Below are 112,565 nucleotides of genomic sequence, written 5' to 3' on the forward strand. Positions count from 1 at the left end.
GCGGGCGCTCAGCCCTTGCTCACCGCCGACAGGATCTCCGGCAGCTTCCGCGCCACCGTCGGCGCCGCGAGCCGCAGCCCCGCCCAGGCGGCCAGCCAGCCCCAGGCCACACCGACCGGGAGCACGATCCACGAGACGTGCCGGTGCTCGGCCATGTTCAGCCAGATCGTCAGGGCGATCACCGGCGCGCTCACCAGCGCCGACATCAGCATGCCGGCGGCGATACCGCCCCAGGCGAGCCCACCCTGCCCCGGGGCGACGTTCTTGAAGGCGCCGTCCGTCGGAATGGAGTACGGGAAGCGGGCCGAGGCCAGGGCCCCTGTGCACAGCATCGAGCCCACCAGGGCCAGAGCCACCCCCCCCCCGGCGGGGAAGGCCTGCCAGTCGTCCACCAGAGCGGCGGTGACCGCCGTGACGAGGACCGTGTACGGGAGGACGACCAGGGCCAGCGCGGCCGCACGGGCGCGCAGCTCCACATACGCGTCACGGGTGCTGGAGATGGTCTGCGCGACCATCCAGAACGCCGAGGTGTCCTGCCCGAACTGGTTGTACATCTGGACGCCGAGCATGCCCGCGCCGAAGCTGCCCAGATACACCGACCCGGTGCCCTGCAGCGCGTTGAAGACGGGCACGATCACACCGATCGCCAGCGCGGTCACCCACGCCGACTTCGTCTTCGGGTCGCGCACGGCATAGCGCAGGGTGCGCTGCATGGACGCGCCCGTCCGGCCGCCGGGCATCAGCGACCAGAAGCCGCCGTCGGCAACGCCGCGGTTCTTCACCGGCCCGGACGCCGCGATCGTCGAACCGTCCGGTGTGACCATCAGCTTGGTCAGGCTGCCCTCCCAGGACCACAGCAGACCGGCCACGGCCGCCACGCTCAGCACCAGCTGGGCCGCCGCCCTGCCGTACGCGCCCTCGCCCACCGAGTCCACCATGCCGACGGCGGTCGCCGGCGGCAGCCACCGCACCACCGCCTCGACGGGCTCCAGCGCCGTGACGCCGCCCGCCTGGAAGAGGCTCTGGCTGGCGAAGTTGGCCAGCTGCGCGCCCACCGCGATCACCAGACCGCTCAGCAGTGCCAGGTCGCGCCCCTTGCGGCTGGTCAGCAGCCGCACATTGGCCGTCGCCACGGCCCGTGCGAGGGTCACGCACCCGAGCAGCAGGAGCGGTACGGCGACCACCGCGGCCACCGCACCCGCGGCGCCGCGCGCGACGGCTGCCACCGAGCCGACCGCCAGGCACAGCGTGAACAGCGGCCCGATCCCGACCAGCGAGGTCGCGAGCAGGGCCCGTACCAGAGGACGCGGACGCAGCGGCAGCATCACCAGCCGGCTCGGGTCCATCGTCTCGTCTCCGGCCGGGAAGAACAGCGGCATGAACGCCCAGCCCAGCGCCAGGATCCCGGCCAGCAGGACCACGACGGTGCCCGCGTGCGCGTTGCCGTGCAGCAGAGCCAGGCCGAGCGTCATGAAGAAGCCGACCACCAGCGCGAAGGCCAGCGTCGAGAAGTAGGCGGCCTTGCGCTTCGAGGAGCCCTTGAGTCCGTTGCGCAGCAGCGACAGCTTGATGCGGAGGAAGACCGGGGTCAGCGCGGGCGGCGCGGCGGGCGCTGACCGTCCGGCGGACACCCCGGGGGCGATCCCGGCGGCGCCGGTGGCTCCGGCGGGAGCGGTGGGCGCGCTCATCGCGCGACCGTCCCGGAGGTGCCGCCGAGCCAGTCCAGGGAGTCGCCGGCCGCGTCCCGCCCGTGCGCGCCGACCAGTTCGAGGAAGGCGGCCTGCAGGGAGGGCGCGGAGCCCCGTACGTCGGCCAGCGGGCCCGCGGCGCGGATCCGGCCGGCGGCCATCACGGCCACCCAGTCGCACAGTGACTCGACGAGCTCCATCACGTGGGAGGAGAACACGACCGTGGCACCGGACGAGGTGTAGCGCTCCAGCACGCCGCGGATGGTCTGCGCCGACACCGGGTCGACACCCTCGAACGGCTCGTCCAGGAAGAGCACTTCGGGGTTGTGCAGCAGGGCCGCCGCCAGGCCGATCTTCTTCCGCATGCCGGTCGAGTAGTCGACGACCAGCTTGTGCTGCGAACCGGCGAGGTCGAGGATCTCCAGCAGCTGCGTGGCCCGCTTGTCGGTCTCGTCCCCCGCGAGCCCGCGCAACCGGCCCATGTAGCCGAGCAGTTCACGCCCCGACAGCCGTTCGAAGAGCCGCAGCCCCTCGGGCAGTACGCCGATCCGCGCCTTCACCTCGGTCGGGTCCGCCCACACGTCGTGGCCCGCGACAACGACCCGCCCCATGTCGGGGCGCAGCAGTCCGGTCACCATCGACAGCGTGGTCGTCTTGCCCGCGCCGTTCGGCCCCACCAGGCCGATGAACTTCCCCGCGGGCAGCTCCAGATCGATGCCGGCGACGGCGACCTGCTCGCCGAACCGCTTCCACAGACCTTCCACGCGCACGGCGGACGGAGCGGTTCGCGCGCCGTCCGTCCCGTGCGTTCCACCCGTCGCATCGCCCTGGTCCGGCATGCGCCCGCCTCTCGTCACACGTCCCCGTTGGTCGTTCTTTCCTCACGATAGGAGGAGGGGGAGAGGCCTCATCAGTTACTTATGTCATGAGTTCCCGGGGCGCTTCCTCACAGCGGCCGCCGCGGCCGCATCACCGGCGCGGTGTCACCCCTGGCGGCGCTTGCGTTCCGCCGCCGCCTCGCTGCCGCACGCGTACGCCAGCGCGTCGATCAGCTCCTCCGTGTCCGGCAGCCACCGGTTCGCGGGCGTGGGCCGGCGCGCCCACTGCACCGCGCCCCGGCCGCCGAAGCGGGTGGGCGGGGCCGCCACGTACTCGCCCTCGCCACGGGCCGCCAGGTCGATCGCGGACGGCACCCAGCCCAGCTTCCGTACGAGGTCCGCGACCTTGACCCCGGCGCCCGGCAGCACGAAGAACAGCATCCGGTGATCGGGCGTCAGCGTGACCGGCCCGAGGGTGCGCTGCATCCGCTCCAGCCGGGCCAGCGCCAGGAAGCCGGCCGATTCCGGCACGTCCAGCGCGTCGAAGGTCCGGCCCGTCGGCAGCAGGATCGACGCCTGCGGGTGCTTGCCCCAGACGCGGCGCACCTGGACCGCGCTGCCGGTGGCGTGCGACGCCCAGTCCTTCACCGCCGGGTGCGCGCCGGGCGCCGGGCAGTCCTCGGCCCCGCAGGAGCACAGCTCCCGGCCGTCCCCGGGCTCCAACCAGGTGCCGGCGAAGACATCCCAGTGCCGTTCTTCCACGTACCGCACGGCATGGTCCAACAGCTGCTCGCCGCGCTGCTTGGGGATGGGTGCGGTCTCCGTGACTCCCATGGTCTCTTCCACGCCCATCACAACTGCCCGGGTCACCCGGGGTTACGGGGGTGAACCCGCCCGCGAGCGGAGCATCGATCCTGCACGCGGGGCGCACTGATGCACGCGTGGGGGCGCGTAGGAGGCCGGGGCGCTGTTGCTGGGTAGCGACACGACGCAGAGCGGAAGATTCTCCGCACATCAGGCGGGAAGTGATCATTCCAACGGATCACCCGCGGTCAGCAGGGGGTTTTCATGGCAGCCAGGCCTCTCGTCGCCCGCCAGCCGAACGAACGGCTGCAGGCGCTCATCCAGGAAGCCGGGTGCTCCAACGCCGGGCTAGCCCGGCGCGTGAACATGTGCGGGGCCGAACACGGCCTCGATCTCCGCTACGACAAGACGTCCGTGGCCCGCTGGCTGCGCGGCCAGCAGCCGCGCGGCCGGGCACCCGGGATCATCGCCGAGGCCCTCGGGCGCAAACTCGGCCGGACCGTCACCATCGACGAGATCGGCATGGCCAACGGCAAGAACCTCGCCTCCGGCGTCGGCCTGCAGTTCTCCCCGACCGTCATCGGCGCGATCGAGCAGGTCTGCGAGCTGTGGCGCAGCGACGTCGGCCGCCGCGACTTCCTCTCCGGCTCCAGCGTGGCCGCCTCCGCCCTCGTCGAACCCAGCCGCGACTGGCTGATCACCGGCGCCGACCACCAGGTGGCCCGCAGCGGGGGATCACGCGTCGGCATGTCGGACGTGGAGGCGGTACGGGCGACCACCGAGGCCCTCAAGGACCTCGACCACCGCTTCGGCAGCGGCCACGTACGGCCGGTGGTCGTGCACTACCTCAACTCGGTGGTGTCGGGGCTGATCGGCGGCTCCTACCGGGAGCCGGTCGGCCGGGCCCTCTTCGCGGCGGTGGCCCGGCTGACGGAACTGGCGGGCTACATGGCGGTGGACACCGGCCAGCCCGGCCTGGCACAGCGCTACTACATCCAGGCGCTGCGCCTGGCCCAGGCGGCCGGGGACCGCGCGTACGGGGGCTATGTACTGGCGGCGTCCATGAGCCACCTCGCGGCGGAACTCGGGAACCCGCGGGAGATCGCGCAGCTGGCACGGGCCGCGCAGGAGGGGACCCGCGGGCAGGTCACCCCGAGGGTCGAGGCCATGTACTACGCCGCCGAGGCCCGCGGGCACGCGCTGCTGGGCGACGGCCGGGCGACGGGGGTGCTGTCCGCGCGGGCCCTGAGCGCGCTGGAGCGGGCGGAGCCGGAGTCCGGCGACGACCCGGTGTGGATCCGCCACTTCGACGAGGCGTACCTCGCGGACGAGCTGGCCCACTGCCACCGCGACCTGGGCCAGGCGGACGCGGCGGCCAGGCAGGCCGAGGAGGCCCTGCGGAGCCTGCCGCCGGGCAAGGCACGCCGCCGCGCCATCGGGATGCTGCTGCTGGCGGCGGCGCAGGTGCAGCAGCGGGAGGTGGAGCAGGCCTGCCAGACGGCCACGCAGGCGGCGGACCTGCTGGAGGGGCTCCGCTCGAACCGGGGGAAGGAGTACCTGGAGGACTTCAGGTCCCGGCTGGAGCCGTTCCGGGAGGAGGCGCCGGTCCGGGAATTCGCCGCCCGAGTCGCCTGACGGCGGGCCCGAAGCACGGGGCTCCGCCCCGGACCCCGCGCCTCAAACGCCGGCGAGGCCGAATGGTGCGGCGGTTTTCGTGGACAGGAGACGGCGGGGACGGACGGGGACGGTATGCGGGCGGGCGGGCGGGNGGGGTGGGTGTCGGCTGGGACGTAAAACGTGATGTGTGGCGCGGCGCATGCCAGTACGGCTGGACCGCCTCAGGGCGCCATGAATCATGCAGTCCCGGACGGCACCCCACCCCGCCGCGCCCCATGAGCAGGTAGCGTTGCCGGACGGTTCCGTACGGTCGGGCGAGTCGGAGAAGGAGTCCCGGTGACGCAGAGCGGACAAGGGGGCACCCCTCAGCCTGGTACCCCATGGGATCCGGACGCGGCGTCCGGCTATCCGGTGTACCCGGAGCAGCCGCAGCAGGCCCACCCCGGGGCCGCCTACGGCTACCCGCAGGCCTACCCCGCCTCGGAGGTCCCGGCCGGGCACGTGGTCGGGCCCGGCTACGAGGGACCCGGCGCACCGCACGGCTACGGCTATCCGCCGCTGCCCGAGGCCGCCACCCAGTACATCCCGCCCGTACCGGCAGCCCCCGCCGCCCCCGCACACGACGAGGCGGCGACCCAGTTCATCCCGCCCGTCCCGGCGCACCCCGGCCCCGGCCAGGACGAGGCCGCCACGCAGTACATAGCCCCCGTGCCGGCAGGCCACGGCCCCGCGGCCCCCGCGCACGCGGAGGCTGCGACCCAGTACATCCCGCCGGTCCCGGCGGGACCCACGGCCCCCGCCGCCTCCGCCGTCGAAGGCTTCGACGGCCTGTTCCGCGGCGACGACTCCGCCGGGCACACCCAGCACCTGCCGCCCGTACAGGAGCCCGTACTGCGGGGCCGCCCCCCGCAGCGCCCCTACCCGCCGCGCGGCCAGGGCCCCGTACTGCCCCAGCCCCACCAGCAGCACCCGCACCAGCAGCACCCGCAGCACCCGCACCAGCAGTACGCACCGCCCCCGCCGGCGGAGCCCTCCCGCAAGGTCTCGCCCGCGATCATCGGCGCCGTCGTTATCGGCCTCGCCATGGTCGGCCTCGGCGTCGGCACGCTGCTCCCCGACGGCAAGCCCCGGAACAACGACCCCGGCGCCGTGCCCGTCGCGCCGACCGCGAGCGGCGGCTCCGCCGCGCCCGCCGAGGCCCCGGTCGACCCGGCCCGCCCCCAGGCCGTCCAGCTGGACAAGCTCCTCGCGGACAGCAACGACAGCCGGGCCGCGGTGATCAAGGCCGTGGAGGACATCAAGAGCTGCGCCAACCTGGACCAGGCCGCCTCGGACCTGCGCGACGCGGCCCGCCAGCGCGAGGAACTCGTCACCCGGCTGCAGGAGTTGAAGCTCGACAAGCTCCCCGACCACGCCAGGCTGTCCGCCGCCCTGACCAAGGCCTGGCAGGCGTCGGCGGACGCCGACAACAGCTACGCGGCGTGGGCCGACGACGTGGACGACGACGACAAGTGCAAGGACGGCAAGGCCAAGGCCAACAAGAACGCCGCCGAGGGCAACAAGTCGAGCGGGGAGGCGACCAAGGCCAAGGAGTCGGCCGCGACCATGTGGAACACGATCGCGGCCAAGTACGGACTCACCAAGCGCGACAAGTCCCAGCTCTGACCGCTCCCGCTCCCGCCCCCGGCGTACGGACTGCGGACCACGGACCCGCCAGGCCCCCGTCAGACCCCTCTCAGGCCGTACGCGGGGCCTGCTCCAGCGTCGAGGTCATGTCCAGGCTCTGCTCGCCGGGCTGCGCCACCAGCCGCCCGGACTGCACGATCTGGAAGGTGACCTGCCCGTTGACGATGCGGGGGAAGCCGGCGACGGCCCGCATGTCCTGGTAGCGCCAGCTCAGGTCCGGGGTGAGGCCGCCGGTCCTGACCGGCTGGGCCTCGTTCAGCGACCGCTTGACCTTGCGGGCGTCGATGCCCTCGCCCTTCCCGAAGCGCTTCACGATCTCGCTCAGCACCGTGTACGCGATCCAGGTGGTCTGCGCCCCGGTGTCGTCGGGGTCGACGGTGTCGTCCCCGAAGGCGAACTCGCTGACGACCTTGCGCATCGGCTCCCAGACGGGGTCGGAGGACACCGGGTACCAGCTCGTGATGTACGCGCCCTCGAAGGGGCTCTCCCGGCCGCCCGTGCGGTCCACCAGGGACTGGCTGACACTGCCCAGCACGGACGAGATCTGCGGCTTCTTGCGCTGCGGCTCGGTGCGGCGGAAGGCGTCGAAGAACGTCTCGGTGCGCTCGCCGAGGACCGCGGTGACGCAGCCCTTCTCCTTCTCCTTGCCGGTGCCGGTGGTGTGCGCGAGGGCCTCGGTGGCCTGCGGCTTGAAGTCGGCGGAGTCCTCCGCGGCCCGGATGTCGGCCGCGTCGGCCATCTTGTTCGCCCGCAGTCCCGCGTTCAGCAGGACCGGCAGCGCGTCGCCCGGGATGGTGTCGGGGCGGACGAGGGCCACCTGGTCGCAGACGCGTCCCAGCTGGTGGCCGGCGCCGGCGATGAGGACGGACTGGCCGCCGTTGACCGGGTAGGACATCGGGGACTGGAACTCCTCGGAGGAGACTCCGTAGCCGCCGATGAAGGGAATGCCCTCCGCCTCCAGCGGGGCCATGAAGGCGCGTCCGTGCTGGCTGTAGGAGCCGACGACGGCGACCGCATTCTCCGCGACGGCCTTGCGGGCGCAGTCGGCGGCGCCGCTGGGGGTGTTCTTCTCGTTGCAGGTCAGTACGCGGAGTTTGTGGCCGTTGATGCCGCCCTTGGCGTTCACCCAGCGCTCGTACGCCTTGGCCATTCCGGTCATTCCCGGCATGTTCGTGGCCTTGGTCCCCTCGGGGGCGAAGGTCATGACGGTGATGGTCGCTCCAGGGCCCCCGGAGCCCGCGGAGCCCCCCGGGAGCGCCCCGCATCCGGCCACGAGGCTCGCACCCATCGCCGTGGCCACGAAGGTGCGGGAGAGCGATGCTGCGCGTCGCGAGATGGTCATGTCCATGCACCATTCCGCCCCACGAATAACTGTCGAGTGAGATGGACGCAACATCGGGTGACGTCGAGGTGAATTACGGGGGCGCAGTCCTTTGCGGGCGCTTCAAGATCGCACTCAACAGGAACGTACGATCGAAAGCGTGACATTCGCCCAAGGTTCGAAGAACTCTTCCAAACGCGGCGGCCGCTCCTCCACCATGGGCGGCATGCCCCTGAACGACATGCCGTGGTGGCGCTGGCGCAGCAACGTGCGCTCGGCGCTGCACATGCTTTCCGATCCGGCCTTCCACGAGGACACCTGGCTGGCCGGCGACGAAGGGTACGGCGACGTCACCGACGCCGTGTACCGGCTCGTCGAGGACACCTGGCTCGACAGCTGGTCGGCGGAGAAGTACGTCGGCACGATCTTCCGCGACTCGCAGGAGGCGGCCCTTGTCGACCTCGCCGTGCTGCGCGTGCTCCGGATCCTCCACCAGGTCGGCCCCGACGCCCCCGTCTCCGTCTACCTGGAGCACCACGCGTGGCCCGAGGCGGTCCGTGCCGCGCGCGAGGCGCACGTACGGCTCGCGCAGGCCGACGGGGACGACCCGGACGTGCGGCCCACCTCGCTGGAAGTTTTGAAGATCCTCACCCGCGCGGTGTGAAAGGCTGTGCGGTCATGAGCGACCCGCACAACGAGGCCCAGGCCCAGCAGCAGCCCCAGTACGTCCTGACCGTGTCCTGCCCCGACAAGCAGGGCATCGTGCACGCCGTGTCGAGCTACCTCTTCATGACCGGCTGCAACATCGTGGACAGCCAGCAGTTCGGAGACCGGGAGACCGGGCTCTTCTTCATGCGGGTGCACTTCGAGGCCGAGCCTGCCGTGACGGTGGAGAAGCTGCGGGCGAGCTTCGCCGCCATCGGCGAGTCCTTCAAGATGGACTGGGAGATCCACCGCTCCGAGGAGCGCATGCGGATCATCCTGATGGTGTCCAAGTTCGGGCACTGCCTCAACGACCTGCTGTTCCGGTCGCGGATCGGGGCCCTGCCGGTCGAGATCGCGGCCGTGGTGTCCAACCACACCGATTTCGCCGAGCTGGTCGCCTCGTACGACGTGCCGTTCGTGCACATCCCGGTGACGAAGGACACGAAGGCCCAGGCCGAGGCGCAGCTGCTGGAACTCGTACGGGCCGAGAACGTCGAGCTGGTGGTGCTGGCCCGGTACATGCAGGTGCTGTCGGACAACCTGTGCAAGGAGCTGAGCGGGCGGATCATCAACATCCACCACTCGTTCCTGCCGAGCTTCAAGGGCGCGAAGCCGTACCACCAGGCGCACGCGCGCGGTGTGAAGCTGATCGGCGCGACCGCGCACTACGTGACGGCGGACCTCGACGAGGGGCCGATCATCGAGCAGGAGGTCGAGCGGGTGGGCCACGAGGTCACCCCGGACCAGCTGGTGGCCGTCGGGCGCGATGTCGAGTGCCAGGCGCTCGCACGCGCGGTGAAGTGGCACAGCGAGCACCGCGTCCTGCTGAACGGCTCCCGCACGGTGGTCTTCGCCTGACGCCCGGGCTCCGATGTACGGACCCCGGCCGTCCGGGAGCGCGGCACGGGGGCCGGCGGCCGTAGGGTCGCGGCGGCGGTGGCGCCTGCGGTGCGGTCCCGGTCCGCTGTCCGCGGCGCGTGCTGCGGGCCGTTTCCGCGGCGGGGCTTCAGGCGGTCGCCCGGCCCGTCCGCCCGGCCCGTCCGCCCGGCCAGTCCGGCGGGACCGTCCGGCAGGACCGGGGGCGGCCGGGCGCCGCCCCCGGATCCCCGTGCCCCGCCCGTCACCGCTGTGCGGGGCTTCGGGCGACACCCAGCACGCGTGCGAGCCCGCCGCAGGCGTCACGCGTCCGGGGCCTCCACGCCGCAGTACGCCGCGAAAGCCGCCAGGATCTCGTCCTCCGAGATACGGCCGTCGCCGTCCGTGTCGAGACCGAGCGCCACCTGCTCGGCGAGCTCCGGCGCCGTGCCGAGGACCCGCAGCACCCGGGCCGCGGCCGGCGGCGTCGCGCCGAGGCCGTCCTCGTCCGCCACCGCGATCACGGCACGCAGGAACGGCCGTGCGATCTCCGCGAACCGCTGCGGGTTGTCCCGCAGCCGCTTGGCCGCCCCGGTGATGAACTCCTCGCGGGACACCCGCTGGTCCCCGTCGACGTCCGCGATTCCGGCCATGCCCTGCCAGAACGCCTCGGCGCCGCCGAAGACGGCCTGGCCCTTCTCCGACCGTGCGGCGGTACCGAATTCGACCAGGACGGCCTTCGCGGCCGCGCTGAAGTCCTCCCGGTCGATGAAGCCGGACCCGTCCTGGTCGAAGGTGGCGAATCGGGCGGCGATCTTGCGCTCGTATTCTGCGCTGTCCATATGCGGCGTTCCACCTTCACGTGTGCGTGGGGTTCAGATCAAGACAAGGCAGGAGCGTAAGGCCTATGTGGCCTGCACGTTAAGCGAAGCGGTCAAGCAGGCGGCCGCATCGAACCCGCGCACGGGGAGCGCGGCGGGGCGCGTACGCGTGTACCCATGTGCCCGGGGCCGCACCACCGTTCACGCCCTGCGACGCCCCTATCACGCAGGGCCCACGTCCGAAGGGAGCTTCAGCCAAAACAGGCGCGATCCGCCATGTGCCCACTACATTCGATGCGTCGACACACGGCTGGGGGCACTTATGCCGAAGGACGTACCACCGCGGTGGGACCGCCGCATGCAGCAGCGCCTCGCCCGCGGCGAGGCCGCCGCGCTCGGTGAGCTCTACGACCGCTTCGCCTCGCTCGTGCACAGCCTGGCGCACCGCGTGCTGGGCGACGAGAAGGCGGCGGACCGGATCACCCGCGAGGTCTTCGGCTACATCTGGGAGAACCCGGACGCCTACGACCCCAAGCAGGGCTCCATGCGTTCCTGGGTCGCCCGGATCACCCAGGGCCAGGCGGTGGCCCGGCTGCGCCAGGCCGAACTGGGCCGGGGCTCCCGCGAGGAGCTGGAGCAGAAGGTGCGCAGCGCCAACGCCGCCGCCCGCGCGGACTACATCGTCACCTCCATGCCCGCGCCGCTGCGGGCCGCGCTGGAACTCGCGTACTTCAAGCGGCGCGACTACCGGCAGGCCGCCGCCGACCTCCAGATCAGCGAGGACGAGGCGCGCCGCAGGCTGCGGCTCGGGCTCCAGCTGCTGTCGACCGCCAACGCCCTCCCGCAGGAGGACACCGCCCAGCCCGGTTACGGCCCGCGCGAATACGGAACACCCCGATGAACGGCCCCGCGCAGTCACCCGACGACGGATACGAGCGTCCCGGCGGCCGGGCGCGGATACCGGGCCCGCGCGGGGCCGCCGACGACCTCGACCCGGGGCATGCGCCGAGGCCCCTGCCGTTGCCCCCGGAACCGGCCCCGCCGCCGCCCTCGCACGCCGTGCTGAAGTCCCTGCTCGGCGCGTGGGCGTTGGCGGCGTGCTCCGCCGAGGAGACCCGGGCCGTGGAGGACCACCTCACCGAATGCGCGCCCTGCGCCGAGGAGGCGCTGCGGCTGCGCGACGCCGTCGGACTGCTGCATCCCGAGGAGAGCCTCGACCTCAAGCCGCTGCTGCGCTCGCGGGTCCGTCCTGGAGGACTGCCTCGGCAAGCGCCCGGCCCGCATCCCGGTTCCGGTGTGGGCGAGTCCGTACGACACCGAGACCGCGCGGCTCGACGCCCTGCTGCAGGACTTCGGCGACTCCGAGTGGCACACCCCCGTACGCCTGAAGTGGTTCGAGGAGGAACGGCGCCGCTCCCAGCGGACCACCGTGGCGGGCGTGATCGGGCACCTCATGACGGTCGACGGGATGATCGCCACCGCGCTCGGTCTGGACGATCCGCTGGGGGCGGACGCGCCGCCGGGCGGTCCGACCGTACGGACGGAGTACTTCTGGGGCGCGTCGGCGAAGCCGACGACGCGCCAGGTGCGCGAACCGTGGCGGGAACAGGGCCACACCCTGGTCCGTACGGTGTCCTTCGCGGGCCGGGGCGTCGCCGAACTCGCCGTGGACTACGGCGGTTTCGCGCTGCCGCTCGGCGACGCCTTCCTGGAGCGGGCCTTCGAGTGCTGGGTGCACGCGTGGGACATCGCGGACGCGGTGGACTACCCGTACGAGCCGCCGTCCGGACCGCACCTGCACCGGATGATCGACCTGGCGGCGCGGATGCTGCCGGGCGCGCTGGCAGAGCGCCGCCGCGCGGGCCTGGCGGCCCCGCCGCGGACCCTGGTCGCCGCCGGAGCACCCGGGCGGACCCTGCACCTGGAGATCGAGGGCGCGGGCGGCGGTGGCTGGGACATCGCGCTGGACTCGCCGGGGGCGAAACCGTCGCCGGAACGCACGGTCGCGGAGATAGCCCTGGACGGCATCGAGTTCTGCCAGCTGGCCGCCGGCCACATCTCGCCGGAGGACGTGGCGGCGGGCCAACACGGCGACCGCGAGGCGATCCGCGACGTCCTCTTCGCGGCGGCATCCCTGAGCCGCCTCTAGGCGGCGGGCGCCGGTACGAGCGCACGCGCACCCAGCGCCTCAACCCCCGCAGCCCCCACGTCCCGGGCCCGGCGCCCGCCCAGCCGCCCCGGGGGCGCGGCGGGGTCGGCGCACGGCGTAAGACGGCGGGCTGGGGGCGGTGAGGCGCGGGGTGGTTGTAGCGGGCGGTGTTCCGGCGGGCCGGGAGTCGGAGCTGTTCTGGGGTTTTCCCGTCCGTCCCATGGTTTTCCGGTTCGGGCCGGTCCCTCAAGGGCGCTCCCTGCCGTCGCGTCGCTGCGCGATGGCCTGCGGCCACCCTTGACCGCCCGTCCCGCCCCGGAACCACAAGGACAGCCGGAAAACCCCAAAAGAACGAGCCGGACCTCACGAGACCATCGGGGAGATCAGCGATGTGCGGCCGGAGCCCGGAGCGCCCCACATCGCTACGCGCTCCTGCCCAACGGCGTCCGCGAGCCCAGTGGGCTGGTCATAAGCCGCCATCAGTCGCTACGCGCTGCCCTGGTACGGCGTCCGCACGTCGCGCCCGAGCCCTCCTGTCGTAGCCGGGCTTGCGCAGCCTCGCTCGCAGCGGGCGCAGGCGGAAAGAACGGGTCCTTGGGTATGAAGTGGAGCAGCATGATGCTCACGCTGCCGACCAGCCGTCCAGCGAGACCTCCGAGCCGTCATTCAGGTACTGGCGGAGGGCGCTGGCTGTGGTGTCCACAAAGGCTTGCGGGATGGCGTCGGCGTCGACCCAGCAGACGCGGGAGTGCTTGCGGGGTTCGCGGTTCTCGGGTTCGCCGGTCCATTCGTGGGCGGCGAAGACGACCGTGAGGAAGCCGTTGGGGGCCTCGACGCCCCAGGCGCCGTGGATGATGTGGGCGACCTTGAGGGACTCGGGCTTCACCGTGATGCCCGTCTCCTCGTAGAGCTCGCGTACCGCGGTCTCCGTGATGGGTTCACCTGGCTCGCTCTTGCCGACGGGGAGGTCCCATAGGCCCTTGGCGAACTTGGCGTTCTGGCTGCGTTGGAGGAGGACGACGCGGTTGGTGGCTTTGTCGTGGACGATGACGGCCGCGACCAGCAGGGTCATCGATTCGAGCGCCGGCTTGAGGGCTGGGGAGCGGTCGTCGGTCTGCTGGGCCACGGTGTTCCCTTCGTCGGGCGGGTTGTTGGGCATGTTAGGCGAGGGCTTCGCGGGCGCGGCGGGCGAGATCGGCGGCGCCGGGGACGCGGCGGCGCTGGTAGACCGCGAGGGTGGAGCGGATCGAGGAGATCGCCTTGCGGGTGCGGTCCGATGTCATGCCCTCCATGAGGACGAGGGCCTGGGTCCAGGCGGCGACGGCTTCGTCGGCGCGTGCCTGGGCGGCGAGGCTGTCGCCGAGGTCGGCGTGGGTGAGTGCGTGGACGCGCTTGTACTTCTCGGGGTCCCAGCGGGTGAGGGCGTCGCGGTGCTGTTGTTCGGTGCCGATGTGGTCGGCGAGGTCGGTCAGGGTGCGGGCGGTGTGGCTGGCCACGGTGCCGGCGGCGGGGCCGCTGACGCGGGAGTAGGTGGGCTGGGGGCCGTCGTCCCGTAGGAGGGCGTCTTCGGCGGCGAGGAGGGCACGTGCGGCTGAGGGGCTCGCGTCCGTGGCGGCGTAGGCGCGGGCGTGGGTGATGTGGAGGAGGGCCTCGGTCTGGCCGTCGACGTGGCCGAGGCCGCGTCGCAGGGCGCCTTCAACGAGGTCGACGCAGTGGTGGGGCTGCTTAAGGGTCAGGGCCTGGTGGGCGAGGGCGCGCATCATCCAGGCGGCGTGGCCGTGGGGGTCGGCTTCGCAGGCGAGCTGGTAGCCGACCTGGTAATAGCGCTGGGCGGCGCCTTCGTGGCCCAGGTCGTGGTGTTTCCATCCGGCGAGGTAGGCGAGTTCGGCAACGGCGCCGAAGGCGGCCTGACGTAACGGCTCCGAGGGGAAGCGTCCGCGGAGCATCGGGGCAGCGGTGTCTGCGAGGTAGGCAGTGACCGTGGTCAGGCCGTGGCCGCCGCCCAGGCGTTCGTCGGCAGCGCTGAAGGCCGCGGTGATCTGGCGTACGACGTCGATGTCCTCGGCTCCGACAAGGGAGCGGCCGGTGCGGGCGCGGAGCATCCGGGAGGTGGCTTCGTGGTCGTGGAGCAGCGGCATGGCGACGCCGGCCGTGGTGAAGGCGGCGATGGCGAGGAAGCGGCGGCGTTCGACGTCGGCACGGCCAAGGTCGGTGACGGTCACGACCGGATCGCCGTTCGAGGTGGCTTCCGCGTCACCGGGCTGAAGGCCGATCTCGGTCGGGGTGACGACGCGGCCCAGGCGGCGGGAGAGGGCTTCGGCGAGGTACTGGCCGGCCTGGCCTGAGGGCGCCCGGGTGCCCTTGGCCCAGTGGGAAATCGCGGACTTGTTGGTCTGGAGCAGTTCGCCGTTCTCGGCGGCGATCCGGCGGACGTCCTTGGCGAGGGCTTCGTACGTACATCCGGCCGCGTGGATCGTCTCGCGCAGGCGGGAGTTGACGTCGGTCGGCACTGGCACGTTCCTCCGTCCCGGAGCTGTAAACCGCGTATACCGCTTGGGCTCGGTCACACCGTACCCACTCTGCGTAGCGGGCGGTTCACTTATCGACAGCCGCCCCACTCTCGGGCCGGGCGGCCCCCAAGTTCCGTACGCCCTAGCGGGCCCGGGCATTCCTATGCCCCGAACCCGGACGATCAGAGACGGAGACACGGTGACCACCATCGACACCGCGACCATCACGGTCGAGCTGCCCGACGCCTTCGACCCGCGCTGGAGCCGCCTGCCCGGCATCCAGGTCGAGGGCCGACGCCTCACCATCGACCCGGCCGAGTACTTCTTCCGCTTCGAGTCCAACACCTGGCTCGTCGCCGACTGGGAGCTGGTCAAGGCCCAGCTCTTGGACGTGGACGAGACGACCGAGAGCGCGGTCGAGCAGCTCGCGCTCGACTTCGTCAAGAACCACGGCGAGTCCACCTCCGACGCCGCCCGCGTCCTGGCCACCGCGTACGAGGTGTACGCGTACCTCTTCCGCGAGGAGCACCTGGCCGGCCTCGGCCTGCCGCAGATCACCGCCGAACACCTGCGGATGCTCCGCGAGGCCGCCACGCTGATGGCGCTCAACAAGGTCGAGCTGGACGGCCACATCTCCAACGTCGGCCCGTGCTGGTTCTTCCCCGCCGCCACCTCCGTCGTCTTCGACCTGGACGACGAGACGGGCGGGATGCTCGACGAGGTCTACCACGGCGGCTGGTTCAACGAGCACCGCCGGATCGAGGCCATCAAGGCCCACGCCGCCCTCGGCGGCCGGCTCGTGCACGGCTGCCAGTCCGTGCCGGACCAGTCGGGCGGTGTCGTCGCGCCCTACGGTGCCTCGATGGCCAACTTCCGTGACGACCTTGCCGCGTTCAAGGCGGGCTGGATCGAGCAGGTCTACGCCCACCGCGTGACCGCGGCCGAGTAACCCCAACCCCCCGTACGGCTCCGGGGCGGGCTGACCCGCTCGCCCGCCCCGGAGCCAACCAGCCCCTGGAGACACCCCATGGACCAGAGCCTGACCGCCACCCTGCTGGACGACCTGTGCGCCCTCATCCGCAAGCCCCTCCCCGAACGCACGGAGATCCGCGTCTGGGGCATGTCCGGAGTCGAGCGCGTCACCTTCCCCGACGGCACCACGGCCGTCTTCAAGTACGCCAAAGAGCCCTTCGACCGCGAGGCCCAGGCCCTGCGGATCGCCCACCAGCGCGGGCTGCCCGTCCCCGAGCTTCACGCCACCGCCATGCAGGACAAGTGGCTCGGCATGCTCATGGACGACCTCGGCACCCCCGTACGGGACGCCGACGACCTCGACGGCGTCGCCGCCGCCGTGATGCTCCACGCCGCCCGCCCGGCCAGCGGCCTGCCCTTCCTGGACGGCGCGTGCCTCGCGGCCCTGCCCGGGCGGGCCCTCGACCACCTCCAGCGGCTTCGAAAGGCCGACAGGTGGACGGACTGCGACGACATCGAGACCGCGCTGGGGAAGATCTCCGCAGCAGCCGAAGCCCGCGCCCAGGGGGCGACGCTCGACCCCTTCGGCTGGGTGCACTCCGAGTTCCACCCCACGAGCGTCCACATCGGGGAGGAGGGCTGGCACCTCCTCGACTTCGCCCGCGCCTTCACCGGCCCCGGCCTGATCGACCTCGCCTCCTACCACGGCACCACCGAGACGCCCAGCCCCGTCCGGCTGCGGGTGTTCCTGGAGCAGTACGTCACCGCAGGCGGGCACGAGGACACCCTCGCCGCCCGGGGCGGCCTGACCGCCGAGGCATGGGCCCTGGGCTGGCATCGCATGTGGGCCGTCGAGTGGTTCATGGAGCAGGCGATCCGCTGGATCAACGACCCGACCAGGGACTTCGCGTACGTCCCCGTCGTTCGCCGCCACCTGAATGACGTGGTCCAACTCCTGGAGGTCTAGGTGCTCGCCCAGGTCTCTCCCTGGTACGCCCACGCGGCCCAGCGCCTGACCACCGCCCCGGCCCACGCCGTCAGTCCTCCGACACGGATGGAGTGGAGCACCCACCCCGGCCTGGGCCCCGGCGCGGAGATCCTCGGCCGTGACCTTCGCGGCAAGCTCATCCTGGAGCTGGGCTGCGGCCCCGGCCACAACGTCGCCCACCTCGCCCAACACCACCAGGCCCGCGTCACCGGAGTCGACCTGGTCGGCCTCCAGGTACGGCGAGCACGCTCCCACTATGGCCACATCGACGGCGCCACCTTCGCCGCCGGCCACGCACTGCACCACCTCCAAGCCAACGGCCAGACCTTCGACGTGATCTACTCGGTCTTCGGCGCCGTCGGCCTGGTCGCCCCTGAGCTTCTGCTCGCTGCAGTCTCCCGTCGTCTGGTACCGGGTGGCGTACTGGCCTTCTCCGTCCCCCACCCGGCACGGGCAGGAAGACATCCTTCGACGGACGACCGTCCCCGCCAGGACTACGTCACCATGCCCGACCGCACCCGGCTGCCCATCGCCCGCTGGGAGTTCGACGCCCACCGCTGGGCCGCCCATCTCTCCCGTACCGGCCTGCGGATCACCTCGGCCATCGAGCTGCGGCACCCGCGCCTCGACCCGTGGCTCACCACTCTCATGATCGCCGCCCGGAAATCCTGACCGATGGAGGCAACGATGCCCCTGCCCTATCTCTTGCTCGACATCGACGGCGTCCTCATACCGTTCCCGGCAGCCGACGGCAGCACCCCGCCCACCCACGTCCGCCACACCGTCCTGCCCACGGGCCGCGACCCCGACAACCCTGTACCGATCTGGCTCAACCCCGGCCACGGCCCGTTGCTCGCCAGCTTCCTTGCTGGCACTCTCGTCGCCCCCGTGTGGTGCACGAGCTGGCGCAAGGACGCCACCACCATCGTCGGGCCGCTCCTCGGACTGCCGGAGTTCCCGTACCTCGATCTCCCCCGCCCCGAGATCACCACCAGCCACCCCAACGGCTACCTCTGGAAGCGCGACCACGTCGAACCGTGGCTCGGCGGGTCGGCGGTCGCCTGGGTCGACGACGACTTCACCGACCACGACCACGCCTGGGCGGCGGAGCGGACAGCCAAGGGAACGCCGACTCTCCTCGTTCAGCCCGACTCACACCACGGGCTGCGACCCAGGCACCTGACCGAGATCACGACGTGGGTCTCGCGGCTACCCGCAGCCCGCGCCGCCTGACGACTGGTGTCCTCGCTGCCACGAGCAGCGAGGACACCAGAGTGCTCCTCGAGCGTGAGCGGTCTGCGGTCTGCGGCAGGCATCGGCGCCGCTGATGTCGGAGTCGGCCCCCTACACTTCGGGATGACCTCCGCACCGGACGCCGCCGCTTCCGCACGCGAGCGCGCGACCCACTGGCGCAGTGACTCCGGGTTGACGCCCAGCTCCCGTGCCACCGACGGGATGCGCTGCCCGCTGGGCTCCACCAGCGCGACCGCGTCCCGCTTGAACTCCCCCGAGTACCTCGCAGCACCCATGAGGACATCCTCTCCACGGACCCGGAGATCCGCTTCTCAGAAGTGTCCACTGTCGGGGTAAAGCCCACGGACGGGAAAACCCCGGAACAGCTCCGATGCCGCCCCCGTGCATCCCGCTCGCCTCACCGCCCCGCGTCTCACCGCCCCCGGCCCGGCCGGCTTACGCCGTGCCCCGACCCCGGCGGGGGTTCGCGTACGCGGGTGCCCGTACCGGCCCGGCCCGGCCGCCCTACGCGTAGCGCTCGCGGAGTTTGTACTTGAGGACCTTGCGGAGGGCTTCGTTGCGGGGGAGGGCGTCCAGGAGTTCCAGTTGTTCGGGGAGTTTGTGGGTGGCGAGGCCTTCCGTGCGGAGGTATGCCGTGAGCTGGGGGAGGGTGAGGGGGGCGGCTCCCGGGGGCTGTTCGACGACGGCGCAGACGCGTTCGCCGCGGGTCTGGTCGGGGAGGCCGATGACGGCGACGTCCGCGACGCCCGGGAGGCGGTGGAGGAGGTCCTCGATCTCCTTGGCGGAGATGTTCTCGCCCTTGCGGATGATGACGTCCTTGCTGCGGCCGGTCAGGACCAGGTAGCCGTCGGGGGTGAGGTGGCCCAGGTCACCGGTGATCAGGTAGCCGTCGGCGTCGAAGACCTCGGCGGACGGGTCGCCGCCCAGGTAGCCCTGGCAGACCGCCTCGCCGCGCAGGCGGACCTCGCCGTCCGTGTGCGGGGGGAGGGGGGTGCCGCCGGGGGTGGTGATGCGGATGGACATGCCCTGCGGAGGCCGGCCCTCGGTGGTGGCGAGGTTCTCCGCAGTGTCGTCCGGGTCGCCCATGGTGATCATGGGTACTTCGGTCATGCCGTAGCCGTGGGTGAGCCGGCAGCCGAGTTCGCGGACCACCGCGTGGTAGATCTCCGGGGGTTTGGGGGCTCCGCCGCCCGCGAGGAGGCGGAGGGTGGGGATGAGGGGGACGTCCGGGGCCTTGCGCTGTTCCGTGAGGAACATGGAGTAGAAGGCCGTCGATCCGCCGGCGACGGTGACGCCGTGGCGGCGGTAGCCGTCGAGGGCGTCCGGCATCGCGAACTTCTCGAAGAGGACCGCGGGGAAGCCGTAGAGCAGCAGCATCACCGTGTAGTCCGGTCCGGCTATGTGTGCGTAGGGGAAGGCCATCGAGCCTACGTCGGACGGGGTCAGGCGCAGGGCGTGCGCGAGGCAGGAGCCGCCGGCGATGAGGGAGCGGTCGGTGTGCAGGACACCCTTGGGGTCGGAGGTGGTGCCGGAGGTCCAGTAGATCCAGCGGACGTCGGTTCCGGAGGCGGGCGGCGGGGGCAGTACGGCCGGGTCGCCGTCCGGGAGGGAGTCGTAGGCCTCGAAGACGCCGCGGGCGCCGAGCCTGCGGGCCATGGCGTGGTGGTCGTGGCCCCGCCACACGCCGGGGACGGCGAAGAACTCGGCCTTGGCCTCGCGGAGCGCGAAGCCGACCTCGCGGTCGCGGTAGAAGGGGATGACGGGGGTCTGGACGGCTCCGATCCGGGCGAGGGCGAAGGTGAGCAGCACGGTCTCGATGCGGGTGGGGAGCTGCCAGGCGACGACGGTGCCGGGGCGTACGCCCATGTCGTGGAGGCCTGCGGCGACGCGTTCGGCGCGGTCGCGCAGTTCTCCGAAGGTGAGGTGCCGGTCGGCGGCGGGGTCCTCGGCGGCTTCGATCAGGACGGTGGCGTCCGGGGTGAGTGCGGCCCGGCGGGTGATGAGTTCCCACAGGGTGCGGGAGCGGCTCAGCTCTGTCGCGGTCGCGGTGTCCGTCATCCCAGACCTCCCCTTGGCCGATGAGCTGACGGTTAGTCAGATCAAGCGCAGAGCGTAGAGCGCCGACGCTTGTCGGTCCAGGGGTGGCGGGGCTAGCTTGTTTCTGACGATCCATCAGATCGGCACGGGATCGGCATCGGATCGGCACCGGATCGGCACCGGATTGGGGAGCCCATGGAACTGCCTCGGATCATCAGCGTCGACGACCATGTGATCGAGCCCGCGCACCTGTTCGACGTCTGGCTGCCTGCCAAGTACCGCGACCGCGGCCCCAAGGCGCTCACGGCCGGCATCGGCGAGCTGCAGTACACGGGCGGTAAGTACGTGATCACCATGGACCCGGACGGCCCGCCGACCGACTGGTGGATCTACGAGGACCTGAAGTTCCCGTACAAGCGCAACATCGCCGCCGTCGGCTTCGACCGCGACGACATGACGCTGGAGGGGATCACCCGCGAGGAGATGCGCCAGGGGTGCTGGGACCCCAAGGCGCGCCTCGCCGACATGGACCTCAACCACGTCGAGGCCTCCCTGTGCTTCCCGACCTTCCCGCGCTTCTGCGGGCAGACCTTCGCCGAGGCGCACGACAAGGAGGTGGCCCTCGCCTGCGTACGCGCCTACAACGACTGGATGGTCGGGGAATGGTGCGGCGACAGCGGCGGCCGGCTGATCCCGCTGTGCATCATCCCGCTGTGGGACATCGACCTGGCGGTGGCCGAGATCCGGCGCAACGCGGCCCGCGGAGTCCGCGCCGTGACCTTCTCCGAGATCCCCACCCACCTCGGACTCCCCTCCATCCACTCCGGCTACTGGGACCCCTTCTTCGCCGTCTGCCAGGAGACCGGCACGGTGGTCAACATGCACATCGGGTCCAGCTCCCAGATGCCCGCGGCCTCCCCGGACGCGCCGCCCGCCGTGCAGGCGTCGCTCAGCTTCAACAACGCGATGGCCTCGATGATGGACTTCCTCTTCAGCGGCGTCCTGGTGAAGTTCCCGACGCTCAAGCTGGCCTACAGCGAGGGCCAGATGGGCTGGATCCCGTACGCCCTGGAGCGTGCGGACGACGTGTGGGAGGAGCACCGGGCGTGGGGCGGGGTGCGCGACCTGATCCCCGAGCCGCCGTCGACGTACTACTACCGGCAGATCTTCTGCTGCTTCTTCCGCGACAAGCACGGGATCGCCTCGCTCGACGTCGTCGGCCGCGACAACGCCACCTTCGAGACCGACTACCCGCACGTGGACTCGACCTTCCCGCACACCAAGGAGGTCGCCCTCGACCACGTGCGGGGACTGGACGAGGAGACCGTCTACAAGCTGATGCGCGGCAACGCCATCCGCATGCTCGGCCTGGACCTGGACAAGCACCGGGGCCGGGACCGGGACCGGGACCTGGACAAGCACCGGGACCGGGACCTGGACCGGGACCGGATCAAGGGCCGCTGATGGACCTGACGTACACCGCGGAGGAGCGGGACTTCCGGGCACGGCTGCGCGAGTGGCTCGCGAAGACCCTCCCCGAGCTGCCCGCCCGGCCGTCCCCCGACGACTGGCCGGGCCGGCGCGCCTACGACCTGGGCTGGCAGCGCCGGCTGTACGAGGCCGGGTACGCGGGCCTGCACTGGCCGGTGGACGCGGGCGGCCGCGGCGCCACCCCCACCCAGCACCTGATCTTCCTGGAGGAGACGGAGCGCGCCGGGGCCCCGTACGTCGGCGCGAACTTCGTCGGGCTGCTGCACGCGGGCCCGACGATCGCCGCCGAGGGCACGGCCGGGCAGCGGGCGCGCTGGCTGCCGCCCGTACTGCGCGGCGACGAGGTGTGGTGCCAGGGCTTCAGCGAGCCGGACGCGGGCTCCGACCTGGCCTCCCTGCGCACGCGCGCGGTCCGCGACGGCGACCACTACGTGATCACAGGGTCGAAGATCTGGACCTCGCACGCGGAAGTCGCCGACTGGTGCGAGCTCCTCGTGCGCACGCAGCCCGTCAGCGCCGAGGTCCCCAAGCACCGCGGGATCTCCTGGCTGGCCATGCCGATGGACGCGCCCGGGGTGACGGTGCGGCCGCTGCGCACGCTCGCGGGGTCGACGGAGTTCGCCGAGGTGTTCCTCGACGAGGTGCGGGTCCCGGTCGCCAACCGGGTGGGCGCGGAGAACGACGGCTGGCGGGTCACCATGGTCACGCTGTCCTTCGAGCGGGGCACCGCCTTCGTCGGCGAGGTCGTCGCGTGCCGCCGGACCCTGGGCGGGCTGGCCCGTACGGCGAAGGCGAACGGCCGCTGGGACGACCCGGTGCTGCGGCGCCGGCTGGGGCGGCTCTACGGGGAGTTCGGCGCGCTGTGGCGGCTGACCCAGTGGAACGTCAGCGAGTCGGAGCGCTCCGGCGGGGTGCCCGGCATCGGCGGCTCGGTCTTCAAGCTCGCCTACTCGCATGCCCGCCAGGAGCTGTACGACGTGGCGGCCGAGGTCCTGGGGGCGGCGTCGCTGTCGCTGGACGAGGAGTGGACCCTGGAGCGGCTCTCGTCCCTCTCGTACACGATCGCGGCGGGCACCTCGCAGATCCAGCGGAACATCGTCGCCGAGCGGATCCTCGGCCTCCCGAAGGGCCGGTGAGCGGGATGGACTTCCAGCCGACGGAGGAGCAGCGAGACCTGCGGGCGGGCGTACGGGACCTGCTGGAGGGCCGGTACGGGCGGGAGGCGCTGCGCGCTTCGGTGGATTCGGGCCCGGCCGTGGACCGCGGGCTGTGGCGGGAGCTGGGCGCGGCGGGCTTCTTCGCGCTGCGGATCCCGGAGTCCGAGGGCGGTGTGGGGCTGGGCCTGCCGGAGGCGGCGGTCGTCTTCGAGGAGGCCGGGCGGGCCCTGGTGCCGGGGCCGCTGGTGGCGACGCACCTCGCCGCCGGGGTGGTGCCGGGGGCCGCGGCGGGGACGGCGGTGGTGACCGCCTTCGACCTGGGCGGGGACCTGGTGGCCTACCTGGCGGAGGCCGACGCGGTGCTGGGCGCGGACGGGCTCCCGGACGGCGAGCCGGTGCGCGCGGCGGACCCGCTGACCCCGCTGCACCGGGTCCGGCGGCGGGGCGGCGCAGCCGCGCCCGGGGACGGGCCCGCGCAGGGGTCCGCGTACGTTTCGGAAGGGGCGCTGCTGACGGCCGCGCTCCAGGTCGGGAGCGCGCTGCGGACGGTGGAGCTGGCGGTGCGGTACGCGGGCGAGCGCGAGCAGTTCGGGCAGCCGATCGGGGCGTTCCAGGCGGTCAAGCACAGTTGCGCGCAGATGCTGGTGCGGGCGGAGGTGGCCCGTACGGCGGTGTACGCGGCGGCGGTGACGGGTGAGCCGGGGGAGGTGGCGGCGGCGAAGCTGCTGGCGGACGAGGCGGCCGTACGGGGCGCCCGGGACTGTCTGCAGGTGTACGGCGGGATGGGCTTCACCTGGGAGGCGGACGTGCACCTGCACCTGAAGCGGGCCTGGGTGCGGGCCGAGCAGTGGCGGACGGCGGCGGAGGCGGAGGAGCTGCTGGCGGCGGAGCTGCTGGACTCGGCGGAGCTGCCGGACCCGGCTGGGTAGCCGGGTCCGGCGTGGTGGCTCCGTGTGACGGCCGGGCCGGCTGGGTAACGAAAACGGGGTGCGGGAGCAACGACGCGGGACGCATGTCCGATTACGGAGAGTCGATATCGGTTCGTGTCCTTCGCCCGCCGCATTACGGCCCGGAGTCGGGGGACTGCTCCGGTACGCTCCGACGAATGCGAGTGGTTGAGCGGCGCGAGCGTCGCACAGTATGCACCACGCCTACTCCTTCGCGCGGGAATATGCCCGAAGCGCTTGTTGTGGTGACTGTATGTCAACCATGCTGCTACGCAAGGGGGTCACGGTTGGTGATCCCGCCCCGTCGCGAGGCGAAGTGTCCGCCGGTTCGGATGGTGTGAGCGGTGCAGGTGCTTCAGGTTCAGCTGGAGGTAGGCGCGGATCCCGCCGAGGTCGGGAGGGCGCGCCGGTGGGCGCGGTCCCGTCTGGCGGGGTCCGGCATAGGGGATGACGAGCCGCTCGCCGAGACGCTGATCCTGCTGATCTCCGAGCTGGTCACGAACGCGGTCGTGCACACGGGCTGTCCGGCCGTGCTGCGCATGCTGTTCGGGGGGCCGGGGGTGCGGGTCGAGGTGGCCGACGCGAGCGACCGGGCGCCGGCCCGCCGCCAGGCGTGCGGGGAGGACACCGGCGGGCGCGGCCTGGAGCTGGTGGACGGTCTGGCCGACCGGTGGGGCTGGCAGCGCGAGGGCGCGGGCAAGCGGATCTGGTGCGAGATCGACCGCGGGCGGAAGGTGGAGTCGGACGCCGCGACGAGCGACGCCTCGGCCGAGGCCGGCTCGTGCTGTCCGTCGGAAGTTCACACCCCGCTGCGGGAACCGCGCATGTACCTCTAACGAGGTGTTGACGGTTCGTCACCCGTTGATCACCCTGGTGTGGAGCGATTCGACGCGAGGGGACGCCAAGGACACGCCTTGACGAGTGCGGGTCGCGGGGTGGCGGCTGCCGTGCCGCGCTCGGGGCGTGCACGCGCGCCGCCGCCACCCGCAGCTCACTGCGGCGCCCGCCGCCGCCGCGGCGCCCGCCGCCGTGCGGCGGGCGCCGGGCGGAGGTCAGCCGTCGGTGCAGATCACGTCGTAGGGGCGGCCCACCGCGATGGTCAGACGGATCGGGTCCGTGGTGCCGGAGGGGCACTCTTCCTTCGTCTTGACGAGGCCGAGGACCTTCTGTGCGCCCGAGCCGCTGCAGGGGACCTCCTTGGCCTGGGAGGTCACGCAGTCGCCCTTGACGAGCTGGCCGCCGCCGGCGCCCGCGTCACCGGGGTGGTCGTTGGACAGGTTGCGGCCGCAGACGGTGTTGGTGGGGATGCCGCTCGACTTGCCGCCGTTGTAGGAGATGCTCACCTCGATCATCACGTCCGTGCCTGCCGGGCACTGGATGGAGCCCGGCAGGATGCTGGCCTCCTTGATGTCGATGGCCTTGAAGCTGGCCCCGGCGTCGGAGCAGCCCGTCCGCTTGTACGCGTCGGCGCCCTTGGAGGGGTCGGGGCCGCCGCAGTCGCCGACCTTCCAGGCGCTGGAGGTGTCGGAGGAGGACTCGGGGGACCCGGGGTCCTTGGCCGTGGGCTTGGCGGACGGCGTCGCGGAGGCGGACGTGGACGTGGACGTGGACGTGGAGGAATTGCCCTTGTCCGCAACCAGAACCTTGGAGGCGCCGTACGCGCCGCCGACGACCAGCGCCAGGACCAGGAAGACGACGAACTTGTTGCCGCCGCGCCGGGGCGGGGTTCCCGGGGTGAACGGCGGCGGTGGCGGGGGCGGGGACGCCTGGTAGGGGTTGGACACGGGCTTCTCCTGCGGGTGAGGGTGGTGAGGAGCGGGGGGTGACGCGAGAACGGTGACGCGTCATGGACACAACATGGTTCCCGCCCGGTGCGGGACGGGGACCGCCGGGGTCGCCCCGCCCCGCGCCACCTGCGCGGACGCGCCCCGGCGCGTCCCGGGGCGGGTCTCAGAGGACGGCCACCGGGGCCACGGGGGTGCCGGTGCCGCCCACGAAGGGTTCGGGCATGGCGGACAGGAGGAAGGCGTACCGGCCCTCTTCTGCACAGGCTGTGGACAGTTTTTCGAGGTTCCAGTTCTGGCCCTGGTGCATGCCCATCTCCACCAGGTCGAGGGCGTGGACCGGCAGCCACAGGTTCTCGATCTCCGGCGGGAAGATCTCGAAGGTCAGGGTGTCGTTCGCGACGGCGGCCACGTCCCGGGCGTGGAACCACTCCGGCGTACGGACGGACAACCCGGGGGAGGGGAAGCCGTAGCCGTGCCGGTCGCCCGCCAGGTAGACCTGGATCTGCCCGGTGCGGACCAGGACGATGTCGCCGGGGCGGACCGTGACCCGGCCGAACTCCTCGGCCTCCGCCAGGTCCGCCGGGGTCACCGCGTGGTCGCCCGGCAGGCGGTCCAGGCCCCTCGCGCGGGCCACGTCGAGGAGCACCCCGCGCGAGACGATGGGGGCGGCCTTGTCGATGCCGCTGAACTCGGCCCGGCCGTGCGCCGTGATGGTGCCGGCGGGGCGGCCGTTGTAGATCCGGCCCGAGTGCGAGACGTGGGTGAGGGCGTCCCAGTGGGTGCCCGCCTGGAGGCCCATGCTGACGGCGTCGTCGCTGCAGGCCACCGTGCCCGGGCCGAAGAGTTCCTGGTTGATCTGCACCATCGTGTGCAGCGGGTTGATCCGGCCGGGGATCATGCCGACCTGGACGCCGTCCTCCTTCAGGGGCAGGGCGAGGGGGACGCGGCGGCCGCTGCGGATCTCCGCGGCCGCACCCCGTACGACCTCGTCGGTGATCAGGTTCAGGGTGCCGATCTCGTCGTCGGCGCCCCAGCGTCCCCAGTTGTTGACGCGCTTGGCGATGTCGTGGAACTCGGCGGGCAGGGTCATGGGCGTCGACGGCTCCTTGCGTGAATGCGGCAACGAGGGCTTGTGCGCGTGCATCTGACTACCCATAGAATCTAACGGTCCGTCAGAAAACGCGGGAAGGGGCCGGGCGTGGGGAACTTCTTGGCAGGCAGGGTCGTCGCCGTCACCGGCGCCGGCCGGGGCATCGGGCGGGCCGTGGCACTGGCCGCGGCCGCCGAGGGCGCCAAGGTCGTCGTCAACGACTACGGCGTCGGCATCGAGGGCACGGAGCCCACGAGCGAGATCGCTGACGGCGTCGTGAAGGAGATCCAGGCCACCGGCGGGGAGGCCGTCGCCGTCGCCGACGACATCTCCACCATGGCGGGCGGCCAGCGCATCATCGACACCGCGCTCACGCAGTACGGACGCATCGACGGCGTCGTCTGCGTCGCCGGCATCCTGCGCGAACGCATGCTCTTCAACATGTCCGAGGAGGAGTGGGACCCGGTGGTCGCCACCCACCTCAAGGGCACCTTCACCGTCTTCCGCGCCGCCTCCGCCGTCATGCGCCGCCAGGGCTCGGGCACCCTGATCGGCTTCACCAGCGGCAACCACCAGGGCTCGGTCGCCCAGGCCAACTACAGCGCCGCCAAGGGCGGGATCATCTCCCTCGTCCGCTCCGCCGCCCTGGGCCTGGCCAAGTACGGGGTCACCGCCAACGCCGTCGCACCCGTCGCCCGTACCCGCATGTCCGCGAACGTCCCCATGGAGCTCAGGGAGATCGGCGAGCCCGAGGACGTCGCTGCACTGGTCACCTACCTGCTCTCCGACAAGGCCGTCGCCGTCGGCGGCGAGCCGATCACCGGGCAGGTCTACACGATCGCCGGCCCGAAGATCGCCGTCTGGGCACAGCCGCGCGAGCTGCGCGCCGGATACGCCGAAGGCTCCTGGACCCCGGAGAAGATCGCCGACTTCCTCCCCGGGACGGTCGGCACCGACCCGATGCCGATGCTGGCGCAGCTGGAGGCCATGGCCAGGGCGGCGGCCGCCAAGGACCGCCCCAACGTCTGACGGGGGGAGCGGCGTGGACTTCGGTTTCGGGGCCGAGGACGAGGAGCTGCGCGGCCATGCCCGGGCGTGGCTGGCCGAGCACCTCGTGGGCCCGTACGCGCAACTCCTCGGCCTCGGCGGGCCGGGCAGCGAGCACCAGGGGGTCGAGGCCCGGCGCGAGTGGGAGCGGGAGCTGGGCCGCGGCGGCTGGATCGGGCAGGGCTGGGACGCGCCGGACGGGGCGTACGGGCAGCGGCGGCTGTCGCTGACCGGGCAGGTGGTGTGGGCCGAGGAGTACACGGCGCTGCGCGCACCCGGCCGGGTCGGTCACATCGGGGAGAACCTCCTCGCGCCCACCCTGATCGCCTACGGCAGCCAGGAGCAGCAGCGCCGGTTCCTGCCCGCCGTCGCACGGGGCGAGGAACTGTGGTGCCAGGGCTACAGCGAGCCGGGCGCCGGCTCCGACCTCGCGGGCATCCGTACCGCCGCGGTGCGCGACCCGGCCGACGGGCTGTTCCGTGTCACCGGGCAGAAGATCTGGACCTCCCTCGCCCGGGAGGCCGACTGGTGCTTCGTCCTGGCCCGCACCGAGCCGGGGTCGAAACGCCACCGGGGGCTGTCCTTCCTGCTGGTGCGGATGGACCAGCCCGGCCTCGTGGAAGTCCGGCCGATCCGGCAGATGTCCGGGACCTCGGAGTTCAACGAGGTGTTCTTCGACGGGGCGGTCGCGGCGGAGGTCGTCGGCGCGGAGGGCGACGGCTGGACGGTGGCCATGGGGCTGCTCGCCCTGGAGCGGGGCGTCTCCACGCTGGTCCAGCAGATCGGTTTCGCGGCGGAGCTGGAGCGGGTCCTGAGCCTGTACGCGGCTTCGGGTGCGGCCGACCCGGTGGTCCGCGACCGCCTCGTACGGCAGTGGGCCGAACTGCGGACCATGCGGTGGAACGCGCTGCGGACCCTGGGCGCGCAGGGCGATCCGGGCGCGCCGAGCGTGGCCAAGCTGCTGTGGGGCGGCTGGCACCGGCGGCTCGGGGAGCTCGCGGTGGAGGTCCGGGGGGCGGCGGCCGCGGCCGGGCCGGGCGCCTGGGCGCCCGGGGTGCCGTACGAGCGCGGACTCGACGAGGAGCAGCGCCTGTTCCTGTTCACCCGCGCCGACACGATCTACGGCGGTTCGGACGAGATCCAGCGCAACATCATCGCCGAGCGGGTGCTCGGCCTGCCTAAGGAGTCCAGGTGAGAGGCGTCGTGTTCGACGGCAAGCAGGCCCGGGTGGTCGACGACCTGGAGATCCGGGATCCGGGGCCGGGGGAGGTGCTCGTCGCGATCGGTGCGGCCGGGCTGTGCCACAGCGACCTGTCGGTGATGGACGGGACGATCCCGTTCCCGCCGCCGGTGGTGCTGGGGCACGAGGGCGCGGGCGTGGTGGAGGCCGTCGGCGAGGGGGTCACGCACGTGGTGCCCGGCGATCACGTGTCGCTGTCGACGCTGGCGAACTGCGGGGCGTGCGCGGACTGCGACCGGGGCCGGCCGACGATGTGCCGCAAGGCGATCGGGATGCCGGGGCAGCCGTTCTCGTGGGGCGGGAAGCCGCTCTTCCAGTTCGCCTCGAACTCGGCCTTCGCGGAGCGGACGATCGTCAAGGCGGTGCAGGCGGTGAAGATCCCGGCCGACATCCCGCTGACGTCGGCGGCGCTCATCGGCTGCGGCGTGCTGACCGGGGTGGGGGCGGTGCTCAACCGGGCCCGCGTCGGCTACGGCGAGACGGTCGTCGTCATCGGCACCGGCGGTATCGGGCTGAACGTGCTCCAGGGCGCCCGGATCGCCGGGGCCACGACGATCGTGGCGGTGGACGCGAACCCGGCGAAGGAGGCGGTGGCCCGGCAGTTCGGGGCCACGCACTTCATCGACGCGTCCGCGGTGGCCGACGCGCCGGCGGCGGTGCGCGAGATCCTGCCGACCGGCGCCGACCACGCCTTCGAGTGCGTGGGGAACGTCGGGCTGATCCGTCAGGCCGTCGACCTGCTCGACCGGCACGGGCAGGCGGTCCTGCTGGGCGTGCCCGGCTTCAAGGAGGAGGCGTCCTTCCTCGTCTCGTCCATGTACCTCGACAAGACGATCATGGGTTGCCGGTACGGATCCTCGCGCCCGCAACGGGACATCGCGCTGTACGCGGAGCTCTACCGGCAGGGCCGGCTGCTGCTGGACGAGCTGGTCACGGAGGTGTACCCGGTCGAGGACTTCGCGAAGGCCGTCGACGACGCCCACCACGGGCGGGTGGCGCGTGGGGTGCTCACCTTCTGATCCGCCCTGCACGACGGCTGCCNNGCCCTCTCAGTCGGCGAGGCGGCCGAAGCGGCCCTTGTGGAAGAGAAGCGGATCGCCTTCCCCGGCCGCGCCCATGGCGACGACCCGGCCCACGACGATGAGGTGGTCCCCGCCGGTGTGGACGGCGTGGATCCGGCAGTCGATCCAGGCGGGCACGGCGTCGAGCTGCGGGGATCCGGTGACGGGGGCCGGGGTGTGGGTCACCCCCGCGAACTTGTCGGCGCCGCTGACGGCGAAGGACCGGCACAGTTCGCCCTGTCCGGCTCCCAGGATGTTGACGCAGAACACCCCGGCGCGGGCGATCCGCGGCCAGGTGGTCGACGTACGGGCCACCATGAAGGTGACCAGGGGAGGGTCCAGGGACAGCGAGGCGAAGGACTGGCAGGCGAAGCCGGCCGGCCCGTTCTCGTCCTCGCCGGGGGGCGCGGTGATGACCGTGACCCCGCTGGCGAAGTTCCCCAGCACCGCGCGGAACTCGGCGGGACTGACCGGCGCCCGCTCGTCGTCGCCGACGGCCCGCAGGTCGGGACGCGGCAGGGCGTCGACGGACTCGGCCTCCCGCTGCGCCGCGGCGGAGGTGGGGGAGCCGACTGACCTGAGGTATCGGACGACGGTGGCCGCCATCCCTGCATGTCCCATCACCCTTCCGATTGAAGCTGACGGTTCGTCAGATGGGAAGGGGTGGGGACGGCTTGGGGGCGGGCTTGGGGGCGGGCTCCGGCGGTGCTGCGCCCTGCGCCGGATCGGTGTGCGAGGTTCACCCGCACGGGTGAAACCGGGTGGGTGGGCGGGGCTGTGGGCGGGGGTGGGGGAGGAGGCTCGGCATCGTGGCTGCGACCCGTACCGCCGCCGTACCCCAGGAGGGCCCATGCTCGGCACCGACTTCCGCACCGGATCACCCAACTGGCTCGACCTCGGCAGCCCCGACACCGAGGCGGCCGCCAGGTTCTACGGGGCCGTGTTCGGCTGGGAGTTCGTCTCCGCCGGACCCGAGGCCGGCGGGTACGGCTTCTTCCGGCGGGACGGCAGGACCGTCGCCGCCCTCGGACCGCTCACCGAGGAAGGGGCCCGGTCGGCCTGGATGCACCACTTCATGACCCCCGACATCCAGGCCACCGCCGAGGCCGTCCGGGCCGGCGGCGGGCGGGTGCGGACGGAACCCATGGACGTCATGGGCGAGGGATGGCTGGCCCAGTTCACCGACCCGCAGGGCGCCGAGTTCGCCTGCTGGCAGCCCGGCAAGACCGAGGGATTCGAGGTGGCCTCCGCGGAGAACACGCTGGTGTGGGCCGAGCTCCACGTACCGGACCCGGTCGCGGACATCGCCTTCTACGCCGGGCTGTTCGGATGGCGGCACGCCGAGATGCAGACACCCGGGATGACGTACCGGGTCCTGAGCACCGCCGACGGCGACCAGGAGGACGCCTCCTTCGGCGGGGTCGCACCGCTCGGCGACGGCGCGGGGGCGGGAGCGGGCGAGGAGGCGCGCTGGGTGCCGTACTTCCACGTAAGCGACGTCGACGCCACCATCGCCCGGGCCAAGGAGAGCGGCGGGACCGTGCTGATGCCGGCCGCCGACGTACCGGACGTCGGGCGGATCGGCTGGCTCGCGGACCCCTTCGGCGCGGTGTTCGCGCTGCTGAAGCCCGACCCGCAGATGTAGCCCGCCGGCGCCGGCCGGCCCCGGTGCCGGTCAGCGGCCCAGGTACTTGGGTGTGCGGCGCTCCACGAAGCTCGCCACGCCCTCGTTCGCGTCGGCCGTGGTCATGTTGATCTCCTGAGCGGTGGCCTCGGCGGTCAGCGCGGCCGCCCGGTCGCCGTCCAGGGAGGCGTTGACCAGCTGCTTCGTCATGGCCAGGGCACGGGTCGGGCCCTGGGCGAGCCGCTCGGCCCACTCCCGGGCCGCGGCCTGGAGCTCCTCGGCCGCAACCACCCTGTTGACCAGGCCGAGCCGGGCCGCCTCGGCCGCCGGGACGGCGTCGCCGAAGAACATCAGCTCCTTCGCCTTCTGCGGGCCGACCAGCCGGGGCAGGAGGTACGCGCCGCCCCCGTCCGGGACCAGGCCGCGGCGCACGAACACCTCGATGAAGCGGGCCCCCTCGGCGGCGATCACGAGGTCGCAGGCGAGGGCGAGGTGCGCACCGATGCCGGCGGCCGTGCCGTTGACGGCGGCGATCACCGGCTTCTCGCAGTCCAGGACCGCCGTGATCAGGCGCTGCGCGCCGAGCCGGATCATGCGCGCCACGTCCCCGGCGACGCGGTCACCGCCGGTGGCGGGGCCGCCGCGCAGATCGGCGCCCGCGCAGAAGCCCTTGCCGGTGGCGGTGAGGACGACCGCGCGGACGGCGGGGTCGGCGGAGGCGTCGTCGAGCAGGGCGATGACGCGTTCGCGCTGCGCCCAGGTGACGGCGTTCATCGCCTCGGGGCGGTTGAGGGTGATCCACGAGACGCTGTTCTCCAGGCGGTGGAGGACGGTGTCCTCGGGGGCGGTGGCCATGCGTGGACTCCCGTTCGGGACGGTCGGGGTGGGTGGGGCGACGCCGTTGCGGGGGCGCTGCCCCCGAGCCCCCGTGCCTCGGACGCCGGCGGGGCTGGGTTCTCCGGCCCGGCTACGGAGGCGGCGGCCGGCGCGGCGTCAGCGGCAGATGGCCAGGGCGTCCAGGGCGACCGCGCCCTGGCCGCGGGGGAGGACCATCAGGGGGTTGATGTCCAGTTCGGCGAGTTCGCCGCCGAACTCCAGGGCCATGCGCTGGATCCGCAGGATGACCTCCACCAGTGCGTCCACGTCGGCCGGGGGAGCGCCGCGTACGCCCTCCAGGAGGGCGTGGCCGCGCAGCTCCGTGAGCATCGCGCGGGCCTGGTCCTCGCCGAACGGCGGGACGCGGACCGCCGCGTCGTGGAGGACCTCGACGAGGACGCCCCCGAGCCCGACGGTGACGGTCGGGCCGAAGAGGTCGTCCTGGGTGACGCCGACGACCATCTCCACGCCCCGTTCCACCATCTGGCAGACCAGGATCCCGTCGAGCGGCACGTTCTCGTAGCGTGCGATGTCGGTCAGCTCCCGGTAGGCGTCGCGGATCTGGCTCGCGGAGGTCAGGCCGATCTTCACCAGGCCGAGTTCGGTCTTGTGGCCGAGCTGCGGGCCGGAGGCCTTCATCACCACCGGGTAGCCGACCAGCCCGGCCGCACGCACGGCCGCCGCCGCGCTCGTCACCAGCTGCTCGCGCGGCACCCGGATGCCGTAGGCCCGCAGGAGCTGCTTCGCGGCGTGCTCGCTGAGCTGCTGGCCGGGCCGCATGAGGGCCTGCGCCTTGCGGTACGAGGGCGACGGCGTGCGCGGTGCGTCCTCGAAGGGCGAGCGGTAGCCGGTGGTGAAGCGGTGGTGGCCGAGGTAGGCGCGTACGGCGGTGATGCAGTTGCCGAAGGTACGGAAGGTGGCCACGCGGGAGGAACCGAGGAGGGTGGTGCGGTAGGCGTCCTCGGTGCCGACGGGGGAGCCCCAGATCACGCAGATCAGCTTGTCGGTCTGCTCGGCGGCGTCGGCCAGGTCCTGGGCGAGCCGGTCGCTCATCGGGGGGAAGGGGCCGGTGATGGGGCAGATGAGGACGCCCACTTCAGGGTCGGCGAGGATCGCGTCGATGATCTTCCGGCCGCGCCAGTCGCCGACGGGGTGGCCGCCGTTGTCGACGGGGTTGGCGACGTTCAGGTACGGCGGGATCCACTGGTGGAGTTCGTCCTGCTTGGCCTGCGAGAGGGTGGGCAGGGTCAGGCCGGCCTCGGCGGCCAGGTCGGAGAAGTGGGCGCCGGTGCCGCCGGAGATGGAGTACACGACGACGCCGTCGGCTCGGGGCCTGCGGGCCCGGGCGAGGAGGGCGGCCGTGTCCTGGAGCTCGTCCAGTCCGTCGACGCGGATCACGCCGAACTGGCGCATGGCTGCGTCCACGACGGTGTCGGCGCCGGTCAGCTTCCCGGTGTGGGAGGCGGCCATGCGGGCGCCGGTCTCGGTGCGGCCGACCTTGACGGCGACGACGGGGACGCCGTTGCGGGCGGCCCGGTCGGCGGCCAGCAGGAAGGACCGGCCGTCCTTGAGGCCCTCCACGTAGCAGGCGATGGCGCCGACCTCGGGCTGCTCGGCGAAGTAGGAGATGAAGTCGGAGGTCTCCAGGTCGGCCTCGTTGCCGGTGGGCGCCCAGTGGGACAGCCGGATGCCCAGTTCCTGGAGGGTGTAGACGGGGCGGCCCTGGTGTCCGGACTGGGTGATCAGGGCGATCGCCGGGCCGTCGAGGTCGTCCCGGAACTCCTCGAAGGCGTTGAGGTTGGTGTTCGGGCCCAGCAGGCGCAGTCCGGAGCGCTCGACCGCAGCGGCGAGGCGTTCCTGGGCGGCGGCCCCGGCGTCGCCGGTCTCCGCGAAGCCGGAGGCGAAGGCGACCGCGAACTTCACCTTGGTGTCGGCGAGTTCCTCGATGACGGGCAGCGGATCGGAGACCAGCAGGACGGCGAGGTCCACCTGTTCGGGCAGGTCGGCGACGGAGGTGTGGCAGGCCAGCCCGAAGACGGTGGCACGGGTGGGGTGCACGGGGTGGATCCGGGCGCCGACGCGTTCCGCCCAGGCGATGAGCCGGCGGGTGATGCCGGTGTTGGGCCTGCCGTCGGCGTCGGAGGCGCCGACGACGGCGACGGACTCGGGCCGGAAGAACCGGTCCAGGTCGGGTACGTCGGCGTGCAGCGGCCGTCCGCTGACGTCCACGGGGATCGCGTCGTCGGCGGAGGGTGCGGCCGAGGAATGGACGGCCGTCCTGGGGGTCTCCCCGCAGGCCTCGACCCGTGCGCGGAAGTCGGTGGTGAGGGTGCCGTGAGTAGATCCAAGCATCGTTCCGCCCGCTCCTGCTCGATGAACCTCGATGGAACTCGATAACTGACGTGCTGTCAGATTACTGAACTGACGTGCCGTCAGGAACAGGGCTGCGCAGGAAAGCTGGTGGAGGTGATGTGGTGAACGGTGACAGATGCCCGTGGAGCGGGTCCAGAGTGCACTTCAGGCCGAGATCGCCCCGGAGCCCGGCGGGGGTGGCCGCGTGCCGCCCGCGGCCGGCTCAGCTGCCCGCCGTCTGCCGGGCCACCGCCTTGGCGATCTTCTCCGCGTCCAGGGCCATCTCGCGGAACATGCCGCTGATGGGGTTGGTGAAGCCGGTGAAGTACAGGCCGCGGGCCTCCGCCGGGGTGCGGGCGCCGTGCGTACGGGGGTGGCCGCGCTCGTCCAGCACCCCGAGGTGCCCGACCAGCCCCTCCAGCCGGCGGTGGTAGCCGGTGGCCGCGATCACCGCGTCCGGGGTGATGCGCGAGCCGTCCGCGAGCACCACCTCCGCACCGTCGAAGGAGGCCACGGCCGCGACCGGCTCCACCTTCCCGGCGCGCACCGCGTCGACCAGGCCCACGTCCTGGACCGGGATCGCGCCCTCCTTGACCCGGCTGTACAGGCCGGTGGCGGGGCGCGGGAGCCCGTACGCCGACAGGTCCGGGACCGAGGCCCGGGCCACGAGCGCGCCCAGCCGGTCCACGAGCCGCACCGGCAGCCGTCGGACGAGGATCCCGCTGCGCTGGGCGGGCCAGCCGGCCGTGGAGCGGCGCATGATGTGCGGGGTGGTGCGCACGGCGAGACGTACCCGGGCCGCGCCGCCCTCGGCGAGGTCGGCCGCTATCTCGGCGCCGGTGTTGCCGACGCCGACGACGAGGACGTCCTGGCCCGCGTACGGCCCGGGGTTGCGGTAGTCGGCGGCGTGCAGCAGCCGGCCGGCGTACGACTCCAGGCCCGGCCAGTCGGGCAGCCTGGGCGTGTGGTTGAAGCCGGTGGCGACGACGACGGCCGCGGCGGACAGCACCCGGCCGCCGCTGGCGTGCAGGGTCCAGCCGCCCTCGTCCTCGGGGCCGGGGTCGATCCGGGTCACCTCGACGCCGGTGACGAGTTCCAGCTCGTGGAACTCGGCGTACTTCTCCAGGTAGCGCACGACGTTGTCGCGGGACACCCAGCGTCCGAACCGGCGGGGCATCGCCAGGCCCGGGAGGGCGGACAGCCGGCGCGTGGTGTGCAGGTGCAGCCGGTCGTAGTGGCGCCGCCAGGACGCGCCGACGGCGTCGGACTTCTCGACGACCACGGCACGGACCCCGCGGGCGCGCAGCGCGGCGGCCGCGGCGAGGCCGCCGGGGCCGGCCCCGATGACGTACACGGGGCGGGGCTGGGTGGTCATGTCGACTGCGGGTGCGGGGACTGCGGGCATGAGGTGTGATCGTATCGCCACGCTGGGTTGATGGGTCTCGGACAAGGAGGGAATCGATTGCGGATCGGTCACGGTGGTGGTCGCGCGGGCGGACCGGAGGCGGACCCGGGGGCGGGCCAGGGGTGGACCGGTGGGTGGACCGGAGGCGGACCCGGGGGCGGGCCAGGGGTGGACCGGTGGGTGGGTCGGGGGCGGACCCGTGGGTGGGCCCGGGGCGGCCGGGGGCCTGCGGGATCGCTCCGCGGCCTTGCGGGATCGCTCCGCGGCCTTGCGGGATCGCTCCGCATCCGCTGAACTGACGTACCGTCAGATAAGTGGTGAGGGGAGTGGGGACTGCCGATGCAGACCGTCTGGCTCAGTGGGGCCGAATGGCTCGCCGTGCTCCGGATAGGCCTCGGCCTGTGGTGGCTGGAGAGCTGGCGGCACAAGGACAAGAAGGGCTGGTTCGAACGCGGCACCGGTATCGCCTGGGCCGCCGACGTCGCGGACAAGCACCGCTGGACCTTCGTCAGGAGCGGCTTCCAGCGGGTCGTCGCACCGCGGCCGAAGGTGATGGCGTACGTCGTCGTCTACGCGGAACTCGCTCTCGGGCTGGGCCTGGTGTCCGGCTTCCTGACCCCGGTCGCCCTGATCGGCGGACTCCTCCTGAACCTCCTCTACCTGGTGCTGATGATCCACGACTGGGCCGAGCAGGGGCAGAACGCGATGATGGCGCTCATCTCCCTCGTCGCGCTCCTCGCCATGTCCTGGCAGACCTGGTCCCTCGACGCGGCGATCGGACTGTTCCTGTGAGCGGCACCGTGCGCCACGACCTCCCCGAGGCCGACGACTTCACCCGCCCCTACTGGGACGCCGCGGCGCAGGGCCGGCTCCTGCTGCGCCGGTGCGGCGCCTGCGGACGGGCGCACCACTACCCGCGCGAGTTCTGTCCCCACTGCTGGGCCGACGAGGACCGGGTGACCTGGGAGACCGCGAGCGGCCGGGCCACCCTGTACACGTGGTCGGTGATCCACCGCAACGACCTCCCGCCGTTCGGTACGCGCGTCCCCTACACGGCGGCCGTCGTCGACCTGGCCGAAGGCCCGCGGATGATGACCGAGGTGGTGGACTGCGAGGCGGCCGCCCTGCGCATCGGCATGCCGCTGAAGGTCACCTTCCGCGAGTCCGCGGAAGGCGTGTGGGTAGCGGTCTTCCGGCCTGAGCCGAGGGGCTGAGCCCGGGCCGGCCCCGGGGCCGGCCGGCGGCTCGTCGGCGCCTCGGCGACCGCGCCAGGGTCGGATCAGGGCCAGAGCAGCTCGCGGACCCAGGAGCCGCCGTCGGCGCGCCGGTAGCGCAGGCGGACGTGCCTGCGGGCGGCGTCCCCCTGGAAGAACTCCACCTCGGCGGGGGCCAGTACGTACCGCGTCCAGGTCGGAGCCGGCGCCTCCGGCTCCGACCCGGCCCGCTCCCAGGCGGCCGCCGAGGCCCGCGCCAGTTCCCCCACCGAACCCAGCACCTCGCTCTGCCGCCCCGTGAGCGCGGCCGCGAGCGCACCGCGCGAACGGACCGCCAGGTCCGCCCGGCTCTCCTCCGGCCCGCAGGCGGTGACCGTGCCCCGGACCCGGACCTGCCGGCCCACCGACGGCCAGTAGAAGCCGAGCGCCGCCTCCGGCCGCGCGGCCAGCTGCACGCCCTTGGCGCTCGTGGCGTGCGAGGCGAAGTGCCAGCCCCGCCCGTCGACGTCGTGCAGCATCAGCGTCCGTACGTCGGGCCGCCCCTCGCTGTCCGCCGTGGCCAGGCTCATCGTGTGCGGCTCCGGCTGCCCGGCCCGCGCGGCGTGCACGAACCACTCCCGGAACAGCGCCACCGGATCGCCGGGAGCCGCCTCCGTGTCGAACCCGGGGAGCGGGGAGTCCCACACGCGCAGGGCGTGCAGGACGCCGTGGAACTCCTCGTCGCCGATCCCGCTGCTCTCGCTGCCTTCAGTGCCTTCACGGCCCTCGCTGCTCATGACGCCCAGGCTAGGCGCGGCCTGAACGGGGCGGCCGGGCGGCCGGGCGGCCGAGGGGCCGGGCGCAGCGGGCCGGGTGGTGTGATGCGGGTCACGCGGGCGCCCCGCTCGGTTTCCTTTCCCCCGGCGGTCTTCCTTACGACGGCATCGCAACGAAGGAGACTCACCATGGCCGACACCGTGAAGGGCCCCGCCGGCTACTTCCCGTCGATCGAGAAGAAGTACGGCCGGCCGATCGCGGAGTGGAAGGACCTCATCAGGACCTCGCCGCTGACGAAGCACATGGAACTCGTCGCCTGGCTCAAGACGGAACACGGCCTGGGCCACGGCCACGCGAACGCCCTGGTGGCCGACACCCTGGCGGAACGGAAGTAGAGACAGGCGGGGTGGTGCGGTGGCGGGGCGGGGGCAGTCCTTGCCTCCGCGCCCCCGTCCCGCCACCCCCGCCGCCGCCCCCCTACCCCCGGCCCAGCAGCACCGTGGCCGAGGAGCAGAACCAGCCGCCCGTGCCCGATGCCAGGGCTACCTGGGGGAGATGGCCGCCGGGTTTGGTGACCTGGCCCGGGCCTGCCTCGCCGCGTAGCTGGCGGACCGCCTCCACCAGCAGGAACAGGCCCCGCATGCCCGGGTGGCAGGCCGAGAGGCCGCCTCCGTCGGTGTTGACCGGGAGTTCTCCGTCGCGCAGCAGGCGGCCCTTCTCCACGAAGGCCCCGCCGTCGCCCTTCGCGCAGAAGCCGAGGTCCTCCAGGGTCACCAGGGTCATGTACGTGAAGGCGTCGTAGATCTCGGCGAGGTCCACGTCCGCGGGGGTCAGGCCCGCCCGTTCGAAGGCGATACGGCCCGAGACGGCGGCGGGGGAGACGGTGAAGTCCTCCCACTCGGACATGGTGGTGTGGGATACGGCGGTGCCCGATCCCAGGATCCACACCGGCGCCTTCGCGGTGTCCGGTACGTAGTCCTCGGCCGCCAGGAGCACCGCGCAGCCGCCGTCCGAGCGGATGCAGCAGTGCAGCTTCGTGAAGGGGTCGGCGATCATCTCGCCGGACAGGACGTCCTCGACGGTGACCGGGTCGCGGAACATCGCGTCCGGGTTGGCCGCCGCGTTCGCCCGGGCCTGTACGGCGACCGAGGCGAGCTGCTCCAGGGTCGTCCCGTACTGGTGCATGTGGCGGCGGGCCGCCATGGCGTACTTGGAGATCAGCGTGTGGCCGTACGGGACCTCGAACTGCAGCGGTCCCCGCGCCCCGAAGGAGAGGTTCGACGTGCGGCGCCGGGCCTTGATGTCGGCGCGCGCCGTGGAGCCGTAGACCAGCAGGACGGCGTTGGCGTGCCCCGCGGCGATCGCGTCCGCCGCGTGCGCGGCCATGACCTCCCAGGTCGAGCCGCCCACGGAGGTGGAGTCGACCCAGGTGGGGCGCAGCCCGAGGTACTCGGCCACCTCGACCGGTGCGAGCGTGCCGAGACCGGCCGAGGCGAAGCCGTCGATGACGGAGCGGTCGAGGCCGGAGTCGGCCAGGGCGCGCCGGGCGGCCTGTGCGTGCAGGGCGTAGGGGGTGGGGCCGTCCACCCGGCCGCAGTCCGAGAGGGCGACGCCGACCACCGCGACCCGTCGGCGGGGGGTGGTTCCAGGTGTGAGTCCAGGCATGCGAGGACGGTACATCTGACGTATCGTCAGATGCTAGGCCTCCCGTCGGACCCGGCCCGGTCCGGTGTGCGACCGCCCCCGCAATCCGGTCTCCTCGCCCCCTGTGCTTCTGCCGCCCGCCGCCCTAACATGACGGCCCGTCAGAAACGGGGAGGAGCCCGACGATGGATGCCGCCTTCACCGCGGAGCAGGACGGGATACGGCGTACCCTGCGCGAGATCCTGGGCAAACGCTGCGGTCCCGACGAGGTCAAGGCCGCGGTCCGCACCGCTGCCGGACACGACCGCGAGCTGTGGCAGCAGCTCTCCCGGCAGCTCGGACTGCCGGGCATCGCCGTGGCCGAGGAGTACGGCGGGGTGGGCTGCACGCCCGCCGACCTGGCCCTGGCCTGCGAGGAGACCGGGCGTGCGCTGCTGCCCTCGCCGCTGCTGGCGACCGCCGTGCTGTGCGCGCCCCTGATCGCGGCCCTCGGCACCGAGGCCCAGCGCTCCGCGCTGCTCCCGCCGCTGGCGTCGGGCGGGCTGACCGCCGCCCTCGCCGTCCCCGGTCCGGTGCTGGCCACCGCCCTCGCGCTGACCGGCGAGGACGCCACGGGCCAGTGGTCCGGTGGCGGCCGGGCCGGCGGGATCCAGGCCCGGCCCGCCCCGGCCGGTGACGGCTGGCGCCTGTACGGGGAGGCCGCCCAGGTGCTCGACGGGCACAGCGCCCCCCTCTTACTGGTTCCCGCGCACACCGGCGGCTTCGCGTGCAGCCGTACGCTGCTGTTCCTCGTACGGGAGGACGCGCCCGGTCTCGTACGGTCGCGGCAGGCCGTGCTCGACGAGACCCGCCCGCAGGCCCTGATCCAACTGCGCGACGTGTCTGCCGAGTTGCTCGGAGATCCCGGTGCGGATCCGGGTGCGCAGGCCGGTGAGCGGGGGCGGGAGCCCGGCGTGCCGGCGGCCCTCGCCGCCACCGGGCGTACCGCCTCCGCCGTACTCGCCGCCGAGGCGGTCGGGGCGGCGGACCAGGCGCTCGCGCGCACCGTGGAGTACGTCCGTCAGCGGGAGCAGTTCGGCCGCGCGATCGGATCCTTCCAGGCGGTCAAGCACCGGCTCGCCGACCTGTACGTGCAGGTGCAGGCGGCCCGCTCGGCTGCCTACTACGCCGCCTGGGACCCGGACCAGGGCGGCCTCGCGCTCGCCCAGGCCCTGGAGGCGCTGCGGATGACGGCGGGGGAGGCGATCCAGCTGCACGGCGGCATCGGCTTCACCTGGGAGCACGACGCGCACCTCTACTTCAAGCGGGCGGCCTCGGACGAGCTGCTGTTCGGCCCGGTGCACCGGCTGCGGGCGCACGCCGCGGACCGTGCGGGCCTGTTCGCGCCCGCACCCTCGTCGGCCTCCGCCACGCCCACGCCCGGCACGCCTGCCGCACCCGGATCCGCACCCACCGCCGCGGCTGCTGCCGCATCCCCGCCCGCACACGAGAAGGTGGCCGTCTGATGGCTCGCGTGGCTCCCGGCGTCAAGCTGATGCAGAAGGTCTCCTCGACCATGCTGTTCGCCAAGATCGCACCGCACTTCATCCCCGCCATGGACAAGGCGGTGCACCGGCTCACCCGCGGCAAGGTCCTGCTGAGCGCGCGGATGCTGCCGGGCGTGATCCTCACCGCGAAGGGCGCCCGGACCGGCGAACCGCGCACCACGCCGCTCGCGTGCATGCCGGAGGACGGCGGGAGGAGCTGGATCCTGATCGGGTCCAACTTCGGCCGCCCCGGGCACCCGGCATGGACCGGGAACCTGCTCAAGCACCCTGAAGCAGACGTGAGTTGGCAAGGCAAGGACATAGCCGTACGGGCCCGGCTGCTGGCAGGTGAGGAGCGCGCGGAGGTGTGGCGCGCGGTGCTGGGTTTCTGGCCGCCGTACGCGACGTACCAGGCGCGCATCGAGCGTGAGATCCGGCTGTTCCGCCTGGAGCGTCGCTGATCCCGGGCGGGTCGAGGTGCCGGCGCGGAGCCGGCCGGGTGCGGCGGACCCGGAGCGGGTCCGCCGTTACCTGGTCGGCTTCTTGCCCGTGATGCCGAGGTGGACGAGCAGCGCCAGGTTCGGCTTGAGCTCGGCCTGCTTGACGCCCCAGGTCTGGAAGCCCTTCTGGTGCGAGGCGACCGCGGCCAGCATCGCGACCAGCGAACCGGCCATCGCGGCGGGGCTGACGTCCTTGTCGACCTTGCCCTTGGCCTGGAGCTCCTTCACCGACTCCGTGAGGGAGTTGGTGACCGAGTTCAGGATCTTCATGCGGATCTTGTAGAACCGCTTGTCGCCCTCGGCCGCGCCGAGGTCGACCACGCGCAGGATCGCGTCGTTGCGACGCCAGAACTCCAGGAAACCGTCCACGAGTTCCTCGGCGGCGGACCATCCGGACTTGCCGACCCAGGTCCGGCCCTCGACGAGCGACGTCAACTGCGCGCCCTCGGTGGCCATCTGCTCGGCGATCTCCAGGACGGCGCCCTCGACGTCCGGGAAGTACTGGTAGAAGGTCGCGGGGGAGGTGCCGGCCTTGCGGGCGACGTCGATCACCTTGACGTCGCGGTACGGCGAGGAGCTGAGCATCTCGCTGAGGCAGTCGAGCAGCTTCTGCCGCGTCGCCTGGCCGCGCCGGCCGGCGACACGCCCGTCGACGGTGCGTACTTGTCCTGTCATGCCGTCAGCTTACCGAGGGGTGATCGGCGCGCTATTCGGCCGCCTGCAAATGGGGTTACGGGGTCCCTGGCCTGGGCGGGAGGCCGTTCCGGGCGAGAGTGGAGGGGGATTTCCGGCCGGATGCGCCCCGTAGCCGCCGCGTAGCCGCACCGTGGTCGTGCTGTGGTCGCCGGGTGCTCACGGTCCGGGCGTGTCGCCCGGTTCCGCGAGGTTTTCCCCCGAATAGTCTTATCAACAGGCTGTGGACAAGTTTTCGGGCGGACCATGGCTGAGAGAGGTGGGAGGTCACACACCCCCGCAGAACGGAAGGAACCGGGCCCATGGCCGCATTCGTGGAAGGCGCACCCTGCTGGGTGGACGCCTCACTTCCGGACGTCGAGGCGGGCAAGCGGTTCTACGGCGAGCTCTTCGGCTGGACCTTCGCCGACAGCGCGGGCGCCGAGTACGGCCACTACACGCAGGCCTACAGCCGGGGCCGCAACGTCGCCGCCCTCGCCCCCAAGCCCGACGGCCGGATGCCCACGGTCTGGGGCGTCTACCTCTACACCACCGACGCCCACGCCTGCGCCCAGCGCATCCGCGCCGCAGGCGGCCAGATGGTGATGGACCCGATGCCGGTCGGCCCGTACGGCACCGCGGCGATGGCCGCCGACCCCGGCGGAGCCGTCTTCGGTCTGTGGCAGCCGGGCACCCACCACGGCTTCGAGGCCCAGCAGGAGCCGTACACGTACTGCTGGAGCGAGGTCTACACCCGGGCCCGCGACGCCGTGGACGTCTTCTACGCCAAGGTCTTCGGCTACGTCCCGCAGGACCAGGACGACGCCGGCGTCGAGTACCGCATCTGGTCGCCGCCCGGCAAGGCCCCCGGCACGGACACCGCCGTCCTGGGGCGCAGCCTGATCACGGACGCCTTCCCGGAGATCATGCCGGCGCACTTCCTCGTCTACTTCGCCGTCCCGGACTGCGACCGGGCCGCGGCGACGGCGCAGCGGCTCGGCGGCCGGGTCACCGCGGACCCCTTCGACACCCCCTACGGCCGGATCGCGGTCGTCGCGGACAATCAGGGGGCGGTCTTCGGACTGCTCTCGGAACCCCGCACCGAGGCGGCCGGGTAGCCGCCGGGAACCGATGGCCGGGCAGATCACACCGCGCTGCTCGCCGTGCCGGGGCCGGACCCGGCCCGGGCCTGACAGAATCAGGGTTGCGCGACCCGGGCTGCGCCCCGGGATGAGACGCTGCACGGGGCCGGCCCCCGTGCCGGTGGGAGCGGGCCCGGTGAGTGGCCCGTACGGGGAGGTGTGGAGGCGAGTGGTGGAGCAGCTGACGCAGCACGACCCGAGACGGATCGGCCCCTTCGAGGTGCTGGGACGGCTCGGCGCCGGCGGCATGGGGCTGGTCTATCTCGCGCGGTCCGCGTCCGGACGGCGGGTCGCGATCAAGACGGTGCGCACCGAGCTCGCCGAGGACCAGCTCTTCCGCGTCCGCTTCACCCGCGAGGTGGAGGCGGCGCGCGCGGTGTCCGGCTTCTACACGGCGGCCGTGGTCGACGCCGACCCGCGGGCCGCCGTGCCGTGGCTGGCCACCGCGTACGTGCCGGCGCCCTCCCTGGAGGAGATCGTCAACGAGTGCGGGCCGATGCCCGCCCAGGCCGTACGGTGGCTCGCCGCCGGCATCGCCGAGGCCCTGCAGTCCATCCACGGAGCCGGTCTCGTCCACCGCGACCTGAAGCCGTCGAACGTGCTCGTGGTCGAGGACGGCCCGCGCGTGATCGACTTCGGTATCGCGAGCGGTGTCTCGAACACCCGCCTGACCATGACGAACGTCGCCGTCGGCACCCCCGCCTACATGTCGCCCGAGCAGGCGAAGGACTCCCGGAGCGTCAAGGGCGCCAGCGACGTCTTCTCGCTCGGCTCCACCCTGGTCTTCGCGGCGACCGGGCACCCGCCGTACCACGGGGCGAACCCGGTCGAGACGGTCTTCATGCTGCTGCGCGAGGGACCGAACCTGGAGGGACTCCCCGAGGAGCTGCGGCCCCTGATCGAGTCCTGCATGCAGATGGACGCCTCGCTGCGCCCCACCCCAGCCGACCTGCAGGCGCAGCTGGCCCCGCACCTGTTCGACGGCGGCGACGACAGCGGCACCGCCTCGGCGTGGCTGCCGGGCCGGGCCGTCGCGATGATCGAGGCCCGGCGCGCGGGGAACCGTACGCCCGCCGCGGCCGTGCCCGTGCCCGTGCCCGGCCGTGACGGCCGCGGTGGCGGCGGCGCGGCCCGCGGGCCGCTGTCGGAGCAGGCGACGCACCGCCGGCCGCGCGGCGCCGAGGGCTGGGTCGACCCGCGTACCGGCCAGGCCGTGCCGCAGCGCCCGCACCACCCGCCGCGGTCCCCGGTGCCGTCGGGCGAGCCCGTGCGCCTGGGCGGCTCGCCCGTGCCGATCGGGCCGGGCCCGTTCGCGACGGCCGCGGCGTCGGCCGCGCACGCCTCCGCCGCGGACTCGGCGACCGGCTGGGTCCGTCCGCCCGACGGCTCCGCGCCCGCCCATGCCACCGGACCGGCCACCCCGTCCGTTCCGGGTCCCGGCGCGGCCCCGGACAGCGGCCGCTGGCGGCCGTGGCGGTTCCGCATGTCGAACGAGGTCTGGGGCACCCCGGCCGTCGCGGGCAACCTGCTGTACGTGACCTCCTTCGAGGTCCACGCGCTGGACGTGGCCAGTGGCCGCCGCCAGTTCAAGACCCGTGACGTCGCCTGGTCCATGGCGGTCGCCGACGGCCGGATCCACGCCTCGGACGGGCCGTCCCTGTACGCGCTCGACGGCTCCGACGGCTCCGAGCGGTGGCGGCTGTCCACCGATGCCTGGGTGTACGCGCTGCGCGCCGAGCGGGGCACGGTGGTCACCGCCACGCGCGGTGGCGGCGTACAGGCCTGGGAGGCGTCCAGCGGCCAGAAGCTGTGGGAGCTGACGGGCGCGCAGAGCGACTTCGAGACCCCGGAGGCGGCCCCCGTCCTCCACGAGGGCACGGTGTACGTGTGGCAGGACGCGCGGCTGCGCGCCCTGGACGCCCGCAGCGGCCGAGAGTCCTGGTCGTACCCGGTCGGTGACGCAGGCTCCTGCGGGAACGTGCCGGTGCGGGTCACGCCCGCCGCGGACGGCAACGTGTACGTCGCGGCCGGCACCCGGGTGATCTCGGTGGACCGGGCGTCGGGCCGGGTCCGCTGGCACTTCGAGGCCCCCGCGGTCTTCCTGGCCCCGCCGGCCTTCGCGCCGGGTGCGGCGGTCACGGGCGGCGGGGTCTACCTCGCCGACTACCTGGGCACCGTCTACGCCCTCGACGCGGCCACCGGCCAGGACCGCTGGCGCATCGCGACGGAGTCGCGGCAGTCCTCCGACCCGGTGCTGGTGGTGGGCGGCAACGTCCACCTGGGGGCGGGCAGCGCGCTCTACACGCTCGACGCGGTCACCGGCACCCCGAAGTGGCGGTTCGCGGCGGGCGGCGAGATCACGGGCCTGCCGGCGGTCGCGGACGGCCGGGTGCACTTCGGTTCGGCCGACCACTGCCTGTACACGCTGGACGCGGCGGGCGGTCAGCTCCGCTGGAAGCTGGCCACGGGCGGCGAGATCACGGGCGCCCCGGTCGCGGAGGCGGGGGTGGTGTACGCGTGCAGCAAGGACCGCTGCGTGTACGCCCTGGACGCGGCGAAGGGCACGGGCACCCGTACGAGCGGGTGACCCGGCCGGGGCCGGGTCCGGCCCCGCCGGGTAGCGCACCGCACCGGGAGTGACAGGATGGACCCCATGAGCAACGTCTACTTCGACATCAACATCAACGGCGCCTCCGCCGGCCGCATCGTCTTCAAGCTGTACGACGACGTCGTCCCGAAGACGGCGCGCAACTTCCGTGAGCTGGCCACCGGCCAGAACGGCTACGGTTACGCCGGCTCGGGCTTCCACCGCGTCATCCCGCAGTTCATGCTGCAGGGTGGTGACTTCACCAACCACAACGGCACCGGCGGCAAGTCCATCTACGGCGAGAAGTTCGAGGACGAGAACTTCCAGCTCAAGCACGACCGCCCGTACCTGCTGTCGATGGCGAACGCCGGCCGCAACACCAACGGCTCGCAGTTCTTCATCACCACCGTCGTCACCCCGTGGCTCGACGGCAAGCACGTCGTCTTCGGCGAGGTCGTCGAGGGCCAGGCCCTCGTCGACCAGATCGAGGCCCTGGGCTCCCAGTCCGGCGCCCCGAAGGGCAAGATCGAGATCGCGGCCTCCGGCGTCGTCGAGGCCTGATCCCCACCCGCCTGCCCGGCCGGTCGGCCCCGCCCCCTCAAGGGGGGCCGGGGCCGCCGCCGTTTCCGGGCCGCCCGCCTGGTAGCGTGACCCGCCGTTTGTCCGAGGGGGAGGGGTTCGGGCCATGGTGGCTGGACGTCGGATCAGGTTCACCGCGGTGCTGGTGGCCGTGATGTTCGCACTGACGGGTTTCGCGTCGTCGGGCGGTGGCGGCGGCGGTGGCGGCGGGGGCGGCGGAAAGAGCAAGAGCGGCAGCAGCAAGGGCAGCGGCGGCGGCTGCTCCAGCTCCAAGAGCAAGAAGAAGAGCCACAGCGGCGGGAACGGCAGCACGGCCTCCGCCTCGCCCACTGCCTCCGCGAGCCCCGACGGCGATCCGGCCACCGTCGTCGTGGTCACCTGCACCGGTCCCGGCAGACCCGTCACCACGCTCCGGTTCACCTCGCTGCTCGACCGCAGGGCCACCGTGGAGGTCGAGCTCCGCCGGGAGGGCGCCGCGGGCTCCGCCGTCGAGTCCAAGGTCGTCCAGGCGGATCTGGGGGCCCGCGAGACCCGCACGGTCGACGTGCCCCTCGGCGACCCCACGCGTGCCGCGGACGTCACGCGCTGCCGGCTCGGGGAGCCCGTCACCCGCGGCTCGGGCCCGGCCGCCACCCGTACCCCCGCCCCCGGCTCCACCTCCGGCGGTTCCACGAGCAGCGGAACGGGCCCGAGCACGGATGCGGACACGGGCACGCCGAAGCCCGGCGCGAGCAAGCCCCGCAAGTCCCGCTGACGGAAGGCGTCAGCGCAGCCGGAACTCCGTTCCCGGGCGGCGGTTCGTGAAGAGGTCCGCCTGGCGGTCCGGGGGCAGGTTGCCCAGCGCGATCAGGGCCGGGGCCTGCGCCAGGGCCTGCTGGAGCGCGGCCTGCTTCGCCGACCACAGGGCCCGTACGGTGCCCTGCACGGCCTCCGTCGGGAAGCCGGCCAGGGTCTGGGCCGCCCGCAGGGCCGCCGGGAGCAGTTCGTCCGGTGCGGTCAGCTCGGAGACCAGGCCGATGGTGTGGGCGCGGTGTGCGGAGAGCCGTTCCGCCGTGCCCATCAGGGACATCCGGGCGGCCTCGCCGAAAGGCATGCGCTGGGCCATGTAGACGGCCTCGTAGGCGCTGACCATCCCGTACGTGGTGTGCGGGTCGAAGAAGGTCGCCGTCTCGGAGGCGATGAGGAAGTCCGCCTCGCCCAGCAGGTAGAAGGCCCCGCCGCAGGCCATGCCGTTGACGGCGACGATCACCGGCTTCCACAGGTCGCGGGACTTGGGGCCGATCGCGATCAGCGGGTCGTCGGCGGAGTAGGGCGACGCGGGCTGCGGCACCTCGACGCCGCGGTCGATGCCGGTGCAGAAGGCGGCCGGGCCGGCACCGGTCAGCACGACCGCCCGGACCTCCTCGGCGAACCGGAGCTCGTGCCACGCCTCGGCCAGTCCGGCGGCGGTGGCCAGGTCGACGGCGTTGTGCCGGTGCTGCCGGTCCAGGGTCACCACCGCGACCCCGGTGGCCTTGTCCCGCTCCACCCGTACGGTCGCGGTCACGACCTCTCCAGGAGCCAGCGCGGCACGGTCATCCCGCCCGTCTCGGTGAAGGTCACGTGCACGCGTGCGCCGATGCGCAGCCGGGCCGGGTCCATGGAGTCGAGCGGGGCGTCTGCGGAGGTCACCAGGTTCCCGGCGAGCCGGATGTGCGGGGCGTCGGCGAGCTCGACGAGGATGACGTTGTACGGGGCCTGCGCGGCGTAGGCGGGCAGCAGCGGCGGGTGGGGCCGGACGTAGGACCAGATGCGGCCGCGACCGCTCATGCGGCGCCACTCGCTGTCGAAGGACCGGCAGTGGGGGCAGCAGGGGCGGGGCGGGAAGCGGAGCCGGCTGCAGGCGGTGCAGGCCTGGACGCGCAGTTCGCCCCGGGTGGCGTACTCCCAGAAGGGGGCGCCGTCCTCGTCGGGGACGGGCAGGAGCAGGGCGTCCACGGATGCGGCGGGTGCGGCGGACGCGGTGGATGCGGCGGGTGCGGCGGACGCTTCGGGTGCGGTGGTCATCGGTCGGTCAGCTCCTCAGCAGGATCGCGGACGTCGGGACGCCTTCGCCCGCCGTCACCAGGCAGGTCGCGGCGTCCGGCACCTGGGCGGTGGAGACGCCGCGCAGCTGCTTGACGCCCTCGTTGATCAGGTTGAAGCCGTGCACGTACGCCTCGGACAGGCCGCCGCCGCCGGTGTTGATGGGGAGCCGGCCGCCCAGCTCCAGGGCGCCGCCCTCGGTGAAGGCGGCGCCCTCGCCGCGTCCGCAGAAGCCGTAGCCCTCCAGGGAGAGCGGGATGAGCGGGGTGAAGGCGTCGTAGATCTGGGCGACGTCCACGTCCTGGGGGCCGAAGTCGGCCTGCTTCCACAGGTGGCGGGCGGCGGTCCAGGCGGGCCCGGACAGGGGGTCGTCGTTCCAGTAGTTGACCATGCCGTGGTGCTGGGAGGGCAGGCCCTGGGCGGCGGAGTGGACGTAGACGGGCTTGTGGCGGCAGTCGCGGGCGCGTTCGGCGGAGACGATCACGCAGGCCAGCGCCCCGTCGGTCTCCAGACAGTTGTCGAAGAGGCAGAGCGGGTCGCTGATCATGCGGGAGGTCATGTACATCTCGCGGGTCAGCGGGCGTTCGTACATCATCGCGGCGGGGTTCTCGTTGGCCCGGTTGCGGCAGGCCATCGCCACGTTGAAGAGGTGGTCGCGGGTGGCTCCGTACTCGTGCATGTAGCGGCGGGCCAGCATGCCGATCTCGTCGGCGGGGCGGAGCAGGCCGAAGGGGCGGGTCCACTGGCCGGGGGTGGGCAGCTGGACGGCGGTGTTCTTCCAGGGGCGCGGGCCGGATCCGCGTTTGCGGGAGCGCCAGGCGACGCCGACGGTGGCCTGGCCGGTGGCCACGGCGGCGGCGAGGTGGCCGACGGTGGCGCAGGAACCGCCGCCGCCGTAGCCGATCTTGGAGAAGAAGGTGACGTCGCCCGCGCCGATGGCCTTGGCGACCTCGACCTCGTCGGTCTCCTCCATGGTGTACGAGGAGAAGGCGTCGACCTCCGACGGATCGATGCCGGCGTCGGCGAGGGCGGCCAGGATCGCCCGGCAGGCCAGTTCCTTCTCGGACTGGGGCAGATGTCTGGCAAAGGCGGTCTGGCCGATGCCGACTATCGCCGTAGCGTCCTTGAGCGTTGCCGCCATCGCCACCTCCGGGGAGTGCGCCAGTACTGACAGCCGCGAAGGCTACAGCTAATCTGACGGATAGTCAGCTACTGGGTTCGCGGGAGGGTGGCACGCATGGGCGACGACGGGCTGCGCGAGGACGTACGCGGAGGTGTGGGCGAGGATGCGTTCGGGGGCGTGCGCGAGGGCGCTTCCGGGGGCGTGCCCGGGGATGCGGACACAAACGTGGACGTGGACGAAGACGCGCGCGGTGACCTGCGCTGGGGGACCATCGCGGGGCTCATCCGGTCGGCAGCCGCGCGGTACGCCGACCGCGAGGCCGTCGTCGACGGGCGTGTCCGGATCGACTACGCGCAGCTCGGGGAGCGCGTCGGGCGCGCCGCGGCCGCCTGCATCGCCGCCGGGGTGGAGGCCGGCGACCGGGTCGCCGTCTGGGCCCCCAACACCCTGGACTGGATCGTCTCCGCGCTCGGCGCCGTCTCGGCGGGCGCCGTCCTCGTCCCCCTGAACACCCGTTTCAAGGGCGCGGAAGCGGCGTACGTCCTCCGGCGCAGCCGGGCCCGGCTGCTGTTCGTCACCGGCACCTTCCTCGGTACCTCCTACGTCGCCTCCCTGCGCCGGGCCGCGGCCGAGGGGCCCGGCCGCGGACCCCTGCCCGGGCTGCCGCACCTGGACGAGGTCGTCGTCCTCGCCGAGGACGCCCCCGACTCCTTCCGCACCTGGAAGGACTTCCTCGCGGGCGGGGACCGGATCACCGCGGAGGCGGTCCGCGAGCGCGCCGAAGCCATCAGCCCCGACGCCCCCTCCGACATCATCTTCACCTCCGGCACCACCGGCAGCCCCAAGGGCGCGGTCATCACCCACGCCCAGTCGCTGCGCTGCTACGACGTGTGGAGCGAGCTCGCCGGCCTGCGCGAGGGCGACCGCTATCTGATCGTGAACCCCTTCTTCCACACCTTCGGCTACAAGGCCGGGATCATCGCCTGCCTGATGCGCGGGGCGACGATGGTCCCGCAGCCCGTCTTCAACGTGGACACCGTCCTCGCCAACGTCGCCGCCGAACGGATCTCCGTACTGCCCGGGCCGCCCACCCTGCACCAGTCCCTCCTGGACCACCCCCAGCGCGGCCTCCACGACCTCTCGGCCCTGCGGCTGGTCGTCACCGGCGCCGCCGTGGTCCCGCTGCGGCTCGTCGAGCGCCTGCGCGAGGAGCTGCACATCGCCACCGTCCTCACCGCCTACGGGCTCTCCGAGGCCGGCGGCATCGTCACCATGTGCCGCCGGGGCGACCCCGCCGAGGTCATCTCCGCCACCTCGGGCCGGGCCATCCCGGACACCGAGGTGGCGGTCCTGGACGGGAACGGCCGGCCGCTGCCGGCCGGGACCCCCGGCGAGATCGCGGTCCGCGGCTACAACGTCATGCAGGGGTACTTCGAGGCCCCCGACGAGACGGCCACGGCGATCACCCCGCAGGGCTGGCTGCACACCGGTGACGTGGGGGTGCTGGACGGACACGGGAACCTGCGCATCACCGACCGGATCAAGGACATGTTCATCGTCGGCGGTTTCAACGCCTACCCGGCCGAGATAGAGCAACTCCTCGGCCTGCACCCGGACATCGCCGACGTCGCGGTCGTCGGCGTCCCCGACCCGCGCCTGGGCGAGGTCGGCAGGGCCTACGCGGTCCGCCGCCCCGGCTCCACCCTCACCGCCGACGACCTGATCGCCTGGTCCCGGCGCGAGATGGCCAACTACAAGGTCCCGCGCACGGTGGAGTTCGTCAGCGAACTCCCCCGCAACGCCGGCGGCAAGGTCCTCAAGCGCGAACTCCGCACCCGTCCCTGAGGACTGCCGCCCGGGGCTTCGACGTTGCTCCGGGCTGCTGGAGGAGTGCATGACCATGAACCCGGTTATCCCGCGCCCCGCCCGCCCCCGGTACCGCAGACGCGATAAACCACCCCCGAGGGGTGGTGCCCTGCGGCCTCCGGGTCAGCGGGCGTAGGAGCCTATGCCCACCAGGCAGTAGACGTACTGGTTGAGGACGGTGGAGCCGCGCATGTAGCGGTAGGAGAAGGCGTACTGGGTCTTCGGGTTGTCGTTGCAGCTGTTCAGGTCCGAGGTGCCGGGGATGCTCTCGATCACCCGGTAGTGGGCGTCGGAGGCCGAGCAGGGGACCTCCTCGACGCCGCTGACGCTGCGGGGCGTCGTGGAGTCCGGGAGCTGTCCGTTCAGGCAGGTGCCCCGGTCGAAGGGGCTGGGCTCGGGGCTGGGCTCGGGGCTCGGACCGGCGCTCGGTTCGGAGCTGTACGGGGTGGTGGCGGAGGCCTCGGGGGTGGGGGAGGGGCTCCACGAGGAGGACCAGGTGGGAGTGGCCTCGGCGGCCGGTTCGGCGGCGTCGCCGTCGTCGCCGCCGCTCAGCAGGAAGAAGCCGATGACCAGGACCGCGGCGACGGCGAGACCCACCAGGCAGCCGCGCCCGCCGCCCGTCTGCGGGACCGGGGCGGGCTGCTGCACGACCGTGTCCGCCGTCGGCGGGGGAGTGATGCCGCCGGCCCCCGCGATCCAGGCCGCGCCCGCGCCGGACACGTGGATGCGTAAGCGCATCTGCTCTGCGCCGACACGGACCTGGACGAGGTCGCCGTGCCGGCAGGGCGGTATGCGCAGGCGGACCGTTCCGGTCGGCAGCTCCACGGGGAGGATCACACCGTGTGCGGCCTGCTGGGGAGTGATCGTGATGAGCATTTCCTGTGACGACACCGGCTGCTCCAGGGAGTGAGGTTGGCGCGCAGGCTGCCTGACGGTTCCTCACAAATTGTGCCCGGTGTCCCGAAGGTGACGCAGTTGTTCCGCCGAGTCTCAGGAACGGCGGGCCAGCACCAGCCGCCAGCGCGGAGCGCCGTCGGCGCGGTGGCCGAAGTGCTCCAGCGGGACGGTCTCCACGGTGAAGCCGGCCGTCCGCAGGTCGGCGCGCACCCCGCCCAGCGGGAAGGTCCGGTAGTACATGACGAAGGGCGGCCGCCACACCGCGTTGCGTACCCGCATCGCGGCGTCGAAGCCCGCCACCGCCCACCACAGCGGTGAGCTCGGTGGGATCGGGGCGCCGATGGGGAAGGCGAAGACCCCGCCCTCGCGCAGCGCCGCGTGCACGCCGGAGAAGAGCGCGGGCCGCTCGGCCGGCAGGAAGTGGCCGAACGCCCCGAAGCTGACCGCCAGGTCGTAGGAGTCCGCCAGCGCGGACGGCAGGGCCCGCGCGTCGGCCCGTACGAAGTCCACGCGGTCGTCGTCCGCGTGCACCCGCCCGGCCTCGGCCAGCATGCCCGCGCTGAGGTCCACCCCGGTGACGCGGTCCCGGCACAGCCGCCGCAGCATCCCGATGCCGGCGCCGGTGCCGCAGCACACGTCCAGACCGGAGCCGAAGGTGCCCTCCCACTGGGCCAGGGTCTCCTCGACCGCGTCGAGCATCCGGTCCGGGGTACGGAAGGGGGTGTGGTCGAACTTCGGCGCGAGGAGGTCGTAGCCCCGCTCGACGGAGGAGAGACCCTGCACGGCCAGTTCGCGGACGCTCGGCCCGTGGGAGGAGAACACACCCCCAGCCTACGACCGGGTCCAGGCGGGTGTCCGGCGGATCAGGGCCGCGTCCGGGCATACGTGTGCGGCGGTCGCGGTGGCTCCCCCTCCGGGCCACCGCGACCGCAGCTCCCCCGTTGCTCCCCCGATTTCNGCGGTCGCGGTGGCTCCCCCTCCGGGCCACCGCGACCGCCGCTCCCCCGTTGCTCCCCCGATTTCCCCCCGAGCCCCGTTTCCCCCGTGGGCTCCCCCGTGCTTCGTGCGGCTGTTACGGGCGCGGACCGGACGCGTGGTTGTCCAGCGTCTGGATCTCCTCGCCCGCGGCCTGGTCGTCCGTCGGCGGCTTGATCTCGATGCCCGACGCGTGGTTGTCCAGGGTCTCGATCTCGACGCCCGAGGCGTGGTTGTCGAGCGGCTTGATGGTGCCGTCGTTCGGCAGGATGTTCTCGTTCGTCGTCATCGGTTCTCCTGGTGGATGGGTGGGACCCGTTCGGCGATTCCCCCGATGACCGCCGAACGGGTGTTCCTTCCAAACGGCCCGGATGTCCCCCGACGCACCGGGTCGATGCACCTATCGTGCCGTTCGGCGATAAACGAACGATGAACGCCTCATTCAGCAGGCGTTCTTGCAGGTCAGGCGGCGATCTCCGTGGCCAGCAGGGTCTGCACCTCGGACAGTTCGGCCGAACCGAGCTGCTGGAAGACGGCCTCCGCGTCCCGCCAGCACGCCCGCGCCCGGTCCGTCTGCCCCAGCCGTCGCAACGCCTTGCCCAGCACGGTCAGCACGGTCGCGCGCCGCCACTCCCCGCCGATGCCGCGCAGCGCGATGGCCTGCTCGGCGTGCGCGGCGGCCAGCGTGGGCCGGCGCGCCGCGAGATGGGCGACGGCCAGCCGGAAGTGGGTCACGCCCTCCCACAGCGGCTGCCGGTTGTCGTGGAAGAGCGCCAGGGCCTCGGTGAGCTGCGCGAGGGCCTCGCCGAGCCGGCCCGCCTGGGTGAGCGCGATGCCGAGCGCGTAGCGGCCGTTGGCCAGGCGCAGGGACAGGCCCATCCGGTCGTAGATCGCGATGCCCTGCTGCGCGAGGTCTATGGCGCTGGTGAGGCGGCCCAGTTCCACGTGGATGCGGGACAGGTTGCACAGGGCGCTCGCCTCGCCGACGTTGTTGGCGTCGGCGCGGAAGTTCTGGATGGCCTCCAGCAGGTACCGCTCGCCGTCCGCGTGGCGTCCCTCGTAGAGCGCGATGATCCCGCGGTCGTTGGGCGCCCAGCAGCTGGGCAGCGGGTCGCCGGCCTCGCGGGCCAGGACCGTGGCCTGGCGGGCCTCGTCGTCGGCCTCGGCGAAGCGGCCGGCGACCAGGTGGACGTTGGTGAGGGTGGTGCGGGCGCGGCCCTCGGCGTACGGGTCCTTGGCGGCCTGGGCGGCGTCGCGCAGGGCGGTCGCGGCGGACTCGTACTGCTTGGAGTTGGCCCCGGACTCGGCCAGGTCCTTGGCCGCCCACAGCAGGTCCACGGCCCGGCGCAGCACCGGGGAGTCGCCGCCCCGTACGGAGGCCTGCCGTACACAGGCAAGCAGCGGGCCGGCCTCCGCGTACAGCCAGTCCAGGGCGGCGCGCGGCGCGGCGAAGACCAGCCCGGGGTAGTGGGTGTCGGACAGGTGCGCGGGCAGCCGGTCGCCGGGGCGTTCCAGGGCGTACACCCCGGAGGCGGTGGCCAGGTAGAAGTCCAGGAGGCGGTCCAGGGCCGCCTCGCGCCCGCTCGGCGGCTGCTCGTCGCGCTCGGCGCAGGCACGCGCGTAGAGGCGTACGAGGTCGTGGAAGCGGTAGCGGCCGGGGGCGGCGGACTCCAGGAGGGAGCAGTCGACCAAAGCCTCCAGGAGGTCCTCGGTGTCGTACTCGGGCAGGTCGAGGACGGCGGCGGCCGCGGACAGCGAGATGTCGGGGCCGTCGGCGAGGCCGAGGAGGCGGAAGGCGCGCTGCTGGGCCGGCTCCAGCTGGCCGTAGCCGAGCTCGAAGGTGGCCTTGACGGCGAGGTCGCCGGCCTGGAGCTCGTCGAGGCGGCGGCGTTCGTCGGCGAGCTTGGCGGCGAGGACGGAGACGGTCCAGGTGCGGCGGGCCGCGAGCCGGGAGGCGGCGATGCGGATGGCCAGCGGAAGGAACCCGCAGGCGCCGACGACGTCGAGGGCGGCCTGGCGTTCGGCGCCCACGCGCTCCTCGCCGACGATGCGGGTGAAGAGCTGGAGGGCCTCCTCGGGGCTCATCACGTCGAGGTCGACGAGATGGGCCCCGGCGAGGCCCGCCATGCGGACGCGGCTGGTGACGAGCGCGGCGCAGCCGGCGGTGCCGGGCAGCAGCGGACGGACCTGGGCGGCGTCGCGGGCGTTGTCGAGGAGGACCAGGACGCGGCGGCCGTCGAGGGTGGAGCGGTAGAGCGCGGCCCGTTCGGCCGGGGAGTCGGGGATGGCGGTGTCGGGGGTGCCGAGCGCGCGCAGGAAGGACCCGAGGACGGCCTCCGGTTCGGCGGGGCGGGCGTCGGTGCCCTGGAGGTCGACGTAGAGCTGGCCGTCGGGGAAGTGCGGGCGGGCGGCGTGGGCGACGTGGACGGCGAGGGTGGTCTTGCCGACGCCGCCGATGCCGGCGAGCGCGGAGACGGCCATGACCTGGTCCTGGGCGCCACCGGAGAGGATCGTGCCGAGTTCGGTGACGAAGCCGGCGCGGCCGGTGAAGTCGGGTACGGTCGCGGGCAACTGGGCGGGCCTCACGTGAGCGGCGGTGGCGGCCGGGGTGGAATCTTCGGCGCGGGCCAGATCGGCGTCGGCGTTCAGGATGCGCTGCTGGAGGGCGGCCAGCTCGGGGCGCGGGTCGACGCCGAGTTCGTCGGCGAGGAGGCGTCGGGTGTCGGCGTACACGGCGAGGGCCTCGGCCTGCCGCCCGCTGCGGTAGAGGGCGAGCATGAGCAGCTCGCGGAGCCGTTCGCGCAGCGGGTGGGCGGCGGTGAGGGCGGTGAGCTCGGAGACGGCCTCGGCGTGGTGGCCGATCTCCAGGTCGAGGTCGAGGCGGGTCTCCAGCAGCGTCAGGCGCCATTCGGTGAGCCGGGTGCGCTCGGTCTCGGCGTGCGGGCCGGGGACCCCGGCGAGCGGTTCGCCCTCCCACAGGTCGAGGGCGCGGGCCAGGAGCGTGCGGGCGAGGGAGCGGTCCCCGGCGGCTCGGGCGCTCTCGGCGTCGGCGGCGAGGCTGCGGGCGACGCCGAGGTCGAGGGTGGCGGCGGAGCGCAGCCGGATGGCGTAGCCGCCGGACTCGGTGACGAGGAGGCCGGGGTCGACGACCTTGCGCAGGCGGGAGGCGTAGGTGCGGATGGTGGCGAGGGCCTGCTGCGGGGGGTCCTCGCCCCAGATGGCGTCGATCAGCTCGGGTGCGGTGGCGGTACGGCCGTCGCGCAGCAGGAGTACGGCGAGCAGGGCGCGCTGCTGCGGGGTGCCGGGGGGCAGCGCCTCGGCCCCCCGCCAGGCCCGCACGGGCCCGAGCACGGCGAACCGGGACTCGCGGTCGGTGTCCGGCGCGGTGTCGCCTGCGGTGTCGCCTGCGGCGGGCTCGGCGGTGTCCCGGGCGGGGCCTGTGACGGTGGACCTCGCGGTGCCGGGCGCGGCTGCGGGCCGGGCTTGGCCTGCGGCGGTGGCGGCGGTGGCGGCGGTGTCCCGGGCGGGGCGGCCCGCGGCGCCGGGTGCCGAGGTGGTGGGGGCTGCCGTGCCGGCGGCGGGGCCATGGCCGACGGCGGGCATCCGGCCGGGGGTGGTACCGGCGGGGGCCGGAGGCGGTACGGGACCGGCGGGGCGGGTGGGGCCGGCTTCGGGCGCGCGGGCCTCGGGGTGTTTCCGCGGGTGCGGGATGGCCGGTACGCCGTCCATCTGTCGTCCCCCCTGCCTTCCGTCGGTGTAAGGGTCAGTCTGCCCTGTCTCGCGCGAACACGTCAGCCCGTCCATGACCGATCACCGACCAACTAGCTGACGGTTCGTCAGATCGGCGCTACCGTATGAGCCATGGAGACCTTCCCGGAGATCATCTCGGTGGACGACCACACGGTTGAGCCCCCCCACGTCTGGCAGGACCGGCTCCCGTCCAAGTACCGGGACATCGGTCCCCGCATCGTCCGCGCCCCGCTCAAGGAAATGACCTTCCTCGGCGGCAAGTTCGCCCCCGTCATGGGAGCCCGCGGCGACGACGGCCCGATCGGCGACTGGTGGGTGTACGAGGACCTGCACCGGCCGCTCACCCGGCTCGACACCGCCGTCGGGTACGACCGCGACGAGATCAAACTGGAAGTCATCACCTACGAGCAGATGCGCCCCGGCTCCTTCTCGGTTCCCGACCGGTTGGCCGACATGGACGTCAACCACGTCCAGTCTGCGCTCTGTTTCCCCACCTTCCCCCGATTCTGCGGCCAGACCTTCACCGAGGCCAAGGACCGTGAGCTGGGGCTCCTCGGCGTACGGGCCTACAACGACTGGATGGTGGAGGAGTGGTGCGGCCCCGACGCCCGGGGCCGTCTCATCCCGCTCACCCTCGTCCCGCTCTGGGACGCCCGGCTCGCCGCCGCCGAGGTCCGCCGCAACGCGGCGCGCGGCGTGCGCGCGGTCGCCTTCTCGGAGATACCTCCGCACCTGGGCCTGCCCTCGATCCACACCGACGAGTGGGACCCCTTCCTCCAGGCGTGCGACGAGACCGGCACGGTCGTCGCCATGCACATCGGATCCTCGTCCCGCATGCCGTCCACCTCCGCGGACGCCCCGCCCGCGGTCGGCTCCACCATCACCTTCGCCAACTGCTGCTTCTCCATGGTCGACTGGCTGATGAGTGGCAAATTCGAACGCTTCCCCAACCTGAAGATCATGTATGCGGAGGGCCAGATCGGCTGGATCCCGTACATCCTCGAGCGCGCCGACGTGGTCTGGGAGGAGAACCGCGGGTGGGGCGGGGTCGCGGACAAGGTGCTCCGGCCGCCGTCCGAGCTTTTCGCCGGGCATGTCTTCGGCTGTTTCTTCGACGACGCCTTCGGCCTGAAGAACCTCGACTCGATCGGCGTCGGCAACGTCCTCTACGAGACCGACTACCCCCACTCCGACTCGACCTGGCCGAAGTCCCGCGAGGTCGGCGAGGCGCAGATGGGCCACCTGGCCCCGGACGTGGTGGACCGCATCGTGCGCGGCAACGCGATCGACCTGCTCGGCCTCACCCCGGACGGCCTCTGGCCGGGACCGGGCTCGCCCGCCTGATCCCCTGGCGCCGGCCTGATCCCCTGGCGCCGGCCGAGGTGCCGGCTCGTCAGCCGGCCGGATCGACTGCGGGACCGGCCCAGCCGCCCGGCCGCCCGGCCTCCGCCGCCTCGTGGAGCGTGCCGCAGATCCCGTGGACGAGGAGGACGGCGAAGAGCAGCCACACCCGGCCGGCCGAGTCGAGCAGGCACAGGGCGGGCAGCAGCGCGGCCACCACGAGGCAGGAGGCCACGAGCAGGGGCCGGCGCGGCAGCCGGTCGGCGAGCACCCCCAGGGCGGGCCCGGCGAGCACCGGCGCCCACAGGGCGAAAACCGTCAGGGCCGCGAGGCTGTCCGAGCCGGTGAGCGACGTGACCCAGATCCCGGCCACCAGCCACATCGCCGTCGTGCCGAACCCGGACACCACGACCCCGGCCAGGTGGATCCCCGCATTGCGGTCCCGCAGGGCCCGTCCGCTTCCCCAGTCGCCCACGGGGCCAGCCTGCTGCCAAGGCCTGCCCGCGCGGATCGGTCACCTTCCCTGGGCGTGCCCGCTCCACGACGGGCCGCCCGGTGCGGGTGTGCCCGTCGTGGAGCGGGTGGACAGGTGACTCGTTCCTCATGGCTGCCGGAGCACTTCACATGCAGGAGCAGGGAGTTTGCGGCTGCGGTGCAGGAGGCCAGGAAACGACCGTGGTCGGCGCTGCCGATGGCGCCCTTCGAGGCTTGCGAGGTTACGCCGGTGTGGTGTGGGTGAAGCCGAGAGAGGTGAGTCCTTCGGATTGGCACAGCCGGTCGGAGGCGCCGCCGACCTGGGTCTGGAGGAGCTGGTAGGCGGCGCCGTGAGACTGACCCCAGTGCATCGCTGCCTGCCACAGGACGCGGCCCAGGCCCTGTCCTCGGGTCTCGGGCAGGACAGCGAAGTACTGGGGCATCAGCTGGGGGTAACCGATGGCGTCAGGACATACGTCCATGGGGCCGATCGCGCCCACGATGCGGTCCTCGATGGCGGCAGCGAGGACCGGGCCGCACCGGCCGGCCTGCATCTGGGTGTGGAGGAAGGGCAGGCCATCGCCCGTCATGGCCTCGGCGAACGGGGCGAAGGTCTCCTGCACGGCGGCCGACCAGGCGGTGACGGGTCGGACCGGGCCGTCTGGGGTGGGGCAGGGGCCGACGGTGAAGTCCTTCAGCTGGATGCGGGTGCCGTGCGGGTGTGCGGTCTCGGGGCCGAGGGGGCGTACGACCCGGGCGCCCGCCACGTCGCGCATGGAGGCGAGCTTCGCGGCCAGTTCGGCGGCCTCCTCCACGACGGTGTCGCGGAGCCCGTAGGCGAAGACCTTCACAGTGCCAGTGCACGCATCGCATCACGACACCATCCGGAAGGACCCGATGGCATTCCGGGCCTGCTGCGAGCAGCGGGGGCAGACACAGGGCGGGTAGCGACCCGGATTCTCCGGAACCACAGGGCCCTCGCCCACGCGTACCTCCGTGAGAGGCCCCCACGTCTGGCCGGAGTCGCGGGAGACCCGCAACGTCATCCGTACGTCGTCCTGTCTGTTCGCCATGGCCAGGAGCATCGCGATCCGCGAGCCCGGCCAGAAAGGCCAAGCGGATTACCCAACTTGGGTAACATCACCCTCGGTTGACCAAGTGCAGCGATCCGTAGTCCTCATGCCGGAGCGTGCCCGATGCTCGAGCCATCTCGCTCGAAGGAACTCCCGGTCAGCCTGCTTACGGACCCAATGATGATCGAGGCATGCCAGGTCAGAGACTTCGGCCGCATCTTTCAGCTGGTCAAGGCACGAGCAGGCATCTATCCGTCGATGGTCGCGCGTCGCTGCGACCTGACTCCGAGCCGCGTGGGCGAGGTGATCGCTGGACGGCGGCAGCTGCTGCACATGGACGTGATCGAACGGATCTCTGACGGACTGCGCATCCCTGGACGCATGCTCGGCCTTGCCCGACGCTCCTGGGAGACGCCGCCCAGCTTGGCGGTCACGTCCCGCGAACCGGCCGAGGTCCTGGCCCCCTCAGCCGTCGAACCACTGGCCGCCGGACTACCGGGGGCGGACGTCGACAGCATCCTCGCCCTGGCGGCCGAGCGGGGTCTCGGCGCCTCGACGCTGGACGCGCTGCATTCGTCGATCGCGGACTACTGGCGCCGGGACGACGAGCACGGTGGCGAGACCTTACGGCCGGCGGTCGTCGGCCAGCTCAGATACGTCGTGGATCTCCTCAAGGAGCAGCGTCCGGCTCCTCTGCGGGACGGCCTGCACGGCATCGCAGCCGAGCTGGCCCGGCTCACCGGATGGACTTACTTCGACGCCCGCCAGTACAACCAGGCACGGGCCTACTTCACCGAATCCCTTGGACTGGCCAAGGCCATCGACGACCGCCAGTTCATGGCCAACGTCCTCGCCTGCATGAGCCTCCAGGCCACCTACCAGGACAAGCCCGGAGACGCCCTCGCACTCGTCACAGCCGCCCAGGACCAGGCCCGAACGGCCGCGGGGACGACGCCGCGCGTGCTGGCCATGCTCGCGATGCGCGAAGCCTTCGCCCACGCCACCCTCGGCAACCACGGCGCGACCCACACCGCGATCTCGGAAGCCCATACCCACTTCGGACGGATCAGCTCCGGTGATCCGGACCCGGCCTGGGTCGGCTACTTCGACGAGCCGAAGCTGATCGTGGACACCGGCATCGCGCACGGCCGCCTGGGCGAATCCGCCCTTGCCGAACCCCTCATCGCGGACGCCCTCCGCCACGAACACGCATCGAACCACCGAGGCCGAGCCTTCCACGCCTTCTGGCTCGCCCGCACCCAGCTCCAACGCGGCAAACTCGACGAGGCGTGCCATACGGCCATGGACGCCCTCGCCCCGGCAGCGGCCGTCAGCTCGCAACGAGTCGCCGGCCACCTCCGGGAGTTCTACGAGCAGCTGGAGCCCTTCCGCCGGGAACCGGCCGCGGTGGCATTCGAGGCCCGGCTCCGGGAAGTGCTGCCCCGTCAGGTCAGCGGATCGCCTCGTCCATGAGGACGTAGAGCAGCCCGACGAGGGAGCCGCTGCTGACGATCTCCCGCCGGTCGATCATGCCCCGGACGTCTGCCAGCGGGATCCACTCGATCCGGTCCGACTCGTTCTTCTCGGTCGGCGGACCCTCGTACGTCGCTCCGTCGGCCCGGAAGACGTGGTGCTGGGAGTCGGTGATGCCGTTGGCCGGTTCGGCGTAGAGCAGCGGCTTGACGGGACCGGGACGCCAGCCGGTCTCCTCCAGCACCTCACGGGCTACTGCGTCTGCAGGTGTCTCGCCCTCCTCGACCAGGCCCATGGGCAGCTCCCACGCCCACGCGTCCGTGATGAAGCGGTGCCGCCACATCATCAGCACCTCGCGGCGCTCGTTGACGACGGCGGCCACGGCCAGGTGTCGAAGCTTGACGACGTGGTGTTCCCAGCGGTTCCCGTCCGGCGTCTCGACGTCGGTGAGCCACAGGTTCACCCAGCTGTTCTCGTAGATCGGACGTTCCCCGTGGATCTTCCACTGCATTGCTGCGGCCCCTCTCGATCGACCTCCAGCATCGCAGAGAGGGGGGCGGTCAGGGCGGGGTTCGGCCGGGAGTCATCGGCGGCGGGCCGTCCGCGATGCCGGCGCTCTCCGTGGCGCTCGCGGCGCTCGGGGTGTCCTCGGTGCCGAACGCGGTGGAGGGGAGCTGGAGGGTTCCCACGATCGCGGCCACTGCCGCCGCGGCGACGATGGATATCCGGTGCTTGCCTGTGAATCGCAAGTGTTCGTTGCCCTCTCGTCAAGATTCTCCTTCCGCGGGCCCGCGCGACGGCGGGGGCGGCGAGAATCGAAGTGATGATAGGTCAGGCGGTCAAAGAGCTTGCGATGGGCCCGAGTTGACGGGCGCGGGTGGACTGCTGGGGGTGACGGACCGGCTACGCAGGGGTCGTCACGTGCCTTGCACCCGGCCCTGCGGGCAAGGCATGCTTCGCCAGGGCAAAGCGGAAGGATCATCATGCCGGTGGACAAGCGGAGCGTCGTGACGGCGGTGCTGTGTGGGGTGGCGGCGCTGGGGGCTTCCGCGGCGGTCGCGAAGCTCGCGCCGCCGCCCGAGGCGACCGCGCCCGTACGGGCGAAGGCCGCGCAGCCCTCCCTCTCACCGACGGCTCCCTCGCGCTCGCACGCGCCGAAGCCCCAGCTGTCCGGGCAGCCCGGGATCACCCTGCCGCCGGGCGTCACGCCCCCGCCGGGCGGCCCCGCCGCCTTCACCGGCGCCCTGTTCACCAACGGCCTGGGCAGCGACCACTTCTGCACCGCCACCGTGGTGCAGAGCCCCGGCCGCAACCTCATCGTCACCGCCGGGCACTGCCTGCTCGCCGGGAAGCAGGGCGACGGGACCGCCGTCTTCGCGCCCGCCTACGCCAACGACACCGCCCCGTACGGCACATGGAAGATCGAGGAGGTCTTCGAGGACGAGCGCTGGGCCGAGGGTACGGACGACGACTACGACCTCGCCTTCGCCACGCTCGCCCCCGACGCCCAGGGCCGCTCGATCGAGGACGTGACCGGCGCGGCCGTACTCGACACCACGGGCCGGACCGGCGAGGAGGTCACCGTCACCGGCTACCCCGCCGACCGCAAGATCCCCCGCACCTGCACGGCGACCGCGGTCCGCGAGAGCGCGACCCAGCAGCGCTTCGACTGCGCGGACTTCCCGGGCGGCACCAGCGGCAGCGCGTGGATCGCCCGCGACGGCAAGATCGTCGGCATCCTCACGGGCGGCGACACCGACGACGTCTCGACCAGCACGGTCCTGGGCGACTACGCGGCCTCCCTCTACACCAGGGCCACCACCAAGACCCCCTAGAGCTCCGGCGCCCGCCGGTACGGGGCTCGTTCGGGGCTACTGCCAGAAGATCCGCTCGATGACGATCTGCGGTTCGGCGGTGCGATGGACGAAGGTGTAGCGCAGCCAGCCGTGGCCCCGGTCGAAGTAGAGGATGTGGGCGCCGCGGGGGTCGGTGGAGCGGACCGGCTCGATGCTCACCTTGGTGGTGTCGAGGTGGTCGTCACGGTAGGGATGCCGTGACGTCTTCAGCTCCGTGATCGCGTCGGTGATCAGATCCCGTACCTCGGCGGGCAGGGTGTCGCGGTATTCGGAGGCCAGCTTGGTCCAGTCCGCGGCCCACGGCGGGCCGGTGAACTCTGCGCTCACTCGCCGGGTCCCAGCGCGGCCACCCGGTGGTGGATGCGCGATGCCTCTTCCAGCAGGTCCCTGGCCTTGTCGGGGTCCGCGCACTCGGCCGCCCGCTGTTCCAGATCACGTACGTGGTGGTCGAGGTGGGGGTCCCGGGCGATCGCGTACTCGCCCCACCAGCGGGCCAGAAACGCCGGCGCCGCCCCGATGTCGTAGGTGTCGGCGACCTTCGCCCGCCAGTTGGCCTCGAAGTCGTCCAGGAGCTGCGGAGCGTGGGCGGCGATCGCCGCCCGCACTGCGGGAATGCTGCGCTCGGGCATCGGGGGGACACCGTGGGCGGGCCTCGGGGCGGTGGTCATCAGCGCTTCCTCTTCCGGTAGGCGCCCTCCACGATAGTGCGCCGGGCGCGGCCCCGTGAGGACTGGCCGGATCCGTCCGAGGGAAATCCACCCGCTGGGGCGGCCCCGGGGCGGGGTCAGGGGAGGAGGCCCAGGTGGATGGGTTCGGGCAGGGGGTTGTTGAGGAGGTCCGCGAGGCGGGGTGGCCATACCGGTTCGCCCAGGGCGGCCAGGCGTTCCGCCGAGAGCCACTGCCAGTGGATGCCGGGGGACTCCAGGACCGGTTCCCGGTGCGGGCCCGTGGTGACGTAGATGTGCTCGTGCTGGCGCACCGGTACGCCCTGGTGCGTGAAGTCGTGCTCCCACGTGCACAGCAGGCGCTCCGGCTCCAGGTCGGTCCACCCGGTCTCCTCGCGCAGCTCGCGCCGCACGCAGTCCTCGGGGCTCTCGCCGGGGTCGATCCCGCCGCCGGGCGGCAGCCAGTGGATGCCCACCTCCACGTTGTCCTCGCGGAAGAGGAACACCGACCCGGCGGGGGACAGGATGACAACGCGTGCCGCGTGACGTGGAGTTCGCCTCATCGATTCAGAGTACGTCGGTGATCGGTTTCGGGGGACGGGCTTGCGTCCACCGAAACCGGACCCCGAAGCCGGCGGTCTCCCTACGCCGCGGCCGGGGCCGGGGCCGGGGCCGGCGACAGGCGGGCCGCACGCACCGCCGGGCAGAGGCCGGCCGGCGTGCCGACCACCAGGGTCGCGGCGGAGCCGGCGGACCAGGCGGGGCTCGCGGCCGCCGAGCTGGCTGCCTGCCCGCAGGAGGGCCTGACGGTCGGACGGACCTTCGCGCCGCTGACGGTGACCGGCGACCGGGTGCTGCTGGGCCATCTGCTGCGCAACCTGCTGACGAACGTGGTGCGTCACAACCGTGCGGAGGGCCGGATCTCCGTCTCCACCTCCGCGGACGGGGAACTGACGGTGTCGAACACCGGTCCGGTGATCGATCCTGTGGATGTGCCGGCGCTCCTGGAGCCCTTCCGCAGGCGGGCCGAGCGGCAGCACACCGCAGGTGAGGGCGCCGGACCGGGCCTGTCGATCGCCGCGTCGACCGTCCGGGCGCACGAGGCGGAGCTGAGGGCCGCGGCCAATCCGGGACAGGGGGGTGGCCTGACGGTCCGTGTCCGGTTCCCCGTGCCCGGCGTGGCGCGCACAACGCGGACAAACCAGCTCTGATGGTGCGCTGATGTACGGTCGGTTGAATGAGCAAGCACGCCCGAGCACGCTCCCGCCCCGCCCGTACGAACCGCCGTACGAACCGCCGTGCGGCCCGCCGCGCCGTCCTCGCCGCCGCTCTCGGCCTGGTGACCTTCACCGCGGGATGGGCGTATGTCGCCCACGACCCGGACCGGGCCGCGGGCGCGGCGCAGGCCAGTACGGACTCCCGCCCGCAGCCCGTGGACCGGGTGGCGCGCGACGTCCCGCGGTCGCCCACGCAGGGCCTGACCGGGATCAGTGAACGGACCCGGGCGCGGATCCCGGCCGAGTCCCGCCAGCTGATCCTGGTGACCGGCCGGGCCGTGGACTCCTCGGAGTCGACCGCCACCCTGTACACCCGTCCCGAGGCCGGGGCCGACTGGGTCAAGGCGGAGAGCTGGCCGGCGCGCAACGGCGCGAGGGGCTGGTCCACGGAGCGCACGTACGGCGACCTGACCTCGCCGCAGGGCGTCTTCGCGCTCACCGACGCGGGCGGGCTGCTGTCCCCGCCGCCGGGTACACGGCTCCCCTACGACGAGGACCGGGGCTTCGTCGCCACCGGCCGCGGGGTGAACGGGGAGTCCCTGGTGGGGTCCTTCGACTATGTCGTCGCCATCGACTTCAACCGCCGTCCGGGCCACTCCCCGCTGGACCCGGTCAAGCCGGACGGCGAGGACAAGGGCGGCAACATCTGGCTCCACGTGGACCACGACGGCCCTTCCCAGGGCTGCGTCGGCATCCCCAAGGAGGCCATGCGCAAGGTCCTGGAAACCCTGGACCCGGCGGCGAAGCCGGTCATCGTGATGGGGCCGGAAGGGTTCTGAAGGGCCCGGTCAGTCGCCCAGGTCCAGGACGCGGACCGGCTCTCCCTCCCAGCGCTTGGGGAAGGTGGTGGCGACGATCGCTCCGTCGGGACGTTCGGGTGTGGGCTGGGCCGCGTGCTGGGTGTGCGCCGCGGCCCAGGTCTCCAGGCGCGCCAGTGCCAGTGCGGCAGGCAGGTCCAGGTCGAGGATGGTGATGCCCGGCAGGGCGGCCAGGTGCTCGGCCGTGCCGTGCCGGGCGCGGTCCGCCTCGACCAGTGCGCAGGAAGGCGCGTAAAGGAACCAGCCGGCCTCGGCATGCGCGCGGTGGATGAGCCGCGACGCGAGGACGTTGCCCTGCCCTGCTGCGAGCATCGCTGTCTCGTCCAGCACGATGTGCGTTTCCGTCACCGGCCCCTCGCCTCCGCCAGGCGCCGGTCCAACTCCGTGTCCAGGTCCCTCTGCTGCGACGAGGACGGGTCGTAGCCGTTCCAGGCGTGCAGCGCGGCGCGTGCCCGTTCAGCCCGTTCGGCTCGCTCCGCCGGAGTGAGCAGCGTCTCGGCGAGACGGGCCAGGTACGCGCGCAGCGACAGCCCCTCGGCCGCGGCTATGGCGGCGAGTCTGTCCTTGGCTTCCTCGGGGATGCGGATGTTGGCGTCGGCCATGAGCGTGCTCCTTCCCATGGCGAAAGGGTACGGGTACGCACCCGTACCCGCAAGGGACGCGCCTGCGCGGGCGGCCCCGTCGGATACCCCCCTCCCTCTTGTCTGACGGGCCGTCAGGTACCACGATGGCCCGGCACCGATAGGACGAATCGGCAGACGAAGGCGAGGCGGGCCCGCCATGGCGCGCGTGTTTCCGGAAGGTCGGCTGGTCTACGGGATGCAGCTCCCGGTCCAGTCGCAGAGCACCCTCTACGCCGAGCCCTGGGAGGCGGCGGCCGGGGCCCGCGATCTCGCCGAGATCGCGCGGGCCGCCGACCGGTCGGGCTTCGGATACCTGGCCACCTGCGACCACGTGGCGATCCCGCGGCGGCTCGCGGGGCCGATGAGCACCGTCTGGTACGACCCGGTGGCCACCCTGTCCTTCCTCGCCGGGATCACCGAGCACGTGCGGCTGATGAGCCACGTGGCGATCCTCGGCCTGCGCCACCCGCTGATCAGCGCCAAGCAGTACGCCACCCTCGACCACCTCTGCGGCGGCCGGCTGATCCTCGGGGTCGGCGCCGGTCACGTCCAGGAGGAGTTCGAGGTCCTCGGCGTGGACTTCGCGCGCCGCGGAGCCGCCCTCGACGAGACCCTGGACGCGCTGCGGGCGGCGCTGGGCCCCGAGGAGTACCCGGAGTTCGAGGGCGGGCTGTTCTCCTTCAGGGACCTCGGGCAGCTGCCGCGGCCCGCCCAGGAGCGGATCCCCGTCTGGGTGGGCGGCTCCTCGCCCGCGGCCGTCCGCCGGGCCGCCGTCCGCGGGGACGGCTGGCTCCCGCAGGGCGACCCGCGCGAGAAGCTCCCGGCGCAGATCGCCCGTATCGCGCGGCTGCGCGCCGAGGCCGGCGTCACCGGACCCTTCGAGGTCGGCGCGATCACCGAGGCGCTGTACGTCGGCGAGCCCGGCTGGGACACCGGCCGCCGCACCCTCACCGGCAAGGCGGAGGCGCTCGCCGAGTCCCTGCGCGAGTACCGGGCGCTCGGCGTGGACCAGATCCAGGTCCGCTTCCGCAGCCGTGACCGCGCCGAACTCGTCGACCAGATCACCGCCTTCGGGGCCGAAGTGGCCCCGTACCTCAATGACTAGGAGCACGGGCATGGGCAAGCTGGACGGCCGCGTCGTCATCATCACCGGTGCGGCGCGCGGCCAGGGCGAGCAGGAGGCCCGGCTCTTCACGGCCGAGGGCGCGAAGGTGCTCCTCGGGGACGTGCTGGACGAGCAGGGCGCGGCCGTGGCCAAGGAGATCGGCGAGGACCGGGCCCGGTACGTACGGATGGACGTGAGCCGGGAGGAGGACTGGGCGGCGGCCGTCGCCGCCGCGAAGGAGTCCTTCGGCCGGATCGACGGCCTGGTCAACAACGCGGGCATCCTGCGCTTCAACGAGCTGACGGCGACCCCGCTGGAGGAGTTCCAGCAGGTGGTCCAGGTCAACCAGGTCGGCGCCTTCCTCGGCATCAAGTCGGTGGCGCCCGAGATCGAGGCGGCCGGCGGCGGCACCATCGTCAACACCTCCTCCTACACCGGCCTGACGGGCATGGCGTACGTCGGAACCTACGCCGCGACGAAGGCGGCGATCCTCGGCCTGACCCGGGTCGCCGCGCTGGAGCTGGCGGCCAAGGGGATCCGGGTCAACGCGATGTGCCCGGGCGCGGTGGACACCCCGATGGCCAATCCGGGGCTGCTGGACCCCGAGAACATGACCGACGAGGCCCGCGAGGCGATGGCGGAGCTCTACCGGCGGGTGGTCCCGATGGGGCGGGTGGGCCGGCCGGAGGAGATCGCCCGGCTGGCGCTCTTCCTGACCGGCGAGGACTCCTCGTACATCACCGGCCAGCCGTTCGTCATCGACGGCGGCTGGATGGCGGGCGTCAGCATCCTGTAGCGGCCGGCGGCAGCGGCCGCTAGCTGATGGAGTGTCAGGTATTGACGCTCCCGGCCCCGCGGTGGAACAGTCGGGACATCGAATCTGACGACACGTCAGAAAACAGAGGACGGTGAACCCCTTGGAATTCGGGCTCTTCGTGCAGGGATACGTGCCAGAGGCGCGGTCCAAGGTCGACCCCGAGGCAGAGCACAAGGCGCTGGTCGAGGAGACCGAGTACGTCATCCAGGCCGACAAGTCCGGCTTCAAGTACGCCTGGGCCTCCGAGCACCACTTCCTGGAGGAGTACTCGCACCTGTCGGCGAACGAGGTGTTCCTCGGCTACCTCGCGCACGCCACCGAACGCATCCACCTCGGCTCCGGCATCTTCAACCCGCTCGCCCCGGTGAACCACCCGGTCAAGGTCGCCGAGAAGGTCACCATGCTCGACCACCTCTCCAAGGGCCGCTTCGAGTTCGGCACCGGCCGCGGCGCGGGCAGCCACGAGATCCTCGGCTTCCTGCCCGGCATCGAGGACATGAACGGCACCAAGGAGATCTGGGAGGAGACCATCGCGGAATTCCCCAAGATGTTCCTCCAGGAGGAGTACGAGGGGTTCCAGGGCAAGCACTGGTCGCTGCCGCCGCGGAAGGTCTTCCCCAAGCCGTACGGCAAGGCCCACCCGGCCATGTGGTACGCCGCCGGGTCGCCGTCCTCCTACGCGATGGCGGCGAAGAAGGGCCTCGGCGTGCTGGGCTTCAGCGTGCAGAAGGTCTCCGACATGGAGTGGGTCCTCGACCAGTACAAGACGGCCATCAGGGAGGCGAAGGCCATCGGCGCCTTCGTCAACGACAACGTGATGGTCACCTCCACCGCCATCTGCGCCGAGACCCACGACAAGGCCGTCGAGATCGCGGTCAACGCCAACATGAACCGCTTCCAGTCGCTGGTCTTCCGCTACCACGACACCTTCCCGCGGCCCGAGGCGATCCCGCAGTGGCCCGAGACCCTCCCCGAGTACAACGCGGAGATCATCGAGCTGCTGATCGCCGAGGAACTCCTCATCTGCGGCGACCCGTCGGAGGTCCGGGCCCAGTGCAAGCGCTGGGAGCAGGCGGGCGCGGACCAGCTCTCCTTCGGTCTGCCGACCGGTGTCTCGTACGAGGACACGATGACCACGATCAAGCTCATCGGCGAGCACGTGATCCCGGAGATAGACACGGACCCGGTGCACCGCACCACGCGGTTCCGCGAGGCCGCGTAGCCCTGCGGGGGCTCGGCCGCCCCAGTACGGGGACGGCGTCTTCCCGGACCGCCGTCCCGAACCTGCCCCGGCCGGGCGGCCACCGGCCGGGGCGGGCGTGGCTCCGGTGCTGGGACTCCGCCCCAGCAGCGGAGCCACGCCCGCGCAGGGGGCCAAAGCCAGGCAAAGGAGAAGGGACGTCATGCTCGACCACCTGATCAAGGGCGCGACCGTCGTGGACGGCACAGGCGCCCCCGCCCGCGTCGCGGACCTCGGCATACGCGACGGCCGCATCGCCGTCATCGCCGCACCCGGCACCGTCACCGAAGAGGCCCGCACCAGCGAGGACGCCACCGGCCTCGTCCTCACCCCCGGCTTCGTCGACCCGCACACGCACTACGACGCCCAGCTCTTCTGGGACCCCTACGCCACCCCCTCCATGAACCACGGCGTCACCACCGTCGCCGGCGGCAACTGCGGCTTCACCCTCGCCCCGCTCAACCCGGACCGCCCCGAGGACGCCGACTACACCCGCCGCATGATGAGCAAGGTCGAGGGCATGGCCCTGGCGGCCCTGGAGGAGGGCGTCGACTGGAGCTGGTCCACCTTCGGCGAGTACCTCGACGCCCTGGAGGGCCGGATCGCCGTCAACGCCGGATTCATGGTCGGGCACTGCGCCCTGCGCCGCCACGTCATGGGCGAGGACGCGGTCGGCGGACAGCCCACCCCCGAGCAGATGCAGCAGATGCTCGACCTCCTCCACGACGCCATGGACGCCGGCGCCTGGGGCCTGTCCACCACCCAGTCCGCCACCCACTCCGACGGCGCGGGCGCCCCCGTAGCCTCCCGGCACGCCCGGCCCGCCGAACTGCTCGCGCTCTCCCGCGCGGTCGGCGACCACGAGGGCACCCAGCTGGAGGCGATCGTCGCCGGCTGCCTCGACCGGTTCTCCGACGAGGAGATCGACCTCTTCGTCGACATGAGCGCCGCCGCCGGCAGGCCCCTGAACTGGAACGTCCTCACCATCGACGCCGCCGTCCCCGAACGCGTCCCGCGCCAGCTGGCGGCCGGCGAACGCGCCCGCAAGGCCGGCGGCCGCATCGTCGCGCTGACCATGCCGATCCTCACGCCCATGAACATGTCGCTCGGCACCTTCTGCGCGCTCAACCTCATCCCCGGCTGGGGCGAGATCCTCGGCCTGCCCGTCCCCGAGCGGATCGCCAGGCTCCGCGACCCCGACGTACGCGCCGAGATGCTGCGCCGCGCCGACAGCAAGGAGGCCGGAGTCTTCCGGCGCCTCGCCGACTTCGGCCGCTACGTCATCGGCGACACCTACAGCAAGGAGAACGAGGGGCTCTCCGGGCGGGTCGTGAACGACATCGCCGCCGAACGCGGCCAGGACCCCTTCCAGGCCCTGGTGGAGATCTGCGCCAACGACGAACTGCGCACCGTGCTCTGGCCGATGCCCACCGACAACGACCCGGCGAGCTGGGCCCTGCGCGCCGAGACCTGGCAGCACGAGGACGTCATGCTCGGCGGCTCCGACGCCGGCGCGCACCTGGACCGGATGTGCGGTGCCCCGTACACGACCCGCTTCCTCGGCGACTGCCTGCGCGGCCGCAAGCTGGTGCCGCTGGAACAGGCCGTACGGATGCTCACGGACGACCCGGCCCGGCTGTTCGGACTGCGCGAGCGCGGCCGCCTCGCCGAGGGCTACCACGCGGACCTGGTCCTCTTCGACCCCGAGCGGATCGAGGCGGGCCCGGCCACCCTCGTCCACGACCTGCCCGGCGACAGCCCCCGGCTGGACGCGCGGGCCATCGGCATCGTCTCCGTACGGGTCAACGGCGTCGAGACCGTCCGCGACGACGAGGTGACCGGGGCCGTCCCCGGCATCGTGCTCCGGTCGGGCCGGGACACCAGGACGGTGAGCACCCGATGACCGCTCAGCCCCTGTACATCGGCGGCGAGTGGGTGGAGCCGGCCGGCGGCCACTACGACGTGGTCAACCCGGCCGACGAGTCGGTGGTCGGGCTCGCCCCCGAAGCCTCCCGCGCCCAGGTCGCCGACGCCGCGCGCGCCGCGGCCGAGGCCTTCGAGAGCTGGTCGCGCACGACGCCGCAGGCCCGCGCGGAGATCCTCGACCGGGCCGCGGACATCATGCAGCGGGAGTTCGAGCCGTGGACGGCGCTCGCGCAGGCGGAGACGGGCGCGCCGACCGGTATCGCCCGCGGCATGCAGGTCGGTGTCGGCGTCGCGCGCTTCCGGCGGTACGCCAAGGGCGCCCTGGAACCCGTCGAGAAGGGACTGCCACCGCAGGTCACGGAGGCCGGCCCGATGGGCGGGGCGAGCATCCTGGGTGCGCTGGAGGTCCGCCAGCCGGTCGGCGTGGTCACCTGCATCACCTCCTACAACAACCCGTGGGCGAACCCGGCCGGCAAGGTCGCCCCCGCCCTCGCCATGGGCAACACGGTCGTCGTCAAACCGGCCCCGCAGGACCCGCTGTCGGTGTTCCGGATGGCGCAGGCGCTCCACGAGGCCGGGGTCCCGGCGGGCGTGGTCAACGTCGTGTCCGGGCAGTCGGTGGAGGTCGGCGAGGCCGCCGTGGACTCCCCGTACGTGGACATGGTGTCCTTCACCGGCTCCACCGGCGTCGGACAGCGCATCGCCGAGGTCTGCGGCCGCACGATGAAGCGGCAGCTGATGGAACTGGGCGGCAAGGGCGCCGCGATCCTCTTCGAGGACGCCGACCTGGACGCGGCGGTGAGGGGCATCGGGACCACCTTCTCCTTCTACTCCGGCCAGATCTGCACCGCCCCGACCCGGGTGATCGTCCACCGGTCGGTGTACGAGCGGCTGATCGAGAAGCTCACCGGCTACCTGGCCTTCATGAAGGTCGGCGACCCGGCGGCGCCCGGGACCGTGGTCGGCCCGGTGATCTCGGCGGCGCACCGCGACCGCGTGGAGTCGTATGTCGAGCTGGGCAGGAAGGAGGGCGCGCGGATCGCGTACGGCGGCGAGCGTCCGGTGGTCGGGGACGGGCGGGGCTTCTACGTCGCGCCGACCCTGCTCGTGGACTGCACCAACGACATGCGGGTCGTCCGCGAGGAGATCTTCGGCCCGGTCGTCGTGGTCGTCCCCTTCGACGGCGACGAGGACGAAGCGGTCCGGCTGGCCAACGACAGCGACTTCGGCCTGCTGAGCTATGTGTGGTCCGGCGACTCGGCACGCGCCTTGCGCGTGGCGCGGCGGCTGCGCGCGGGCGGCGTCGGCGTGAACACCATCGGCCGCAACATGGAGGCCCCCTTCGGCGGCTTCAAGCGCAGCGGGGTCGGCCGGGACGTCGGCTCGTACGCCCTGCACGCCTACAGCGAGATCCAGTCGATCGTCTGGACGACGTAGTCCGCGCGCCGGATCCGGCCGGGGGCGGGTGGCCCCCGGCCGGATCCGTGTCATGCCTGCGGGGTGCACGGGGGCTCGCGGTAGCCGAGGGCCACGGCCAGCTCGTTGTTGCCGCCGTCGAAGACGGCGAAGGCTTTGGGGTCCTCCGTCTCCAGCCGTTGCAGGGCGGCGGCCGCCCGGTCCCGGGGCGGGCCGTCGTCGTCGGGCAGCCGCCACGTGAAGTAGAGCGACCCGCCGGTGCCGGGAGGCGGGGCGGACGGCTTGTACCTGAGCAGTACCACCGTCGTGTCCGGGTCCTGCCAGTCGGTGGAGACCCAGCTCGGTGCGAGTTCCCACCGGGAGGTCAGGTCGGGCCGGTCGCGCAGGCCCGCAGCGATCAGCCGGGCGGTGCTGCGGGCCGGCCAGCACCAGGAGTGGTCCTGTCCGGCGCGCGCGAGCTCGGCATCGTAGGCGGCGGCGTCGAAGCGGTACGCCGGTGGCGTCGGGCCGACCGCCCCGCGCCAGCCGTCCCACACCACCTCGTCGCCGTCCCGGCGGATCGTCACGTACAGCGCTCCGCAGCAGCCCTCGGTGCAGTACGCCTCACAGAGCTGCACCTCGCGCGGCTCCCGTGCGGCGCGCAGCCGGCCGCTGTCGAGCAGGTACTCGGGCGAGTGGGCCCGGCCTTTGCCGAACAGCGCGGGGACGAGCGGAACCCCGTCGACGAGGATCCGGGTCTCGACGGCGGAGGAGTCCGCCGGACCGTGGACGACGGCCAGCTCCCACCGAGGTGGGTCCCCGGCGTCGGAGCGGGCGAAGGGGAGGTGCCGGTTGCGCCGGAACCAGTCCGCCCGCCGGTCGCCGGGTACGGGTTCCGGCGCGGCCGGGGGCAGTTGCCGGTCCAGGGCGTCGAGCAGGGCCCGGCGCCGTCCGGGCCGCCAGTTCAGCAGGGCGGCGGGGCCGCTGTGCAGGTCGAGGGCGGTCGAGAGGAGCAGCGCCTGGTGGTCCGGGGTCGGCGGCAGCCGGTCCGCCTGCCGGACCAGGGTCTCGTACACGGTCTGGGCGGGCAGGTAGTCGAGGATGTCGGCGCGGGCGTCCCGCTGGTCGGCCATCCGGTGCAGCAGCCGGCCGGTCAGCGCGAGCAGGTCGGCGTCCTGCGGCCCGTCCAGGAGCAGCCCGTGCAGGTCGGCGGCCTCGGCGATGCGCCGGCCGAGCCACAGGGCCCGGTCCTCGTCCGGCAGGGACAGCAGGGCGGACCGGATGGCCCCCACGTCGCCGGTGGTGATCGCGTCGGTCAGCGATGTCAGTTCCCCGGACCGGTCGCGGTGGCGGATGACCAGCAGGGCGGCCGCCTGCCGGTCGAGCGGGTCGAGGGCGGCGCCCGCGGCGTCCGCCAGGCCGCTCAGCATGCCGAGGGTGGTGAGGCAGGGCACGTCCTCGGGTTCGCCGAGGCGGATCATCAGGGCCATGCCGACACAGACGGCCGCCACGTCCGTGCCGGTGCGGATCAGGTGCCGGGCGGTCAGCCGGGCGGCGGCCTCGTCGGTCAGGGCGAGCCGTGCGGTGTGCGCGCGCAGGGTGCGGTGGGGCATGGCCAGTTCCGCGGCCCGCCGGTGGACGGCGTCGGCGGCCCGTACCGGGTCGGGGTCTGCGAGGAGGGGGGTGAGGGCGTCGGTGACTTCGTCCTGCGCCTGTTGCCAGGTCAGGTTCTCGCGGCTGGGCTCGGACGGCCCGTCGGGCAGGGGATAGCCCCTCCGCGGGATCCGGCCGTCCGGCTCGATGCCGTGGCGGAACAGGGCGTAGTCGTAGAGGGAGGTCGTCCGGGAGGGGAGCGCCTGGCGCTCTTCGCGGGCGCTCACCGGGCGGGGTGGGACTCGATTCCGTAGGTCATGCCCCGCAGCATGCCGCAGTGATCATCCGGCGTCCAGCGAGAAAACGGCCTCGCCGCGGACGCGGCCGTTGACCTGGAGCTGCACCAGGTGCTCGCCCGAGTGGTAGCGGCGGGTGGTGATCGGCTTGAAGGAGTGCCGCCTGGTGCCGGAGAGGGTCTCGCCGGGGGCCAGGGCGCGGGTGACCAGCTTGAACACCTTCGGGGTGCGGGTGCCGTTCGCCTTGGTGTGGTGCACGACGTAGTCGATCACCAGCTCGGCGGGGAGCTCGCCGGTGTTGGTCACCGCGTAGTCGAAGACGAGGTACTCCCCGACGGCGACGCGCGGCGTGGTGACCACCGGCCCGTGCACGCTGACCGGTACGTCCGGGGCGTGGCCCAGGAGGGTCAGCGCCTCGGGCCGGCCGGCCTTGATCAGGGTGCGCAGCCCGTGCCGTACGACGCGGTCCGTCGTGCCGGCGGGCTCGGCCAGCCAGCGGGCCGCCGTGCCGACGGCGAGGTCGGGGTGGTCGCGGCTGATGTCGTTGAGGTGGTTGGAGACGGAGCGGCGCACGTACTCGGACGGGTCACGGTGGAGGGCGTCCAGCACGGGCAGGGCGGGGCGCGGGTCGGCGACGAACGCGGGGAGCTGCGGGGCCCACGGCAGCCGGGGCCGCGTGCCCTCGCTGGCGAGACGCCGTACGTGCGGGTCGGGGTCCTCGGTCCACGTCCGTACGACGGCCAGGGCGCGGCCCGGGTCGGCGCGCAGGAAGGGCCGTACCGCGGATTCGGCGGTGAGCCGGGGGGTCAGGTCGTGCAGCAGTTCCAGCCCGGGCTCGAAGACCTCCAGCCCGCGGACGGCGACGGCCTCGTTGACGGGGAAGGTCATCCACCCCTCGAAGGCGGGCTCGGCGAGGGCGGTGCGGACGACGGCCTCGAAGCCGGGCCAGTCCTCGGGGAGGTCGGCGAGCACGGCGTCGCGGATCGCGGCGACCCGCCCGCTGTACGTCAGACCGTCGAGCGCGGCGGCGCGGGCGGTCAGGGCGGGCGCGGACCGGCGCCCGCCCGCCCGGGCCAGCAGCCGGGCGAGGGTGGTGACGGTGTCCGCGCTGAGGAGCTCATCGGCCGTGGGCATGGGGCCAGTCTCGCGGATCGCGTACCCGGGCGGGCCGTTCCGGGCGGCGTTCTCAGTGGTCCTTGTAGTAGTCCGTGAGGACGCAGCCCTTCACCAGGGCCGGTTCCTTGCGGAAGCCGCTCGGCGGCTTGAAGTCCGGGTGGCAGTTGAGCATGAGCAGTCCGGCCTGCGGCTGGAGCAGGGCGCTCATGCTGTCCGCGTCCTGGGACCCCATGGCGAAGTCCTGGCCGACGACGATGCCGCCGTCGGGGTTCCCGCCGTTGCCCTTCTTCGCCATCTCCGCCTTGAAGGCCGTCTGGAAGGCCTTCGCGTCCTTGTACAGGAGGATCGTGGTGCGGTTCTGCCTGCCGCAGTAGCCGGTCTCCGTCACGCCGGCGGCCTTGTCGAACTCTGCGTTCGGGCCCGTCGGTCCGTCCTCGCCGTTGTCGGCGCTGACCTGGCGGCAGTCGGTGAAGCCGCCGATGAACCGGGCGGCCGCGGCCATGGTGCCCGCCTTCGGCAGCTTCTGGAACGCGGTGCCGTCCTTGGGCGCGTTCCCGTTGACCCCGCCGTTCTTGGTGGGGTTCTCCAGGGTGCCCTCGTGGGCACCGCCGTCGGTGCCTGGGCCCGTGCCGGTGTCGGAGCCGATGCCGCCGAGGGTCTGGTCCTCACCGCCGCCGCAGGCGGTGAGGGTGAGCAGGGCCGTGACGGCCGCTGCCGATGCGAGCAGTTTCGTGGTGCGCGTGCGCATGGTGACTCCCCCGTGCATGATCTTGAACCGCGGCGACTCTAGGCCGGTGGTCATGCGCGCGGCAAACCGGTCCCATGCGCCGTTACCACTGGTCACCGCAAAGTCACGAGGGAAACTTTGAAAAAGTGCAAATCGGACATGCCTGCGGTTTCCGTATGGTGAAAGCCTGCTGGCTGGCCCTGTTGAACCATCGTTGGATGCCTGGATGAACCTTGCATTAAGCACTTGTGAACTGTCTCGACCTCAAGATTCCAAGGCTTCGGAGGCCTTTCCCTTCCGGACTTCGATCCTCCAGATGTGGAAAACGCAGCATCTAACGTCCTGACCCATGACTCAGCTGGACGTTCGGCCTCAGGCCGGAGACACGGTAAGCGGCGTGGCCGGGGGCGTACGCGGCAAGGGACTCGGCGGCAATTCCGTCGGGCTCGTGGGCAACGCCGTCATCGGCGTATCGACGGTCGCCCCCGTCTACTGCCTGACGGCCACACTCGGTCCCACGGTCAGCGAGGTCGGCGTCCAGATGCCGGCCATCTTCCTGGCCGGATTCATCCCCATGCTGCTGGTGGCCTTCGCCTACCGCGCCCTGAACAAGGCGGTCCCCGACTGCGGCACCTCCTTCACCTGGTCGGTCAAGGCCTTCGGCCCCCGCGTCGGCTGGATGTGCGGCTGGGGCCTGCTGGTCGCCACGGTCGTCGTGCTCTCCAACCTCGCCGGCGTGGCCACCAACTTCTTCTATCTCCTCGTGGGCGAACTGACCGGCAGCGCCGACCTCGCCGCGCTGGACGACAACAAGTTCGTCCACATCCTCACCACCCTGGTCTTCATCGCGATCGCCACCGCGATCAGCTACCGCGGCATCACCGCCACCAAGTGGGTCCAGTACGTCCTGGTCGGCCTTCAGCTCACGGTGCTGGCGATGTTCGCCTACCTGGCCATCACCAAGTCCGACGAGGTCGCGGGCTCGCTCGCCTTCTCGTGGTCCTGGATGAACCCCTTCGCCGTCGAGTCGCTCGCCGCCTTCACGGCCGGCCTCTCCCTCTCGATCTTCATCTACTGGGGCTGGGACGCCTGTCTGTCCGTCAACGAGGAGAGCGTCGGCAGCGCCAAGACGCCCGGCCGCGCCGCGATGCTCGCCATGGTCGTCATCGTCGCCTCGTACCTGGTCGTCGCCATCGCCGCCCAGATGTACGCCGGTGTCGGCACCGAGGGCAACGGCCTCGGCAACGAGCAGACCGCGGACAACGTTTTCGCCGCCCTCGCCGAGCCGATCATGGGCTCCGGTCTCGGGGTGCTGCTCTTCGTCGCGGTCCTGGCCTCCGCCGCCGCGAGCCTGCAGACCACCTTCATCCCGGTGGCGCGCACGGTCCTGTCGATGAGCACCTACGAAGCCCTGCCGTCCTCCTTCGCCAAGGTCCACCCCCGCTTCAAGACCCCGGGCCGCGCCACCGTCATGGCGGGCATCGCCACCGGCGTCTTCTACGCGGTGATGACACTGGTCAGCGAGAACGTCCTGATCGACACGATCTACGCCCTCGGCCTCATGATCTGCTTCTACTACTCGATCACGGCCTTCGCCTGCGTCTGGTTCTTCCGCGCGGACCTGCGCTCCTCGGCCCGCGACCTCCTGGTGAAGGGCATCCTGCCGGGCATCGGCGGCCTCATGCTCGCCGCGGTCTTCTGCCAGACGATGTACGACATGTGGGACCCGGCCTACGGCTCCGGCTCGTCGCTCTTCGGCGTGGGCAGCGTCTTCATCATCGGAGTGGGCCTGCTCCTCCTGGGCGTGGTCGTCATGCTGATCACCCAGCGCCGCAGCCCGGCCTTCTTCCGCGGCGAGGTCCTGACGAAGTCCACCCCGGCGCTGGTGGTCGAGGACTGACCCCCGTGCCGAACGCACCCGCCGAGTCATCCCCGCGGCCCCGGATCGATCCCCCCGATCCGGGGCCGCCGGCGTCCCCGGCGGCCGTTCCGCCTACCCGAGGAGGTACTGCTCGTCCCCGAATTCGGCCACGATCTTGAGCTTGCCGCCGAGGGCGCGTACGTAGGCGGCGAGGGTCTCGACCTCGCTGCGTGCGAGCTCCCCGTTCTCGATCCGGGAGACCCGGGCCTGGGTGACTCCCATGGCCTCGGCCACCTGGACCTGCGTGGTGTGCTGTCGCTTGCGTACTTCGGCCAGTCGGTGCGCGCGGACGACGGCGATCATCTCGGCCGCGCCGCGGTCGATCTCCGCCCGTTCGGCGGGGGAGAAGCCGAAGTCCTCGACGACGTCCTCCCAGCGGGCGGCCCGCGCAGAGCCGTCGGGTGTCTGTGTCATGGTGTGTCCTCCTCCGATTGCGTCAGGTAATCCTCGTACGCCTTCTCGGCCCGGGGAATCGCGGACCGGTACCAGCCCTGCCAGTCGCCGGCCTTGTCTCCGCCGACGAGGAACACCGCTCGTCGCAGCGGGTCGAATACGAACAGCAGCCGGACTTCGGTACCCCCGGACGATCCGGGGCGCAGCTCCTTGAGATTGGCCAACCGGGATCCTCTGATGGTGTCCACGAAGGGGCGACCCATGGCTGGACCCTCGTGCCTCAGCGCCGTGATGGCCTTGCTGATCTGAATCAGCGTGGGCCGGTCGTCCCGCCGCAGGCTGTGCAGCCAGGAAAGAGCAGGCTCCACGATGATCACGTCCCAGTCCACGAACCTTCCCTCCCGAGTATGACAGGTGCGGCATATTACGCAAGTGTTGTATGGGTGTGGGGGTGGATGGAAGGGAGTCACTCCAAAGGGGTGGGCGGGTGGTGACCCGGGGACGGGGGGGTCGTTGGGACGGGCATGACTGTCATGAAGCGCACCCTTGCCGCCCTGGTCCTGTCCGGGGGCGCCGCCCTCGCACTCGTTCCCGCCGCGCACGCCGCCGACGAGCCGTCCGCGGCGACCGGGGCGGCGCCGCTCGTCGGACGCGTCGTCGAGATCGCCGACCACCCCGCGCAGACCGTCCAGGACACGAAGACGGCGGTCGCGGTGACCCAGGGCGCGGTCGGCTCCGCCGCGAAGGCGACCGACAGCTCACTCGGGGGTGCGGGGTCGGCCCTGGACGCCGGGCTGCCGAAGACCCCGAAGGTCGACTGATCCCGGCCGGTACGGGCAGCGGTACGGCGGCCGGAGGCGTTCGTCGCCGGGCACGGGATCGGTCCTCGGTCCTCTCTCAGGGCCGCCGGCGCGGGGCGTCGTAGTCCGGGCCGTCCGGGCCAGGGAAGTGGAACGGCATGCCGAGGTGGTCCGCCAGGGCGCGGCCCGCCTCGGTGGCGGCCTTGAGGGGATTTCGGCCGCCCGCACGCGGACGGAATGGCTCCGCAAGCAGCGGAAGTTGCAGGTCACATGACGACCGACAGACTTACCGATGCTGACCGTTCGTTCCTCTTCGTCCTCGGCAGCTCCCGCCCGGACGGCAATACCGAGATCCTCGCCCGGGCGGCGGCCGAGCAGCTGCCCGCCGACATTCCGCAGTGCTGGGTGGACCTGGCGAAGGACCCGCTGCCCGACTTCCAGGACGGCCGCCACGAGGACGGGACCTGGCCGGTGGGCGGGCGCGAGGAGGAGCTGCGCCGGCTCACCCTGGAGGCCACCGACATCGTGATCGCCTCGCCCCTGTACTGGTACACCGTCTCGGCGAACACCAAGCGCTACCTCGACTACTGGTCCGGCTGGCTCGGTGTTCCCGGCCTGGACTTCAAGAAGCGGATGGCCGGCCGCACCCTGTGGGGCGTCACGGCGATGGCCGAGGAGGACGAGGCCCGCGCCGACGGGCTGATCACCGCCCTCAACCACTCCGCGGCCTACCTGGGGATGCGCTTCGGCGGGGTCCTGCTCGGCAACGGCTCCCGCCCCGGCCAGGTGCGGAACGACGAGCGCGCGATCACCCGCGCCAAGACCTTCTTCGCACGCGAGGCCCCGCTCGCCCGGTTCCCCGGCGAGGAGGAGACCGGGGAGCGGTGACCGCGCCGCCGTTCAGCGGGTGGCGGTGACGCCGCCCAGGAACGCGGTCCAGACGTCCGGGGTGACGGCCAGCTCGGGGCCGGCCGTCACCTTGGAGTCCCGGACGTGCACGGCGCCGGGGCAGGCGGCGACCTCGACGCAGCTGTCGCCTTCGCTGCCGCTGTACGTGGACTTGTGCCAGGAGAGGGCGACCTCGACGCAGCTGTCGCCGTCGCCGCTGCTGTAACTGCTCTTGAACCACCGCAGCCGGGAGCTCTTCACAGGGATCCTCGCCTTCGCATCAACAGGCCGGCGGTGTCCGCCGGATTGAGGGCCTGGATGCGAAGTTTGGCATACCGGAGGTGGAGGAGGCTGAGGTCCTTCGGGTCGGTCAGCACACGGCCCGACTGCTGTCCCTCGCTGTATCCCATCCATTCGTGGTCCTGGGTTTCGAGGAGTTGGAAGGCGCCTCCGAGACCGGCGTGTTCGGGGCTGACCAGCGGCATGATCTGCAGGTCCACGTTGGGCAGTCGACCGCACTCCAGCAGGTGGTCGATCAGCTGGCGGCTCACCTCCGGGCCACCGGTCTGCCTCAGGATCACCGCCTCGTCGATGATGAAGCTGAAGACGGTGTAGGGGGTGCGGCAGAGCAGCCGCTGGCGCTCCAGCCTGGCTGTGATGCGCTCCTCGACCTCCTCGAAGGCGGGCGGCGGCAGGACGGCGTCCACCAGTGCCCGGGCGTACGATTCGGGCTGGAGCAGGCCAGGGACGGACCGGCACTCGTAGGTGTTGAGGATGACGGCGCCCTCCTCCAACTCCGCCCACCGGCGAAACCATGAGGCAAGGCCGCGCCGGCGCGTCAGCTGCTTCGCGGCGATGTCGATGACGCCGAAGGTGTCCAGGACCGCTTCCGTCTTGTTCACGAACTTCTGCGACGGGTGGCGGCGGCCCTGCTCGACCGAGCCGACGTACTGCACCGAGTACCCGATCAGCGGCGCCAGCTGCTCCTGGGTCAGGCCGGCGCGTTTGCGGGAGGCCTTGACCGTCTCGCCGAAGCTGCGCAGGTTGTCGTCCGGCTCGACCTCGCCGTCACCGCTGTCCTCGGCACTCACCATGGCGGTCACCTCCCCGACAGGAAGGTTCACGCACCGTGACTCCGCCTGTCCAGGGAACGGACTCGTACAGTTGGTTTGTACGAGTCCGGGTGGTGTTGAACGAGCCTGCTCGGGCGGGATGTTGGCGCCCATGACCGCACCTTCCGGCCGCGCCCGGACCCTCGTACGCGTGTTCACTCAGCGTTTCACCAGCACCCGCCGCGGGGCCCGGCTCGCACGGCAGCTGGCCCTCGTCGAGCTCGACGCGTGGGGCTTCCCCGAATCCACCGGCCTGTCCGCGGACACCGGGCTCCTCGTGGCCGAGCTCGCCGCCAACGCCGTCCGCCACGGCCGCGTTTCGGGACGGGACTTCGAGCTGAAGCTGACGCTCCTGGAGGACGTCCTGCGCATCGAGGTCTCCGACGCCCGCCGCGACCGCCGCCCGGCGGTGCAGCCGCACGCGTACGGGGCGGAGTCCGGCTACGGCCTGCGCATCGTGGACGCCGTCGCCACCGACTGGGGCGTCACGGACCGCATCGTCGGCAAGACGGTCTGGGCCGAGCTGGCCCGGAGGCGCCCCCCTGCGGAGCCCTTCTAGGGGGTGGATAAGCTCCGCCTGCCCGTCGTGTGAGGGACACAGGACGAGGACGGCTGAGCTGGGGGCTCCATGAGATTGCTGCCGATGGGCAGAAGAGTGCGCGAGAGACCGGGGAGGGGCAGGGCCGCGGTCGCCTCCGGGGCCCTGCTGCTCTCCGTACTGGCGTCGTTCACCGGTCAGGCGGGGGCCGCCGCCGCGGCGACGCAGCCGCCCGCCGCCACGGCCACCACCGCCTCACCGCAGTCCGGCGCGTCCGTCGCCACCGCCCCCGAGGCGGGCCCCACGGCCGCCGCGCCGAAGAAGGATCCGGCGGGAGACCGCGAGGCCGTCCTGAGCTCGCTCCAGCAGAGCGGCCAGGCCGCCGGCGCCTGCCCGACGGCCCTGCAGCCGAGCACGATCGTCACCTGTGCGGTCGAGGCCAACACGACGGCGTCCTTCTCCTTCGCGGTGCCCGCACCGGACGTGCTCGTCCTGCAGCTCGCCACCTCGCCCGGCATCCTCCGGCCCAAGCTGGTGTCGCCCACGGGCGCCACCGTGACCTGCGAGCACGTGCGCGGCTCGGGGGACTACACCTACGGGGCGTTCCGCTGCCCCGCCGCCCAGGCGGGCACCTACACGATGAAGGTCGAGAACGGCACGGGTTCGCAGACCTCGATCTGGACCTCGTACCTGCCGCTGGCCTCGTCCACGACCTGCACCACCGTCGCTCCAGCCGACCGCAGGCTCGGCGCGCCCAAGGTGTTCCAGGGCTCGCTGCCGGCCGGCTCGGCGGGTGACTGCTACGCGCTGGGCCTGGCCGCGAACGATGTACTGCGCAGCTACTCCTCCTCGAAGGAGGTCCACCACAGCGTCTACGACGCGACCGGCAAGCAGATCTGCGCCAGTGGCTACGACTGGCTGAACACCGAGAGCGCCGCGCTCGACTGCAAGCTCACCGGAACCGCGCCGTTCCGGATGATGGCGGTCCGCTCGGACGGTGCGAGCCAGCAGGCCTACGACCTCACCCTGGCCCGTCTTTCCCGGCCCGAGGGCTGCGCGCTGGTGGAGCCGCAGGCGTTCGGGGTCTCCCCGGACCTGACCGCCACCGCACGCTGCCGGATCCTGCGGGTCGCCCAGCCCGCCTGGCACTCCTTCGGCCCCGTCGCCTCCGGTACGGCCCCTGCCGGAACGCTGTTCGACGCGGCCGGTGCCGCAGTACCCGGACTCTGCCAGTACGGCGCGTGCGACCTGCCCGCCGGAGACCACACGTGGGCGGCCACTCCCAGGCCCGAGGCCCCCACCGCCTTCGGCATGGCCTTGCACTCCGCCAAGGAGACCCGCGGCTGCACCGCCACCCACGACAACGGTCTCGTCGCCGGGGCGGCGACCGGCACCTTCGGTGGCCCCGGGCAGAAGCTGTGCCTGAGCCTGCCGACCGCCTCGGGCAAGGGCGTGTACCTGCTGGACCGGACGCCCGCCGGCGGGAAGGCCGTCAGCGCGGTGGTGTACGACGCGGCCGGCCTCAAGCAGTGCGAGTACTCCGGCTACTACCCCGTCTGCAAGCTGACCGGTACCGCGCCCTTCCGGGCCGTCCTGACCGGCACTCCGGCACAGGCCTACGGCCTGGCGGTCCACCGGACCGGTGAGCCCGCGGGGTGCGCGTCCTGGCCGCGGACCGGCTTCGACGGATCGGCCGGAGCGGAGGTCTCGCTGACCGCCGACGGCCGGCAGTCCTGCCTGAGCCTGCCCGCCGACCAGCACTCGCCGGCCGAGGTGCTGGCCTACTCCCAGCCCGTCGGCCGGGAGGGAGCGACCTTCTATGTCGCCGACGCCGCGGGCAACGTCGCGTGCCTCGGCGGCGCCGTCCTGCCGTGCCCCCTGACCGTCGGTACCCCGTACACCGTGATGCTGGTCGGCGGGGCCGACACCTACAAGCTGGCACGGCGCGACGTCTCGGCGGCGGCGAACTGCACCGCCCCGGTGTCGACGAAGGTCGGCGGCCAGGCCGTGCCCTTCGACCTGACCTCGCCGCTCGACGCGCGCTGCGTGCGGATCACCGGCGCCACCACCGACAAGTTCTGGCTGAGCGCCCGGACGGCCGGCGTCAGGGACGACCCCTCAGCGACGCTGCAGGTGGTCGACTCCGGCGGCAGGTTCCTGTGCCGGCAGTACGCCGTCGCCTGCCGGGTCACCGGATCCACGTCGTACGTCGCGATCGTCCACACCGAGAACCACGCGGGCAAGCCGGTCCACGCCGACGTGGACACCTGGAAGGTCGGCACGTCCGCGGGCTGGGTGCCCGAGTGCACCGCGAACCGGATCTCGGCGGACGGCTTCCCCGAGCGCAGCGGAGTGCTGACGCAGGCCTCCACCGCCTACTGCGCGGTCGTCGACATGAAGCCCTCGCAGAGTTTCGGCGTGACCGGACACAGCACGTCCAACGACCTCGCCAGCCCCGCCACCCCCGAACTGAGCCTGCTCGGCGCCCAGGGATGGGAAGGCTCCGGTACCTCGTCCGGGTACCGGTGCGAGGGCGGGTTCAGCACCCGGTGCTCGGTCGAGAGCGGCGCGAAGGCGGGCCAGGCCGTGCTGATGCTGAGCGCGGCCAGGACCGTCCTGCCGGTCGAGTTCACCATGCGGGGATCCTGCATCACGGTGTGCAGCGGGCCGCAGCAGCCGGCCCCGTGGGTGACCTCCATCAGCCCGGCGACCGGGCCCGCCGGGACGTGGAACCAGGCGGTCGTCCACGGGGTGGACCTCACCCTCGGCTCCTACCTCCAGCTGATGCCGAGCGGCTCGCAGTTCGCCGGCGGCCCCTACCTGAAGCCGCTCTCGGTGAGCCCTGACGGGACCTCGATGAAGGTTCTCGTGGACGCGACCGGCCTGCAGCCCGGCCTGTACGACGTGGGCCTCTACATCGGGCACCGGATCACCAAGGCGTACACGGTGACGGCGCCGACGACCGCCACCGAGAGCCGGTTCGTGCCGCACGGCCCCGCGCGGTTCCTGGACACCCGTGACGGTACGGGTGCGAAGAAGGAGCGGGTCGGTCCGGGCGGGGTCGTCACCCTGCAGGTCGCGGGCGTCAAGGGCATCCCGGCGACGGGGGTCACGGCCGTCGTGATGAACGTGACCGCGGTGCAGCCGACCGAGGCGGGACACGTGATGGTCTACCCGAACGGGCAGCCCAGGCCCTCGGTGTCGAACCTCAACTTCTCGCCGGGGCAGATCGTGCCGAACCTGGTGACGGTGCCGGTGCTGAACGGCAAGGTCGACCTGCGCAACAACGCGGGGTCGGTGGACCTGATCGCCGACGTCACCGGCTACTACACGGACAAGGCCGGTGCCGGCTCCGCGCTGAACCCGGTCACGCCCGCGCGGTTCCTGGACACCCGTGACGGCACGGGTGCGACCAAGCAGCGGGTCGGTCCGGGCGGGGTCGTCACCCTCCAGGTCGCCGGTGTGAAGGGCGTCCCGGCGAGCGGGGTCACTGCGGTGGTCATGAACGTGACCGCCGTCCACCCGACCGAGTCCGGACACGTCACCGTCTACCCCAACGGGCAGGCGGCACCGGGGGTGTCGAACCTCAACTTCACGCCCGGACAGATCGTCCCCAACCTGGTGACGGTGCCGGTCGTGAACGGCAAGGTCGACCTGCGCAACAACTCCGGTTCGGTGGACCTGATCGCCGATGTCACCGGCTACTACGCGGCCGAGGGGTCGGGCTTCTCGGCCGGTGCGCCGATCCGGCTCCTCGACACCCGTGACGGGACCGGCGCCCGCGCCGGAGCCGTCCGCGGGGGCAGCATCGTCAGTCTGCAGGTGGCCGGGGTCGAGGGCGTGCCGCTGACGGGAGTGACCGCGGTGGTCCTGAACGTCACCGTCACCAACCCGACGGAGGCGGGCCACCTGATCGTCCACCCGCACGGGACCGGACGGCCGGGCGTCTCGAACCTCAACTTCACGGCCGGGCAGACCGTCTCCAACCTGGTGGTCGTCCCCGTCGTGGACGGCCGGGTGACGTTCTACAACAACTCCGGCTCGACCGACGTGATCGCCGACCTGAACGGCTGGTTCACGGCCTGAGGATCCCGCGGAAGTGAACCGGGGCCCGTCCGATCGCACGATCGGACGGGCCCCGCCGCTGTACGGGAGCGGGGAGGTCAGAGGTACCGGGCGAATTCGTCCAGGGCGCGGAGGATTTCCGGCTCGGGGGCCGAGGGGAGCTGGAGGACGACCTCCTCGATGCCGAGGTCGGCGTAGTGCGCGAGCTTGCCCGGGCTGGGGTGGACCGCGTACGGGACCACCTGGAGGGTCTTCGGGTCGCGTCCGGCGGTCTCCCAGACCTGCCGCAGCACCGGGAGGGACTCGGTGAGGCCGCCACCGCCGATCGGGAGCCAGCCGTCGGCATGGTCGGCGACGGCGGCGAACAGCTTCGGGCCGGCCGCGCCGCCGATCAGGGTGCGGGGGCCGTGCAGGAGGGAGCCGGGGCCGAGTTCGCGCGGGGCCTGGGCCGGCTTCGGATGGGCGCTGCTGGCCCGGACGGAGCAGAACTGGCCCACGTACGCCGTCGGCTCGGGGGCCCACAGGGCGCGCATCAGGGCCATCCGGTCGCGGACCAGGTCGCGGCGCGTGCGCCACTCGACTCCGTGGTCGGCGGCCTCCTCCACGTTCCAGCCGTAGCCGACGCCCAGGGTGAAACGGCCGCCGGAGAGGTGGTCGAGGGTCGCGACCTGCTTCGCGAGGGCGATCGGATCGTGCTGGGCGATCAGGCTGATGCCGGTGCCGAGCCGCAGGCGTTCGGTGACCGCGGCGGCCTGGCCGAGGGCGACGAAGGGGTCCAGGGTGCGCCCGTACATGTCGGGGAGTTCGCCGCCCATCGGGGCGGGGGTCTCGCGGGAGACCGGGATGTGGGTGTGCTCCGGCAGGTAGAGGCCCGAGAATCCGCGCTCCTCCAGGACGCGGGCGAGACGGACGGGGGAGACGGTGCGGTCGGTGAGGAAGACGGTCGTGGCGATCCGCATGGGCACTGGCACCTCCGAGACGTGGGAACGCCACGGTACGGGCTGAGCCCGTGATTGTTGAGGGGGCGTCAGGTGCCTGGGGCGGGGTGCCGGTCAGCCGCGCGGGTAGCGGGCCAGCCAGCCGGGAGAGGAGGCGGAGCCGGAGGCCGAGGGGCCGTGCAGGGCCGGGCCCTGGGTCATCTCCAGGGCGAAGTCGTCGCACAGCTCCAGGAGCGTGGCGCGGCCTTCGAGCTCCGCGAGCCAGGCGGGCGGGAGGGCGGTCTCGCCGTGGAGCGCGCCGAGCAGGGCCCCGCACAGGGCGCCGGCGGAGACGGAGTCGCCGCCGTGGTTGACGGCGAGGCGCAGGCCGTGGGCGATGTCCTCGGCGACCAGGGCGCAGTAGACGGCGACGGCGAGGGAGTGCGTGGCGTCGCGGGCCTCGGGTGCGGCGTCGCCGGGGGAGAGCGCTTCGACGGCGTCGGGGCCGGGCGGGCCCTGGGTGACGGCCGCCGTGGCCCGCTGGAGGGCGTCGGTGACGGGCTGGTGGCCGGGGCGGGCGCCCAGCAGTCCCAGGGCGCGCTGGACGGCGGCGTCGAGGGAGTCGCCGCGGATCAGGCCGTGGACGATGACGGCGAGGGCGCCGGCCGAGAGGTGGGCGGTGGGATGGCCGTGGCTCTGCGCGGCGCACTCGACGGTGAGCTGGAGGACGAGGGCGGGCTCCCAGCCGACCAGCAGGCCGAAGGGGGCCGAACGGGCGGCTGCGGCCGCGCCGCGGGCGGCCGGGTTCTTGGGCTGGTCGAGGGTGGCGAGGACGTCGTCGCCGAAGCCGGTCAGGCAGGCGCGGTCGGGGTCGCGGCGGGCGTAGAGCCATTCCTGCTGCGCGAGCCAGCCGTTGTCCTCGCGGCGCTCGTCGGGGCCCCAGTCGTGCTGGGTCGCCGCCCAGCGGCGGTACGCGCGGTGGACGTCGGTCGGCGGGTGCCAGGCGCCGGTGTCCCGGCGTACGTGGGCCCGGATCAGCCCGTCCACGGTGAAGAGGGTGAGCTGCGTGGCGGCGGTGACCCGGCCGCGGCGACCGTGGGCGACGGCGGGTCCGGTCAGGCCGTCGGGGCCGTGGGCGGCGGGTGCGGTCAGGCCGTCGGGGCCGTGTGCGGCGCGGATGGCGTCGAGGGAGAGGCCTGCGAGGGGCGCGCCGAGGGCGTCGCCGAGGGCCGCGCCGAGAAGCGTGCCGCGGATCCGGCTACGGAAGTCCTGCTGCTCGACCCGCCCCCAGAGCCCGGTGACGATCCCCCGCCCCAGGGTCCTGCCTCCGGCAGGGCCGGCAGGGCCGGCAGGGCCGGCAGGGTTGTCCGCCGGGCCCTGGCCTCCGGCCGGGGCGGGGCCGCCCGTGCCGCTTGCCGGGCTGGAGGCGTTCGGTGTGCCCGTGAGGCTGTGGCCTGCCGGGCCTGCCGGGCCGTCGGCCGTCGCGGGAACACCGCCGGCCGTGTTGTCGTTCGTACCGATCACGTCGTCCACCCCCGGCACCGCGCCCCCCGCTGACCAGTCCGTCCGATGCCCGGTGTCCCTGTCCGTACCCGCCGAGCATGCGAATCCGCACTGTAGTGGACAGGAACGATCGAAACCGGAAGCGGAACGGCATGCGGCCGGAATACGAACAGTTCCGGCCGCAGCCGCCCCCTCCGGCGCCCTCCGACGCGCTCAGTCCAGTACGGGCAACAGCTCCGGCAGGTGGCCGTCCGAGGCGCGGGCCGCCTGCTGCCGTTCCGGCGGGACCTCCCCGTACAGCGTCGTGCGGGGCTTCGCGGGACGGCCCGCCGCCTCGGCCACCGCCACCAGGTCCCGGACCGACTTGTACGAGCCGTAACTCGACCCCGCCATACGGGAGATGGTCTCCTCCATCAGCGTCCCGCCGAGATCGTTCGCACCCGAGCGCAGCATCTCGGCCGCGCCCTCGGCCCCCAGCTTCACCCAGCTCGTCTGGATGTTGGGGATGTGCGGGTGCAGCAGGATCCGCGCCATCGCCGTCACCGCCCGGTTGTCGCGGACCGTCGGGCCGGGCCGGGAGATGCCCGCCAGGTACACGGGCGCGTTGGTGTGGATGAAGGGCAGGGTGACGAACTCCGTGAAGCCGCCCGTCCGCTGCTGGATGCGGGCCAGCGTGCGGAAGTGGCCGAGCCAGTGCCGCGGCTGGTCCACGTGCCCGTACATCATCGTGGACGAGGAGCGGATCCCGAGCTCGTGCGCGGTGGTGACGACGTCGATCCAGTCAGCCGTCGGCAGCTTGCCCTTGGTCAGGACCCAGCGCACCTCGTCGTCCAGGATCTCGGCCGCCGTCCCCGGGATCGAGTCCAGGCCGGCCTCCTTGGCCGCCGTCAGCCAGTCCCGTACGGACATGCCCGTGCGGGTCGCGCCGTTGACGACCTCCATCGGCGAGAAGGCGTGCACGTGCATGCCCGGCACCCGCTGCTTCACGGCCCGCGCGATGTCGAAGTACGCCGTCCCGGGCAGGTCGGGGTGGATGCCGCCCTGCATGCACACCTCGACCGCGCCGACGTCCCAGGCCTGGGCGGCCCGGTCGGCGACCTGGTCGAGGGAGAGGGTGTAGGCGTCCGCGTCCGTGCGGCGCTGCGCGAAGGCACAGAAACGGCAGCCGGTGTAACAGACGTTGGTGAAGTTGATGTTCCGCGTGACGATGTAGGTGACGTCGTCGCCGACGACGGACCGGCGCAGGTCGTCGGCGATCCGGCACAGGGCGTCGAGGGCCGGTCCGTCCGCGTGCAGCAGGGCCAGGGCCTGGGCGTCGGTCAGCCTCTCCGGGTCGTGGGCGGCCTGCGCGAGGGCGGCCCGTACGTCCGTGTCGATACGTTCGGGGACCATGCCGGGGGCCGCGGCCTCGCGCAGGGCCTCCCAGTCGCCGTAGACGTGGTCGAAGTCCTCGCGCCGGTCGGTGGTGCGGCCCTCGGTGTCGATGCTGGCGTGCAGGTCCGTACGGCCGGTGCCGCTGCCACCGTACGCGGCGAAGCCCTCGTCGGGCTCCTGCCAGGGCCGGCCCTCGACGGTCGCGGACTCCTCCGCCAGACCCGTGTCCGCGTCGGCCAGCGCCCGTACGTGCGGCAGCAGCCGCGGGTCCAGCCAGGGCTCGCCGCGCTGGAGGAACTCCGGGTAGATCGTGAGGCGTTCGCGCAGCTCGAAGCCGGCGGCGGCGGTCCGCGCGGCCAGTTCCTCGATGTGCGGCCAGGGGCGTTCGGGGTTGACGTGGTCGGGGGTCAGCGGCGAGACGCCGCCCCAGTCGTCGATGCCCGCGCCGATGAGCAGGGCGTACTCGGCGTCCACCAGGTTCGGCGGGGCCTGGATGCGGGCGCTCGGGCCCAGGATGTGGCGGGCGACGGCGACGGCGGCGGCCAGCTCCTCCAGCTCCGCGTCCGGCATGCCGCGCATGGCGGTGTCCGGCTTGGCGCGGAAGTTCTGGACGATGACCTCCTGGATGCCGTGGTAGCTGCGCTGGATGCGGCGCAGCTCGAAGAAGGCGTCGGCCCGCTCCGCGTACGTCTCCCCGATGCCGATCAGGACGCCGGTGGTGAAGGGGACGTTGGAGCGGCCCGCGTCCTCCAGGACGCGCAGCCGCACGGCTGGTTCCTTGTCGGGGGAGCCGTGGTGGGGGCCGCCGGGCTCGGACCACAGGCGGGTGGCGGTGGTCTCCAGCATCATGCCCATGGAGGGGGCGACGGGCTTGAGGCGCTGAAGCTCGGACCAGGACAGGACGCCGGGGTTGAGGTGCGGGAGGAGCCCCGTCTCCTCCAGGACCCGGATGGCCATGGCGCGGACATAGGCGAGGGTGTCGTCGTAGCCGTGCGCGTCGAGCCACTCGCGGGCCTCGGGCCAGCGGTCCTCGGGACGGTCGCCCAGGGTGAAGAGGGCCTCCTTGCAACCCATCGCCGCGCCCTTGCGGGCGATGTCGAGGACCTCGTCGGGGGAGAGGTACATCCCGTGGCCGTCCCGGCGGAGTCTGCCGGGGACGGTGACGAAGGTGCAGTAGTGGCACTTGTCGCGGCACAGGCGGGTGAGGGGGATGAAGACCTTGCGCGAGTACGTGATGACGCCAGGCCGCCCGGCCGCGGCGAGCCCGGCGTCCCGGACGCGGGCGGCGGAGGCGGCGAGGTCCCGCAGGGCCTCGCCGCGCGCCTGGAGGAGCACGGCCGCCTCGGCCGCGTCGAGCGCGACGCCGTCTCGGGCCCGTCGCAGCGCCCGGCGCATCGCGTTTTCGGTCGGAGCCTCACTCGGAGTGGTCATGGGGCGAGCATACGATCCGACGTCCCGGGGCAGGAGAGGGTCATCTCATCAGCTCACCGGCGTTGACCAGCAGTGATTGGCCGGTAATCGCCCGGGCGCGGTCGGAGGCGAGGAAGACCGCGGCGTCGGCGACGTCCCCGTCGGTGGCGAGATCGGGCAGCGCCATGCGCTCGGCGAGACGGGCGTGCACCTCGGCCTCGGGGACGCCCTCGGTGTGCGCCGTGAAGGTGACGAAGGCCTGTACGGGCGGCCCCCACATCCAGCCGGGCAGCACGGTGTTGACGCGGATCCGGTGCGGGCCGAGCTCGCGGGCCATGGAGTACATGGCGGAGGTCAGCGCCCCCTTGGAGGCGGCGTAGGCGGCCTGCTGCACCTCGTTGGGCGCGGCGACGGCGGACTGCGTCCCGATGATGACCACGGATCCGCCGCGTTCCTTGAGGGCGGGCAGACAGGCCCGGGTCATGCGCAGGGTGCCCAGCAGGTTGACGTCGATGATCTGCTGCCAGGTCCCGAAGTCGGCGTCCTCCAGCCCGCCGAAGTACGAGTCCCACGCGGCGACGTGCACGACGGCGTCGACGCCTCCGAACCGTTCCACGGCCAGGGCGGCGAGGGCCTCGCACTGTGCCTCGTCGCCGATGTCGGTCGGCCGGTGGGCGGTGCGGGCGCCGGCGGGGTCGATCTCGGCGGCGGACTTGGCGAGGTTCGCCTCGGTCCGCGCCCCGAGCACGGCGTTCCCGCCGTCCCGCACGACGGCGGCGGCCACCTGATGCCCGAGCCCGGCCCCGACGCCGGAGACGATGACGGTCTTCCCTCGCAACAGCACGGCGTACCTCCAGGCGGACGCGGCCACATCTGACGGTCCGTCAGGCTACGGTGTGGCCGCGCGGGTGTGAAGGGGTCCGGATCCGCCGAGCGGCGGGTCGACGGTGGGGGGTGTTCGGGGGATGATCGGATGGAACGCGCCCCGGCGGGAGCGGTAGGCCGCGCCGGGGCCCCGGTCGGAGGACGTGAGGACCATGTCGCTCTCGCACCCTGTCGGCGGCGCGCCCGGGCGCGCCCGGCTGTTCGCCCTGCTGGCGCTGGTCTGTGCGCTGGGCGCACTGGTGGTGCTGGTGGTGGCCGGCGCCGGCGGCGGGCTGATCGTCGTCCTGGTCGGGGCGGCCGGTACGGTCCTCGCCGCCATGGGCGCCTGGTGGCTGGTGGCCCACCGCGGCCTGGTCCGGGCCGCCGGGACCGTGCTGGTCGTGGCCGCGCCGGTGGCCGTCCTCGTCCTCTACGCCCGGGCCGACCTGTGGCCCACGGCGCTGTCCGCCCTCGTGCTGTGGGCCGCCGCCGGGGTGTGCGCGCGGACCGCACTGCGCGCGGCGCGGCCACCCGCCGGCATGCGGGCGGTCGCCTCCGACCCGCCCCGCCACCCGGTGCTGATCATGAACCCGAAGTCCGGCGGCGGGAAGGTCGGCCGCTTCGGCCTCGTCGAGAAGGCCGAGGCGCTCGGCGCCCGGGTGCTGCTGCTCGACCCGGAGGTCGTCACCGACGTCGCCGCCCTCGCCCGCCGGGCGGTCGCCGAGGGGGCGGACCTGCTCGGCGTGGCGGGCGGCGACGGCACCCAGGCCCGGGTGGCCGAGGTGGCGGCAGAGCACGGCCTGCCGTTCCTGGTGATCTCCGCGGGGACCCGCAACCACTTCGCCATGGACCTCGGGCTGGACCGCGAGGATCCGTCCCAGTGCCTCGACGCCCTGACGGACGGCGAGGAGCTCAGGATCGACCTGGGCGTCGTGGGCGGCCGCGCCTTCGTGAACACCGCCTCCTTCGGTGTCTACGCGGAGGTCGTGCAGCGCCCGGAGTACCGGGACGCCAAGGCGGACTCGGCGCTGAGCGCCCTGCCCGACCTGCTGCTCGGGTACGCCGGCCGCGCGCTCGAAGCGACCACCGACGACACGCGCCTGGAAGCCCAGCAGGCGCTGCTGATCAGCAACAACCCCTACTCCTCACCGGAACCCATGGCCGTCGGCGCCCGCCGGGCACGCCTCGACCAGGGCGTGCTGGGCGTCATCGGGATCCGGGTGAACAACGCCGCCCAGGCGGCCGACGTCGCGCTGCGGGGCCCGCGGGCGGCGGGCCTGCACGTCCTGACCTCCCGGCGGGCCGTCGTCGCATCGGACGCGGAGAGCATCCCCGTCGCCGTGGACGGGGAGGCCCTGACCCTGCCCACGCCGGTCACCTGCGCCATCCGTCCGGGCGCCCTGCGCGTACGGGTGCCGCGGGGGCGGCCGGGCGCTCCGGCGGGCGCTCCGCCCCTGCGGTGGCGCGAGGTCCTCGCACTGCTCCTCGACCGGCCGTCGCCGCGGTGACGCGCTGACGGGTCGGTGCCGGGTCGTACCTGGGCCGCGCTCGCCCGGGATGCCCGGCCCGCCGCGCGGCCTCACAATGAGCCTTACCCGGTGTCGCCGTTGCGGTGCTTCCGCAGTTCCCGCAGTTCCCGCTGGTCGTGGTTGTGGTCGTGGCGGATAGGAGACAGCAGTGAAGGACCTCAAGTTCGAGCAGAAGAGTTCCCTTTCTCGCCTAGAGGCCGCCGATCAGCTGTCCGCGCTCGCGGAGGCGCTGCGGCACGGCGGCAACGTCGAACTGCGACTCGGCCCCGGCACGATGACCCTGCGGGTCCCCGACGAACTCCGTACCGAGATCGAGGTCGAGGTCGGCGACGGGGAGATCGAGATGGAGATCGAGCTGAAGTGGCCCACCGCGGGGTCCGGAGCCGGAGCCGCGTCGTAGTGGCCTCGGACCACGGTCCGGAGCCGGGGCCGCAGCCGGGCCCGTGGGGCCGGCCGGAGCCCGCCGGGGAGCCGGGTCCCGGCCCCGGCGCGGAGCCGCGTCCCGGCCCCGGTGCGGAGCCGCGTCCCGGGCCCCGCCCGGAGGCCCTGCGGGAGGCTTCGTACGAGGCCTCCGCGGAAGCCTCCGAGGAGGTCCGCGGCGACTACGCGGGGGCCGTCTACGGCTCGCTGCTCGCCGCCTCCGTCATCGTCGGCGCCGGCTCGCTCGGCTCGTTCCCGCGGCTGCACCTCGTCATCCTGCTGCTGGGCACCGCCGTCGTCTTCTGGGCCGCCCACGTCTTCGCCCGCCATTTCGGGGCCCGCCTGGCGGGCCGGCTCAGCTGGCGCGTGATCCGGCGCACCGCGCGGGAGGAGCGCCCGATCATCGAGGCGGCCGTCCCGCCGGCCCTCGCCGTGGCCGTCAGCCCGCTGTTCGACCTGGGGCCGCAGGGCATCATCTGGCTGGCCCTCCTGACCGCCCTGGCCGGTCAGGTCGGCTGGGCGACAGTGGCGGCCTACCGCGCCGGCGCGTCGCGCCGCTTGATGGCGGTCGCCGGTGTGGTCAACCTGTTCCTCGGGCTGCTCATCGTGCTGCTCAAAGCCGGGCTCCAGCACTGAGGGCCCACGGCCCGCCGTGGTCGCCGCCCGGCGTCGCGGCGTACTCCGCCAGGGCCGCGCCGAGGCGGCCCACGCCCTCGGCGATCTCGTGCGGGGTGTGCGTCGTGAAGGACAGGCGCAGCGTGCGGGAGTCCGGGGTGCCCGTGTGGAAGGGGGCACCCGGGACGAAGGCGACGCCGTGCGCCACGGCCGTCCGCAGCAGGGCCGTCGCGTCGTACTCCTTCGGGAGCCGGGCCCAGACGAACATGCCGCCCTCGGGCAGGTTCCAGTCGTGGTCCGCCGGGAGGGTCCGGCTCAGGGCGCTCTGCAGGGCGTCGCGCCGCTCGCGGTAGGCGGTGCGCACGGCGGCTATGTGCGCGTCCAGGTCCACCGTCGCGAGGTAGTGCGCCGCGGCCAGCTGGTCGACCGTCGAGGTGTGCAGGTCCGCCGCCTGCTTCGCGACCACCGCGGCCCGCAGGAGCGCCGCCGGCGCACGGAGCCAGCCCAGGCGCAGCCCCGGCGCCATGATCTTCGAGAAGCTGCCCAGCAGGGCCGTACGGTCCTCCGCGCCCGGGTGCGCGGCGAGCCACGGGACGTCGTCGCCCTCGTAGCGCAGGTCCCCGTACGGGTCGTCCTCCACCAGCCACAGGCCGAGCCGGGCCGCGATGTCCGCGACCGCCGCCCGGCGGGCGGCCGGCAGGGTGCGGCCCGTCGGGTTCTGGAAGGTGGGGATCGTGTAGAGCAGCTTCGGCCGTTCCCGCGCGACGAGCTCGGCGAGCGCGTCCGGCAGCAGGCCCTCCTCGTCGCAGGGCACGGCCACCACGCGGGCTCCCGCCAGCCGGAAGCACTGGAGGGCGGCGAGGTAGGTGGGGTTCTCGACCAGCACCACGTCGCCCGGTTCGATCAGGGCCGCGGTGATGAGGGTGAGGGCCTGCTGGGAGCCGGAGGTGACGAGTACGTCGTCCGCGCCGGTCGGCAGCCCGCGCGCCGTGGCCCGCGCCGCGACGGCGGCGCGGAGCTCGGGCGCACCCTCGGTGGTCGAGTACTGGAGCGCGCGGCGCGCCGACAGCGCGAAGGCGGCGTCGTACGCGGCGCGCAGGCCCTCGGTGTCGAAGAGTTCGGGCGCGGGGAGGCCGCCGGCGAAGGAGATGATCCCGGGCCGCTGGGTGAGCGCGAGGATCTCTCGTACGGGGGAGCCCTCGACCGAGGTGGCGCGGGCGGCGAACGCGGGCGGCGGTGCCGAGGCAGCGGCGGTGGCGGTGGTGGCGCCGGTGGTCGTGGTCGTTGCGGTGACGGCAGCGGCAGCGGCAGCGGGCACGGGAGCTCCTCCGGGAGACGGGTGCGCGCAGCGTAGCGAGAGAAACGTGTAGATGGCATGGATGTGTCGGAGTGTGGACGCGGCGCCGCCCGCCCTCTCCCGATCTGACGCCACATCAGCTAGACCGGTCCCATGACGACAGGAGAGCAGGACCCGCGCCAGGACGCCGGCACCCGCGTCGACGACTATGCCGCGCTGGCGGCCGTCGGCCCCTACGGAGTCCGCCCCGGCCATGCGCTGATCACCATGGTCGAGCCGCACCCGGGCCACGAGTACGCGTACAACCGCTGGTACGAGGACGACCACTACTACGCGGGCGCGATGGCCATGCCCTGGATGTACGCCGGCCGCCGCTGGGTGGCCACCCGTGAACTCCAGGAGCTGCGCTACCCGGAGAAGTCGGCCGTCGCCCAGCCGGTCACCGCCGGCTGCTACATATCGACGTACTGGGTCACCGAGGGCCGCTACGACGAGCACATGAAGTGGACCGTCGGCATCAACCAGCGGCTGAATCGCGACGGCCGCGTCTATCAGGACCGGACCCACGTCTTCACGGCCTTCCAGGACCACGCGGCGACCGTCTACCGCGACGGCGCCGCCGGCCCGCGGGACTACCACGCGCTCGACTACCCGTACGCCGGGCTGGTGGTGCAGGTGGTCGACGCCGACGGCCCCGAGCAGCGGGCCGAGTTGCTGGAGTGGCTGCGCTCACGGGCCCTGCCGAAGCGGCTGCACGGCTCCCCGGCGGCGATGGTGACCGTCTTCCGGCCGACGCCGCTGCCCGGTGACCGGATGACGTACGTCAAGCAGGTGGAGGGGGTCGACACGCGCCTCACGCTGCTGTGGTTCCTGGAGGAGGACCCCCGGACCTGCTGGGACCGGTTCCGGGGACTGGACGCGGAGGTCGCGGAGGCGGGACTGGGGCGGGTGGAGCTCGTGGCTCCGTTCATCCCGACGGTGCCGGGGACCGACCGGTACGTCGATCAGCTGCGCTGACGCGGGCATGGCCGAGCCCCCTCGGCCAGGACGGCGGACCGGTCGAGAGGGCTCCAGTCAGTGGTGCAGGTGGTGCGGGTAGTGCAGGTGGTGCGAGTGGTGCCTGTCGTGCTGGTGGTGCTTTGGGTGGTGCAGGTGGTGCTTGGGGTGGTGGTGCGGCAGGGGCGCGTCGAGGTCTTCAGACCATGCGTCCCAGCCGGCCTTCGGTCACATCGGCGACGAACGAGGTCCACGAGCCGGGCGCGAAAGTGAGGGACGGACCGTCCTGCACCTTCGAGTCACGTACGGCGATCGACTCCACCACAGGGGACTTGACCTCGACGCAGGCGCCGTTGGCGGAGTAGGAGGACTTGACCCAGTTGTCGGTGGCGCCCTGGCGAATAGCCATGTTTCTCTCCGGTGAGCGAGTAGTTCCGGTGTCTTGTCGGCCATTTCCGGCTGACCTGATCGACGCTACCCGCAGCTCCTGACGGGTGAAGGAAGCATTCACCCGACCGAGTGGCATATTCCATTCAAGCCTTCTGTGGCTGGGGATCGACGGTGTACGGTGCCGCCCCTTCGACCGTCCAGCCCCATGCGTCACAGGACTATTCACCCTTGTCGGCATATTGGGCGATGATCCGCAGGATGAACTCGCGTGTCTGGTCCACACCCAGGGCCTGGGCGCGCAGGTGCTCGTACATCACGCTGTACTTCTGGACGTCGTTGGCCTTCTCCAGGTACAGGTCGCTCGTCACGCCCTCGATGTAGACGACCGTCGAGTCGGACGCGTCCGGGAACTCCAGGATCGCGTACTGGCCGTTCACGCCGGGGTGCGCGCCCAGCTCGAACGGCATGACCTGCACCGTGACGTGCGGCTGCTCCGACTGCTCTATCAAGTACTCCAGCTGCCGGGTCATCAGCTGGGCGTCACCCACGTGCCGGCGCAGCGCGGCCTCGTCGATGACCGCCCACAGGCGCAGCGGGCCGAGGTCCGGATTGTTGTTCTCGGTCTCGGAGAGCCGCTTCTGGCGGTGCATCCTGACCTGGACGCGCTTGTCCACATCGGCCGGGGCGGTCTCCGGCCACGCGCCGCGGACGAGGGCCTGGGCGTACTCCGTGGTCTGGAGCAGGCCCGGGATCACCAGGGGTTCGTACGTGCGCAGGCTGGCGGCGTCGGTCTCCAGCCCGATGTAGACGCTGTAGGGGATGTCGCCGAAGGCGTGCCACCAGCCCTGCTGGCGGGAGTCCTTCGCCATCTGCATCAGGGAGTCGATCAGCCGGCGGTCCTCGACCTCGTACACGTCGCACAGATCGCGGACGTCGCGCTGGCTGATCGAACGGCGGCCGTTCTCGAGTCGGCTGATCTTCGACTGGGAGACGAGGAGGCGCTCGGCGACCTGTTCGGCCGTCATGCCCTTGTCCTCGCGGAGCTTGCGCAGCTCCATTCCGAGTCGGCGGCGTCGGACGGTGGGATTGACATTGGACGCCACGTGAACGGCACCTCCGCCTTCTTCTGTCGTGTTCTGTCGTGCAGCTGTCTCTCTGCGTGTCTGATGTTCAGCAGACTGCCACCGAAGCGGGCGGCGGCGCTGGGGAACGGCAGGGAAAACACAGACGCGCGGGGCGGCGGAGCCGGCGGACCGGCCCCGTCACCCCGCGCGCTGGCGGTTCTGTGCGGTGGCGCTGCTGTGCGGTGGTGGAGCTGTGCGGTGGTGGAGCTGTGGAACAGGGGTGGGGACCCCGGACCGTGTCCGGGCCCCACCGGCGGTGGATCAGTGCGCGGCCACGCGTGCCATCGCACCCGTGCGGCGCGGCTGCAGCGGGACGCCGCCCGCCGCGGGCCGGGCCGGCGGTGCCGGTGCGCGGTCCCGGCGTGGCTGTGCGGCCACACCGTTCTGGACGTCCATCACGGCGTGCGCCACGAGTCCGCCCATCGGGTCGTGCCTGATCAGGTCCCGCAGGCGGGATCTGGACGAGCGCCCCTCGTTGCCGGGGTACAGGTGCTTGCCGAGTCCGACCGCGTGGGCCAGTGCGGCGAGCGCCGCGGTCCGCGGGTCCGGCGGTACGCCGGTGCGGATCGCACTGTCGAGCCGGGCTCGGATCTCCCGGCTGATGTCCGTGTCGGTCGCCTGGTAGCGAGTCGTCGGCAACACCCCGCACATTTGTCCCGCGACGGCGTGGACCATGCCGCAGCGCTCCAGGTGCGCGAGGTAAATCTGACGAAGCCCCAGCCGGGGTCCGCCGATCCAGTGGACGGCCCGTACCGGGCTGCCGCGCCTGCGCAGCAGTTCCAGTGCGGAGTCCAGAGTCGGATCTCCTGTCGGCCGTGGCATCACCACGGCGATACGATCCCCATCAGGGGCTATCCGTCCTGCCAGAGCCAGCTCCACTAGCTGTGCCCCGGCCAGGCCGAGGTCGAGCGACTGCGGCTGCGCCGTGGTACCCGTGGCCGGGTCCAAGGCGAGCAGCAGAAGCTCCTCCGGAATTGTTCTGCGGCTCCTGCCCATCCATGCCTCCCCGCGTGGATGAGTGACAGGGTGACGCCTCTCACATTCATCTGTCGAGAGCGCGTGGCCGGTTTGTGGGGGAACCCGCAGCTATGTCGTTCTCGTCTGGCACGGGGGCGATGCTCTCTAGACGGGACACTGTTAGACATTCGGACAGCCGAACACGGCGGCGATGAGGAGGAGCGGTGGCGGGCGAGTCCCCCGACAAGTCGGTAGATGAAGGAACGCCGGGGGCGGCGGAGTCGTCCGCGCAGTGCGACCCGAGGGTGTCGGTGTTCCGGCCGAGGGAATCCGAGGACGGTGCCGTGGTCGCCCGTAAGGGCGAAAGTGGCGCGGAGCCTGTGGTTCCGGCCGAGGCCGATGCCGAGCCTGTGGTTCCGGCCGAGGCCGATGCCGAGCCTGTGGTTCCGGCCGAGGCCGATGCCGAGCCTGAGGTCGCGGCCGACGCGGAGGCCGAAGTCGAGGCCGATGCGGACGCTGACGCCGAGGCCGGCGGGCGGGATGCGTTGCGCGAGGCGGTGGCGGCCTGGGTCGCCACGACGGAGGCACCTGGGCCGGACGACGCCAAGCCTTCCGCTTCCGGCTCCGCCGCTCCCGAGCCGGAGCCTGCGGCCGAGGCCGGCGGGACTGCGTCCCGTACGGCGGGGTCCGGCCCGGCGTCGGCCAAGCCGTCGGCCGAGGCCGAGGGGACTGCGTCCCGTGCGGCCGCTTCCGGTTCCGCTTCCGCGGGTACGGCCGAGCCGTCGGCCGAAGCGGACGGGACTGCGTCCCGTACGGCGGGGTCCGGCTCGGCGAAGCCGTCTGAGCCGGCCGGGCCGAAGGCTGCGGCTCCGGCCGCGGACGGCGAGCGTACGGCCGTGTTCCGTGCGGTGAAGCCGGGCTCCGGCGGGGCGGAAAAGCCGTCGGCTGAGGCCGAGGGGACTGCGTCCCGTACGGCGGCGAAGCCGTCGGCCGAGACCGAGGCAGCCGGTTCCGCTTCTGCGGAGCCGAAGGCTGCGGCTCCGGCCGCGGACAGCGAGCGCACCGCTGTGTTCCGTGCGGTGAAGCCCGGCTCCGGCGCGGCGGTCAAGCCGTCGGCCGAGGCCGACAAGGGCGGTTCCGCTTCGGTGGAGCCGAAGGCGGCGGCGGACAGTGAGCGCACCGCCGTGTTCCGGGTGCCCAAGGTGGACACGGTGAAGCCCGAGGGCGGGCAGAAGCCGAAGCCCACCCTCGCGAGGCCGGCTTCCGCATCGGCTTCCGCTTCCGCTCCGTCGACGGCTCCGGTTCCCGCCGACCAGGACGCCGACAGCGAGCGCACCGCCGTCTTCCGCGCCCCCAAGCCCAGCACCTTCGTGCCGCTGCGCACCGACGGTGACGGCACGGCCGAGGCGAAGCCGAAGCCGAAGACCCCGGTTCCGCCGCCCCCGCCGACCCCGTCGGCCTCCGCGGCGGCCGCCACCGAGCGGTTCGACCGGAGCGACCAGAGCGAGCGGACCACGCAGCAGCCGCTGCCGCCCAAGCCGCCGCTCGACATGCTGGCGGACCTGACGAACAACCCGCCCCCGCCGCCGAGCCCGCTGCGCACCGCCGTCCGCCGGTTCAAGATCTACGCGCCGCTCGTCGTGCTCCTGGCGGTCATCCTGGCCGTCGTGCAGCTCGTACGCCCGCTGCCCGAGCCGAAGCTCGTGATGACCGCGAAGTCCTCGTACACCTTCGAGGGCGCCGCGCCGCAGCTGCCCTGGCCCACCGAGGGACAGGCGTACATGGCGGCCGCCGGCCTCGGCACGCTCGGCCAGTCCGGCGAGCAGAAGCCGGTGCCGATCGCGAGCGTCACCAAGTCGATGACGGCCTACATCATCCTGCGCGACCACCCCATAAAGAAGGGTGAGCAGGGCGCGATGATCGACGTCGACAAGACGGCCGAGACCGAGGGCAAGAAGAACGACTCCGTCAACAACGAGTCCACCCTCGACACGGTCAAGGAGGGCGACAAGATCTCCGAGTACGACGCGATCGCCGCCCTCATGATCCCGTCGGCCAACAACATCGCGCGGCTCCTCGCGCGCTGGGACTCCGGTTCCCAGGAGGCGTTCGTCAAGAAGATGAACGACACCGCCAAGGAACTCGGCATGACCAACACCACGTACACGGACCCCTCGGGTCTGGACGCGACCACGGTCAGCACCGCCGAGGACCAGGTGAAGCTGGGTCTGAAGCTGGTCGAGATCGAGACGCTGCTCGACATCACCAAGAAGCCGAACTGGGTCGACCCGTCCGGCAAGAGCTGGCGCAACTGGAACGGTCTGACCGGACCCAGCGGTGCGCTCGGCATCAAGACCGGTACGACGACGAAGGCGGGCGGAAACCTGCTCTTCGCCGCGCAGAAGAAGATCGGCAACACCAACCAGCTGATCGTCGGAGCGGTTCTCGGCCAGCACAAGCCGTCGATCATCGACACCGTGCTCGCGGCGAGCAAGCAGCTGATGACCGGTACGCAGAAGGCCCTCGAAGGCGCGACCGTCGTCAAGAAGGGTGACGTCGTCGGCTACGTCGACGATGGGCTCGGCGGCCGGACGCCGGTCGTGGCCACCGCCGACGTGCAGGCGATCGGATGGGCGTCGCTGACCGTGACCGTGAAGCTGGCGGACGGCGGGAGCAAGATGCCGCAGACCGCGACGGCCGGCACCGAGGTCGGCATGCTGACCGTCGGCGAGGGCGCCAGCCAGGTCAAGGTGCCGGTGGCGCTCAAGAGCGACCTGGCCTCGCCGGGCATCGGCAGCAAGCTGACGCGCATCGGCTGACCGGCCGACCGGCCGACCGACTGAGCGGCCGCCCGGCCGACCGACCGGCTGGCCGCCGTCCGTGGCCGTCCTCGGACGGCCACGGACGCCGCAGTGAGAGCGCTGATCCGGCGCCCCGGGCAACCCCGGGGCGCCGGTGCGCGTCTAGCGAGTGTCCGCCCGGTCCGCCGGCCGGACGCGACAGGGCCCAGGCCCTGTCGTCGGACCCGGGACGCGCGGACGCGTGCCGGTGGGATCCATGTGTTGGGGAGTGCGGCAGTGACCACCGCTGAGCAGCAGGGCAGGCGCGGAGCAGCCGTCCCGTCGGCAGCCGGTGGCGGCCCGGGCCGTGGCGCCCTGCCGCCGCAGCAGGGGCAGCAGGGGCAGCAGGGGCAGCAGGGGCAGCAGGAGCCGCCGGAGGGGCCCCCGCGGCGCACCCGTAGCCGCGTCCTCGATCCGCTGCGCCGCCACCCGGTGGCCGTCGCCACCGTGGTCGCGGCCGTGCTGCACGTCGTCTGGTTCCTCGCCTTCGCCAACAGCGGCGGTGACCTCGCCGCGCAGGACGCCTGGGCGGAGTTCGTGGGCCGGCATCCCGACTCGGCCTACAACCTCGCCTGGTACGGCGGCATGCATCCCGTCTCGTACAGCGTGGTCTCGCCGTACCTCATGCACATGCTCGGCGTACGGACCACGATGATGATCGCGGGCACCGTCTCGGCCGGGCTCCTCGCCCTGATCCTGACCCGCTGCCGCGGGGCCGTGCGGGAGCCGCTGTGGCCCGCGCTGGCGGGGGCGTACGGGCTGTTCTGCAACGCGCTCTCGGGCCGGGTCACCTTCGGTCTCGGTGCGATGTTCGCCCTCGGCGCGGTCGCGGCGGTCTTCTGCTGGCCCCGCAAGTGGGCGCGGCGGCGCTGGGCGAAGGCCGCGGTCGCGGCCCCGCTGGCCGGGATCGCGACCGCCGCCAGTCCCGTCGCGGGCCTGTTCCTCGGGGTGGTCGCGGCCGCGCTGTTCCTGAGCCGGCGGCGCCCCGGTGCGTACGCGCTCGGGCTGGCGCCGGTGGCCGTGGTCGGGCTGTCGGCCTGGCTCTTCCCGTTCTCCGGGACCCAGCCGATGAAGATCGGTTCGGCGGGGCTGCCGTTCCTGTTCGGGCTGCTGATCTTCTTCCTCGTGCCGCGGCGCTGGAAGACGGTCCGGATCGCCGCCGCGGTCTACGCCCTCGGGGTCTTCCTGACCTGGGCGATCGACTCCCAGGTCGGCTCGAACGTCACCAGGATGGTGATGCTGTTCGGCGGCGCCGTGCTGCTCGCGGCCCTCCCGTACGAGGTCCCGCGCTCGCGGCGGTGGTACGGGGTGCTGCTCGCGTTCGTCGGGCTGAACGCCTGGATCACCACCAACAGCATCACGGACATCGTCCGCACCACCCCGGTGGCCGCCTGGAACCGGGAGCTGGCCCCGCTCGTGGACCAGCTCCAGAAGGCCGGCGCGGACCGCGGCCGGGTCGAGGTGGTGCCCGTCAGCAGCCACCGCGAGTCCTCCGCCTTCCCCTCGTACGTGAACCTCGCGCGCGGCTGGAACCGGCAGGCCGACCTGGAGCGCAACCCGCTCTTCTACGACGACACCCTCACCGCCGACAGCTACCGGGCGTGGCTGGAGCGCTGGGCCGTGCACTACGTGGTGCTGCCGGCCGACAAACCCGATTCGGGCGGCGAGGACGAGGCGAAACTGGTGCGCGCGGGGCTCCCGTACCTCCAGCAGGTGTGGGGCGACGCGAACTGGCAGCTCTTCAAGGTCGACGCGCCGGCGAACCTGGTGAGGGGGCCGGCGAGCGTGGTGCGGGCGGGCGCCGACCAGCTGGTCATCGACGTGAAGCAGGCCGGGCGGGTGCTGGTGCGGATCCCGCACTCGCCGTGGCTGGGGCTGGTGGACGCGGCCGGGAAGCCGGTGCCGCCGCCGCAGGAGACCGCGGAGTCCAAGGCGCGGGGTGCCGTGCCGAAGGAGTTCGCGAACACGGCCGGCTGCCTGTTCAAAGCGCTCCCGGACGGTGAGGGCGACGTGTGGACCGAGCTGCTGGTCCCGGGGCCGGGGGAGTACCGCGTGGCGGGGAAGTACCAGCTGCCGCGAGGCACGCCCTGCCCGGAGGAGGTCATCCGGGCGGCGTTGGGAGCGCCGGAACGTCCGGCTTCGGCGACCGGCTCGACTCCTTGATTTCTTTACGTTCCGGTCCGGGTGCGTTGCTCCGTATATATGCATACGATCCCAGTAGTCCGATTGGGTGCTTCCTGAGGGAGTTGACGACGGGATGAACAAAGAGCAGAAGCGGGACGTCCGGGCGGCCATCGCGAAGGCGCAGGAGACCACCTCCCAGCCGCCCCGCCCCCCGGGCCACGGCTTCGACGGTCCTGTACGGAGCAAGGTCAAGGGCGGACTGCACACGAAGGCCGATCTCAAGCGGGCCGGCACTCCGCAGGGTGACCGCATCGGCGAACGCACCAGCGGCCTGAGCTGACCCCGCAGTCGCAGGGGTCGCATCCGCGATGGCGCAGCCCTTCCGGCCCCGGCCGGGAGGGCTTCGAGCGCCCTGAGTCATGGGCCGGCCGGGAGCGGGCCGGGCCGGGCCCGGCGCGTCGGGCGGGTCCGATCCGGACCGGCACAGCTCGATTACGGCCGGATCTCGCGGGATCAGGCCGGATCCCGCCGCTCACCCGCCCGGGCGGGCCGATTACCGTGACCTGACCATGAACGAGATGCAGCGCGGAGCGCGGCTGCGGCCCCGCCTGCGGCTGCCGGCCTGGACCTCGACCCTGACCTGGAAGGCCGCGGTCTTCATCACCCTGATGTGCTGCGGGCTCGCCGCGCTGCTCGGGTGCCTCGTGCACGGTGCCATGACCCGCCAGACCGTCGGCACGGCGCGCGAGAAGGCGCTCACCAAGCTGGAGCGGAGCATCCAGGGGTACGAGACCGGCGCGCGCCTGCCCCGGGGCGAGGGCATCGACCCCGCGGGCCTGCCCCCGGGGCTGCACGCCATGGCGCGCGGCGGGAAACGCGGCACGGAGGTCGGCACGCACCGCGGGCGCCCCGTGATGTGGGCGGCCGCGCCCGCCGAGGACGGCACCGCGATCGCGGTGTTCGTGGACTTCCGCGGAGCCGAGCGGACCATCCTCAACCTCGACCGCGCCATCCTCGGCTCCTCGGGCCTCGCCATCGGCGTCACCCTCCTCATCGGCGCGGCCGGCGTCACCCGGATCACCCGGCGGCTGCACGTGACCGCGCAGGTGGCCCGCCGGATCAGCGCCGGCGACCTGGACGCCCGGGTCGGCGACGCACCCCGCAACAAGGACGAGGTGGCGGCGGTCTCCCGGGCCCTGGACACCATGGCCTCCTCGCTCCAGCGCAAGCTGGAGGCGGAGCAGCGGTTCACGGCGGACGTCGCCCACGAGCTCCGCACCCCGCTGACCGGCCTGAACGCGGCAGCCGAGCTGCTGCCGCCGGGGCGCCCGGCCGAGCTCGTACGGGACCGGGTGCGGGCGATGCGCGCGCTGACCGAGGACCTGCTGGAGATCTCCCGCCTGGACACGCGCAGCGAACGCGTGGAGCTGGACACGCACGACCTGGCCGACCTGGCGGCCCGCACGATCCGCGCGTCCGGGACGGACACGGCCCTGACGGTGCTGGCCTCCCCGCGGGTGGAGACGGACCGGCGCCGCCTGGAGCGGATCCTGGGCAACCTCGTGGCCAACGCGCACAGGCACGGTGCCGCCCCGGTCACGGTGACGGTGGACGGCCCGACGCTGACGGTGACCGACGCGGGGCCGGGCTATCCGGAGTACCTGATCGCGAACGGCCCGCAGCGGTTCCGTACCGAGGGCACGAACAAGGGCCACGGGCTGGGCCTGACCATCGCCGTCGGCCAGGCGCAGGTCCTCGGCGCCACCCTCGCCTTCCGAAACCGGGCGGAGGGCGGCGCCGAGGCCCGCGTCACGCTCCCAGAGCCCGCAGCACCGGCAGCAACTGAGCCTCCTCCCGGTCGAGATGGGCTTCCAGCTCCCGGCTCATGCGCTCGACCCGCTCGCTGAACCCCTCGCCGAACCTCTCGCCGGCGGCCGGCCCGCTGCCGGGCCCGGTCGCGTCCAGGGCCCGTACGAGCTCCTCCTGAAGCCGTGCGATGACGCGGTGCTCGGCGTCGACACGGCGGAAGAACTCCCTCATCTGCGGATGCTGTTGCTCCAGGTACGGGAAGAGCCCCGCGTCCTCGCTGCGGTGGTGGAACTCCAGGGTGTGGCAGAACGCCAGGCAGTGCTGGCGCAGTTGGAGCCCGAGCGAGGCCGCCCCGTCCTCCCGGGCGCCCGCCTCCCGCGCGCCGTCCGCCGCGAGCTCCCGTACGTGGGCCAGCTGCGCCCGCAGCCAGCCGTGCACGCTCAGCAGCTTCCCGGCGATCCCGCCCTCCTCCTCGGGGGCCTCGTGCGTGCGCTGCAGCGCCACGACGGGGATCACCCGCGCGGTGCGCTCCTGGTACTCCCCGTACCCGGGCTCGGCACGGACGACCTGCGCGAACAGCTCGTCGCGCCGAGCCCCGGCGGCGGGCACGGCGACCGCCTCGTACTCCTCGGTCCCGGTCTCGACCTGGACGAGGGGGCGGGCGAGGAGATTGTGGTACCAGGCGGGGTGCCGGTCGGCCCCGGCGGCGGACGCGACGACGAGCGGCGTGCCGCCGTCGTCGCGCAGGAACCCGAGGGGGACGGTGTGCGGCGTGCCGGACCTGGCGCCGGTGGTGGTGAGAAGGAGCAGCTCGGCCCCTTCGAAGGGCCCGCCGACCTTGCCGGCGTTGGCCCTGAACTCTGCGATGACGTTCTCGTTGAAAGATGACACGGAGTGTGGATGTCCTCACGGTGTGTGCGTGCGTGCGACGGCAGCGTCTACAACCGAGGGAGATCACCCGTAGCCGGTGGCGTATGTGCCCATGGGCCCGGTCCTTCACAAGCAGGTGCCTGCCCAACCACCGCCCGGCCCACATCTCAGTAGGCGGCGTCACGCGACACGTGCGCCATCCAACCACAACGCGAAGAGGACCCCCAGCCGTTTTACGGCGGGGGGTCCTCGACTGTGCCCTCGGCAGGATTCGAACCTGCGACACCGGCTTTAGGAGAGCCGTGCTCTATCCCCTGAGCTACGAAGGCGGGCGTGGCCTCGGCGGAGACCGCCTCGTGACCGCTGACAGCCTAGCGGATCACCCTGCCCGCGGTCGCCCCGATTGCGGTGCGGTTCGGCTTCGCCCTGACGTCCCGTCGGCGGGGCGTCGCGCGGTGTGGCCGACCTCACCCCTCGGTGGATCGTTGCTGCCGGGTGTCGGACGTCGGATATCGTCCCTGCGGTGAAGCTCATACCCATACTCACCCGGCGGACGTCCGCCGCGCCGGCCACGGAGCCGGCCGCGGCGTCGGGTGCCCGGCTCGGCTGGCTCGACGCGCTGCGCGGCATCGCCGCCCTGATCGTGGCACTTCACCACTTCGACGTCCTGCGGATGCTGCCCTTCGGGGGCGCCGTCTGGCGGAACTTCGACATGGGCCTGTTCGGCGTCATGCTCTTCTTCATCGTCAGCGGCTACATCATCCCCGCCTCCCTGGAGCGGCGGGGAGACGTCCGCGGCTTCTGGATCGGCCGGATCTTCCGGATCTACCCGGCCCTGATCGCCGCCTTCGTCCTGTCGATGATGATCCTGCCGGCCGGGGACGGGTCGGTCGCGCTGCTGCGCACCGGTGACAACCTGGCCTCGCTGGTGGCGAACGGCCTGATGCTGCAGGACCTGCTCGGCGTGATCAACGGCATGAACGTCACCTGGACGCTCTGCTACGAGATGGTCTTCTACTTCCTCGTCACCGCCCTGTTCACCCGCGGTCTGCACCGGCACAGCGCACCGATCGCGGTCGGCCTGGCCGGCCTGGCGCTGGTGACCGGTACGGCCGTCGGCACCCAGCTGCTGAACGCGGAACTCGGCTCGACCCGCATGCTCCTGCTGATCGTCACGCCGGTCGTCCTCGTGGGCCTCGCCGGTGTGCTCAGCGGCAACCGCACGCTGACCGGGGTGGGCGCCCTGCTGCTCGGCGGCATCGGCCTGGTCCTGGTCACGCTGAACGGCCGGGCCCCCGCCTTCGAGACCTGGATGATCTTCTCGACGATGTTCGCCGGTACGGTCGTCTACCGGGCGCAGCACGGGCAGCTCGGCCGGGTCCCGGCCCTGCTCGCCTGCGGGTTCGTCGTCGTCGCGGGTGCGCTGGCCGGCCGGCTCTACAACCACGGCAAGGTCCTCGACCTGACCTGGTCCTCCGGCTGGAAGGCCTGGTCGGTGGCCTACCTGGCGGCGTGGGCGCTCTTCGCCGTCGGTTTCCTCCTGCGCAGGCGCCGCTTCCCGAAGGTGCTGACCTGGCTCGGCGCCATCAGCTTCTCCGTCTACCTGCTGCACATCCCGCTGCTGCGCACCATCGAGCCGCTGCTGGGCATTCCGCCGCAGCCGTCCTCGACGCTCGGCAGGATCGCCTGGACGGCGATCTTCCTCGGTGTCGTGGTGGCCGTCAGCCACCTGATGTACCACCTGGTCGAGATGCCGATGCAGCGCCTGGGCCGGCGCGTGCAGAAGGCGGTGGAGCGGCGTCGTCCGGCGGACCGGCCCGCGGCCCCGGCCCCGACCGCGTCCGCGACCAGTGCCGAGCCCGAGCCCGCCCTCTCGGGCCCCCGGGCCGACTGAGCCAGGCTCCCCGGAGCGGGCCGTGCCCCGGAACCAGCCTGTGCGGCTGGTTCCGGGGCACGGTCGTACGGGCGGCCGGGGCCGCTCGGTGAGGGCGGGGGTCAGTCCTTCTCGTAGAAGCCGAACATGTCGACGACGAGGTGCGTGCGGTCCCAGCCGCGGTTCCAGAAGTCGATGACGCCGGTGGCTCCGGTGCTCGCCTGGACCAGGTTCGGTACGGTCTCGCCCTTCGTCCAGTTCAGGTTGGAGGAGTTCGGCGGGGTCGGCCACTTCGCGGTCTCGTTCAGGTACTGCGCCCAGGTGTTCGGGTCCGGGGCGACCGTGAGGTGCCCGCTGCCCTGGGTGTCGGTGACCGTGGTGTTCAGGACGAACGCCGTGACCGTCGGGTCGCCGTCCGACAGCGGCAGCCAGCGGTAGTCCTGCCCCTCGACCGGGAAGTCCCACTCGCGCGAGTCGTGCAGACGCGTCGGCGGCGTCGGGATGTAGGAGGCCTTGCTGCCGGGGCTGTAGTAGCCGACGACGTCCACGATGACGTCGGCCGGGTCCCAGGCGCCGTTGCGGATGTTGATCCTGCCGTCGGAGCCCACCGGGACGATCACCGAGTTCGCGATGGTCTGACCGGCCTTGAAGTTCACGTTCGACGTGCCCGGCGCCGCCTGCCCGCTCGGGAAGACGGTCAGGTGCCCCGCGCCGCGGGGGGCCGTGACGGTGACGTTGAGGGCCACGGCGGTGACGCCGCTCGCCGGGACCGCGCCGTTGCCGGCGACCTGGAGTCCGAACGTGCTCTGCCCGGCGACCTGACCCCAAGTGCCCTGGCCCGTACGGCTGTCTGCGATACGGAACGGGTTCAGTGAGGTGTAGCCGCCGGCGCTGGCGGAGGGGCTGAAGTAGCCGGTGACGTCCGCGAGCAGGTCGACGTCGCCGTAGCTGCGGTTGACGAGCTCGACGTAGCCGTCCGCACCGACCGGCACGATGGTCATGTTCGGCACGGTCTGACCCGCGACGAAGTTGACGTTCGAGGTGGTCGGCTGCTCCGTGCCCGACGGGTAGGCGGTGATGTGGCCGCCGGAACGGGGGCTGACGACGGTGATGTTGAGCGCCACGGCGGTCGCGTCGGCCGGGATGCCGCTGTTGCCGCCGACCTTCACGCGGGCCACGCCGTACGGGGAGACCGGGCGGTTGGTGCCGCCGATTCCGGACCGGGTGTCGAGCAGCCGGGTCGGAGTGTGCGGGGTGAACTTCGAGCCGAGGGACTGGACCTCGACGCTGTTGGTGGCGGTCACGTTGTTGTTCTGGTCGGTCAGAGTGACCGTGACCTTGTGCTTTCCGACCTCGGCGAAGGTGTGCTTCGAGGTCAGGAGCTTCGTCCTGGTGACGTGCTCGGTGTCGGTCTTCCCGTCGCCCCAGTCGATGTCGACCCGGACGGGGGTGTCGACGCCGGTGGTGACCTGGGACGCGAGGCTGATGCCGCGCGCGGTGGTGGCCGTGGCGCGCAGGTCGACCGCGAGGCCGGCGTTGTCCTTCGCGGCTCCCGCGGTCCCCGCAGCTCCCGCGGCCTGAGCGGCCGCCGCCTTGCCGGTCGTACGGACCGTGCGCTCGGCCGGGCTGTGGAAGACGGCGGACTTCGCCGCTGCCGCCTTCGCGGCTTCCACCTGGGCGGAGACGCTCCCCTGGCGCTCCGCGGGCTGGTCGGCGGCCTGGGCCGCGGTCGGTACGAAGCCGATGGCTGCCGCTACGACGGCAGCCGAGATCATGACGCGGTGTCGGTGCACCGGTCCCCCCTTGGTATTGAACTGGTTCAGAAAGTGAAGCGCGTTCAAGGTACGCATAGTCGCCGGTCGATGCGAACGTATTTTCGATACGCGTGAACGCCTTGCCGATGGGGACGACGGGGCGTGCGTGCCGGTTGCACCGAAAGTGATCGAGTTTGATCGCGGGGGTTCTCGCTGGCGAGTGAGGGCGTCCGCGGCGTCCGGGGCGTTCGGGGTGCCTGGTGTCCGGTTCGGGGTGGTTCCGCCCGTCGCCCGGGGGTCGGTTTCGAGCCGTTCGGATGTGGCTTGAACGACTGGGGTGCGCTGGCGGGAAATGGCCGCCCGGCGGTGACGTACGCCAGGGTACGGCGGAGCCTGGTCGAGGGACCACGGGGTCGAGCCCGCCCCGCCCCTCCGGCGACTTCAGCACGCGATCTTGACCCACGCCCCGTCCCTGGACGACTGTGGCGCGGATCGGCTGGTGGGCGTGAGCGCCGTAGGGGGCCGGCCGGGCCGCTGCTTAGGCTGACCATGGGTCAATCCGGATCCGGGTCAGGGTCCATGGAACGAGGAGAAACACTGATGGTCGGGTCCCGCGTCCTTTCCTTCGGCCACTATCAGCCGTCGAAGGTGTTGACCAACGCCGATCTGGAGCAAATGGTCGAGACCACTGATGAGTGGATTCAGAGCCGGGTCGGGATCAGGACCCGCCGGGTGGCCGCCGCGGACGAGTCGGTTTCGGACATGGCGGC

102 protein-coding genes, 1 tRNA gene and 2 pseudogenes (1 of these 105 cut by a window edge) are annotated in these 112,565 nt (G+C 72.5%); 53 read left to right on the forward strand and 52 right to left on the reverse strand.

Translation table 11 applies throughout. The annotated features are described in order from the left end of the window. Positions 1-8: 8 nt before the first annotated feature. From AAT21_RS22385 to AAT21_RS22395, 3 genes are all read right to left on the reverse strand, one after another. A complete protein-coding gene (locus AAT21_RS22385; protein WP_046778746.1) occupies positions 9-1,688 on the reverse strand; it encodes a hypothetical protein in 1,680 nt (559 codons plus the stop codon). Continuing rightward, a complete protein-coding gene (locus AAT21_RS22390; RefSeq protein ID WP_030964733.1) occupies positions 1,685-2,527 on the reverse strand; it encodes an ABC transporter ATP-binding protein in 843 nt (280 codons plus the stop codon). Before AAT21_RS22390 ends, AAT21_RS22385 begins: the two co-directional genes overlap by 4 nt. 144 nt (positions 2,528-2,671) lie before the next feature. Further along, positions 2,672-3,340 carry a bifunctional DNA primase/polymerase gene (locus AAT21_RS22395; RefSeq protein ID WP_235439100.1) on the reverse strand — a complete coding sequence of 223 codons (669 nt, stop codon included), beginning with the start codon at positions 3,338-3,340 and terminating at the stop codon, positions 2,672-2,674. 234 nt (positions 3,341-3,574) lie between these two features. On the opposite strand from AAT21_RS22395, the gene AAT21_RS22400 reads away from it, so the two are divergent. Further along, positions 3,575-4,945 carry a tetratricopeptide repeat protein gene (locus tag AAT21_RS22400; protein ID WP_046778747.1) on the forward strand — a complete coding sequence of 457 codons (1,371 nt, stop codon included), beginning with the start codon at positions 3,575-3,577 and terminating at the stop codon, positions 4,943-4,945. Between the two features lie 318 nt (positions 4,946-5,263). After that, positions 5,264-6,592, forward strand: coding sequence for a hypothetical protein (locus AAT21_RS39735; RefSeq protein WP_046778748.1), 1,329 nt, complete (start codon positions 5,264-5,266; stop codon positions 6,590-6,592). A 70-nt stretch (positions 6,593-6,662) separates the two neighbouring features. Here the strand turns inward: AAT21_RS39735 and AAT21_RS22410 are convergent, their stop codons facing one another. Then, the gene (locus AAT21_RS22410) at positions 6,663-7,955 is read right to left on the reverse strand and encodes an ABC transporter substrate-binding protein (protein ID WP_046779006.1); all 1,293 of its coding nucleotides are present in this window, start codon (positions 7,953-7,955) and stop codon (positions 6,663-6,665) included. Positions 7,956-8,151: 196 nt separating this feature from the next. Between AAT21_RS22410 and AAT21_RS22415 the strand changes: the two genes are divergently transcribed. Both AAT21_RS22415 and purU read left to right on the forward strand, forming a co-directional pair. Beyond that, a complete protein-coding gene (locus tag AAT21_RS22415; protein WP_030902465.1) occupies positions 8,152-8,598 on the forward strand; it encodes an SCO4402 family protein in 447 nt (148 codons plus the stop codon). A gap of 14 nt (positions 8,599-8,612) precedes the next feature. Next, complete coding sequence (gene purU, locus AAT21_RS22420; protein ID WP_030964739.1) at positions 8,613-9,497, forward strand: formyltetrahydrofolate deformylase; 885 nt, start codon at positions 8,613-8,615, stop codon at positions 9,495-9,497. A 320-nt stretch (positions 9,498-9,817) separates the two neighbouring features. On the opposite strand, the gene AAT21_RS22425 is transcribed toward purU, so the two are convergent. Continuing rightward, positions 9,818-10,336, reverse strand: coding sequence for an EF-hand domain-containing protein (locus AAT21_RS22425; RefSeq protein WP_046778749.1), 519 nt, complete (start codon positions 10,334-10,336; stop codon positions 9,818-9,820). 301 nt (positions 10,337-10,637) lie between these two features. Between AAT21_RS22425 and AAT21_RS22430 the strand changes: the two genes are divergently transcribed. Together AAT21_RS22430 and AAT21_RS22435 are read left to right on the forward strand one after the other, a co-directional pair. Further along, positions 10,638-11,216, forward strand: coding sequence for a sigma-70 family RNA polymerase sigma factor (locus AAT21_RS22430; RefSeq protein ID WP_030964741.1), 579 nt, complete (start codon positions 10,638-10,640; stop codon positions 11,214-11,216). Further along, positions 11,213-12,464: pseudogene (locus tag AAT21_RS22435) on the forward strand (maleylpyruvate isomerase N-terminal domain-containing protein). The gene AAT21_RS22430 and the pseudogene AAT21_RS22435 overlap by 4 nt, the downstream one beginning before the upstream one ends. 622 nt (positions 12,465-13,086) lie before the next feature. On the opposite strand, the gene AAT21_RS22440 reads toward AAT21_RS22435, so the two are convergent. Continuing rightward, complete coding sequence (locus AAT21_RS22440) at positions 13,087-13,623, reverse strand: NUDIX domain-containing protein (RefSeq protein ID WP_046778750.1); 537 nt, start codon at positions 13,621-13,623, stop codon at positions 13,087-13,089. A 1-nt stretch (position 13,624) separates the two neighbouring features. Continuing rightward, positions 13,625-14,980: a hypothetical protein gene (locus tag AAT21_RS22445; RefSeq protein ID WP_046778751.1), complete on the reverse strand. Its 1,356-nt coding sequence runs from the start codon at positions 14,978-14,980 to the stop codon at positions 13,625-13,627. A 193-nt stretch (positions 14,981-15,173) separates the two neighbouring features. Here AAT21_RS22445 and AAT21_RS22450 point away from each other — a divergent pair, with 193 nt between their 5' ends. The 4 genes from AAT21_RS22450 to AAT21_RS22465 all read left to right on the forward strand — a co-directional run bounded on the left by AAT21_RS22450 (position 15,174) and on the right by AAT21_RS22465 (position 18,167). After that, on the forward strand, positions 15,174-15,923 hold the full coding sequence (locus tag AAT21_RS22450) for a hypothetical protein (protein WP_046778752.1): 750 nt from the start codon (positions 15,174-15,176) through the stop codon (positions 15,921-15,923). A 78-nt stretch (positions 15,924-16,001) separates the two neighbouring features. Then, a complete protein-coding gene (locus AAT21_RS22455; RefSeq protein WP_046778753.1) occupies positions 16,002-16,913 on the forward strand; it encodes a phosphotransferase family protein in 912 nt (303 codons plus the stop codon). Next, a complete protein-coding gene (locus tag AAT21_RS22460; protein ID WP_046778754.1) occupies positions 16,914-17,606 on the forward strand; it encodes a class I SAM-dependent methyltransferase in 693 nt (230 codons plus the stop codon). Positions 17,607-17,621: 15 nt separating this feature from the next. After that, entirely contained in the window at positions 17,622-18,167 is a 546-nt protein-coding gene (locus AAT21_RS22465; RefSeq protein ID WP_046778755.1) for an HAD domain-containing protein, read from the forward strand. On the opposite strand, the gene AAT21_RS40065 is transcribed toward AAT21_RS22465, so the two are convergent. Further along, positions 18,077-18,463 carry a transposase gene (locus tag AAT21_RS40065; RefSeq protein WP_079025887.1) on the reverse strand — a complete coding sequence of 129 codons (387 nt, stop codon included), beginning with the start codon at positions 18,461-18,463 and terminating at the stop codon, positions 18,077-18,079. The two genes, AAT21_RS22465 and AAT21_RS40065, sit on opposite strands and share 91 nt — an antisense overlap. Before the next feature lie 229 nt (positions 18,464-18,692). Continuing rightward, positions 18,693-20,246: an AMP-binding protein gene (locus tag AAT21_RS22470; protein ID WP_046778756.1), complete on the reverse strand. Its 1,554-nt coding sequence runs from the start codon at positions 20,244-20,246 to the stop codon at positions 18,693-18,695. Between the two features lie 174 nt (positions 20,247-20,420). Between AAT21_RS22470 and AAT21_RS22475 the strand changes: the two genes are divergently transcribed. From AAT21_RS22475 to AAT21_RS22490, 4 genes are all read left to right on the forward strand, one after another. Further along, entirely contained in the window at positions 20,421-21,689 is a 1,269-nt protein-coding gene (locus AAT21_RS22475; RefSeq protein ID WP_235439102.1) for an amidohydrolase family protein, read from the forward strand. Next, positions 21,689-22,852, forward strand: a complete 1,164-nt coding sequence (locus AAT21_RS22480; RefSeq protein WP_046778757.1) for an acyl-CoA dehydrogenase — start codon at positions 21,689-21,691, stop codon at positions 22,850-22,852. The genes AAT21_RS22475 and AAT21_RS22480 overlap by 1 nt, the downstream gene beginning before the upstream one ends. 5 nt (positions 22,853-22,857) lie before the next feature. Further along, entirely contained in the window at positions 22,858-23,802 is a 945-nt protein-coding gene (locus tag AAT21_RS22485) for an acyl-CoA dehydrogenase family protein (RefSeq protein WP_046778758.1), read from the forward strand. 362 nt (positions 23,803-24,164) lie between these two features. Further along, positions 24,165-24,656 carry an ATP-binding protein gene (locus tag AAT21_RS22490; RefSeq protein WP_046778759.1) on the forward strand — a complete coding sequence of 164 codons (492 nt, stop codon included), beginning with the start codon at positions 24,165-24,167 and terminating at the stop codon, positions 24,654-24,656. 216 nt (positions 24,657-24,872) lie between these two features. Here the strand turns inward: AAT21_RS22490 and AAT21_RS22495 are convergent, their stop codons facing one another. Then, complete coding sequence (locus AAT21_RS22495; RefSeq protein ID WP_327152756.1) at positions 24,873-25,604, reverse strand: hypothetical protein; 732 nt, start codon at positions 25,602-25,604, stop codon at positions 24,873-24,875. A gap of 166 nt (positions 25,605-25,770) precedes the next feature. Beyond that, complete coding sequence (locus tag AAT21_RS22500; RefSeq protein ID WP_046778760.1) at positions 25,771-26,697, reverse strand: cyclase family protein; 927 nt, start codon at positions 26,695-26,697, stop codon at positions 25,771-25,773. 108 nt (positions 26,698-26,805) lie between these two features. Here AAT21_RS22500 and AAT21_RS22505 point away from each other — a divergent pair, with 108 nt between their 5' ends. From AAT21_RS22505 to AAT21_RS22515, 3 genes are read left to right on the forward strand one after another with little or no spacing between them, the layout of a single operon-like run. Next, entirely contained in the window at positions 26,806-27,726 is a 921-nt protein-coding gene (locus AAT21_RS22505; protein WP_046778761.1) for an SDR family oxidoreductase, read from the forward strand. A 13-nt stretch (positions 27,727-27,739) separates the two neighbouring features. Further along, positions 27,740-28,939 (forward strand): acyl-CoA dehydrogenase family protein, encoded by a 1,200-nt coding sequence (locus AAT21_RS22510; RefSeq protein WP_046778762.1) that lies wholly within the window; start codon positions 27,740-27,742, stop codon positions 28,937-28,939. Beyond that, on the forward strand, positions 28,936-30,003 hold the full coding sequence (locus AAT21_RS22515) for a Zn-dependent alcohol dehydrogenase (protein ID WP_046778763.1): 1,068 nt from the start codon (positions 28,936-28,938) through the stop codon (positions 30,001-30,003). The genes AAT21_RS22510 and AAT21_RS22515 overlap by 4 nt, the downstream gene beginning before the upstream one ends. 30 nt (positions 30,004-30,033) lie before the next feature. Here AAT21_RS22515 and AAT21_RS22520 read toward each other — a convergent pair whose 3' ends face one another. Continuing rightward, positions 30,034-30,651 carry a flavin reductase family protein gene (locus tag AAT21_RS22520; protein WP_046778764.1) on the reverse strand — a complete coding sequence of 206 codons (618 nt, stop codon included), beginning with the start codon at positions 30,649-30,651 and terminating at the stop codon, positions 30,034-30,036. Between the two features lie 244 nt (positions 30,652-30,895). Here AAT21_RS22520 and AAT21_RS22525 point away from each other — a divergent pair, with 244 nt between their 5' ends. After that, entirely contained in the window at positions 30,896-31,690 is a 795-nt protein-coding gene (locus AAT21_RS22525) for a VOC family protein (protein ID WP_046778765.1), read from the forward strand. Positions 31,691-31,720: 30 nt separating this feature from the next. Here AAT21_RS22525 and AAT21_RS22530 read toward each other — a convergent pair whose 3' ends face one another. The 3 genes from AAT21_RS22530 to AAT21_RS22540 form a co-directional block, all read right to left on the reverse strand. Continuing rightward, on the reverse strand, positions 31,721-32,524 hold the full coding sequence (locus tag AAT21_RS22530; protein ID WP_046778766.1) for an enoyl-CoA hydratase/isomerase family protein: 804 nt from the start codon (positions 32,522-32,524) through the stop codon (positions 31,721-31,723). Between the two features lie 138 nt (positions 32,525-32,662). Continuing rightward, positions 32,663-34,897, reverse strand: coding sequence for an acetate--CoA ligase family protein (locus AAT21_RS22535; protein WP_046778767.1), 2,235 nt, complete (start codon positions 34,895-34,897; stop codon positions 32,663-32,665). A 223-nt stretch (positions 34,898-35,120) separates the two neighbouring features. Continuing rightward, on the reverse strand, positions 35,121-36,302 hold the full coding sequence (locus AAT21_RS22540; protein ID WP_046778768.1) for a flavin-containing monooxygenase: 1,182 nt from the start codon (positions 36,300-36,302) through the stop codon (positions 35,121-35,123). A 339-nt stretch (positions 36,303-36,641) separates the two neighbouring features. Here AAT21_RS22540 and AAT21_RS22545 point away from each other — a divergent pair, with 339 nt between their 5' ends. Beyond that, complete coding sequence (locus AAT21_RS22545) at positions 36,642-37,094, forward strand: hypothetical protein (RefSeq protein ID WP_046778769.1); 453 nt, start codon at positions 36,642-36,644, stop codon at positions 37,092-37,094. Beyond that, a complete protein-coding gene (locus tag AAT21_RS22550; RefSeq protein WP_046778770.1) occupies positions 37,091-37,516 on the forward strand; it encodes a Zn-ribbon domain-containing OB-fold protein in 426 nt (141 codons plus the stop codon). The genes AAT21_RS22545 and AAT21_RS22550 overlap by 4 nt, the downstream gene beginning before the upstream one ends. Positions 37,517-37,581: 65 nt before the next feature. On the opposite strand, the gene AAT21_RS22555 is transcribed toward AAT21_RS22550, so the two are convergent. Then, positions 37,582-38,292 (reverse strand): pyridoxine/pyridoxamine 5'-phosphate oxidase, encoded by a 711-nt coding sequence (locus tag AAT21_RS22555; RefSeq protein WP_046778771.1) that lies wholly within the window; start codon positions 38,290-38,292, stop codon positions 37,582-37,584. 168 nt (positions 38,293-38,460) lie between these two features. On the opposite strand from AAT21_RS22555, the gene AAT21_RS22560 reads away from it, so the two are divergent. After that, positions 38,461-38,667: a DUF4287 domain-containing protein gene (locus AAT21_RS22560; protein WP_046778772.1), complete on the forward strand. Its 207-nt coding sequence runs from the start codon at positions 38,461-38,463 to the stop codon at positions 38,665-38,667. An 82-nt stretch (positions 38,668-38,749) separates the two neighbouring features. Here AAT21_RS22560 and AAT21_RS22565 read toward each other — a convergent pair whose 3' ends face one another. Then, positions 38,750-39,937, reverse strand: a complete 1,188-nt coding sequence (locus tag AAT21_RS22565) for a thiolase C-terminal domain-containing protein (protein ID WP_046778773.1) — start codon at positions 39,935-39,937, stop codon at positions 38,750-38,752. A gap of 164 nt (positions 39,938-40,101) precedes the next feature. Between AAT21_RS22565 and AAT21_RS22570 the strand changes: the two genes are divergently transcribed. After that, positions 40,102-41,421, forward strand: coding sequence for an acyl-CoA dehydrogenase family protein (locus AAT21_RS22570; RefSeq protein WP_079025888.1), 1,320 nt, complete (start codon positions 40,102-40,104; stop codon positions 41,419-41,421). After that, on the forward strand, positions 41,421-41,903 hold the full coding sequence (locus tag AAT21_RS22575) for a nitroreductase family deazaflavin-dependent oxidoreductase (protein ID WP_200904446.1): 483 nt from the start codon (positions 41,421-41,423) through the stop codon (positions 41,901-41,903). Before AAT21_RS22570 ends, AAT21_RS22575 begins: the two co-directional genes overlap by 1 nt. Before the next feature lie 66 nt (positions 41,904-41,969). Here the strand turns inward: AAT21_RS22575 and AAT21_RS22580 are convergent, their stop codons facing one another. Then, complete coding sequence (locus tag AAT21_RS22580) at positions 41,970-42,617, reverse strand: TetR family transcriptional regulator (RefSeq protein ID WP_030031188.1); 648 nt, start codon at positions 42,615-42,617, stop codon at positions 41,970-41,972. A gap of 320 nt (positions 42,618-42,937) precedes the next feature. Between AAT21_RS22580 and AAT21_RS22585 the strand changes: the two genes are divergently transcribed. From AAT21_RS22585 to AAT21_RS34620, 4 genes are all read left to right on the forward strand, one after another. Beyond that, a complete protein-coding gene (locus tag AAT21_RS22585) occupies positions 42,938-43,732 on the forward strand; it encodes a VOC family protein (RefSeq protein ID WP_046778774.1) in 795 nt (264 codons plus the stop codon). Between the two features lie 193 nt (positions 43,733-43,925). After that, a complete protein-coding gene (locus AAT21_RS22590) occupies positions 43,926-46,343 on the forward strand; it encodes an outer membrane protein assembly factor BamB family protein (protein WP_200904447.1) in 2,418 nt (805 codons plus the stop codon). A 66-nt stretch (positions 46,344-46,409) separates the two neighbouring features. Then, complete coding sequence (locus tag AAT21_RS22595; protein ID WP_046778776.1) at positions 46,410-46,904, forward strand: peptidylprolyl isomerase; 495 nt, start codon at positions 46,410-46,412, stop codon at positions 46,902-46,904. Between the two features lie 124 nt (positions 46,905-47,028). Next, positions 47,029-47,676, forward strand: coding sequence for a hypothetical protein (locus AAT21_RS34620; protein WP_052757942.1), 648 nt, complete (start codon positions 47,029-47,031; stop codon positions 47,674-47,676). 9 nt (positions 47,677-47,685) lie between these two features. Here the strand turns inward: AAT21_RS34620 and AAT21_RS22605 are convergent, their stop codons facing one another. From AAT21_RS22605 to AAT21_RS22615, 3 genes are all read right to left on the reverse strand, one after another. After that, positions 47,686-48,468 carry an enoyl-CoA hydratase/isomerase family protein gene (locus tag AAT21_RS22605; protein ID WP_046778777.1) on the reverse strand — a complete coding sequence of 261 codons (783 nt, stop codon included), beginning with the start codon at positions 48,466-48,468 and terminating at the stop codon, positions 47,686-47,688. Beyond that, the gene (locus AAT21_RS22610; protein WP_046779012.1) at positions 48,465-48,890 is read right to left on the reverse strand and encodes a Zn-ribbon domain-containing OB-fold protein; all 426 of its coding nucleotides are present in this window, start codon (positions 48,888-48,890) and stop codon (positions 48,465-48,467) included. The genes AAT21_RS22605 and AAT21_RS22610 overlap by 4 nt, the downstream gene beginning before the upstream one ends. A gap of 85 nt (positions 48,891-48,975) precedes the next feature. After that, positions 48,976-50,127: a lipid-transfer protein gene (locus AAT21_RS22615; protein WP_046778778.1), complete on the reverse strand. Its 1,152-nt coding sequence runs from the start codon at positions 50,125-50,127 to the stop codon at positions 48,976-48,978. A 96-nt stretch (positions 50,128-50,223) separates the two neighbouring features. Here AAT21_RS22615 and AAT21_RS22620 point away from each other — a divergent pair, with 96 nt between their 5' ends. Beyond that, the gene (locus AAT21_RS22620) at positions 50,224-51,954 is read left to right on the forward strand and encodes a FadD3 family acyl-CoA ligase (RefSeq protein ID WP_079025890.1); all 1,731 of its coding nucleotides are present in this window, start codon (positions 50,224-50,226) and stop codon (positions 51,952-51,954) included. A 144-nt stretch (positions 51,955-52,098) separates the two neighbouring features. Here the strand turns inward: AAT21_RS22620 and AAT21_RS34625 are convergent, their stop codons facing one another. From AAT21_RS34625 to AAT21_RS22640, 4 genes are all read right to left on the reverse strand, one after another. Continuing rightward, positions 52,099-52,866: an LppU/SCO3897 family protein gene (locus AAT21_RS34625; protein ID WP_107081360.1), complete on the reverse strand. Its 768-nt coding sequence runs from the start codon at positions 52,864-52,866 to the stop codon at positions 52,099-52,101. Positions 52,867-52,965: 99 nt separating this feature from the next. Next, the gene (locus AAT21_RS22630; protein WP_046778779.1) at positions 52,966-53,694 is read right to left on the reverse strand and encodes a class I SAM-dependent methyltransferase; all 729 of its coding nucleotides are present in this window, start codon (positions 53,692-53,694) and stop codon (positions 52,966-52,968) included. A gap of 250 nt (positions 53,695-53,944) precedes the next feature. Further along, positions 53,945-54,136: a hypothetical protein gene (locus AAT21_RS22635; protein WP_046778780.1), complete on the reverse strand. Its 192-nt coding sequence runs from the start codon at positions 54,134-54,136 to the stop codon at positions 53,945-53,947. A gap of 173 nt (positions 54,137-54,309) precedes the next feature. Beyond that, the gene (locus tag AAT21_RS22640) at positions 54,310-57,576 is read right to left on the reverse strand and encodes an AfsR/SARP family transcriptional regulator (protein WP_235439104.1); all 3,267 of its coding nucleotides are present in this window, start codon (positions 57,574-57,576) and stop codon (positions 54,310-54,312) included. A 132-nt stretch (positions 57,577-57,708) separates the two neighbouring features. Here AAT21_RS22640 and AAT21_RS22645 point away from each other — a divergent pair, with 132 nt between their 5' ends. Further along, entirely contained in the window at positions 57,709-58,941 is a 1,233-nt protein-coding gene (locus AAT21_RS22645; RefSeq protein WP_046778781.1) for an amidohydrolase family protein, read from the forward strand. A 49-nt stretch (positions 58,942-58,990) separates the two neighbouring features. Here the strand turns inward: AAT21_RS22645 and AAT21_RS22650 are convergent, their stop codons facing one another. Together AAT21_RS22650 and AAT21_RS22655 are read right to left on the reverse strand one after the other, a co-directional pair. Next, the gene (locus AAT21_RS22650; RefSeq protein WP_046778782.1) at positions 58,991-59,413 is read right to left on the reverse strand and encodes an MFS transporter; all 423 of its coding nucleotides are present in this window, start codon (positions 59,411-59,413) and stop codon (positions 58,991-58,993) included. Between the two features lie 241 nt (positions 59,414-59,654). Next, positions 59,655-60,269: pseudogene (locus AAT21_RS22655) on the reverse strand (GNAT family N-acetyltransferase); the annotation flags it as partial. A gap of 339 nt (positions 60,270-60,608) precedes the next feature. Between AAT21_RS22655 and AAT21_RS22665 the strand changes: the two are divergent. Beyond that, the gene (locus AAT21_RS22665; RefSeq protein WP_046778784.1) at positions 60,609-61,958 is read left to right on the forward strand and encodes a hypothetical protein; all 1,350 of its coding nucleotides are present in this window, start codon (positions 60,609-60,611) and stop codon (positions 61,956-61,958) included. Here the strand turns inward: AAT21_RS22665 and AAT21_RS22670 are convergent. Both AAT21_RS22670 and AAT21_RS22675 read right to left on the reverse strand, forming a co-directional pair. Further along, positions 61,936-62,469: an NUDIX hydrolase gene (locus AAT21_RS22670; protein ID WP_046778785.1), complete on the reverse strand. Its 534-nt coding sequence runs from the start codon at positions 62,467-62,469 to the stop codon at positions 61,936-61,938. The two genes, AAT21_RS22665 and AAT21_RS22670, sit on opposite strands and share 23 nt — an antisense overlap. 49 nt (positions 62,470-62,518) lie before the next feature. Continuing rightward, positions 62,519-62,707 (reverse strand): hypothetical protein, encoded by a 189-nt coding sequence (locus AAT21_RS22675; RefSeq protein WP_046778786.1) that lies wholly within the window; start codon positions 62,705-62,707, stop codon positions 62,519-62,521. 240 nt (positions 62,708-62,947) lie between these two features. Between AAT21_RS22675 and AAT21_RS22680 the strand changes: the two genes are divergently transcribed. Next, positions 62,948-63,793, forward strand: coding sequence for a trypsin-like serine peptidase (locus tag AAT21_RS22680; protein WP_235439106.1), 846 nt, complete (start codon positions 62,948-62,950; stop codon positions 63,791-63,793). A 36-nt stretch (positions 63,794-63,829) separates the two neighbouring features. Here AAT21_RS22680 and AAT21_RS22685 read toward each other — a convergent pair whose 3' ends face one another. From AAT21_RS22685 to AAT21_RS22695, 3 genes are all read right to left on the reverse strand, one after another. Further along, entirely contained in the window at positions 63,830-64,141 is a 312-nt protein-coding gene (locus tag AAT21_RS22685; protein WP_046778788.1) for a hypothetical protein, read from the reverse strand. Then, positions 64,138-64,482 carry a hypothetical protein gene (locus AAT21_RS22690; RefSeq protein WP_046778789.1) on the reverse strand — a complete coding sequence of 115 codons (345 nt, stop codon included), beginning with the start codon at positions 64,480-64,482 and terminating at the stop codon, positions 64,138-64,140. Before AAT21_RS22690 ends, AAT21_RS22685 begins: the two co-directional genes overlap by 4 nt. Positions 64,483-64,598: 116 nt before the next feature. Beyond that, positions 64,599-65,042: an NUDIX hydrolase gene (locus AAT21_RS22695; RefSeq protein WP_046778790.1), complete on the reverse strand. Its 444-nt coding sequence runs from the start codon at positions 65,040-65,042 to the stop codon at positions 64,599-64,601. A gap of 156 nt (positions 65,043-65,198) precedes the next feature. Here AAT21_RS22695 and AAT21_RS22700 point away from each other — a divergent pair, with 156 nt between their 5' ends. Both AAT21_RS22700 and AAT21_RS22705 read left to right on the forward strand, forming a co-directional pair. Beyond that, positions 65,199-65,690: a sensor histidine kinase gene (locus AAT21_RS22700; RefSeq protein WP_079025891.1), complete on the forward strand. Its 492-nt coding sequence runs from the start codon at positions 65,199-65,201 to the stop codon at positions 65,688-65,690. A gap of 26 nt (positions 65,691-65,716) precedes the next feature. Next, positions 65,717-66,535 carry a lipoprotein gene (locus tag AAT21_RS22705; RefSeq protein ID WP_046778791.1) on the forward strand — a complete coding sequence of 273 codons (819 nt, stop codon included), beginning with the start codon at positions 65,717-65,719 and terminating at the stop codon, positions 66,533-66,535. A gap of 9 nt (positions 66,536-66,544) precedes the next feature. On the opposite strand, the gene AAT21_RS22710 is transcribed toward AAT21_RS22705, so the two are convergent. After that, the gene (locus AAT21_RS22710) at positions 66,545-66,886 is read right to left on the reverse strand and encodes a hypothetical protein (RefSeq protein ID WP_046779017.1); all 342 of its coding nucleotides are present in this window, start codon (positions 66,884-66,886) and stop codon (positions 66,545-66,547) included. A 32-nt stretch (positions 66,887-66,918) separates the two neighbouring features. Further along, complete coding sequence (locus AAT21_RS22715) at positions 66,919-67,176, reverse strand: hypothetical protein (RefSeq protein ID WP_046778792.1); 258 nt, start codon at positions 67,174-67,176, stop codon at positions 66,919-66,921. A 178-nt stretch (positions 67,177-67,354) separates the two neighbouring features. Here AAT21_RS22715 and AAT21_RS22720 point away from each other — a divergent pair, with 178 nt between their 5' ends. From AAT21_RS22720 to AAT21_RS22740, 5 genes are all read left to right on the forward strand, one after another. Beyond that, positions 67,355-68,302: an LLM class F420-dependent oxidoreductase gene (locus AAT21_RS22720; RefSeq protein ID WP_200904448.1), complete on the forward strand. Its 948-nt coding sequence runs from the start codon at positions 67,355-67,357 to the stop codon at positions 68,300-68,302. Between the two features lie 10 nt (positions 68,303-68,312). Continuing rightward, a complete protein-coding gene (locus AAT21_RS22725; protein ID WP_046778793.1) occupies positions 68,313-69,098 on the forward strand; it encodes an SDR family NAD(P)-dependent oxidoreductase in 786 nt (261 codons plus the stop codon). A gap of 121 nt (positions 69,099-69,219) precedes the next feature. Continuing rightward, the gene (locus AAT21_RS22730; RefSeq protein WP_046778794.1) at positions 69,220-70,341 is read left to right on the forward strand and encodes an LLM class flavin-dependent oxidoreductase; all 1,122 of its coding nucleotides are present in this window, start codon (positions 69,220-69,222) and stop codon (positions 70,339-70,341) included. Between the two features lie 181 nt (positions 70,342-70,522). Further along, on the forward strand, positions 70,523-72,262 hold the full coding sequence (locus AAT21_RS22735) for an N-acyl-D-amino-acid deacylase family protein (RefSeq protein ID WP_046778795.1): 1,740 nt from the start codon (positions 70,523-70,525) through the stop codon (positions 72,260-72,262). After that, positions 72,259-73,722 carry an aldehyde dehydrogenase family protein gene (locus tag AAT21_RS22740; RefSeq protein ID WP_046778796.1) on the forward strand — a complete coding sequence of 488 codons (1,464 nt, stop codon included), beginning with the start codon at positions 72,259-72,261 and terminating at the stop codon, positions 73,720-73,722. The genes AAT21_RS22735 and AAT21_RS22740 overlap by 4 nt, the downstream gene beginning before the upstream one ends. Before the next feature lie 50 nt (positions 73,723-73,772). On the opposite strand, the gene AAT21_RS22745 is transcribed toward AAT21_RS22740, so the two are convergent. Genes AAT21_RS22745 through AAT21_RS34630 form a run of 3 tightly spaced genes read right to left on the reverse strand, consistent with a single transcriptional unit; the run spans position 73,773 to position 77,433 of the window. Beyond that, positions 73,773-75,560, reverse strand: coding sequence for a hypothetical protein (locus AAT21_RS22745; RefSeq protein ID WP_052757944.1), 1,788 nt, complete (start codon positions 75,558-75,560; stop codon positions 73,773-73,775). A 54-nt stretch (positions 75,561-75,614) separates the two neighbouring features. After that, complete coding sequence (locus AAT21_RS22750) at positions 75,615-76,703, reverse strand: DNA alkylation repair protein (RefSeq protein ID WP_046778797.1); 1,089 nt, start codon at positions 76,701-76,703, stop codon at positions 75,615-75,617. Between the two features lie 52 nt (positions 76,704-76,755). Beyond that, positions 76,756-77,433 carry a hypothetical protein gene (locus AAT21_RS34630; protein ID WP_052757945.1) on the reverse strand — a complete coding sequence of 226 codons (678 nt, stop codon included), beginning with the start codon at positions 77,431-77,433 and terminating at the stop codon, positions 76,756-76,758. 328 nt (positions 77,434-77,761) lie between these two features. Between AAT21_RS34630 and AAT21_RS22760 the strand changes: the two genes are divergently transcribed. Then, positions 77,762-79,312, forward strand: coding sequence for an APC family permease (locus tag AAT21_RS22760; protein WP_046778798.1), 1,551 nt, complete (start codon positions 77,762-77,764; stop codon positions 79,310-79,312). A 93-nt stretch (positions 79,313-79,405) separates the two neighbouring features. Here the strand turns inward: AAT21_RS22760 and AAT21_RS22765 are convergent, their stop codons facing one another. Together AAT21_RS22765 and AAT21_RS22770 are read right to left on the reverse strand one after the other, a co-directional pair. After that, positions 79,406-79,747, reverse strand: a complete 342-nt coding sequence (locus AAT21_RS22765; RefSeq protein ID WP_046778799.1) for a helix-turn-helix domain-containing protein — start codon at positions 79,745-79,747, stop codon at positions 79,406-79,408. Further along, complete coding sequence (locus AAT21_RS22770) at positions 79,744-80,115, reverse strand: type II toxin-antitoxin system RelE/ParE family toxin (protein ID WP_046778800.1); 372 nt, start codon at positions 80,113-80,115, stop codon at positions 79,744-79,746. The genes AAT21_RS22765 and AAT21_RS22770 overlap by 4 nt, the downstream gene beginning before the upstream one ends. A 144-nt stretch (positions 80,116-80,259) precedes the next feature. Between AAT21_RS22770 and AAT21_RS22775 the strand changes: the two genes are divergently transcribed. Continuing rightward, complete coding sequence (locus AAT21_RS22775) at positions 80,260-80,547, forward strand: hypothetical protein (protein ID WP_235439108.1); 288 nt, start codon at positions 80,260-80,262, stop codon at positions 80,545-80,547. Between the two features lie 249 nt (positions 80,548-80,796). After that, positions 80,797-81,414 (forward strand): flavodoxin family protein, encoded by a 618-nt coding sequence (locus AAT21_RS22780; RefSeq protein WP_046778802.1) that lies wholly within the window; start codon positions 80,797-80,799, stop codon positions 81,412-81,414. A gap of 12 nt (positions 81,415-81,426) precedes the next feature. Here AAT21_RS22780 and AAT21_RS22785 read toward each other — a convergent pair whose 3' ends face one another. Together AAT21_RS22785 and AAT21_RS22790 are read right to left on the reverse strand one after the other, a co-directional pair. Next, on the reverse strand, positions 81,427-81,675 hold the full coding sequence (locus AAT21_RS22785) for a DUF397 domain-containing protein (protein ID WP_046778803.1): 249 nt from the start codon (positions 81,673-81,675) through the stop codon (positions 81,427-81,429). Further along, complete coding sequence (locus tag AAT21_RS22790) at positions 81,672-82,508, reverse strand: helix-turn-helix domain-containing protein (RefSeq protein ID WP_046779021.1); 837 nt, start codon at positions 82,506-82,508, stop codon at positions 81,672-81,674. Before AAT21_RS22790 ends, AAT21_RS22785 begins: the two co-directional genes overlap by 4 nt. A 130-nt stretch (positions 82,509-82,638) precedes the next feature. Between AAT21_RS22790 and AAT21_RS22795 the strand changes: the two genes are divergently transcribed. Next, positions 82,639-83,085, forward strand: a complete 447-nt coding sequence (locus AAT21_RS22795) for an ATP-binding protein (RefSeq protein ID WP_046778804.1) — start codon at positions 82,639-82,641, stop codon at positions 83,083-83,085. Between the two features lie 84 nt (positions 83,086-83,169). Further along, positions 83,170-87,150 carry a hypothetical protein gene (locus tag AAT21_RS39265; RefSeq protein WP_157879772.1) on the forward strand — a complete coding sequence of 1,327 codons (3,981 nt, stop codon included), beginning with the start codon at positions 83,170-83,172 and terminating at the stop codon, positions 87,148-87,150. A gap of 77 nt (positions 87,151-87,227) precedes the next feature. Here the strand turns inward: AAT21_RS39265 and AAT21_RS22805 are convergent, their stop codons facing one another. From AAT21_RS22805 to AAT21_RS22820, 4 genes are all read right to left on the reverse strand, one after another. Beyond that, positions 87,228-88,088: an LLM class F420-dependent oxidoreductase gene (locus AAT21_RS22805; protein WP_046778805.1), complete on the reverse strand. Its 861-nt coding sequence runs from the start codon at positions 88,086-88,088 to the stop codon at positions 87,228-87,230. A gap of 93 nt (positions 88,089-88,181) precedes the next feature. After that, positions 88,182-89,363, reverse strand: coding sequence for an ADP-ribosylglycohydrolase family protein (locus AAT21_RS22810; protein WP_107081370.1), 1,182 nt, complete (start codon positions 89,361-89,363; stop codon positions 88,182-88,184). Between the two features lie 399 nt (positions 89,364-89,762). Next, positions 89,763-92,354: a bifunctional FO biosynthesis protein CofGH gene (locus AAT21_RS22815; protein ID WP_079025892.1), complete on the reverse strand. Its 2,592-nt coding sequence runs from the start codon at positions 92,352-92,354 to the stop codon at positions 89,763-89,765. Between the two features lie 40 nt (positions 92,355-92,394). Next, positions 92,395-93,177: an SDR family oxidoreductase gene (locus AAT21_RS22820; RefSeq protein WP_046779024.1), complete on the reverse strand. Its 783-nt coding sequence runs from the start codon at positions 93,175-93,177 to the stop codon at positions 92,395-92,397. Between the two features lie 193 nt (positions 93,178-93,370). Here AAT21_RS22820 and AAT21_RS22825 point away from each other — a divergent pair, with 193 nt between their 5' ends. The 3 genes from AAT21_RS22825 to AAT21_RS22835 all read left to right on the forward strand — a co-directional run bounded on the left by AAT21_RS22825 (position 93,371) and on the right by AAT21_RS22835 (position 95,782). Then, a complete protein-coding gene (locus AAT21_RS22825) occupies positions 93,371-94,705 on the forward strand; it encodes a diacylglycerol/lipid kinase family protein (RefSeq protein ID WP_046778807.1) in 1,335 nt (444 codons plus the stop codon). 169 nt (positions 94,706-94,874) lie between these two features. Then, a complete protein-coding gene (locus AAT21_RS22830) occupies positions 94,875-95,126 on the forward strand; it encodes an amphi-Trp domain-containing protein (protein WP_046778808.1) in 252 nt (83 codons plus the stop codon). Positions 95,127-95,272: 146 nt separating this feature from the next. Next, complete coding sequence (locus tag AAT21_RS22835; protein WP_046779025.1) at positions 95,273-95,782, forward strand: hypothetical protein; 510 nt, start codon at positions 95,273-95,275, stop codon at positions 95,780-95,782. On the opposite strand, the gene AAT21_RS22840 is transcribed toward AAT21_RS22835, so the two are convergent. Further along, a complete protein-coding gene (locus AAT21_RS22840; RefSeq protein ID WP_046778809.1) occupies positions 95,760-97,079 on the reverse strand; it encodes an aminotransferase-like domain-containing protein in 1,320 nt (439 codons plus the stop codon). The genes AAT21_RS22835 and AAT21_RS22840 overlap by 23 nt on opposite strands. A 132-nt stretch (positions 97,080-97,211) precedes the next feature. On the opposite strand from AAT21_RS22840, the gene AAT21_RS22845 reads away from it, so the two are divergent. Then, positions 97,212-98,075 carry a hypothetical protein gene (locus AAT21_RS22845; RefSeq protein WP_046778810.1) on the forward strand — a complete coding sequence of 288 codons (864 nt, stop codon included), beginning with the start codon at positions 97,212-97,214 and terminating at the stop codon, positions 98,073-98,075. 178 nt (positions 98,076-98,253) lie between these two features. Here AAT21_RS22845 and AAT21_RS22850 read toward each other — a convergent pair whose 3' ends face one another. From AAT21_RS22850 to AAT21_RS22860, 3 genes are all read right to left on the reverse strand, one after another. Continuing rightward, positions 98,254-98,463, reverse strand: coding sequence for a DUF397 domain-containing protein (locus AAT21_RS22850; protein ID WP_046778811.1), 210 nt, complete (start codon positions 98,461-98,463; stop codon positions 98,254-98,256). A 199-nt stretch (positions 98,464-98,662) separates the two neighbouring features. After that, on the reverse strand, positions 98,663-99,547 hold the full coding sequence (locus AAT21_RS22855) for a helix-turn-helix domain-containing protein (protein ID WP_046778812.1): 885 nt from the start codon (positions 99,545-99,547) through the stop codon (positions 98,663-98,665). A 282-nt stretch (positions 99,548-99,829) separates the two neighbouring features. Then, positions 99,830-100,564 carry a GOLPH3/VPS74 family protein gene (locus AAT21_RS22860; protein ID WP_046778813.1) on the reverse strand — a complete coding sequence of 245 codons (735 nt, stop codon included), beginning with the start codon at positions 100,562-100,564 and terminating at the stop codon, positions 99,830-99,832. 305 nt (positions 100,565-100,869) lie between these two features. Between AAT21_RS22860 and AAT21_RS39270 the strand changes: the two genes are divergently transcribed. The 4 genes from AAT21_RS39270 to AAT21_RS22880 all read left to right on the forward strand — a co-directional run bounded on the left by AAT21_RS39270 (position 100,870) and on the right by AAT21_RS22880 (position 107,396). Then, a complete protein-coding gene (locus AAT21_RS39270; protein ID WP_235439113.1) occupies positions 100,870-103,344 on the forward strand; it encodes a D-alanyl-D-alanine carboxypeptidase family protein in 2,475 nt (824 codons plus the stop codon). 258 nt (positions 103,345-103,602) lie between these two features. Then, a complete protein-coding gene (locus AAT21_RS22870; RefSeq protein WP_052757947.1) occupies positions 103,603-105,528 on the forward strand; it encodes a hypothetical protein in 1,926 nt (641 codons plus the stop codon). A 94-nt stretch (positions 105,529-105,622) separates the two neighbouring features. Beyond that, positions 105,623-105,829 carry a hypothetical protein gene (locus AAT21_RS22875; protein WP_220819254.1) on the forward strand — a complete coding sequence of 69 codons (207 nt, stop codon included), beginning with the start codon at positions 105,623-105,625 and terminating at the stop codon, positions 105,827-105,829. A gap of 229 nt (positions 105,830-106,058) precedes the next feature. Then, complete coding sequence (locus AAT21_RS22880) at positions 106,059-107,396, forward strand: sensor histidine kinase (protein WP_079025894.1); 1,338 nt, start codon at positions 106,059-106,061, stop codon at positions 107,394-107,396. Here the strand turns inward: AAT21_RS22880 and AAT21_RS22885 are convergent. Together AAT21_RS22885 and AAT21_RS22890 are read right to left on the reverse strand one after the other, a co-directional pair. Continuing rightward, positions 107,299-108,189 carry a nitroreductase/quinone reductase family protein gene (locus tag AAT21_RS22885; protein ID WP_046778816.1) on the reverse strand — a complete coding sequence of 297 codons (891 nt, stop codon included), beginning with the start codon at positions 108,187-108,189 and terminating at the stop codon, positions 107,299-107,301. The two genes, AAT21_RS22880 and AAT21_RS22885, sit on opposite strands and share 98 nt — an antisense overlap. Positions 108,190-108,424: 235 nt before the next feature. After that, positions 108,425-108,497, reverse strand: a tRNA-Arg gene (locus tag AAT21_RS22890). A gap of 194 nt (positions 108,498-108,691) precedes the next feature. Between AAT21_RS22890 and AAT21_RS22895 the strand changes: the two genes are divergently transcribed. Next, positions 108,692-110,062 (forward strand): acyltransferase family protein, encoded by a 1,371-nt coding sequence (locus tag AAT21_RS22895; RefSeq protein WP_052757948.1) that lies wholly within the window; start codon positions 108,692-108,694, stop codon positions 110,060-110,062. A 101-nt stretch (positions 110,063-110,163) separates the two neighbouring features. Here AAT21_RS22895 and AAT21_RS22900 read toward each other — a convergent pair whose 3' ends face one another. Continuing rightward, a complete protein-coding gene (locus tag AAT21_RS22900) occupies positions 110,164-111,834 on the reverse strand; it encodes a hypothetical protein (protein ID WP_157879773.1) in 1,671 nt (556 codons plus the stop codon). A gap of 561 nt (positions 111,835-112,395) precedes the next feature. Between AAT21_RS22900 and AAT21_RS22905 the strand changes: the two genes are divergently transcribed. After that, positions 112,396-112,565, forward strand: the 5' end (the start) of a protein-coding gene (locus tag AAT21_RS22905) for a beta-ketoacyl-ACP synthase III (RefSeq protein WP_046778818.1). It continues 769 nt past the right edge of the window; the window shows 170 of its 939 coding nt (coding positions 1-170); it begins with the start codon at positions 112,396-112,398; its stop codon lies off the right edge, out of view.

The organism is Streptomyces yangpuensis (assembly GCF_001005295.1).
GTDB lineage: Bacteria > Actinomycetota > Actinomycetes > Streptomycetales > Streptomycetaceae > Streptomyces > Streptomyces yangpuensis.

Excerpts from the sequence above, each read along its gene's own strand:
- AAT21_RS22385 (WP_046778746.1), bottom strand. The coding sequence starts at position 1,688 with ATGAGCGCGCCCACCGCTCCCGCCGGAGCCACCGGCGCCGCCGGGATC.
- AAT21_RS22390 (WP_030964733.1), bottom strand. The coding sequence starts at position 2,527 with ATGCCGGACCAGGGCGATGCGACGGGTGGAACGCACGGGACGGACGGC.
- AAT21_RS22395 (WP_235439100.1), bottom strand. The coding sequence starts at position 3,340 with ATGGGAGTCACGGAGACCGCACCCATCCCCAAGCAGCGCGGCGAGCAG.
- AAT21_RS22400 (WP_046778747.1), top strand. The coding sequence starts at position 3,575 with ATGGCAGCCAGGCCTCTCGTCGCCCGCCAGCCGAACGAACGGCTGCAG.
- AAT21_RS22410 (WP_046779006.1), bottom strand. The coding sequence starts at position 7,955 with ATGACCATCTCGCGACGCGCAGCATCGCTCTCCCGCACCTTCGTGGCC.
- AAT21_RS22415 (WP_030902465.1), top strand. The coding sequence starts at position 8,152 with ATGGGCGGCATGCCCCTGAACGACATGCCGTGGTGGCGCTGGCGCAGC.
- purU (WP_030964739.1), top strand. The coding sequence starts at position 8,613 with ATGAGCGACCCGCACAACGAGGCCCAGGCCCAGCAGCAGCCCCAGTAC.
- AAT21_RS22425 (WP_046778749.1), bottom strand. The coding sequence starts at position 10,336 with ATGGACAGCGCAGAATACGAGCGCAAGATCGCCGCCCGATTCGCCACC.
- AAT21_RS22430 (WP_030964741.1), top strand. The coding sequence starts at position 10,638 with ATGCCGAAGGACGTACCACCGCGGTGGGACCGCCGCATGCAGCAGCGC.
- AAT21_RS22440 (WP_046778750.1), bottom strand. The coding sequence starts at position 13,623 with ATGCCCAACAACCCGCCCGACGAAGGGAACACCGTGGCCCAGCAGACC.
- AAT21_RS22455 (WP_046778753.1), top strand. The coding sequence starts at position 16,002 with ATGGACCAGAGCCTGACCGCCACCCTGCTGGACGACCTGTGCGCCCTC.
- AAT21_RS22465 (WP_046778755.1), top strand. The coding sequence starts at position 17,622 with ATGCCCCTGCCCTATCTCTTGCTCGACATCGACGGCGTCCTCATACCG.
- AAT21_RS40065 (WP_079025887.1), bottom strand. The coding sequence starts at position 18,463 with ATGGGTGCTGCGAGGTACTCGGGGGAGTTCAAGCGGGACGCGGTCGCG.
- AAT21_RS22470 (WP_046778756.1), bottom strand. The coding sequence starts at position 20,246 with ATGACGGACACCGCGACCGCGACAGAGCTGAGCCGCTCCCGCACCCTG.
- AAT21_RS22475 (WP_235439102.1), top strand. The coding sequence starts at position 20,421 with ATGGAACTGCCTCGGATCATCAGCGTCGACGACCATGTGATCGAGCCC.
- AAT21_RS22480 (WP_046778757.1), top strand. The coding sequence starts at position 21,689 with ATGGACCTGACGTACACCGCGGAGGAGCGGGACTTCCGGGCACGGCTG.
- AAT21_RS22485 (WP_046778758.1), top strand. The coding sequence starts at position 22,858 with ATGGACTTCCAGCCGACGGAGGAGCAGCGAGACCTGCGGGCGGGCGTA.
- AAT21_RS22500 (WP_046778760.1), bottom strand. The coding sequence starts at position 26,697 with ATGACCCTGCCCGCCGAGTTCCACGACATCGCCAAGCGCGTCAACAAC.
- AAT21_RS22520 (WP_046778764.1), bottom strand. The coding sequence starts at position 30,651 with ATGGCGGCCACCGTCGTCCGATACCTCAGGTCAGTCGGCTCCCCCACC.
- AAT21_RS22525 (WP_046778765.1), top strand. The coding sequence starts at position 30,896 with ATGCTCGGCACCGACTTCCGCACCGGATCACCCAACTGGCTCGACCTC.
- AAT21_RS22530 (WP_046778766.1), bottom strand. The coding sequence starts at position 32,524 with ATGGCCACCGCCCCCGAGGACACCGTCCTCCACCGCCTGGAGAACAGC.
- AAT21_RS22535 (WP_046778767.1), bottom strand. The coding sequence starts at position 34,897 with ATGCTTGGATCTACTCACGGCACCCTCACCACCGACTTCCGCGCACGG.
- AAT21_RS22540 (WP_046778768.1), bottom strand. The coding sequence starts at position 36,302 with ATGCCCGCAGTCCCCGCACCCGCAGTCGACATGACCACCCAGCCCCGC.
- AAT21_RS22545 (WP_046778769.1), top strand. The coding sequence starts at position 36,642 with ATGCAGACCGTCTGGCTCAGTGGGGCCGAATGGCTCGCCGTGCTCCGG.
- AAT21_RS22555 (WP_046778771.1), bottom strand. The coding sequence starts at position 38,292 with ATGAGCAGCGAGGGCCGTGAAGGCACTGAAGGCAGCGAGAGCAGCGGG.
- AAT21_RS22560 (WP_046778772.1), top strand. The coding sequence starts at position 38,461 with ATGGCCGACACCGTGAAGGGCCCCGCCGGCTACTTCCCGTCGATCGAG.
- AAT21_RS22565 (WP_046778773.1), bottom strand. The coding sequence starts at position 39,937 with ATGCCTGGACTCACACCTGGAACCACCCCCCGCCGACGGGTCGCGGTG.
- AAT21_RS22570 (WP_079025888.1), top strand. The coding sequence starts at position 40,102 with ATGGATGCCGCCTTCACCGCGGAGCAGGACGGGATACGGCGTACCCTG.
- AAT21_RS22575 (WP_200904446.1), top strand. The coding sequence starts at position 41,421 with ATGGCTCGCGTGGCTCCCGGCGTCAAGCTGATGCAGAAGGTCTCCTCG.
- AAT21_RS22580 (WP_030031188.1), bottom strand. The coding sequence starts at position 42,617 with ATGACAGGACAAGTACGCACCGTCGACGGGCGTGTCGCCGGCCGGCGC.
- AAT21_RS22585 (WP_046778774.1), top strand. The coding sequence starts at position 42,938 with ATGGCCGCATTCGTGGAAGGCGCACCCTGCTGGGTGGACGCCTCACTT.
- AAT21_RS22595 (WP_046778776.1), top strand. The coding sequence starts at position 46,410 with ATGAGCAACGTCTACTTCGACATCAACATCAACGGCGCCTCCGCCGGC.
- AAT21_RS34620 (WP_052757942.1), top strand. The coding sequence starts at position 47,029 with ATGGTGGCTGGACGTCGGATCAGGTTCACCGCGGTGCTGGTGGCCGTG.
- AAT21_RS22615 (WP_046778778.1), bottom strand. The coding sequence starts at position 50,127 with ATGGCGGCAACGCTCAAGGACGCTACGGCGATAGTCGGCATCGGCCAG.
- AAT21_RS22620 (WP_079025890.1), top strand. The coding sequence starts at position 50,224 with ATGGGCGACGACGGGCTGCGCGAGGACGTACGCGGAGGTGTGGGCGAG.
- AAT21_RS22635 (WP_046778780.1), bottom strand. The coding sequence starts at position 54,136 with ATGACGACGAACGAGAACATCCTGCCGAACGACGGCACCATCAAGCCG.
- AAT21_RS22640 (WP_235439104.1), bottom strand. The coding sequence starts at position 57,576 with ATGGACGGCGTACCGGCCATCCCGCACCCGCGGAAACACCCCGAGGCC.
- AAT21_RS22645 (WP_046778781.1), top strand. The coding sequence starts at position 57,709 with ATGGAGACCTTCCCGGAGATCATCTCGGTGGACGACCACACGGTTGAG.
- AAT21_RS22665 (WP_046778784.1), top strand. The coding sequence starts at position 60,609 with ATGCTCGAGCCATCTCGCTCGAAGGAACTCCCGGTCAGCCTGCTTACG.
- AAT21_RS22670 (WP_046778785.1), bottom strand. The coding sequence starts at position 62,469 with ATGCAGTGGAAGATCCACGGGGAACGTCCGATCTACGAGAACAGCTGG.
- AAT21_RS22690 (WP_046778789.1), bottom strand. The coding sequence starts at position 64,482 with ATGACCACCGCCCCGAGGCCCGCCCACGGTGTCCCCCCGATGCCCGAG.
- AAT21_RS22695 (WP_046778790.1), bottom strand. The coding sequence starts at position 65,042 with ATGAGGCGAACTCCACGTCACGCGGCACGCGTTGTCATCCTGTCCCCC.
- AAT21_RS22705 (WP_046778791.1), top strand. The coding sequence starts at position 65,717 with ATGAGCAAGCACGCCCGAGCACGCTCCCGCCCCGCCCGTACGAACCGC.
- AAT21_RS22710 (WP_046779017.1), bottom strand. The coding sequence starts at position 66,886 with ATGCTCGCAGCAGGGCAGGGCAACGTCCTCGCGTCGCGGCTCATCCAC.
- AAT21_RS22715 (WP_046778792.1), bottom strand. The coding sequence starts at position 67,176 with ATGGCCGACGCCAACATCCGCATCCCCGAGGAAGCCAAGGACAGACTC.
- AAT21_RS22720 (WP_200904448.1), top strand. The coding sequence starts at position 67,355 with ATGGCGCGCGTGTTTCCGGAAGGTCGGCTGGTCTACGGGATGCAGCTC.
- AAT21_RS22725 (WP_046778793.1), top strand. The coding sequence starts at position 68,313 with ATGGGCAAGCTGGACGGCCGCGTCGTCATCATCACCGGTGCGGCGCGC.
- AAT21_RS22735 (WP_046778795.1), top strand. The coding sequence starts at position 70,523 with ATGCTCGACCACCTGATCAAGGGCGCGACCGTCGTGGACGGCACAGGC.
- AAT21_RS22740 (WP_046778796.1), top strand. The coding sequence starts at position 72,259 with ATGACCGCTCAGCCCCTGTACATCGGCGGCGAGTGGGTGGAGCCGGCC.
- AAT21_RS22750 (WP_046778797.1), bottom strand. The coding sequence starts at position 76,703 with ATGCCCACGGCCGATGAGCTCCTCAGCGCGGACACCGTCACCACCCTC.
- AAT21_RS34630 (WP_052757945.1), bottom strand. The coding sequence starts at position 77,433 with ATGCGCACGCGCACCACGAAACTGCTCGCATCGGCAGCGGCCGTCACG.
- AAT21_RS22760 (WP_046778798.1), top strand. The coding sequence starts at position 77,762 with ATGACTCAGCTGGACGTTCGGCCTCAGGCCGGAGACACGGTAAGCGGC.
- AAT21_RS22765 (WP_046778799.1), bottom strand. The coding sequence starts at position 79,747 with ATGACACAGACACCCGACGGCTCTGCGCGGGCCGCCCGCTGGGAGGAC.
- AAT21_RS22775 (WP_235439108.1), top strand. The coding sequence starts at position 80,260 with ATGAAGCGCACCCTTGCCGCCCTGGTCCTGTCCGGGGGCGCCGCCCTC.
- AAT21_RS22780 (WP_046778802.1), top strand. The coding sequence starts at position 80,797 with ATGACGACCGACAGACTTACCGATGCTGACCGTTCGTTCCTCTTCGTC.
- AAT21_RS22790 (WP_046779021.1), bottom strand. The coding sequence starts at position 82,508 with ATGGTGAGTGCCGAGGACAGCGGTGACGGCGAGGTCGAGCCGGACGAC.
- AAT21_RS22795 (WP_046778804.1), top strand. The coding sequence starts at position 82,639 with ATGACCGCACCTTCCGGCCGCGCCCGGACCCTCGTACGCGTGTTCACT.
- AAT21_RS39265 (WP_157879772.1), top strand. The coding sequence starts at position 83,170 with ATGGGCAGAAGAGTGCGCGAGAGACCGGGGAGGGGCAGGGCCGCGGTC.
- AAT21_RS22805 (WP_046778805.1), bottom strand. The coding sequence starts at position 88,088 with ATGCGGATCGCCACGACCGTCTTCCTCACCGACCGCACCGTCTCCCCC.
- AAT21_RS22815 (WP_079025892.1), bottom strand. The coding sequence starts at position 92,354 with ATGACCACTCCGAGTGAGGCTCCGACCGAAAACGCGATGCGCCGGGCG.
- AAT21_RS22825 (WP_046778807.1), top strand. The coding sequence starts at position 93,371 with ATGTCGCTCTCGCACCCTGTCGGCGGCGCGCCCGGGCGCGCCCGGCTG.
- AAT21_RS22845 (WP_046778810.1), top strand. The coding sequence starts at position 97,212 with ATGACGACAGGAGAGCAGGACCCGCGCCAGGACGCCGGCACCCGCGTC.
- AAT21_RS22850 (WP_046778811.1), bottom strand. The coding sequence starts at position 98,463 with ATGGCTATTCGCCAGGGCGCCACCGACAACTGGGTCAAGTCCTCCTAC.
- AAT21_RS22860 (WP_046778813.1), bottom strand. The coding sequence starts at position 100,564 with ATGGGCAGGAGCCGCAGAACAATTCCGGAGGAGCTTCTGCTGCTCGCC.
- AAT21_RS22875 (WP_220819254.1), top strand. The coding sequence starts at position 105,623 with ATGAACAAAGAGCAGAAGCGGGACGTCCGGGCGGCCATCGCGAAGGCG.
- AAT21_RS22880 (WP_079025894.1), top strand. The coding sequence starts at position 106,059 with ATGAACGAGATGCAGCGCGGAGCGCGGCTGCGGCCCCGCCTGCGGCTG.